The sequence below is a fragment of the Arthrobacter sp. lap29 genome, assembly GCF_032458965.1.
In the GTDB taxonomy this organism is placed as follows: Bacteria; Actinomycetota; Actinomycetes; order Actinomycetales; family Micrococcaceae; genus Specibacter; species Specibacter psychrochitiniphilus.
Genome location: NZ_JAUCEK010000006.1, coordinates 56101 through 171443 on the forward strand (window position 1 = coordinate 56101; position 115343 = coordinate 171443).

At 60.3% G+C, this 115343-nt stretch carries 109 protein-coding genes and 3 tRNA genes (2 of these 112 only partly in view); 33 read left to right on the forward strand and 79 right to left on the reverse strand.

Going from position 1 to position 115343, the window contains the following annotated elements; all coding sequences use genetic code 11:
* The 5 genes from miaB to RY113_RS11615 form a co-directional block, all read right to left on the reverse strand.
* On the reverse strand, nucleotides 1–718 hold the 5' end (the start) of the coding sequence (miaB, locus tag RY113_RS11595) for a tRNA (N6-isopentenyl adenosine(37)-C2)-methylthiotransferase MiaB (protein ID WP_315914697.1). It extends 866 nt beyond the left edge of the window; the window shows 718 of its 1584 coding nt (coding positions 1–718); the start codon lies at nucleotides 716–718; the stop codon falls past the left edge of the window.
* 63 nt (nucleotides 719–781) lie between these two features.
* The gene (locus tag RY113_RS11600) at nucleotides 782–2149 is read right to left on the reverse strand and encodes a lytic transglycosylase domain-containing protein (protein ID WP_315914698.1); all 1368 of its coding nucleotides are present in this window, start codon (nucleotides 2147–2149) and stop codon (nucleotides 782–784) included.
* 55 nt (nucleotides 2150–2204) lie between these two features.
* Nucleotides 2205–2732 carry a regulatory protein RecX gene (locus RY113_RS11605; RefSeq protein ID WP_110104345.1) on the reverse strand — a complete coding sequence of 176 codons (528 nt, stop codon included), beginning with the start codon at nucleotides 2730–2732 and terminating at the stop codon, nucleotides 2205–2207.
* An 8-nt stretch (nucleotides 2733–2740) separates the two neighbouring features.
* Nucleotides 2741–3793 (reverse strand): recombinase RecA, encoded by a 1053-nt coding sequence (gene recA / locus RY113_RS11610; protein WP_110104346.1) that lies wholly within the window; start codon nucleotides 3791–3793, stop codon nucleotides 2741–2743.
* Nucleotides 3794–4165: 372 nt separating this feature from the next.
* On the reverse strand, nucleotides 4166–4387 hold the full coding sequence (locus tag RY113_RS11615) for a DUF3046 domain-containing protein (RefSeq protein ID WP_110104347.1): 222 nt from the start codon (nucleotides 4385–4387) through the stop codon (nucleotides 4166–4168).
* A 71-nt stretch (nucleotides 4388–4458) separates the two neighbouring features.
* Between RY113_RS11615 and RY113_RS11620 the strand changes: the two genes are divergently transcribed.
* Nucleotides 4459–4932 (forward strand): MarR family winged helix-turn-helix transcriptional regulator, encoded by a 474-nt coding sequence (locus tag RY113_RS11620; protein WP_110104348.1) that lies wholly within the window; start codon nucleotides 4459–4461, stop codon nucleotides 4930–4932.
* Between the two features lie 185 nt (nucleotides 4933–5117).
* Here the strand turns inward: RY113_RS11620 and RY113_RS11625 are convergent, their stop codons facing one another.
* The 13 genes from RY113_RS11625 to RY113_RS11685 form a co-directional block, all read right to left on the reverse strand.
* Nucleotides 5118–5558, reverse strand: a complete 441-nt coding sequence (locus RY113_RS11625; RefSeq protein ID WP_315914700.1) for a helix-turn-helix domain-containing protein — start codon at nucleotides 5556–5558, stop codon at nucleotides 5118–5120.
* 147 nt (nucleotides 5559–5705) lie between these two features.
* Complete coding sequence (locus RY113_RS11630) at nucleotides 5706–6218, reverse strand: CinA family protein (RefSeq protein ID WP_245931985.1); 513 nt, start codon at nucleotides 6216–6218, stop codon at nucleotides 5706–5708.
* A gap of 8 nt (nucleotides 6219–6226) precedes the next feature.
* Entirely contained in the window at nucleotides 6227–6844 is a 618-nt protein-coding gene (pgsA, locus tag RY113_RS11635) for a CDP-diacylglycerol--glycerol-3-phosphate 3-phosphatidyltransferase (protein WP_315914701.1), read from the reverse strand.
* A gap of 76 nt (nucleotides 6845–6920) precedes the next feature.
* Nucleotides 6921–9860: a DNA translocase FtsK gene (locus tag RY113_RS11640; protein ID WP_315914703.1), complete on the reverse strand. Its 2940-nt coding sequence runs from the start codon at nucleotides 9858–9860 to the stop codon at nucleotides 6921–6923.
* A 204-nt stretch (nucleotides 9861–10064) separates the two neighbouring features.
* The gene (locus RY113_RS11645) at nucleotides 10065–11756 is read right to left on the reverse strand and encodes a ribonuclease J (RefSeq protein WP_315914704.1); all 1692 of its coding nucleotides are present in this window, start codon (nucleotides 11754–11756) and stop codon (nucleotides 10065–10067) included.
* The gene (dapA, locus tag RY113_RS11650) at nucleotides 11757–12662 is read right to left on the reverse strand and encodes a 4-hydroxy-tetrahydrodipicolinate synthase (protein WP_315914705.1); all 906 of its coding nucleotides are present in this window, start codon (nucleotides 12660–12662) and stop codon (nucleotides 11757–11759) included.
* An 88-nt stretch (nucleotides 12663–12750) separates the two neighbouring features.
* Nucleotides 12751–13539 (reverse strand): alpha/beta hydrolase, encoded by a 789-nt coding sequence (locus RY113_RS11655; RefSeq protein ID WP_315914706.1) that lies wholly within the window; start codon nucleotides 13537–13539, stop codon nucleotides 12751–12753.
* Between the two features lie 3 nt (nucleotides 13540–13542).
* On the reverse strand, nucleotides 13543–13932 hold the full coding sequence (locus tag RY113_RS11660) for a hypothetical protein (RefSeq protein WP_218868133.1): 390 nt from the start codon (nucleotides 13930–13932) through the stop codon (nucleotides 13543–13545).
* Nucleotides 13933–14035: 103 nt separating this feature from the next.
* Complete coding sequence (gene dapB / locus RY113_RS11665) at nucleotides 14036–14794, reverse strand: 4-hydroxy-tetrahydrodipicolinate reductase (protein ID WP_315914707.1); 759 nt, start codon at nucleotides 14792–14794, stop codon at nucleotides 14036–14038.
* Nucleotides 14795–14804: 10 nt separating this feature from the next.
* Complete coding sequence (locus RY113_RS11670) at nucleotides 14805–15290, reverse strand: molybdenum cofactor biosynthesis protein MoaE (protein WP_315914708.1); 486 nt, start codon at nucleotides 15288–15290, stop codon at nucleotides 14805–14807.
* A complete protein-coding gene (locus RY113_RS11675; RefSeq protein ID WP_315914709.1) occupies nucleotides 15280–15780 on the reverse strand; it encodes a MogA/MoaB family molybdenum cofactor biosynthesis protein in 501 nt (166 codons plus the stop codon). Before RY113_RS11675 ends, RY113_RS11670 begins: the two co-directional genes overlap by 11 nt.
* Nucleotides 15777–16313 (reverse strand): cyclic pyranopterin monophosphate synthase MoaC, encoded by a 537-nt coding sequence (gene moaC, locus RY113_RS11680; protein WP_110104359.1) that lies wholly within the window; start codon nucleotides 16311–16313, stop codon nucleotides 15777–15779. The genes RY113_RS11675 and moaC overlap by 4 nt, the downstream gene beginning before the upstream one ends.
* Nucleotides 16301–17656 carry a molybdopterin molybdotransferase MoeA gene (locus RY113_RS11685; protein WP_315914712.1) on the reverse strand — a complete coding sequence of 452 codons (1356 nt, stop codon included), beginning with the start codon at nucleotides 17654–17656 and terminating at the stop codon, nucleotides 16301–16303. Before RY113_RS11685 ends, moaC begins: the two co-directional genes overlap by 13 nt.
* A gap of 190 nt (nucleotides 17657–17846) precedes the next feature.
* On the opposite strand from RY113_RS11685, the gene moaA reads away from it, so the two are divergent.
* From moaA to RY113_RS11700, 3 genes are read left to right on the forward strand one after another with little or no spacing between them, the layout of a single operon-like run.
* Nucleotides 17847–18935 (forward strand): GTP 3',8-cyclase MoaA, encoded by a 1089-nt coding sequence (moaA, locus tag RY113_RS11690; RefSeq protein WP_110104889.1) that lies wholly within the window; start codon nucleotides 17847–17849, stop codon nucleotides 18933–18935.
* 3 nt (nucleotides 18936–18938) lie between these two features.
* A complete protein-coding gene (locus RY113_RS11695) occupies nucleotides 18939–19220 on the forward strand; it encodes a MoaD/ThiS family protein (RefSeq protein WP_110104361.1) in 282 nt (93 codons plus the stop codon).
* Between the two features lie 25 nt (nucleotides 19221–19245).
* On the forward strand, nucleotides 19246–19662 hold the full coding sequence (locus RY113_RS11700; protein ID WP_315914713.1) for a hypothetical protein: 417 nt from the start codon (nucleotides 19246–19248) through the stop codon (nucleotides 19660–19662).
* A 60-nt stretch (nucleotides 19663–19722) separates the two neighbouring features.
* Here the strand turns inward: RY113_RS11700 and RY113_RS11705 are convergent, their stop codons facing one another.
* From RY113_RS11705 to truB, 8 genes are all read right to left on the reverse strand, one after another.
* Nucleotides 19723–21087, reverse strand: a complete 1365-nt coding sequence (locus RY113_RS11705; protein WP_315914714.1) for a pitrilysin family protein — start codon at nucleotides 21085–21087, stop codon at nucleotides 19723–19725.
* Between the two features lie 3 nt (nucleotides 21088–21090).
* Entirely contained in the window at nucleotides 21091–23331 is a 2241-nt protein-coding gene (locus RY113_RS11710) for a polyribonucleotide nucleotidyltransferase (RefSeq protein ID WP_315914715.1), read from the reverse strand.
* A 384-nt stretch (nucleotides 23332–23715) separates the two neighbouring features.
* Nucleotides 23716–23985 carry a 30S ribosomal protein S15 gene (gene rpsO / locus RY113_RS11715; RefSeq protein WP_110104365.1) on the reverse strand — a complete coding sequence of 90 codons (270 nt, stop codon included), beginning with the start codon at nucleotides 23983–23985 and terminating at the stop codon, nucleotides 23716–23718.
* A gap of 157 nt (nucleotides 23986–24142) precedes the next feature.
* Nucleotides 24143–25084: a bifunctional riboflavin kinase/FAD synthetase gene (locus tag RY113_RS11720; RefSeq protein ID WP_110104366.1), complete on the reverse strand. Its 942-nt coding sequence runs from the start codon at nucleotides 25082–25084 to the stop codon at nucleotides 24143–24145.
* Between the two features lie 85 nt (nucleotides 25085–25169).
* Nucleotides 25170–26414 carry a GNAT family protein gene (locus tag RY113_RS11725; protein WP_315914716.1) on the reverse strand — a complete coding sequence of 415 codons (1245 nt, stop codon included), beginning with the start codon at nucleotides 26412–26414 and terminating at the stop codon, nucleotides 25170–25172.
* Nucleotides 26411–26854, reverse strand: a complete 444-nt coding sequence (locus RY113_RS11730; protein ID WP_315914717.1) for a hypothetical protein — start codon at nucleotides 26852–26854, stop codon at nucleotides 26411–26413. Before RY113_RS11730 ends, RY113_RS11725 begins: the two co-directional genes overlap by 4 nt.
* Nucleotides 26851–27255 carry a hypothetical protein gene (locus RY113_RS11735; RefSeq protein WP_110104369.1) on the reverse strand — a complete coding sequence of 135 codons (405 nt, stop codon included), beginning with the start codon at nucleotides 27253–27255 and terminating at the stop codon, nucleotides 26851–26853. The genes RY113_RS11730 and RY113_RS11735 overlap by 4 nt, the downstream gene beginning before the upstream one ends.
* Complete coding sequence (gene truB / locus RY113_RS11740; RefSeq protein ID WP_110104370.1) at nucleotides 27252–28229, reverse strand: tRNA pseudouridine(55) synthase TruB; 978 nt, start codon at nucleotides 28227–28229, stop codon at nucleotides 27252–27254. Before truB ends, RY113_RS11735 begins: the two co-directional genes overlap by 4 nt.
* A gap of 133 nt (nucleotides 28230–28362) precedes the next feature.
* On the opposite strand from truB, the gene RY113_RS11745 reads away from it, so the two are divergent.
* On the forward strand, nucleotides 28363–29136 hold the full coding sequence (locus RY113_RS11745) for a hypothetical protein (protein WP_110104371.1): 774 nt from the start codon (nucleotides 28363–28365) through the stop codon (nucleotides 29134–29136).
* A 556-nt stretch (nucleotides 29137–29692) separates the two neighbouring features.
* Here RY113_RS11745 and RY113_RS11750 read toward each other — a convergent pair.
* From RY113_RS11750 to rimP, 6 genes are all read right to left on the reverse strand, one after another.
* Nucleotides 29693–29839 (reverse strand): hypothetical protein, encoded by a 147-nt coding sequence (locus tag RY113_RS11750; protein WP_315914721.1) that lies wholly within the window; start codon nucleotides 29837–29839, stop codon nucleotides 29693–29695.
* A gap of 154 nt (nucleotides 29840–29993) precedes the next feature.
* Complete coding sequence (gene rbfA / locus RY113_RS11755) at nucleotides 29994–30428, reverse strand: 30S ribosome-binding factor RbfA (protein ID WP_110104373.1); 435 nt, start codon at nucleotides 30426–30428, stop codon at nucleotides 29994–29996.
* A gap of 104 nt (nucleotides 30429–30532) precedes the next feature.
* Nucleotides 30533–33469 carry a translation initiation factor IF-2 gene (infB, locus tag RY113_RS11760; RefSeq protein ID WP_110104374.1) on the reverse strand — a complete coding sequence of 979 codons (2937 nt, stop codon included), beginning with the start codon at nucleotides 33467–33469 and terminating at the stop codon, nucleotides 30533–30535.
* A gap of 191 nt (nucleotides 33470–33660) precedes the next feature.
* Nucleotides 33661–33927, reverse strand: coding sequence for a YlxR family protein (locus RY113_RS11765; RefSeq protein ID WP_281268033.1), 267 nt, complete (start codon nucleotides 33925–33927; stop codon nucleotides 33661–33663).
* A 139-nt stretch (nucleotides 33928–34066) separates the two neighbouring features.
* Nucleotides 34067–35038: a transcription termination factor NusA gene (gene nusA / locus RY113_RS11770; protein ID WP_110104376.1), complete on the reverse strand. Its 972-nt coding sequence runs from the start codon at nucleotides 35036–35038 to the stop codon at nucleotides 34067–34069.
* Nucleotides 35039–35040: 2 nt separating this feature from the next.
* A complete protein-coding gene (rimP, locus tag RY113_RS11775) occupies nucleotides 35041–35670 on the reverse strand; it encodes a ribosome maturation factor RimP (RefSeq protein WP_245931986.1) in 630 nt (209 codons plus the stop codon).
* A 170-nt stretch (nucleotides 35671–35840) separates the two neighbouring features.
* Here rimP and RY113_RS11780 point away from each other — a divergent pair, with 170 nt between their 5' ends.
* Entirely contained in the window at nucleotides 35841–37598 is a 1758-nt protein-coding gene (locus RY113_RS11780; RefSeq protein WP_315914722.1) for a DUF4439 domain-containing protein, read from the forward strand.
* A 289-nt stretch (nucleotides 37599–37887) separates the two neighbouring features.
* On the forward strand, nucleotides 37888–38874 hold the full coding sequence (locus tag RY113_RS11785; protein ID WP_315914828.1) for an aminoglycoside phosphotransferase family protein: 987 nt from the start codon (nucleotides 37888–37890) through the stop codon (nucleotides 38872–38874).
* A gap of 14 nt (nucleotides 38875–38888) precedes the next feature.
* On the opposite strand, the gene RY113_RS11790 is transcribed toward RY113_RS11785, so the two are convergent.
* Both RY113_RS11790 and RY113_RS11795 read right to left on the reverse strand, forming a co-directional pair.
* The gene (locus tag RY113_RS11790) at nucleotides 38889–39689 is read right to left on the reverse strand and encodes a TSUP family transporter (protein ID WP_315914723.1); all 801 of its coding nucleotides are present in this window, start codon (nucleotides 39687–39689) and stop codon (nucleotides 38889–38891) included.
* A 173-nt stretch (nucleotides 39690–39862) separates the two neighbouring features.
* On the reverse strand, nucleotides 39863–41656 hold the full coding sequence (locus RY113_RS11795) for a proline--tRNA ligase (RefSeq protein WP_110104381.1): 1794 nt from the start codon (nucleotides 41654–41656) through the stop codon (nucleotides 39863–39865).
* 209 nt (nucleotides 41657–41865) lie between these two features.
* On the opposite strand from RY113_RS11795, the gene RY113_RS11800 reads away from it, so the two are divergent.
* From RY113_RS11800 to RY113_RS11810, 3 genes are all read left to right on the forward strand, one after another.
* Complete coding sequence (locus RY113_RS11800; RefSeq protein WP_315914724.1) at nucleotides 41866–42699, forward strand: ABC transporter ATP-binding protein; 834 nt, start codon at nucleotides 41866–41868, stop codon at nucleotides 42697–42699.
* Entirely contained in the window at nucleotides 42696–43475 is a 780-nt protein-coding gene (locus RY113_RS11805) for an ABC transporter permease (RefSeq protein ID WP_315914725.1), read from the forward strand. The genes RY113_RS11800 and RY113_RS11805 overlap by 4 nt, the downstream gene beginning before the upstream one ends.
* A 177-nt stretch (nucleotides 43476–43652) precedes the next feature.
* The gene (locus RY113_RS11810; protein WP_110104383.1) at nucleotides 43653–43925 is read left to right on the forward strand and encodes a hypothetical protein; all 273 of its coding nucleotides are present in this window, start codon (nucleotides 43653–43655) and stop codon (nucleotides 43923–43925) included.
* A 69-nt stretch (nucleotides 43926–43994) separates the two neighbouring features.
* Here the strand turns inward: RY113_RS11810 and RY113_RS11815 are convergent, their stop codons facing one another.
* The 12 genes from RY113_RS11815 to RY113_RS11870 form a co-directional block, all read right to left on the reverse strand.
* The gene (locus RY113_RS11815) at nucleotides 43995–44543 is read right to left on the reverse strand and encodes a PadR family transcriptional regulator (protein ID WP_315914726.1); all 549 of its coding nucleotides are present in this window, start codon (nucleotides 44541–44543) and stop codon (nucleotides 43995–43997) included.
* Entirely contained in the window at nucleotides 44543–46570 is a 2028-nt protein-coding gene (locus tag RY113_RS11820; protein ID WP_315914727.1) for an NADPH-dependent 2,4-dienoyl-CoA reductase, read from the reverse strand. The genes RY113_RS11815 and RY113_RS11820 overlap by 1 nt, the downstream gene beginning before the upstream one ends.
* 58 nt (nucleotides 46571–46628) lie before the next feature.
* Nucleotides 46629–48131, reverse strand: coding sequence for an MFS transporter (locus RY113_RS11825; RefSeq protein ID WP_315914728.1), 1503 nt, complete (start codon nucleotides 48129–48131; stop codon nucleotides 46629–46631).
* A gap of 77 nt (nucleotides 48132–48208) precedes the next feature.
* Nucleotides 48209–48715, reverse strand: a complete 507-nt coding sequence (locus RY113_RS11830) for a MarR family transcriptional regulator (RefSeq protein ID WP_315914729.1) — start codon at nucleotides 48713–48715, stop codon at nucleotides 48209–48211.
* 181 nt (nucleotides 48716–48896) lie between these two features.
* Nucleotides 48897–49790, reverse strand: a complete 894-nt coding sequence (locus RY113_RS11835; RefSeq protein ID WP_315914731.1) for a GNAT family N-acetyltransferase — start codon at nucleotides 49788–49790, stop codon at nucleotides 48897–48899.
* Nucleotides 49747–50913 carry a flavodoxin-dependent (E)-4-hydroxy-3-methylbut-2-enyl-diphosphate synthase gene (gene ispG, locus RY113_RS11840; RefSeq protein WP_110104389.1) on the reverse strand — a complete coding sequence of 389 codons (1167 nt, stop codon included), beginning with the start codon at nucleotides 50911–50913 and terminating at the stop codon, nucleotides 49747–49749. Before ispG ends, RY113_RS11835 begins: the two co-directional genes overlap by 44 nt.
* Before the next feature lie 150 nt (nucleotides 50914–51063).
* The gene (locus RY113_RS11845; protein WP_110104390.1) at nucleotides 51064–51357 is read right to left on the reverse strand and encodes a YciI family protein; all 294 of its coding nucleotides are present in this window, start codon (nucleotides 51355–51357) and stop codon (nucleotides 51064–51066) included.
* 9 nt (nucleotides 51358–51366) lie between these two features.
* Entirely contained in the window at nucleotides 51367–51840 is a 474-nt protein-coding gene (locus RY113_RS11850; RefSeq protein ID WP_315914734.1) for a hypothetical protein, read from the reverse strand.
* 60 nt (nucleotides 51841–51900) lie between these two features.
* Nucleotides 51901–52557: a helix-turn-helix domain-containing protein gene (locus RY113_RS11855; protein ID WP_315914735.1), complete on the reverse strand. Its 657-nt coding sequence runs from the start codon at nucleotides 52555–52557 to the stop codon at nucleotides 51901–51903.
* A gap of 58 nt (nucleotides 52558–52615) precedes the next feature.
* Nucleotides 52616–53947: a site-2 protease family protein gene (locus RY113_RS11860; protein ID WP_315914829.1), complete on the reverse strand. Its 1332-nt coding sequence runs from the start codon at nucleotides 53945–53947 to the stop codon at nucleotides 52616–52618.
* A 22-nt stretch (nucleotides 53948–53969) separates the two neighbouring features.
* Nucleotides 53970–55184, reverse strand: coding sequence for a 1-deoxy-D-xylulose-5-phosphate reductoisomerase (gene dxr, locus RY113_RS11865; RefSeq protein WP_315914737.1), 1215 nt, complete (start codon nucleotides 55182–55184; stop codon nucleotides 53970–53972).
* 33 nt (nucleotides 55185–55217) lie between these two features.
* Entirely contained in the window at nucleotides 55218–55721 is a 504-nt protein-coding gene (locus RY113_RS11870; protein WP_315914738.1) for a MarR family winged helix-turn-helix transcriptional regulator, read from the reverse strand.
* A 119-nt stretch (nucleotides 55722–55840) separates the two neighbouring features.
* Here RY113_RS11870 and RY113_RS11875 point away from each other — a divergent pair, with 119 nt between their 5' ends.
* Nucleotides 55841–56416 (forward strand): NADPH-dependent FMN reductase, encoded by a 576-nt coding sequence (locus RY113_RS11875; RefSeq protein ID WP_110104396.1) that lies wholly within the window; start codon nucleotides 55841–55843, stop codon nucleotides 56414–56416.
* A 168-nt stretch (nucleotides 56417–56584) separates the two neighbouring features.
* Here RY113_RS11875 and RY113_RS11880 read toward each other — a convergent pair whose 3' ends face one another.
* From RY113_RS11880 to RY113_RS11910, 7 genes are read right to left on the reverse strand one after another with little or no spacing between them, the layout of a single operon-like run.
* Complete coding sequence (locus tag RY113_RS11880; protein ID WP_396334238.1) at nucleotides 56585–57412, reverse strand: HpcH/HpaI aldolase/citrate lyase family protein; 828 nt, start codon at nucleotides 57410–57412, stop codon at nucleotides 56585–56587.
* 40 nt (nucleotides 57413–57452) lie between these two features.
* Complete coding sequence (locus RY113_RS11885; protein ID WP_110104398.1) at nucleotides 57453–57962, reverse strand: MaoC family dehydratase; 510 nt, start codon at nucleotides 57960–57962, stop codon at nucleotides 57453–57455.
* Complete coding sequence (locus tag RY113_RS11890; protein ID WP_110104399.1) at nucleotides 57959–58612, reverse strand: CoA transferase subunit B; 654 nt, start codon at nucleotides 58610–58612, stop codon at nucleotides 57959–57961. Before RY113_RS11890 ends, RY113_RS11885 begins: the two co-directional genes overlap by 4 nt.
* A 2-nt stretch (nucleotides 58613–58614) precedes the next feature.
* Entirely contained in the window at nucleotides 58615–59469 is an 855-nt protein-coding gene (locus tag RY113_RS11895; RefSeq protein WP_315914740.1) for a CoA transferase subunit A, read from the reverse strand.
* A gap of 20 nt (nucleotides 59470–59489) precedes the next feature.
* Nucleotides 59490–60653, reverse strand: coding sequence for an acyl-CoA dehydrogenase family protein (locus RY113_RS11900; RefSeq protein ID WP_110104891.1), 1164 nt, complete (start codon nucleotides 60651–60653; stop codon nucleotides 59490–59492).
* Between the two features lie 2 nt (nucleotides 60654–60655).
* Nucleotides 60656–62773 (reverse strand): biotin carboxylase N-terminal domain-containing protein, encoded by a 2118-nt coding sequence (locus RY113_RS11905; protein ID WP_315914741.1) that lies wholly within the window; start codon nucleotides 62771–62773, stop codon nucleotides 60656–60658.
* Between the two features lie 8 nt (nucleotides 62774–62781).
* Entirely contained in the window at nucleotides 62782–64389 is a 1608-nt protein-coding gene (locus RY113_RS11910; protein WP_110104401.1) for a carboxyl transferase domain-containing protein, read from the reverse strand.
* Nucleotides 64390–64490: 101 nt separating this feature from the next.
* Here RY113_RS11910 and RY113_RS11915 point away from each other — a divergent pair, with 101 nt between their 5' ends.
* Nucleotides 64491–65087, forward strand: a complete 597-nt coding sequence (locus tag RY113_RS11915; RefSeq protein WP_110104402.1) for a TetR/AcrR family transcriptional regulator — start codon at nucleotides 64491–64493, stop codon at nucleotides 65085–65087.
* 91 nt (nucleotides 65088–65178) lie between these two features.
* On the forward strand, nucleotides 65179–65826 hold the full coding sequence (locus RY113_RS11920; RefSeq protein WP_110104403.1) for a hypothetical protein: 648 nt from the start codon (nucleotides 65179–65181) through the stop codon (nucleotides 65824–65826).
* A 206-nt stretch (nucleotides 65827–66032) separates the two neighbouring features.
* On the opposite strand, the gene RY113_RS11925 is transcribed toward RY113_RS11920, so the two are convergent.
* The 4 genes from RY113_RS11925 to pdhA all read right to left on the reverse strand — a co-directional run bounded on the left by RY113_RS11925 (nucleotide 66033) and on the right by pdhA (nucleotide 70081).
* The gene (locus tag RY113_RS11925) at nucleotides 66033–66401 is read right to left on the reverse strand and encodes an SPW repeat protein (protein ID WP_110104404.1); all 369 of its coding nucleotides are present in this window, start codon (nucleotides 66399–66401) and stop codon (nucleotides 66033–66035) included.
* A 106-nt stretch (nucleotides 66402–66507) separates the two neighbouring features.
* Nucleotides 66508–67968, reverse strand: a complete 1461-nt coding sequence (locus tag RY113_RS11930) for a dihydrolipoamide acetyltransferase family protein (protein ID WP_315914742.1) — start codon at nucleotides 67966–67968, stop codon at nucleotides 66508–66510.
* Complete coding sequence (locus RY113_RS11935; protein ID WP_110104406.1) at nucleotides 67965–68981, reverse strand: alpha-ketoacid dehydrogenase subunit beta; 1017 nt, start codon at nucleotides 68979–68981, stop codon at nucleotides 67965–67967. The genes RY113_RS11930 and RY113_RS11935 overlap by 4 nt, the downstream gene beginning before the upstream one ends.
* On the reverse strand, nucleotides 68978–70081 hold the full coding sequence (gene pdhA / locus RY113_RS11940; protein WP_110104893.1) for a pyruvate dehydrogenase (acetyl-transferring) E1 component subunit alpha: 1104 nt from the start codon (nucleotides 70079–70081) through the stop codon (nucleotides 68978–68980). The genes RY113_RS11935 and pdhA overlap by 4 nt, the downstream gene beginning before the upstream one ends.
* 181 nt (nucleotides 70082–70262) lie before the next feature.
* Here pdhA and RY113_RS11945 point away from each other — a divergent pair, with 181 nt between their 5' ends.
* The 3 genes from RY113_RS11945 to RY113_RS11955 all read left to right on the forward strand — a co-directional run bounded on the left by RY113_RS11945 (nucleotide 70263) and on the right by RY113_RS11955 (nucleotide 72013).
* Nucleotides 70263–70733, forward strand: a complete 471-nt coding sequence (locus tag RY113_RS11945; protein ID WP_110104894.1) for an Lrp/AsnC family transcriptional regulator — start codon at nucleotides 70263–70265, stop codon at nucleotides 70731–70733.
* Nucleotides 70734–70856: 123 nt separating this feature from the next.
* On the forward strand, nucleotides 70857–71261 hold the full coding sequence (locus RY113_RS11950; protein ID WP_110104407.1) for a DUF4383 domain-containing protein: 405 nt from the start codon (nucleotides 70857–70859) through the stop codon (nucleotides 71259–71261).
* A gap of 2 nt (nucleotides 71262–71263) precedes the next feature.
* A complete protein-coding gene (locus RY113_RS11955) occupies nucleotides 71264–72013 on the forward strand; it encodes a hypothetical protein (protein WP_110104408.1) in 750 nt (249 codons plus the stop codon).
* Nucleotides 72014–72513: 500 nt separating this feature from the next.
* On the opposite strand, the gene RY113_RS11960 is transcribed toward RY113_RS11955, so the two are convergent.
* Nucleotides 72514–74130 carry a cation acetate symporter gene (locus RY113_RS11960; protein ID WP_373366716.1) on the reverse strand — a complete coding sequence of 539 codons (1617 nt, stop codon included), beginning with the start codon at nucleotides 74128–74130 and terminating at the stop codon, nucleotides 72514–72516.
* 39 nt (nucleotides 74131–74169) lie between these two features.
* Entirely contained in the window at nucleotides 74170–74538 is a 369-nt protein-coding gene (locus RY113_RS11965) for a DUF485 domain-containing protein (RefSeq protein WP_110104409.1), read from the reverse strand.
* A gap of 184 nt (nucleotides 74539–74722) precedes the next feature.
* On the opposite strand from RY113_RS11965, the gene RY113_RS11970 reads away from it, so the two are divergent.
* Entirely contained in the window at nucleotides 74723–75940 is a 1218-nt protein-coding gene (locus RY113_RS11970) for a sensor histidine kinase (protein ID WP_373366715.1), read from the forward strand.
* 47 nt (nucleotides 75941–75987) lie between these two features.
* Here the strand turns inward: RY113_RS11970 and RY113_RS11975 are convergent, their stop codons facing one another.
* Nucleotides 75988–76626 (reverse strand): maleylpyruvate isomerase family mycothiol-dependent enzyme, encoded by a 639-nt coding sequence (locus RY113_RS11975; protein ID WP_315914744.1) that lies wholly within the window; start codon nucleotides 76624–76626, stop codon nucleotides 75988–75990.
* 365 nt (nucleotides 76627–76991) lie between these two features.
* Between RY113_RS11975 and RY113_RS11980 the strand changes: the two genes are divergently transcribed.
* Genes RY113_RS11980 through RY113_RS11990 form a run of 3 tightly spaced genes read left to right on the forward strand, consistent with a single transcriptional unit; the run spans nucleotide 76992 to nucleotide 79602 of the window.
* On the forward strand, nucleotides 76992–77717 hold the full coding sequence (locus RY113_RS11980; protein ID WP_110104411.1) for a LytTR family DNA-binding domain-containing protein: 726 nt from the start codon (nucleotides 76992–76994) through the stop codon (nucleotides 77715–77717).
* Entirely contained in the window at nucleotides 77714–78106 is a 393-nt protein-coding gene (locus RY113_RS11985; protein ID WP_110104412.1) for a hypothetical protein, read from the forward strand. Before RY113_RS11980 ends, RY113_RS11985 begins: the two co-directional genes overlap by 4 nt.
* On the forward strand, nucleotides 78103–79602 hold the full coding sequence (locus RY113_RS11990) for a cation acetate symporter (protein WP_315914745.1): 1500 nt from the start codon (nucleotides 78103–78105) through the stop codon (nucleotides 79600–79602). Before RY113_RS11985 ends, RY113_RS11990 begins: the two co-directional genes overlap by 4 nt.
* 62 nt (nucleotides 79603–79664) lie before the next feature.
* Here the strand turns inward: RY113_RS11990 and RY113_RS11995 are convergent, their stop codons facing one another.
* From RY113_RS11995 to rpsB, 6 genes are all read right to left on the reverse strand, one after another.
* Nucleotides 79665–80264, reverse strand: a complete 600-nt coding sequence (locus RY113_RS11995) for a DivIVA domain-containing protein (RefSeq protein WP_373366676.1) — start codon at nucleotides 80262–80264, stop codon at nucleotides 79665–79667.
* A gap of 64 nt (nucleotides 80265–80328) precedes the next feature.
* Complete coding sequence (locus tag RY113_RS12000; RefSeq protein ID WP_315914831.1) at nucleotides 80329–81219, reverse strand: phosphatidate cytidylyltransferase; 891 nt, start codon at nucleotides 81217–81219, stop codon at nucleotides 80329–80331.
* 470 nt (nucleotides 81220–81689) lie between these two features.
* The gene (gene frr, locus RY113_RS12005; protein WP_110104415.1) at nucleotides 81690–82247 is read right to left on the reverse strand and encodes a ribosome recycling factor; all 558 of its coding nucleotides are present in this window, start codon (nucleotides 82245–82247) and stop codon (nucleotides 81690–81692) included.
* Between the two features lie 121 nt (nucleotides 82248–82368).
* Nucleotides 82369–83130: a UMP kinase gene (gene pyrH, locus RY113_RS12010; protein WP_110104898.1), complete on the reverse strand. Its 762-nt coding sequence runs from the start codon at nucleotides 83128–83130 to the stop codon at nucleotides 82369–82371.
* A gap of 248 nt (nucleotides 83131–83378) precedes the next feature.
* Nucleotides 83379–84206, reverse strand: coding sequence for a translation elongation factor Ts (tsf, locus tag RY113_RS12015; protein WP_315914746.1), 828 nt, complete (start codon nucleotides 84204–84206; stop codon nucleotides 83379–83381).
* A 156-nt stretch (nucleotides 84207–84362) separates the two neighbouring features.
* Nucleotides 84363–85250: a 30S ribosomal protein S2 gene (rpsB, locus tag RY113_RS12020; RefSeq protein WP_110104417.1), complete on the reverse strand. Its 888-nt coding sequence runs from the start codon at nucleotides 85248–85250 to the stop codon at nucleotides 84363–84365.
* A 349-nt stretch (nucleotides 85251–85599) separates the two neighbouring features.
* On the opposite strand from rpsB, the gene RY113_RS12025 reads away from it, so the two are divergent.
* Complete coding sequence (locus RY113_RS12025) at nucleotides 85600–86211, forward strand: M23 family metallopeptidase (RefSeq protein WP_315914747.1); 612 nt, start codon at nucleotides 85600–85602, stop codon at nucleotides 86209–86211.
* 31 nt (nucleotides 86212–86242) lie between these two features.
* Here the strand turns inward: RY113_RS12025 and RY113_RS12030 are convergent, their stop codons facing one another.
* The 6 genes from RY113_RS12030 to RY113_RS12055 all read right to left on the reverse strand — a co-directional run bounded on the left by RY113_RS12030 (nucleotide 86243) and on the right by RY113_RS12055 (nucleotide 91477).
* On the reverse strand, nucleotides 86243–87457 hold the full coding sequence (locus RY113_RS12030; protein WP_110104899.1) for an acyl-CoA dehydrogenase family protein: 1215 nt from the start codon (nucleotides 87455–87457) through the stop codon (nucleotides 86243–86245).
* Between the two features lie 162 nt (nucleotides 87458–87619).
* A tRNA-Ile gene (locus tag RY113_RS12035) sits at nucleotides 87620–87693 on the reverse strand.
* A gap of 70 nt (nucleotides 87694–87763) precedes the next feature.
* Complete coding sequence (locus RY113_RS12040) at nucleotides 87764–88969, reverse strand: glycosyltransferase (RefSeq protein WP_110104419.1); 1206 nt, start codon at nucleotides 88967–88969, stop codon at nucleotides 87764–87766.
* Between the two features lie 58 nt (nucleotides 88970–89027).
* Nucleotides 89028–89915 (reverse strand): DMT family transporter, encoded by an 888-nt coding sequence (locus RY113_RS12045; protein WP_315914748.1) that lies wholly within the window; start codon nucleotides 89913–89915, stop codon nucleotides 89028–89030.
* Nucleotides 89912–90556 (reverse strand): CDP-alcohol phosphatidyltransferase family protein, encoded by a 645-nt coding sequence (locus RY113_RS12050; RefSeq protein WP_315914749.1) that lies wholly within the window; start codon nucleotides 90554–90556, stop codon nucleotides 89912–89914. Before RY113_RS12050 ends, RY113_RS12045 begins: the two co-directional genes overlap by 4 nt.
* Nucleotides 90557–90637: 81 nt before the next feature.
* Entirely contained in the window at nucleotides 90638–91477 is an 840-nt protein-coding gene (locus RY113_RS12055) for a phage holin family protein (RefSeq protein WP_245931991.1), read from the reverse strand.
* Nucleotides 91478–91794: 317 nt separating this feature from the next.
* Between RY113_RS12055 and RY113_RS12060 the strand changes: the two genes are divergently transcribed.
* The 5 genes from RY113_RS12060 to RY113_RS12080 all read left to right on the forward strand — a co-directional run bounded on the left by RY113_RS12060 (nucleotide 91795) and on the right by RY113_RS12080 (nucleotide 98534).
* Complete coding sequence (locus tag RY113_RS12060; protein WP_315914750.1) at nucleotides 91795–93015, forward strand: multidrug effflux MFS transporter; 1221 nt, start codon at nucleotides 91795–91797, stop codon at nucleotides 93013–93015.
* A 165-nt stretch (nucleotides 93016–93180) separates the two neighbouring features.
* On the forward strand, nucleotides 93181–94794 hold the full coding sequence (locus RY113_RS12065) for an FMN-binding glutamate synthase family protein (protein WP_315914751.1): 1614 nt from the start codon (nucleotides 93181–93183) through the stop codon (nucleotides 94792–94794).
* Entirely contained in the window at nucleotides 94791–96524 is a 1734-nt protein-coding gene (locus tag RY113_RS12070) for a thiamine pyrophosphate-dependent enzyme (protein ID WP_315914752.1), read from the forward strand. Before RY113_RS12065 ends, RY113_RS12070 begins: the two co-directional genes overlap by 4 nt.
* A gap of 65 nt (nucleotides 96525–96589) precedes the next feature.
* A complete protein-coding gene (locus tag RY113_RS12075; RefSeq protein ID WP_315914753.1) occupies nucleotides 96590–97186 on the forward strand; it encodes a heme-binding protein in 597 nt (198 codons plus the stop codon).
* Nucleotides 97187–97277: 91 nt separating this feature from the next.
* The gene (locus tag RY113_RS12080) at nucleotides 97278–98534 is read left to right on the forward strand and encodes a phosphatidylserine/phosphatidylglycerophosphate/cardiolipin synthase family protein (protein WP_315914754.1); all 1257 of its coding nucleotides are present in this window, start codon (nucleotides 97278–97280) and stop codon (nucleotides 98532–98534) included.
* Nucleotides 98535–98603: 69 nt separating this feature from the next.
* Here RY113_RS12080 and RY113_RS12085 read toward each other — a convergent pair.
* The 6 genes from RY113_RS12085 to RY113_RS12110 form a co-directional block, all read right to left on the reverse strand.
* A tRNA-Asn gene (locus RY113_RS12085) sits at nucleotides 98604–98676 on the reverse strand.
* 126 nt (nucleotides 98677–98802) lie between these two features.
* Nucleotides 98803–98878 (reverse strand) — tRNA-Asn (locus RY113_RS12090).
* A 63-nt stretch (nucleotides 98879–98941) separates the two neighbouring features.
* Entirely contained in the window at nucleotides 98942–100930 is a 1989-nt protein-coding gene (gene dnaG, locus RY113_RS12095) for a DNA primase (RefSeq protein WP_315914755.1), read from the reverse strand.
* Between the two features lie 123 nt (nucleotides 100931–101053).
* Nucleotides 101054–102328: a deoxyguanosinetriphosphate triphosphohydrolase gene (locus RY113_RS12100; RefSeq protein ID WP_315914756.1), complete on the reverse strand. Its 1275-nt coding sequence runs from the start codon at nucleotides 102326–102328 to the stop codon at nucleotides 101054–101056.
* 106 nt (nucleotides 102329–102434) lie between these two features.
* Nucleotides 102435–103616 carry a tRNA dihydrouridine synthase DusB gene (dusB, locus tag RY113_RS12105; RefSeq protein ID WP_110104430.1) on the reverse strand — a complete coding sequence of 394 codons (1182 nt, stop codon included), beginning with the start codon at nucleotides 103614–103616 and terminating at the stop codon, nucleotides 102435–102437.
* 106 nt (nucleotides 103617–103722) lie between these two features.
* Nucleotides 103723–104769, reverse strand: a complete 1047-nt coding sequence (locus RY113_RS12110) for an alpha/beta hydrolase (RefSeq protein ID WP_315914757.1) — start codon at nucleotides 104767–104769, stop codon at nucleotides 103723–103725.
* Nucleotides 104770–105160: 391 nt separating this feature from the next.
* Between RY113_RS12110 and RY113_RS12115 the strand changes: the two genes are divergently transcribed.
* From RY113_RS12115 to RY113_RS12130, 4 genes are all read left to right on the forward strand, one after another.
* On the forward strand, nucleotides 105161–105979 hold the full coding sequence (locus RY113_RS12115) for an ATP-binding cassette domain-containing protein (protein WP_315914758.1): 819 nt from the start codon (nucleotides 105161–105163) through the stop codon (nucleotides 105977–105979).
* Nucleotides 105980–108328: a YhgE/Pip domain-containing protein gene (locus RY113_RS12120; protein WP_315914759.1), complete on the forward strand. Its 2349-nt coding sequence runs from the start codon at nucleotides 105980–105982 to the stop codon at nucleotides 108326–108328. It abuts the gene before it with no gap.
* Between the two features lie 86 nt (nucleotides 108329–108414).
* A complete protein-coding gene (locus RY113_RS12125; RefSeq protein ID WP_110104434.1) occupies nucleotides 108415–109002 on the forward strand; it encodes a TetR/AcrR family transcriptional regulator in 588 nt (195 codons plus the stop codon).
* A gap of 269 nt (nucleotides 109003–109271) precedes the next feature.
* Nucleotides 109272–110726 carry an MFS transporter gene (locus tag RY113_RS12130; protein ID WP_315914760.1) on the forward strand — a complete coding sequence of 485 codons (1455 nt, stop codon included), beginning with the start codon at nucleotides 109272–109274 and terminating at the stop codon, nucleotides 110724–110726.
* An 87-nt stretch (nucleotides 110727–110813) separates the two neighbouring features.
* Here RY113_RS12130 and mgtE read toward each other — a convergent pair whose 3' ends face one another.
* Entirely contained in the window at nucleotides 110814–112172 is a 1359-nt protein-coding gene (gene mgtE, locus RY113_RS12135) for a magnesium transporter (protein ID WP_315914761.1), read from the reverse strand.
* A 480-nt stretch (nucleotides 112173–112652) separates the two neighbouring features.
* Here mgtE and RY113_RS12140 point away from each other — a divergent pair, with 480 nt between their 5' ends.
* The 3 genes from RY113_RS12140 to RY113_RS12150 all read left to right on the forward strand — a co-directional run.
* Complete coding sequence (locus RY113_RS12140; protein ID WP_110104436.1) at nucleotides 112653–113831, forward strand: type III polyketide synthase; 1179 nt, start codon at nucleotides 112653–112655, stop codon at nucleotides 113829–113831.
* 88 nt (nucleotides 113832–113919) lie between these two features.
* On the forward strand, nucleotides 113920–114615 hold the full coding sequence (locus RY113_RS12145) for a class I SAM-dependent methyltransferase (protein ID WP_315914832.1): 696 nt from the start codon (nucleotides 113920–113922) through the stop codon (nucleotides 114613–114615).
* On the forward strand, nucleotides 114608–115343 hold the 5' portion of the coding sequence (locus RY113_RS12150; protein WP_315914762.1) for an NAD(P)/FAD-dependent oxidoreductase. Its footprint extends 590 nt past the window's final position; the window shows 736 of its 1326 coding nt (coding positions 1–736); its start codon is at nucleotides 114608–114610; the stop codon falls past the right edge of the window. The genes RY113_RS12145 and RY113_RS12150 overlap by 8 nt, the downstream gene beginning before the upstream one ends.

Here is a 115343-nt window from a genome sequence, read left to right on the forward strand (position 1 = left end):
GGCGGTCACCGAATTCCACGCCGTAGGAGTTTACGTTTTGGCCCAGCAGCGTAATTTCGATGACACCGTCGTCCACCAGCGCCTGAATTTCAGCCAAAATTTCACCGGGGCGACGGTCACGTTCCTTACCGCGCAGGGAGGGCACAATACAGAAAGTGCAGGTGTTATTGCAGCCTACCGAGATGGAGACCCAGCCGGAGTAGACCGAATCGCGCTTGGTGGGCAGGCTGGAAGGGAAGACTTCCAAGGATTCCAGGATTTCCATCTCGGCGTCCGCATTGTGCCTGGCCCGCTCAAGCAAGACCGGCAAGGCACCAACATTGTGAGTGCCGAAAACCACGTCAACCCAAGGTGCCCGCTTTTGAATGGTTTCGCGGTCCTTTTGCGCCAAGCAGCCGCCCACAGCAATCTGCATGCCAGGGTTGGATTCTTTGATGTGGGCTAACATGCCCAAGTTGCCGTAGAGCTTGTTGTCGGCGTTCTCACGCACGGCGCAGGTGTTAAAAACCACCACATCGGGCACAGGCTCCCCGTTGCTGTCCACCACACGTGCGGGGCCGGCCTCCTCAAGCGCCACCATCCCGGCAGTCTCTAAAAGTCCGGCCATGCGCTCGGAGTCATGGACGTTCATTTGGCAGCCATAGGTTCGCACCTGGTAGGTGCGGGGGTGCTTAGCTGGGCTGGCGGACGAATCAACGCTCTCTAGGATCAGGCTCACCCACCAAGCTTAAGTCCAACGGCCATAGAAGAGCTAAACCGGCGGAACCCGGCACGTGCTCGGTTAGTACCAGCCGACGCTTTGGGAATGGTTCCAGGCCCCGCACGGTGAGCCGTAGCGATTTTTAATGTAGCCCAAGCCCCATTCAATCTGGGTACGGTAATTGCTGAGCCAGTCCGATCCTGCCGCAGCATATTTTCCTGGCGGCAACGCTTGAGCAATTCCATACGCCCCGCTGTAGGGGTTGGTGGCGTTGGTGCGCCAATTGGATTCGCGTTCCCATAACAGGTTCAGGCAGTTGAATTCGCTCTGCGCCCACCCAAAACCGCCCATACGGGAGGAAGCATAGGCTTTGGCACCGGCAGGGTCATTGACAGCACCGCCCGGAATATTGGGCAGCAGCACCTCAACGGGAATATAGCCACCTCCTGGCACAGGCTTGGCAGGGACGGGGTTAGGTACAGGGTTGGCGGGCACGGGCTTGGGGGCAGGCTTGGCGGGTCCAGGTGCGGGATTGGCGGGTGGCACCACGGGATTGGGCACAACTTGAGGACGTGAGGGCTTGTGCGGGTGCCGTGCAGCCTCACGTTCAGCTTCTGCCCGCCGCAGGGCTTCAGCGGTCTCGGCAGCTTGGCGCTTGGCTTCTTGGGCCTGATAGTACGCAGCTTGGGCTTCCTGCCCCTGCCGGTATTGGGCTTCTTTGGCGACCGTGGTGTTATTCAAGGAAGCCAACTGGGCCGTGAGGGTGGCGCTTTGCTCTTCTTTGGCATTGAGTTGTGTAACCACGGCGGAGTGTGCGGCCACGGCGGCGTCACTGGCAGCCCGGGCCTCAGTGGTTAAAAGAGCTTGTACTTCCTGCGCGGCCTTACGAGTCTTCTCCAGCGCCGTTGCTGCGGCTTGTGACTCTAAGGCCTTGGTTTGCTTCCGAGCTGCCTTCTCCCCCACCTGCTGCATTAATTCAACGCCGTTTAGGCTCTCCGGCGATTCCAGCGCTGCCACGCTGGCAAAGAGTCCCAAGCCGGTGCCACCGTTTTTGTAGCTTTGCACGGCAACAGCCACCGCGTCCTTCTTGTATTTAGCGGCGTCCACGGAAGCACGGTTAGCCTGAGCGTTGAGAACATCAACCTCGTCAACAGCGGCATTTAGTTTGCGTTGGGTCAGGGCCAACGTGGCACCAGCACCAACGGCGGATTCACTGAGGCTTGTTGCCTCATTTTCCAACGAGTCCAGCAACCCTCCGATCTTTGACACCTCGGCCGCGGTGGCGGCCTCGTTGCCCTTGGCAGCTTGCACATCCTCCCAGCTGGGGAAGCCCGACGGCGGCCCCTCTTGTCCCAGCGCAGGTCCTGCTGTGACGCCGGTGACGAGCAATAGCCCTCCCGTCAAAGCAACGGCAAGGATTTGGCGCAGGGTTGGATTGTGATTACGCATATGCCGCCAGCATAGCGGGTACCGGCTCAACTATGAGTCCACGCGCAGCTTTGAGTCAGCCCTCCGTGAGGCTTTCGTCAATGACTTCAGCCACAATTTGATAGGCCAGGGAAGGGTTAAATCCTTTTCTGGCAAGCATGGCCACCCATCGCCTTGTGTATTTATCACGCTCAGCCCGATCCTCCAGATTGTTGGACGGGCGGAGCTTCTTGCGCACCAGTTCGCGCGCCTGGTCACGTTCTGTGGCATCGTCAATTTGTTCAAGAGCGGTCTCGGCAAGATGCTCATCGATGCCCTTCTCGGCCAGTTCTCGACGCAACGCACCCCGTGCCAGCGATTTATACAGGGACCGGGTGCGCACCCATTCCTGGGCAAACTCTCCATCATCAATGAGCTTGACGGCTTCGAAGCGGTCAAGCACAGCATCCGCTACATCTTGGGGAATGTCGCGTTCGGCCAGCTTTTGACTGAGCTGGAAACGGCTTTTGGGCGAGTGCGTGAGTTGGCGCAGCACAATGGATCTGGCAGCCGACGCCGGGTTGGCGTCAGCTACCAGTTCTGGCCCGCGACGTGCGGTGTTCATGGGTGAGCCTAGAAGCCGTCCACTGCCTTGAGCTTGGGCGCAGCCTCAACCTCGGTTTCCGCAGTAACACCCACTCCCAGCTTGGCCTTGATCAACCGCTCCAGCTCATCGGCAAGCTCGGGGTTGTCTTTGAGGAACCGACGGGAGTTCTCCATGCCCTGTCCCAGCTGATCGCCGTCATAGGTGTACCAGGAACCCGACTTGCGGATGATGCCGTGCTCAACACCCATGTCAATGATGCCGCCTTCACGTGAAATACCGACACCATAGATGATGTCAAATTCGGCGATCTTGAAGGGCGGTGCCATCTTGTTCTTCACCACTTTTGCCTTGGTGCGGTTACCGACGGCGTCCGCGCCTTCCTTCAAAGTTTGGATGCGGCGAACATCGATGCGGATGGAGGCGTAGAATTTCAGCGCCTTACCACCGGTAGTGGTCTCAGGGCTGCCGAAGAAGACACCGATCTTTTCACGCAACTGGTTGATGAAAATGGCTGTGGTCTTGGTCTGGCTCAGGCGACCTGTGATCTTACGCAGGGCCTGGCTCATCAAACGGGCCTGCAGGCCCACGTGACTATCTCCCATATCGCCTTCAATTTCGGCGCGGGGTACCAACGCGGCAACGGAGTCAATGACAATGACGTCCAAGGAACCAGAACCAATCAACATGTCCATGATCTCCAGCGCCTGCTCACCGGTATCCGGCTGAGAGACAAGCAAAGCATCAGTGTCCACACCTAGCTTGGCGGCATAATCAGGATCAAGGGCGTGCTCGGCGTCAATGAACGCTGCAAGGCCGCCAAGTTTCTGTGCGCTGGCAACAGCATGCAGTGCCAGGGTGGTCTTACCGGAAGATTCCGGACCATAAATCTCGACGACTCGTCCGCGGGGCAGCCCGCCTATACCCAGGGCCACATCCAAGGCAATGGACCCGGTGGGGATCACTTCAATGGGTGCACGGACGTCATCACCCAAGCGCATGACAGAACCCTTGCCAAATTGCTTATCAATTTGGGCCAATGCTGCTGCCAGCGCTTTGTCACGGTCTGCGGGAGCGGCCATGATTCACCTCGGTCTTTCCTTTGCGCCGTTTCCGGCCCCCTGGACCGCGCTGTGAGCGAGGTCCACGGTCAGTGGTTGATGCGGTCAGTGCCTGGCGAACTGCTGGACACTTGTACTTCTCTGCCGGTTTCCCGGCCTCCTGTAAAGGTTGCGGAGCTAGCGAATCTGCTCCACACCTAAAACGCTAGTTCAAGGCACTGACATTGTCTGCCGTCATGGTGCACCAGAGTCAAAATTGTGGAGAACTTAATTTGCTTCCTCCACGGGCCATTACTCATTTAGTATACGGCTGTTCGAATAGATATTCGATGTTTTTTGGCGTGTCGTTGAACTTGGGTAACTCAATGCGGCATCTTTTCCGGGCCGCAACAGCTAATCTTTGGGTGCAATGTCCCGACCGAGCCACCGTGAGCGCGGAACATCCTGGACCTTGCAGACCTCCTGCCAGATGTCCTTGGGATCATACCCGGCACGCAACGCGGCGCTTGCGGTGTTTCCACCCACACCAGCCAAGACCAGATCCTGGGCAAGCACCCTGGAATAGGAGGGGCTGAATTCATCATCCATCAATCGCCAAAATTCACTAACTCTCACGCCCCCTATTCTCGCATGTCCTTATCAGCTGAAGGACCGCTATTTGCCACAGGCTCACTTAGACTTGAGCTATGACAAGTCCTGCCGAGCACGGCATTGAGGTAAGCGACGAAAAGCTCGCTGCCGTTGAGCTCCTTGACGCCCAGCTGAGCCTGCTCTGGCGCAGGGCCAGGGCCATCAACCACCAGCTCACCCGTAGCGTGCATCCAGATCTGGAGCCCGCGGCCTACGGCCTGCTCTCCGTACTGCATCATCAAGGCGGCATGCGCCTAACAGAGCTCGCCAAACGCATTGGAGTGGGCAAACCCTCCGTCAGCCGCCAGATTGCTTTTCTTGTCTCGATTGGGCTTGTGGCCAAGGAATCCGATCCCCTGGATGGCCGCGCGCAACTCATCGAGTTGACTCCGGCCGGGCTGGAGAAGATGCGTTCGGTGCATGCCGGCCGGCAACGCGCATTTCATGAGCAGCTTGCCGGGTGGGACGAACGCGAACTTGCCGATCTAGCCCGGCTAGTGGCTAAACTCAATGCCGAATACGGCCGTTAAGCTGCTACTAAACACCCGCTGAGCACAGCCAGCTACGGAGGGCCGAGCCCAGCCACAGCGCCCAGACTTCTACAAACTGTTCTCAAAGAGCCACTTAGGGGAACTGCAGCTGAGGAACAAGAAACCGGCCTTACCTTTTGGTAAGACCGGTTTCTTGCACGCCTGCCCACTGTGGACAACAAGCGCTAAAAGGCGCTGGACATCAAGCCCTTATTGAGCTCGTCTGAGAGTTCCTCGTTCAAGTCGCGTCCATAGCGTGCAGCAAATTCCTGGGGAACAGTGTCAGGGACGGCCACGCCTTCGGCAATGGCCAAACGGTCACTCACTTCACGCAGCATGAGCGACAAAGGGACCTCAAGGGCTGAGCAAATGGAGGAAAGCAGTTCAGAAGATGCTTCCTTCTGTCCGCGCTCCACTTCGCTGAGGTAGCCCAGAGAAACACGTGCGTTGTGTGAGACTTCGCGGAGCGTGCGGCCTTGACGTTGACGTACATCACGAAGAACATCGCCAATTTCGTGGCGTAATACTACCATTTTGCGCTCCTTCTGCTGATGTGGTTTTGCGTCCGCCAAACCCACATCCCGCCAGCGCACGACGCCGTTTACGGATACGGGTTGTTTCACCATCGGTATCGCCTAACTCCTAGATCAATCACTTCAATTTAAGGGTGCGGTCCCCAGTGAAAACTTTCACCGCGAGCCGCTTTGTCGCCTTGGTGTTCCCATCCTAGAGGGAAGGAGAGCATTTGGGCTTCATCATGACTAACTATCTGGTCACAAGTTTTGTTCCCGAGACTCTTCAATGCTCTCAAGGAGCATCATGAGGGCGGCCTCGGTGGCCTGGTTCCTGATGGACTCACGGTCTCCAACAAAGTGAAATTCACGTGCCCGGGCCACTCCATCAAGCGCCACCCCAACGAAGACCTGCCCCACTGGCTTGCCCTGGTGAGGTTCCGGTCCGGCCACACCCGTAGTGGAAATGCCCACCCGCGCCCCCACAGCGGCGCAAGCACCTAAGGCCATCTCTGACGCTACGTGGGGGTCAACGGCCCCATTGCGGGTAAGAAGCACAGGGGAAACCCCCAGCAGCTTCTCCTTGACCTTGTTTTGATAGGCGATGACCCCGCCCTGCAGCACGGCGGATGCGCCCGGAACTTGAGCCAGAACCGCCGCCACCATGCCTGCGGTCAAGGACTCGGCCGTGCCCACCGTCAATTTCTTTGCCACAGCCCTGGTCACCAGCAGGGCAAGATCTACGCGGCCAAAGTGAAGAGCCTGCTCCGTCACAGAGCGCCCTAGCCTTGTGCCGTGTTGCTTGTTTTTCCGTTGCCGCCGCGGCCAGAGCGGACCAGCTGCCCGGCCTTAATCAGGTAGTCCGCGCCAGTGACCAAGGTGACAGCCAATGCTGCCAGCATCACCACCAGTGCCAGAATTCCCAACCAGTCATTGGCCGGGGTGAGCGGCAATAGGAAGACGAAGATGGCCACTGTCTGCATGACTGTCTTGAGTTTGCCACCCTTGGAGGCCGCCATGACGCCGTAACGAATCACCACGAAACGTAACAAGGTGATGCCTACTTCACGCACCAGCATCAAAATGGTCACCCACCACCACAGCTCGCCCGTGGCGGAAAGCATGATCAGCGCTGAGCCAATCAGCAATTTATCCGCAATGGGATCGGCGATCTTACCGAAGCTGGTGATGAGCCCGCGCGCCCGGGCAATGTCGCCGTCGAGTTTGTCAGTGTAAATGGCCACCACAAACAGCACCACCGCCAACCAGCGCAGGGGCCCGTATGCACCACCATCGGCCACGAAGGCCCAGATAAAGAAGGGCACCATCACAATGCGCAAAAGCGTCAAGGCATTGGGAAGATTCCAGTTCGAAGGGCGCGGCGCCACCGTTTCACTCACGCTATAAGGCTATCGGCAAACTGGGAACTGGCTGCATCCGTCCCCGCGAAACTTGCATCCGTCGTTGCAGCGCCTGCTAACGACCTGTCAAAGACCATGCGTCCTCGCCACCGTCTTCATCGTCGCCATCGTTGTATTCCACGGTTTGGGGGCGGTTTGCCAAATCATCAGCCACCAGGTCCCCTCCCCAGGAAGGATTCGCGTGAGCATGGTTGGCATTGGCATTTTCGGCCAGCGCAGCCATCATTGGATCCACCTCGGAGCTCACCGCTGCGGGAACTCCTGGCGCGCTCTCATCCCCACGGATGGCTGCGAGAGTCTCGGCGAGGTCATCCGGTTTGACCAGTACGTCACGGGCCTTGGAGCCTTCGGAGGGTCCCACAACACCGCGGGATTCAAGAAGGTCCATGAGCCGGCCGGCCTTGGCGAAGCCCACCCGCAGCTTGCGCTGAAGCATGGAGGTGGAGCCGAACTGGGTGGTGACCACAAGTTCGGTGGCCTGCATCAGCAGGTCCATGTCATCCCCAATATCATCCTCGATGACCTTCTTGGGGGCCTCAACGGCAACATCGTCACGGTAGGTGGCCTTCAGCTGGCCCTTGACGTGGTCAACAACAGCCTTGATTTCAGCTTCGGTGACCCAAGCTCCCTGGACACGGACTGGCTTTGACTTACCCATGGGCAAGAACAGCGCGTCACCTTGTCCCAGCAGCTTCTCGGCGCCTGGCTGGTCCAGGACCACCCGGGAATCCGTCACGGAAGAGGTGGCAAAGGCCATGCGGGAGGGCACATTGGCCTTGATCAGACCCGTGACCACGTCCACGGAGGGCCGCTGCGTGGCCAGGACCAGGTGGATGCCAGCCGCACGGGCCAGCTGGGTGATCCGCACAATGGAATCTTCCACGTCACGCGGGGCAACCATCATCAGGTCCGCCAGCTCATCCACAATCACCAACAGGTACGGGTAGGGCTTGACCACACGCTTGGAACCTTCTGGCGGGTGCACGTTTCCGGCTTTGACAGCCTTGTTGAATTCATCAATGTGTTTAAAGCCGTAATTGGCCAGATCGTCATAGCGCTGGTCCATTTCACGCACCACCCACTGCAGCGCCTCTGCGGCCTTTTTCGGGTTGGTGATGATGGGGGTGATGAGGTGTGGGACGCCTTCGTAGGCTGTTAGTTCCACACGCTTGGGATCCACCATGACCATGCGTACCTCATCCGGGGTGGCCCGCATCAGGATGGAGACAATCATGGAGTTCACAAAGGAGGACTTTCCGGCGCCCGTGGCACCAGCCACGAGAAGGTGGGGCATCTTAGCCAGGTTGGCAACCACAAAGCCACCCTCAACGTCCTTGCCCACACCCATGACCATGGGGTGTTCGGTGCGGCGCGCGTTGGCTGAGCGCAGCACGTCACCGAGGACCACAATTTCCTTATCCGCGTTGGGTATCTCAATACCAATGGCGCTCTTGCCCGGGATGGGGCTCAGGATGCGGACATCCGAGGACGCCACGGCATAGGAGATGTTCTTGCTCAGCGCCGTCACCTTTTCAACCTTGGTGCCGGGCGCCAGCTCAATCTCATAGCGTGTCACGGTGGGACCGCGGCTGAACCCTGTCACGGCCGCGTCAACATTGAACTGTTGCAAGGTGTTGGTCAGTGCCGCCACCACCAGGTCATTGGCTTCCGTAGCGTCCTTGCCCGGAGGGCCCGCAGGCAGGAAGTCGGATTCCGGCAACGTATACGTGACATCTCCGGAAAGTTGGAGTTGCTCGGAACGCGCAGGAATGGGGGTTGGCGGGGCTAGGGGCGGGGCAGGAATACTGCGTGCCACGGCCGCGTCAACGTCATACAAGCCACCAACGGCGGCGGCTCCGGATGTTGCCAGGCGAGGTGCTCGCGGTGAGTTCTCTGCCACGATGCCAATGGCTTCTGTGACAGGCTCACTGCCATCACGCTGGAGGTCAAACACTTCGGTTGATGTGGGCAGACCTTGGCGTGCCTTGATCTTATCCGCGGCGAGTTGATCCCTAGTGGGCCGGCGGACCCCGGGGCGCACGGTCGGCTCGTTCGACGCCGGAGCCTGGCTTTCGTCCTCGTCGGTGCCTATGAGGGGCGTGGCAAACGCACCCTCGCTGGGGTCCTCACCCAGGAGCTCCAGATCTGATTCGCGAGCAGCCTTTTGCCGGGCCCGCAGGTTGCGTGGTTTCTTAGCCTGAGCCTGATCATCATGCTGGTACAAGTAGCTTTGATCGTGCCCGTCTCCCAGCGGCTGCCCGTCAGGAACAGCACCCATGAGCTTTTCATACACACCGCGCAGGCGGGCCGGGATATGGCGTACGGGGGTATTGGTCAGGACCAGGACGCTGGCGAACGCTACGAGCGAGAAGAAAATGATGGCGGTGATGGAACCCAACTTCGCCACGAGGCTGCCGCTGAGCGCTCCCACCATGCCACCAGCCGCGCTGAGAGGGGCAAAACCTCCGGAAATGTCCGGGTTACCGGCCAGCACATGTGCCAGGGCACAGCCGGCAAGGGTCATGATGGCAAAGCCCAGCGCTACCCGATTGTTGGTGGCCATGTTGGCGGGCTGGCGGAACACCAGGACGGCAAAAATGAGGAACATAGGGGGCAGCAGGGCCGCAAACCAGCCAAAGGTGCCCTGCGTCACGCCACGAACAGCGTCCGCAACTGGGCCACTCAGACCCCACCATTCAAAGGTGGCGATCACAATGGCCAAAAGAATAAACAGCAGCCCGGCGCCGTCGCGGCGCTCCTCTGCTGGCATCTGGCTTTTATCCGAGCCCATACGCCGGATGGCGCCGCCCACCAAGTGGCCCAATCCTTGCCAGAGAGAGACAATGATGCGCACAGGCCACACCAAGGTCACCTCCGGCTCAGCAGGGGAGGTTTTCTTGCGGGGCACCGGCATCTTGGTGGTCTTGGGGGCGCGCGGGGATGCGCCGCCCTGTTGACCGGAAGACTGACGGGCGGGTGTGGAACGAGTCGCCATGTCTCCAACGGTACCTGCCAAAGCCTGCAAGTATCCGGATTTAGCCCTCGAAACCGGACGTGGTGGCAGGCACAGCGGTTGCCAGGTAGCCACCGTCGCGCTTCTATACCTGTGCGAAAAAAAAGCGCGCCCGCCCCCCGCAGATGCGCCCGGTAGACGGGGCGCATCTGCGGGGGGCGGGCGCGAAAAACGGTTCCGGGCAGGCTAGGCTTCCAGGACCACCGGGATGATCATGGGGCGCCGGCGCAGTTTGCGGTTGACCCAGGTGCCGATCACGCGGCGCACCACCTGCTGGAGTTGGTGTGTGGTGTGCTCGGAGCTGGCCATGACGGCTTCCTCCAGTGCTGCAGCGATCTTGGGCTTGATCTCGTCAAAGACGGAATCGTCCTCGGCAACACCGCGGGCGTGAATGTCCGGCCCGCTCACAATCTTGCCGGTGGCACGGTTCACCACGGTGATGATGGAGATGAACCCCTCATCTCCTAGAACGCGGCGGTCCTTGAGGTCGGCATCGGTGATCTCGCCAACGCTGTGACCGTCAACGTAGACGAATCCGCACTCCACCTGGCCAACAATGGTGGCTGTGCCGTTCTTGAGGTCAATGACAGAGCCGTCCTCGGTGAGCAAGACGTTCTGCGCCGGGACCCCGGAAGAGATGGCAATGTTGGCGTTGGCGATCAGGTGCCGCGTTTCACCGTGCACTGGCATCACGTTTTTGGGCGTCAGGATGTTGTAGCAGTACAGCAGCTCGCCGGCGGCGGCATGGCCGGACACGTGCACCTTGGCGGTGCCCTTGTGGATGACGTCGGCGCCGAGTTTGAGCAGGCCGTTGATGATCCGGAACACGGCGTTCTCATTGCCGGGGATCAGGGAGGAAGCCAGGATGACGGTATCGCCCTTGCCAACAACAATTTTGTGATCCCCGTTCGCCATGCGGGACAGGGCCGCCATGGGCTCGCCCTGCGAACCTGTGGACATCAGAACCACCTCATTATCGGGGAGGCTGTCCACGTTTTTCAGGTCCACAATGACCTCCGCCGGGACGTGCAGGTAGCCCAGCTTTTCCGCAATGGCCATGTTGCGGACCATGGAACGGCCCACAAACGCCACCTTGCGCCCATGCAACATGGCGGCGTTGAGAACCTGCTGCACGCGGTGCACATGCGAGGAGAAGCTGGCCACAATGATCCGCTTGTCAGCCTTGCCGAACAGGGCTTCCAAGGTGGGCCCAATCTCGGCCTCGCTCGTGGTGAAGCCGGGCACGTCAGCGTTGGTGGAGTCCACGAGGAACAAGTCCACGCCCTCTTCACCCAAACGGGCAAAGTGGCGCAGGTCCGTGATGCGCCCATCCAGGGGAAGCTGGTCCATCTTGAAATCGCCGGTGTGCAGCACGGAGCCGCCCTGGGTGCGGATGAACACGGCCAGCGCGTCAGGGATGGAGTGGTTCACGGCAATGAATTCACACTGGAACGGCCCGAGAGTCTCCACCTGCTCTTCCTTGACGGTGAGGGTGTAAGGCTTGATGCGGTGTTCCATGAGCTTTGCCTCAACGAACGCCAGCGTCAGCTGCGAACCGATCAGCGGGATGTCATTGCGCAGGCGTAAAAGGTACGGAACGGCACCAATATGGTCCTCGTGACCGTGCGTGAGCACCACCCCCACGACGTCCTCAAGCCGGTCCTTAATATAGGAAAAGTCAGGCAGGATCACGTCCACGCCCGGCTGGTCTTCCTCCGGGAACAGCACGCCGCAGTCCACAATGAGCAGTTTGGAGTTCATCTCAAACACCGTCATGTTACGGCCAATTTCGCCGATCCCACCGAGCGGAACAATCCGTAACGTGCCATCCGCCAGTGGGGGCGGGGTCCGCAGTCCGGGCTCGGTCATTTGGGTCATTTAGACTTCCATTCCAGCTTCCGCAAGGTCAGCTTTGATCATGGCGATCTCGGCCTCGCCCGGCTCCACCAAGGGCAGCCGGACAACCGAGTTGGACAGGACACCCTGCCACTTGAGAATTTGTTTGACGGCCACGGCGCCCTGCACATGTCCCATGGCGGCCCGGATAACGGGGTCCAGTTCAAAGTGGATGCGGCGGGCCGTGGCGAAATCGCCGGCCGCGGCGGCATCAATGAGCGCCCGGAACTTGGGGGCGGCCACGTGGGCGCTCACACTGACAAGTCCGACGGCGCCCGCGGCCATCAGCGGCAGCGTCAGCCCGTCGTCGCCCGAGTACACATCGAGGTCCGTGTTGGCCATGACCCGGGTGGTTTCACTGAAATCGGCCTTGGCGTCCTTCAGCGCGGTGATGCGCGGGTGATCTGCCAGCTTGATGATGGTTTCCGTGCTGATGGGGACACCTGCGCGGCCGGGAATGTCATAGAGCATGACGGGCAGCTCAGTGGAGTTGGCAATGGCCTCAAAGTGGGCCTGGATGCCGGCCTGGCTGGGCTTGTTGTAATACGGGGTCACGATCAGCAAACCGTCAATGTCCAATTTGGCTGCGCGCTGGGAGAGGCCGATGGAGTGGCGGGTGTCGTTAGTTCCGGTGCCGGCGATGACGCGTGCACGCCCGCCCACGGCGTCAATGACAGCCTGAAACATGCCCAGGTTTTCCTCGTCGGTCAGAGTGGAGGTTTCACCCGTGGTGCCGGTGACGAGGATGCCGTCGCAGCCGTCGTCTACCAGCTTGTTGGCCAGTTCGCCAGCGGCCTTGTAGTCCACTTCCCCATCGGCGGTGAAGGGGGTGACCATGGCGGGCATCAAGGTACCGAAGGTGCGGAGGGATTTTTCAATGACAGACATGGCTAAAACGTTACCTGCTACTGGGTGTTTTCTTGCAACCCAGGCCCGTCCCGTGGACCGATTGTGGCCCAGCACAGCAATATGGTGCCTACACGGACTCCAGAAAAGGCAGCCAGTGGGCCAACACCGGGCCCGGCGGCACCAGCGTGGAACCGTGGCTGCGTCCGGGGAGTTCCACAAAACGGGCATGGGGCATGAGCTCCGCGGCACGTTGGGAATCCGCCACCCTGCCGCTGTCCCTGGAGCCCGCCATGAGCAGGGCTGGGACGGTGATGGCTGCCATATCGGAGTCGGGAATTGCGGGATCGGCCTCCGTCTGCGCAAAATAAGCCCGCAGCGAGGCGCCGTGGTTCGCCAGGAACGCGGCACGGGTCTGGGGATCCAGGGTCCCGCCCATGCGGGCCTCCCACCCCTCAACAAAGGAGGGCATGCCGCCTTCCCTGAGAGCGGCGTCATACTCGGGAAAGAAAAGTTCCCCGATGGTTCCAGGTTGGATCCGGTAGGTGCCACCCAGGGACGTCAGTGAGAGCAACCTGCCGGGCTCGGCCACCGCCAGGGAAAAGCCAAGCCGGGCCCCCACCGAGTAGCCACCAAAGTGTGCCTGCTGCACACCAGCAGCATCCAGGACAGCCAGCGCATCGGCTACGAGCGTGGCCATGGCGTAGTCGGAGGGCCGCGTGGGCTTGCCACTGCGGCCGTGCCCGCGCAGGTCCATGGTGATGACGCGGTACTGCTCGCGGAATGCCTTGGTGTAGCCGAAACCGCGCCAGATCGCCCTGCTCAGGGCGCTGCCGTGGACCAGCAGCAGCGCCGGCCCCTCCCCCACGGAGTCCCAGGAAATCTCGGTTCCATCCTGCGGGTTGCATGCCAATGGCACGGTTCAGGCCTTTTTGAACAAGGCGATGGCGTCCCGCATTGACTGGCGGGCACGCTTACGGTCACCGGCGGCATCGTACGCGCAGGAGAGCCGGAACCAGGAACGCCAGTCCGCCGGTGCGCCTTCGGCTTCGAGCTTGTACTTTTCAAACTCGGCGTCGGCAGCTTCGCGAACGATCCGGCCAGCTGGGGTGCGTGGCAGATTGTCTTCGGGCAGGCCGCCTTCGGCTTCGAGGATGCTGGCCATCTTCTCGGTCCGCGCACCGAAGAGAATCTCGTTGACCAGAGCCCAGGCAGCCACAAAGGGGATGACCAGGTAGGCCACGCCCAGCAGCTTCGCAATCCAATCAGGATCACCCATCAGCAGCACGGCCCGCTGCAACATGATGACCATGTAAAACACCAGCAGCAGCGCAATGAGCGCCACCCAAATTTTAGTCTTCGTGATTTTCACTTTTGCAGCCTTTGCGGTGGAATTTGCGCCCTGTGCCACGGTCCTAGCCTTCTAGGTCAAGGTAGCCGTCAAGGCCCACCGTGAGTCCGGGGCGGGCGCCCACAGTGCGCACACCCAGTAGCACCCCGGGCATGAAGGATTCGTGGTTGTAGGAGTCGTGGCGGATGGTCAGGCCCTCGCCGTGGCTGCCGAACAGCACTTCCTGGTGGGCCACGAGCCCGGCCAGGCGGACGCTGTGCACGGGGACGCCGTCCACGCAGGCTCCGCGTGCGCCGTCGAGCTCGGTTTCAGTGGCGTCCGGGGCGGGCGCCACACCGGCCTCACGGCGGGCCGCGGCAACGAGTTGTGCTGTGCGCAGGGCCGTACCGGAGGGGGCATCAACTTTGCGCGGGTGGTGCAACTCAATGATTTCCACTGAGTCGAAGTACTTGGCGGCCTTCGCGGCGAAGTGGGTGGCCAGGACGGAGCCCAGCGCAAAATTGGGGGCAATCAGAACACCGGTTTCGGGGTGCTGTGCCAGCAGTGACTCCAGTGCAGCCACGCGCTCGGTGTCCCAGCCGGTGGTGCCCACCACGGCGTGGATGCCATGTTCGACGGCGAACCGCACGTTGGCCACGGTGGAATCAGGGACCGTCAAATCCACCACCACCTGGGCGCCGTGTTCCAGGAGCCCCTCCAGCGAATCGTTGCGGCCCAGCGCGGCAACCAACTCCATGTCCGCGGCGGCGTCAATGGCGCCAACAGCAGCCGTTCCCATTCGTCCTTTGGAGCCGAGTACGGCCACCTTCAGCATTTCACTCATGGGTTTAAGCCTACTGGTTTTCCGCGAAGCCCTGTTCCAGGTCCGGCACCGCCCCTGCACCCACCCATTCGGCAGTGCCGTCGGTGAAGAATTGTTCCTTCCAGATAGGTACCTCGGCCTTGATTCGCTCCACGAGCACCGAGCAGAGTTCAAAGGATTCGCGCCGGTGTGAGGAGGCCACGGCGCACACCAGCGCTGGCTCTCCGATTTCCAGCGGGCCTACGCGGTGCGCCACCCACATCCGCACGGGGTGTCCACTGGGGTCCTGTGTCCCCTCGGAAAAGGATTCCACAATTTTCTCCAGTACGCCCTGGGCGAGTGGATGCGCGGTGTAGCTTAGCCGCGCAACCTGACGGCCGCCGTCGTGGTTGCGGACCACGCCGCTAAAGGTCACTACGGCCCCGGCGGTGTCAGATTCAACGGCGGCGATGGCGGCATCTACGGAGATCGGTTCGGCGCTGAGGCCTGCGTAAATGGTATGGATATTAATGCCCATGGCGTCCGCCTACTTGCTCACAAAGATGGATGATGATGGGATCCAGCACGGCCAGCCCGTCCATGACACCGGACGGGGAACCTGGCAGGTTCACAATCACGGTGTTCCCGGCGGTTCCGGCGTGGCCGCGGCTCAGCGCTGCCATGGGGGTTTTAGCCAGCCCGGCGGCACGGATGGCCTCCATGATCCCGGGAATCTGGCGCTCCAGCAGGGGCAACGTCATCTCCGGAGTTTCGTCGGTGGGGCTCAGACCCGTTCCCCCGCTGGTGATAATGAGAGCAGGATGCTGGTTCAGCACGGCCCGCAACGCCGCTCCCACGGGCGCACCGTCCGGGACGATGACGGGCGGCTGGGTGTCAAAGCCATGCTCGCGCAGCCAATCAGTGATGATGGGGCCGGTTTTATCCTCATAGACGCCCAGTGCCGCCCGGGTAGAGGCGATCACGACGGCGGCGCTCCCCAAGGAGGTGCCGGGCTCGCAGGCGCTCATGCCGTGGCTCCTTCTGAGGGCACAGTGGGAGCGGCCGGGAGCTCAACGCTCCAGTCTCCGCTTTTGCCGCCACTCTTGGCCAGGACCTGGATACCGGAGATAACAGCATGCTTGTCCACGGCCTTGATCATGTCATAAACACTCAAGGCAGCCACTGAAACGGCGGTCAGGGCTTCCATCTCAACCCCTGTCACGCCGCGTGTTTTCACGGTGGCAAAGATGGTGACGGTGGTGGCCCCGAGGTCAAAGTCCACAGTGACCTTGGAGATGGGCAGCGGGTGGCACAGCGGCACCAGCTCCGGGGTCTTTTTGGCGCCCATGATCCCAGCCACCCGTGCCACGGCCAAGGCGTCGCCCTTGGGCAGTCCACCGGAGCCGAGCAGTTTCATGACCTCTGCGGTGGTGGTGACGGTTCCGGTGGCGGTGGCCTCGCGGGTGGTCACGGCCTTGGCGGAGACATCCACCATGGCTGCCGTGCCATCCTGGCGCAAGTGGGTGAGAGAAGGAGAATCTGAATTAGTCACAAGAGCCATACTTCCACTTTTGCGCCGGCCTGTAATTCAGTGGCTCCGGCTGGGAGCTGGATCAGGGCATTGGCTTGCGCCAGGGCCCCCAGCAGGTGGGAGGACTCTGCCCCTACTTCACGCACTGACGGGGCAGATTCAAACTCAGGACCAGAGTAAATTCCGCGCCGGACCTGGTGCTTGCCTAAGGGTGAGGTCATAGCGTGTTCCAGGACGGCCACCACCCGTTGACGTGGCACGGGCGCTCCCAACAGAGCAGTCAAGGCCGGGCGCAGGAACATCTCAAATGAGACGAAGGCGCTGACAGGGTTCCCGGGAAAGCCGAGGAAAGGGATGCCCCGGAAGGTGCCCGCCGCCTGAGGTCCCCCTGGCTGCATGGACACCGAGACGAATTCCACGGCAGCGTCCGCTGCCGTACCCAGGGCCTGTTTGACCACTTCAAAGGCACCGGCGCTGATGCCGCCCACGGAAATGATGAGATCGCATGCTGGCGGGGACCCGGCGTCGGCGTCCCCAGTTGAGTCGGTGGCCTCAGTTGCGCCGGTGGTGTTGGTGGCGTTGGCAGGTGGCCGGGTATGAGCGGCCAGAAGCGCCAGCAATTCGGCGGGGTCATCACGTACCGTGGTGGCTGTTAGCACCTCGATCCGGGCTTCCTCTAGGCAGGCACGCAACAGCGCCTGATTGGCGTCGTAGATCATTCCCGCCGGCAATCCTTGGGCCGCGGCAGGATCCCCCGGTGTCAGTACCTCATCCCCCGTGGTCAGTAACAAAGCGCGGAGCGGGCGCCGGACCGTCAGCTCAGTGAGGCCTAACGCCGAAGCGAGGCCCATGTGCGCCGCGTTCAGCACGGTTCCCGCCGTAATGACAACACTTCCGCGCTGTACGTCAGAGCCCTGCGCCCGGACAAATCGCCCTGCCGCGGCAGCCGGCAAGCGGACCGTGTCCCCCGCACCAAAGCGGTTGGGATCCGCCATCTCAATGGGCACCACGGCATTGGCACCCGCCGGGATGGGCGCCCCCGTCATGATCGGAGCGGCCATACCGGGGGCCAGCGGGGCCGGAACCGCGCCTGCAGCAATGACCGGAGCAATACCGTAAATGGTTGATTCGCCATTATCAACACTTATAGGTTGTTCAATCCCGGTATGGATCGCGTAGCCATCCATTTGGGAGTTGGCGAACGGCGGAAGGTCAAGGGGGGCCACAAGATCGGCCACGAGCACCCGCCCCACCGCACGGTCCAACCGGACGGGCGTTCCGGCGTCGTTCTGCACCGACGCGGGCAGCTCCGAGAAGCACTGCCGTAAAAGCTGCTCAACGCTCTGCTGATGTTCGGCCACAGTTCTGCGCATGGTTTCCTTCCGCTGTGCGCCCGGCGGCGCTCTCTTCACTTATCCTAGGTGGGCGCGGCCTTCGCGAGGTTCAACACGGCGATCCAGGCGCCTTAGGGCCCCGCGCTCGCTGTTATAAGCCGATGGGTGCGCTGGAAAGCCAATAATGGCGTAGCGTTGAACCATGGATACTCAAGCTGTGTCACTGGGCATGCCGGAAGTGCGCCCCGGCTCCGAAGAATCTGGTGCCCCCCGCCTTGGCGGTACGGAGACCGGCTTGCTGGATCAATTTGGCCGGGTGGCAACAGATATGCGGCTGTCACTGACCGACAAATGTAATTTGCGCTGCCAGTACTGCATGCCCGAGGCCGGATTGGATTGGCTAAAAAAGGACAAGCTGCTCACCGCTGAAGAGATCGTTCGGCTCGTGGGTTTGGGCGTGAACCGTCTTGGCGTGCGCGAGCTGCGACTCACCGGCGGCGAGCCGCTGGTACGCGCAGACCTCGTCGAAATCATTGCAGCGCTTCGCCGCAACCACCCAGAACTGCCCATTTCGCTGACCACCAATGGTGTGGGACTAGCCAAAAAGGCTCAGGCCCTGGCGGACGCAGGGCTGACACGCCTGAATGTTTCCATGGACACGATTCAACACGATGCCTTCCTTGAACTGACCCGGCGCCCATTCCTGGACCAGGTCAAGGCCGGCATTGAGGCAGCTGCGGCGGCCGGTTTGAAGCCCATCAAAATCAACGCTGTCCTGCTGCGCGGCATTAATGACACCACTGCGGGGGAACTGCTTCAATGGAGCCTGGACCGCGGTTATGAACTGCGTTTTATTGAGCAAATGCCCTTGGATGCCGATCACGGCTGGACCCGCGAAGGCATGATCACCGCCGAGGAAATCCGCGCTCTGCTCGCCACCGACTTCGAGCTCTCCCCCGATCCGCGCGCCCGCGACGGTGCGCCCGCTGAGCGCTTCGAGGTCCGCCACGCCGGCACTTCCCAGTTACTAGGTACGGTGGGCATCATTGCCTCCGTCACCGAACCGTTCTGCGCTGACTGCCGCCGCACCCGCATCACCGCTGAGGGCAAGGTCATGAGCTGCCTGTTCTCCCGCACCGAGGTGGACCTACTTGAGCTCTTGCGCGCCGGGGATTCCGAGGACGACGACGACGCCGTCGCCGCCCGCTGGCAGGACGCCATGTGGGCCAAACCGAAAGCTCACGGCATGGGACATCCCGGACTCGGCGATGCCGACTTTGTCCAACCGGACCGCAGCATGAGTGCCATTGGAGGATGAGCCATGCACATTCGATTCTTTGCTGCAGCCGCAGCAGCCACGGGTGTTGAAGAGCAGCGGTTAGACCTCGCCTTCGGTGCCGGCGCCGCACCTTTCACACTCGCTGACCTCTCCGTTTTCCTCGTGGACAGCTTCCCTGTCTCTGCTTCAGGCCACACTCCCCCACTGGCGGAGGTCCTGACCCGGTGCAGCTTCCTGGTCAACGAGGTTTCCACCCGGGACCTATCCCGCCAGCTCTCCCCGGGCGATGTGGTGGACGTACTCCCGCCGTTTGCTGGAGGATAAACTCGCCATCTGATAGCTTGGCGCCATGCATTCATTACGCGCTTCAGTGCGGACGGTGGCGGTTATTGGTGTGTTGATGGTGACAGGGACGCTCGCAGCGTGCGCCCCAGGTGGCGAGAGCTCCACCCTTGCCATGCGTCCCGCCACCACTAGCACAGAAGGTGATTCAGCGTTGCTGACAGGCGTACTGCGCCATGAGGACGGTTGCACATTCGTGGACTCGGCGGCCGGTGAAGCGGTGGTTCCTGTCTTCGCCGAGGATACAGCAGCCTGGTCAGGCGGCACCCTCACCTTCAGCGGGGCGTTGAGCGCTACGGACAAGGCTGTCGCCGGCGACACGGTGAACCTCGCAGGAGGCCAGGCCCAAGGCATTGCCCAGGACTGGAAAATACCCGATGGGTGCCGTGCCTACGGCTCCTTCTGGATCGTTTCCGGCGGCTGAACACCTCGGCCCGCGCCGTTTCAACCTCACATCAGAAATCGAGCGGGCTGGGCCGAAGTACTAAAGCGCTAGGCCGAAGGTTTCGTTTTCCTCGAAGGGTCCTACCACGGTGATGGTGCGCGGGGCGGCAGCCAGTTCACGTGCCAGATCCTGCACCTCGGCGGCAGTCACCTGGCGGACGCGAGAGAGGGACTCGTCAATGTCGAAGTACTCTCCCGTGACCAGCTCGGCACGCCCCAGCCTTGACATGCGTGAGCCGCTGTCTTCTAACGCCAGCACAATGCCTCCGGAGAGCTGACCCAGGGCCTTGCGCAGCTCCTCGTCGGAAACGCCGTGTTCGGCCAGCTTCTCCAACTCGGCTTCCAACAAGCCAATAACCTGGCCAACCTTGGCTGGCGCGCAGCCTGCGTACATGCCGAAGTATCCGGCGTCGGCATAGGAGGAGGCAAAGGAATAGGTGGAGTAGACCAGTCCGCGCTTTTCCCGAATCTCCTGGAACAGGCGTGATGACATGCCGCCGCCCAGAATTGAATTCAGCACGCTCATAACGAAGCGGCGCGGGTCCGTTGCCCGCAGTGACGGGCAGCCCAAGATGATGTTGGCTTGTTCTACCTGGCGGTTGACCACCAGCAAACCTGCGGTGCCGGTGATGGAGGTGGGATCGCTGGCTCGCCGCGGCACGGGGACAACTCCCTCGTCCAAGGACCAGCCGGCCGTGCGCAAAGCGTCCAGCACGAGTGTGCAAACCACATCATGATCGAGGCCGCCTGCGGCGGTGATGACAAGTGTTTCGGGCCGGTAGTGCTTCTGGTAATGCTCCCAGACGGACTCGCGGGGAACTGCCTTGATGACTTCCGGGGTTCCGCCGATGGGGCGGCCCAGGGCATGCTCGCCCATGACCGCCGCAACAAATTTTTCATGGGCAACGTCAGTGGGATCATCGCCATCCATAGCGATTTCTTCCAAAATGACGTCGCGTTCCTGCTCCAGCTCATTCGGATCAATCACGGCTGAGGTGACCATGTCAGCAATGACATCAATAGCCATGGGCAGGTCGGTGTCCAGCACACGTGCGTAGTAGCAGGTGCTTTCCTTGGCCGTCGCGGCGTTGGATTCACCACCCACCTCGTCAAAGGCGGAGGCAATCTCAAGGGCCGTACGGCGTTTGGTGCCCTTGAACAGTAGGTGTTCAAGGAAATGGGTGGAGCCGTGTTGGCCCTCGGATTCATCCCGAGAGCCAACACCAACCCAGAACCCGATTGTCGCACTGCGCTGTCCTGGCATGGACTCCGTCAGGACCCGCACCCCTCCAGGCAGGACCGAGCGGCGCACCACGGCGCCTCCGGCCTGTCCGGAAATTATGGTGGAGTCATTGCCGGCGTGGCCGTCAGCAGCGCTAAGAAGCGGCAAAAGGGTAATAGCCATGAATTATTCAGCAGCACCTTCGGTAGCTGCTTCTTCAACGGCGTCGTCTTCGCCGGCAACAACCGGTGAGAGTGAGAGCTTGCCGCGGTCATCGATCTTGGTGATTTCCACCTGAATCTTCTGGCCTACGGACACTACGTCATCTACGTTGTCCACGCGCTTGCCATCGGCCAGCTTGCGCAGTTCGGAGATGTGCAACAGACCATCCTTGCCCGGTGTGAGCGATATGAACGCACCGAACGTGGTGGTCTTGACAACTGTGCCCAGGTAACGCTCGCCAATCTCAGGAATCTGAGGGTTGGCAATGGCGTTGATCGCTGAACGAGCGGCGTCCGCTGAGGGACCGTTCGTTGCACCGATGTATACCGTGCCGTCATCTTCAATGGAGATGTCAGCGCCGGTATCTTCCTGGATCTGGTTGATCATCTTGCCCTTGGGCCCAATGACCTCGCCGATCTTATCAACGGGGATCTTGACCGCGATGACGCGGGGCGCGAACTCGGAGAGCTCGTCCGGGACGTCAATGGCGCTGGTCAGAACGGACAGGATGTGCAGGCGTGCTTCGCGGGCCTGCTTCAGTGCGGCAGCCAAAACGGAGGCCGGGATGCCGTCGAGCTTGGTGTCCAGCTGGATAGCCGTGACGAACTCTGCGGTACCGGCAACCTTGAAGTCCATGTCGCCGAAAGCATCTTCGGCGCCCAGGATATCGGTCAGGGCTGCGTAGCGGGTCTGGCCGTCAACCTGGTCAGAGACCAAGCCCATGGCGATACCTGCAACAGGTGCCTTCAACGGCACACCGGCGTTGAGCAGCGAGAGAGTCGATGCACAAACCGAGCCCATGGAGGTTGAGCCGTTGGAGCTCAGCGCCTCGGAGACCTGGCGGATGGCGTAAGGGAACTCTTCGCGGGAAGGAAGAACCGGCATGAGAGCGCGCTCAGCCAGGGCACCGTGACCGATTTCGCGGCGCTTGGGCGAGCCCACGCGGCCGGTTTCACCGGTGGAGTACGGCGGGAAGTTGTAGTTGTGCATGTAGCGCTTGCGCGTTACCGGGGACAACGAATCAATCTGCTGTTCCATCTTGAGCATGTTAAGCGTGGTGACACCCAGGATCTGGGTCTCGCCGCGTTCGAAGATAGCGGAACCGTGCACGCGGGGCAGAACTTCAACTTCAGCAGTGAGCTGGCGGATGTCCGTCAGGCCACGGCCGTCAATGCGGATCTGCTCGGTGAGGATGCGCTGGCGGATGACGTGCTTGGTGACCGCACGGAAAGCAGCTGAGAGTTCCTTCTCGCGGCCTTCGAAATCGCCAGCCAGGGCGGCCAGGGTGGCGTCCTTCAAAGCGTCGGAGGCGTTGTCGCGTTCCTGCTTGTCGGCAATGGAGAACACGGTGGCAAGCTTGGTGCCGGCAGCAGCCTCAACGGCGTTGTAGACGTCATCCTGGAAGTCCAGGAATACGGGGAATTCAACGGTGGGCTTGGCTGCGCGTGCGGCCAAATCTGCCTGTGCATCACACAGTGCCTTGATGAACGGCTTGGCAGCTTCCAGACCCTGGGAAACAACCTCTTCGGTAGGAGCCTGGTGGCCCTGTTCCTTGATGAGCTTCCAGGAGTTGTCGGTAGCTTCTGCTTCCACCATCATGATGGCAACGTCATCACCGCTGACCTTGCCGGCCACAACCATGTTGAACACGGCGTTTTCCAGCTCGGAGTGCTTCGGGAAGGCAACCCACTGGGGGCCTTCACCGTCGTCGATCAAGGCAACGCGAACGCCGCCGATGGGGCCGGAGAACGGCAGGCCGGAAAGCTGCGTTGACATGGAGGAGGCGTTGATAGCCACCACGTCGTAGAGCACGTCCGGGTTGATTGCCAGAACAGTCACAACAATCTGAACTTCGTTGCGCAGGCCCTTGACGAAGGCCGGGCGCAGCGGGCGGTCCATCAGACGGCAGGCCAGGATGGCTTCCGTTGAGGGGCGGCCTTCACGGCGGAAGAAGCTGCCCGGGATGCGCCCGGCAGCGTACATGCGCTCTTCCACATCAACTGTCAGCGGGAAGAAGTCAAAGCCTTCACGCGGGTGCTTGCCGGCCGTGGTGGCTGACAGCAGTACGGTGTCTTCGTCAATGTAGACCATGGCAGCACCTGCTGCCTGCTGGGCAAGGCGTCCGGTTTCAAAGCGGATAACGCGCTTGCCGTAGCGGCCGTTGTCAATAACGGCTTCTGAATACTGAATCTCGGGACCCTCCATGTGAGAGTCACCTCCATTTCCTGGGTAGATGAACCTAATGAACCCCTGCCAAGGAACTGTGCCGCGTTCTTCCCAGGACACCACCGGATACTGCTGTGGCTCTCTGTACAACACCCGGTCTTCGATCGAGGCCCACGGGCATGAAACGCTGAAGGTTTCTTCCCGGAGGCCACTACCGAGGACCGCGAATGCGTGAATGCGTCTCTTAAGTGCCTTGAAAATATAGGGGCTTCTAATGCTGCGGGCCGGTGCGCTAACGGCTGGCCCGTTTTTCACTGTGTGAGCGTTGCCCACGTTGTGAGCTGATCAAACACTGTGAAAGGCGGCCTTCCCGCGCCGTTGACGCAAGCGTCTTGGCATGGGAGGGCCGCCTTGTATCGCAGACTAGCGGCGCAGGCCGAGGCGCTCGATGAGCGTACGGTAGCGGGTGATGTCGGTGTCCTTGAGGTAACCGAGCAAGCGACGACGGCGACCAACCAGGAGCATCAGACCGCGGCGGGTGTGGTGATCGTGCTTGTGCATCTTCAGGTGCTCGGTCAGGTCGGTGATACGACGTGAGAGCATTGCAACCTGAACCTCAGGTGAACCAGTGTCGCCTTCGCTAGTTGCGAAAGCCTGCATGATTTCTTGCTTTACAGCGGCGTCTAATGCCACAAGTAACTCCTATAAATGTGCCGTGAACAAATACCTGCGTCCAACACAAATGCTGGGCCAAACACAGGAAATTCCAGCCACCACGGACTGCAGCCGGATTCCATCTTTCAGTTTAGTGCAGAAGAGGCACCAATGTCGAAGCAAGGTGATCAAACACTCAGGCGAGGATGTCCCGTGCCTGGCTCACGTCTTGATGCATCTGCTCAATGAGAGCCTCCGGACCGGTGTACGCCACCATCCCGCGCAGCCGCTGCACAAACTCAACCACCACATGCTGACCGTAGAGATTGAAAGCCTCCACGGGCTCTTCGGGCCTGTCTATAACGTAGGCCTCAACCTGGCGGCTAACACCTATAAAGGTGGGGTTGGAGCCCACGGAGATGGCTGCCGGCCAGCGGTGCCCGGCGCCGTCGGTCATCCAGCCGGCATAAACACCGTCGGAGGGGATGATCCCGCACGCATCGGGTGAAAGGTTTGCGGTGGGGAATCCCAGTTCACGCCCGCGCGCGGCGCCATGAACCACTTCCCCGCTCATGGTGTGGGCGCGGCCAAGGACGCTCAAGGCTGTGCTGACATCGCCTTGCTGAAGTGCCTCCCGGACCCAAGTGGAGGACCAGCGCCGGTCATGGCCTTCCTCATTGACCACCACGACGTCGAACCCCAGGTCTGCGCCTAAACTCACCATGGTACTGAGGTCACCGGCGTTGCCCCGCCCAAAACGGACATCCTGGCCCACCACCACGGCGACAGCCCCGAGGGTTTCCACGAACACGCTGCGCACAAACTCTTCGGGGCTTTGGGCGGCAAATTCGAGGTTGTAGGGCATCACCAGTACCCCGTCCAGGCCCAGAGCTTCCATGGCTCTGAGCTTGTCAGCCAGGCCCATGATCTGCTCTGGAGCCGATTCAGGGCGGTGGACCAGTGCCGGATGCGGGTCAAAGGTCAATGCCACCGCTGCGCCGTGACGGGAGGCAGCCTCGGCACGCACCTGGGCAAGGACTTCCTGGTGACCCTTGTGGAGCCCGTCAAAGTTGCCCAACGTGACCACGGTAGGGCCAAACGCCGGGGGAACTTCTGCCAGAGAATTCCAAATCTGCACTACATTTCCTCATCCACTTAGTTGCTCGCCCTGGTGGCTCATTCTCGGGCAATGTTCTTGGGCGTTTGCACAGCCCTGTCCAAGATTACCTGTTGATTGCGTCCGGGCCGGTCCATGGCTCTTGCGGTGAACGCTCATCAGCTGCGGCCAGTGAGAGCACCCACCTATCCTTGGGGGTTCCGCGATCGCAGTAGTCCCCACGGATTTGCCCGTCAAAGTGGAAGCCGAGCTTCCAGGCAAGCTTCCGGCTGGCCCAGTTAGGGGCCAGCACATGCCAATGCAGATAAGCGAGGTTGAGTTGATCAAAGGCGTAGTCCAACAAGAGCGCAACGGCAGCCTGTGCGGCGCCAGTGCCGCGGGCATGCGGACCAAAGTTAATGCCGACGGAGGCAACCCCCGGGACCTTGCATTGTAAATCCACCACGCCTAACAGCGCATCGCTCACAGGGTCCACGGCGGCAAAGGTGAGAGTTTCCCCGCCCTGCCACCCCTCCGGGACCAGCGTATTGATGAAATGCTCGGCGTCCGCCATGGAATACTCCAGAGGCACGGTAGTCCAGCGGACAGCCTCGGCATCCCGGCAGTTTTCCACCAGTTGCGGCGCATCAGCCATGGTCAAGGGCCGCAACAATATGGTTCCGGCGCCAAGAATCGGCGCTGCAGCAACCCTGCCCAGCAGTTCAGGCAGCTCGGGCAACTCGGGCTCAAGCGTGGCGGGTTCCTCAGGAGCAGGCGCAGCATCGTTTTGGAATTGTTCGCGGCGTTGGTAGAACAGCTCGCCATCGGCCACCCTCCCGGCGAGACGCCCGTACCCGGGAATGCGGGCGGCGTGAACAAAGCCGGTGCGCCGGGCTAGTTCACTACTGGCCTCGTTCCCAGAGGTGGTGCGCCAGTGCAGAATTTCCAGACCCAAATTTCCAAAGGCAAAGCCACACAGTAGCGTGATGGCCCGGGGTGCACAGCCGGTACCACGTCCACTGGGGAGCATTTTGATGCCCACACTGGCTGATCCGCCTCCGGCGGTTGAGAAAACTTCTTGCAGGCTGAGGGTACCCACGAGAGTGTCAACGCCGTCGAGTTTCTCCGTGATAGCAAAGCGCAGATAGTGCCCTGTTTCCCACCCGGAATCAATGGATCCGGTGATCATCACGGCAGCTTGGCGCACACTCATATCAGCCTGCGAACCCGTCCATGTGACGTTCAGGGGGTCCCGGTTGAGCGCTGCGAAGGCCACGGCATCATCCACTCTCAGACGACGCAGCGTGGTCCTCCCGTCACCCAGGACAGGATTGACTGGCAGGACAGGATGGGTGGGCGCCGGTTCGCTCACTTCTCGTCGCGGTGGCGGTACAGCCAGATCAGTCCAATGATCGGCAGCAGGAGCGGAATGTACCCATAACCCTTACCGAACATGCTCCACACGGTAGCGTGCGGGAACGCGGCCGGATCAAACACGCTCAGCGCACCCACCACCAGTACGCCCACAAGTTCCACGCAGATGGCCGCACTGGCCACCTTGGCCCAACCAGCACCGGGCTTGGCCAAGGCCACCGTGGCCACAATGTACACCACGGCGGCAAAGGCGGAGAGTAGGTAGGCCACGGGCGCATCAGCAAACGCGGTGGCAATCTGGAACCCGGCACGGGCCGTGGCGGAGATGGCGAACACTGCGTAAACAGTGATGAGTAGCCGCCCAGCCCCCGCGGTGCGTCCGTGCGGGGTGCTGTCGGTGGAGGAGTCGCCGGTATTCGCTGTGTTGCTGGTTTTCATAATCCAATTCCTGGTTGCAATGCTGAGACGGGCGTTGCCATGCCGTACCAAATTTGTGCCATGCGGGCCAGCATGACAACCACTGTGATGCCCACGGCGCTCATAACGTAGTTGGACCAATGGGTGCGTTCCATCATGGCCCAATAGAAACCGGCCACCGGAAGCATGGCCGCGGTAAACATATAGCCCCAGAATTCCCACGCCTCACCGGCCAGTGATTCGGCGCCGAGGAGGCGCACACCTGAGGCAATGGCATAGACCACAATGAAAAGTTCCACGGCGGCTAAAGACAGCAGAGTGACATCGTTGGGCTTTTTCTTCATAATCGCCGCAACAAGGCAGACAACAGTTGAAGCTATTCCCACCACCATGCCGGCAATGATCCAGCCATCAAGGGTCATTTGCCCGGCTCCGGGTCCGTCGCTGCCGCTGGGGCAGGTGCTGGCGGGTCTGGTGGGAAGACCAGAACAGGCTTGGCGTATTTACCGGCGTCGGATAACAAGGCCACCAAGGTTCCGTCAGGGGCGAAGGCGGCTGCCGGTGCGGCCACGGTGTGGTTTCCGTGGGAGCTGGCGAGGATGCGCCGGCCAAAGGATAATTCAATGGCTTCTTCAGCAGTGAGTTCACGGACGGCCATGAGGGCCCGGGCGGCGTCGGCAATGTCCAGGATCTGCAGATCCTCTGCCAACTCTTCTAGCGTACGTGCCTGCTCCAAGCTGTACGGCCCCACGGCGCTGCGTCGAAGCGCTGTTAAGTGGCCGCCCACTCCCAGCCCATTGCCCAGATCCCGGGCCAGCGCCCTGATGTAGGTTCCTGAGGAACAGCTAACGGTAACATCCACGTCAACCCAGCTGACGCTGCGCGGCTCGTGCGTAATGTCCAGGCCGGGCGCATCTGTGGTGCCGCGGCGGATGTCCAGGATTCTAAATTCGTGGATGGTGACAGGGCGGGCAGCCAGCTTGACGTCTTCGCCAGCGCGTACCCGGGCGTAGGCACGCTCTCCATTGACCTTGATGGCACTGACGCTACTGGGAACCTGTTCAATGGGCCCTCGCAACGCCGCAATGCCCGCCTCGATTGCTTGCTCTGTGACGTCTTGGGCGGAGGTGGTGTGAGTAACCTCACCTTCGGCATCGTCGGTCACGGTGGCAACGCCCAGGCGGATGGTGGCCTCATAGGTTTTGGAGGTCCCAACAATGTACGTCAGCAAGCGGGTGGCCTTATTGACGCCAACCACCAAAACTCCCGTAGCCATAGGGTCTAAGGTGCCCGCATGCCCGACTTTCCGGGTCCCTGCGAGCCTTCGCATCCGGCCAACCACATCGTGGCTGGTCCATCCCTGCGGTTTGTCTACAATTACCAGTCCAGAAAGCACGCTTTGAAGTATATCGGTTCTACTCCCCCATGGTGAGTTGTCCCCATCGCGCGTGCCATGTCACAGTGGCTAGGCTCGTTCTATTACTAAAGATGCGTTACTAAAGATGCGTTAACCCTTCAGACGGAGAATCATGGCCAAGCAAATGTCCAGCATGTACAAACGTTCAATAACAACCTTGGGTTTGGGCGCTGCTTTGATGATGGGCATGACCGGTTGCATGGGAGGGACCAAGGACGTTCCCACGCCGATCCCCATGCAGAAAAGTGCCACCGCACAGTCCACGGAGAGCGCAGCGGATGGTTCAGACTCAGATCGGGGCAGTTCGGAAGTGGAGCCATCAGCCACCAAGGAAGCCTCCGCTCCGGCGGCTGCTAACGGCAAGCTGACTCCTGCCGGGACCAATTTGAAGATTGGTGACGTGGCAAAGACGCACAGCAACAGCGGTGAACAGGGTACTGATAAGTACAAGGAAGCGACCTTCGACACCACTGTCACCAAGATTGTTGCTGGCGACCCGGCGGATCTGGCCAAGCTAGAAGATTCAGCCAAGTTTGCCGGTCAAACTCCCTACTACGTGTTCTACGAGTCAACGTTGACATCACTTTCCAAGCCGACAGCGGGCATGTCCGACGCTTACTTGGACGGTCACCTCAAGGATGGTTCCAAAGCCCAGAAACTAATCGTTTTCGGCACGTTGGGCAATTGCAAGTCCGGTTCCTTCAAGACAGAGGGCGACGGCGATGCTTTCAGCTATGTTGTGGGGTCCACCAAAACCAGCTGCAGTGTCTTTTTGGCTCCCGGTGGCGACGCTGTAACGGCAGCCAGCTACTCTGATTCTTCCTTCAACTATGAGAACTACTCGGACAACCCGTACCGCGACAAGCCCGTCATCTGGGGCAAATAGCAACTAGTTTCAAACAGCGGGTACCTCCCTGGCGGGGGTGCCCGTTGTTGTTTAACGCTTGTGAGGATTTGTACTGGCCTCTTTTAGTTCCTGCCCATGTCAGAGCACAGGGCTTAGGATTGCCTAACTCAGGCGCGGTCCCCAGTGATCCCCTGAGCTACGCCAAACGATGGTTCTGGGGGCAAGATCCTATTCGCCCGAGAAGGCAGGCATGTTGGAACCCGCTGACTTTCACGCTCACTGCTTTCCTAGGGAAACCAACTTTTGCGATTATTCCCCGTCCTTCAGCACAGGAGATTTGTCAGGGAAAAAATATGAGGTGAAGAATTGTGGCCATCACAGCCGCATGCGCCTGTGCCCTGACCGTGACCGGTGGGCCTGCTCTGGCTCCTCACGGCCACCATCAACCCTCACCCGTTCGGAAGGTTGCCTCCCAAGGGCGCGGGAACAGTGTCCAGCTTGCCGACTTGAGCTTCTTTGAAGTCAGCCACAACCCTGACGGGAAAACCGTTTACGGTGTGCGGGATGCCAGGGCCGCTTGCCTGGCGCAGACACCCTATCTGGAGCAGTTGGGTGAGGCGTACTCCCGGCCGAAGCCATCACCATTGACGCCAGCGTGATTGCCGTGGACAGCAACAACACTGCGTACGTATCCCAAGTGATGGGAAACGGTGTCAGCGTCATCAGAAACGAAAAAGCTCACTACCATCATCCCCGCCATGATGGCCTGCGCTAATTTCTTCTACACAAATTCCTCACGTCCGCCACTTAACGCAGTACGACGGCGGCCGGTCCCCTCAAAAGGTGACCGGCCGCCGTCGTGCTTGAATCAAAGGATCCAACTAAGGAGAACGGGACTAGGCGTCTTCGTCTTCCTCAGGCTTCTTGTACGGATCCGCTTCACCAGCGAACTGCGCATTAGCGGAGATTTGCGCCAACGCAGCATCACGCTCTTTGGCTACCCGAAGAAGGGCTTCCAAGTTGGAGGCATTCTCCGGGATTTTATCGGCAATGAATTCGAGGGTGGGTGTCAGGCGCACCGTGATGTTCTTACCAACTTCGGCACGCAGCACGCCCTTGGCACGCTCCAAACCAATTTTGGCCTCGGAACTGGCAGTCTCGTCACCAAAAACCGTGTAGTAAATGGTTGCGTGCTGCAGGTCGTTGGTGACGCGTGCATCGGTGACAGTGATGCCCTCGACGCGCGGATCCTTGACCTTGGAGCGAAGGCCCTCGGCCACCACAACCTTGATACGCTGCGCCAGCTTGGACGCGCGGGCTGAATCAGCCATGATGCTCTCCTTCATGATGGAAAAACTGTCGACGGTCACTGACCATCGTAGGGAATACAAAACCGGCTGGGCGCCCTCAGGGACGCCCAGCCGGTTATGCAACGTTATACGCGGGGCTTCTCGCGCATTTCGAACGTCTGGATGATGTCCTCGGCCTGCAGATCGTTGAACGATCCCAAACCAATACCACACTCGAAGTCGGTACGGACTTCGGTTGCGTCATCCTTGAAGCGCTTGAGCGAGTCAACGGTGAGGTTATCACCAATGATCTTGCCGTCACGGAGTACGCGTGCCTTCGTGTTACGGCGGATGATGCCGCTGCGTACGATCGAGCCTGCGATGTTTCCGTGCTTGGAGGAGCGGAATACTTCACGGATTTCCGCGGTACCCAGTTCAACTTCCTCGTACTCGGGCTTGAGCATGCCCTTGAGAGCGAGCTCAATGTCATCGATGGCGCCGTAGATGACCGAGTAGAAGCGCATGTCCACGCCTTCACGGTCAGCCAGTTCGGCAACACGCTCTGCCGGCTTGACGTTGAAGCCGATGATGATCGCGTTATCCACTGTTGCCAGGTTGACGTCATTTTGCGTAATGGCACCCACACCGCGGTGGATGACGCGCAGCGCAACGCTGTCACCGACATCGATCTTGAGCAACGAATCTTCCAGTGCTTCAACAGCACCGGAAACGTCACCCTTGAGGATGAGGTTAAGGTTGGCAACCTTGCCATCAGCAACGGCCTGATCGAAGTCTTCCAAGCTGACGCGCTTGCGGCGCTTGGCCAGTGCCGCGTTACGGTCTGCTGCTTCACGCTTTTCAGCGATCTGACGGGCCGTACGCTCGTCCCCTGTAACGAAGAAGGTATCGCCGGCGCGGGGAACGTTGGACAGACCCAGTACCTGAACCGGACGTGACGGGCCGGCCTCGGAGATGGTATCGCCATTCTCGTCAAACATGGCACGAACACGGCCGTGTGCGGTGCCGGCAACAATGATGTCACCGACGTGCAAGGTACCGGACTGGACCAGGACAGTAGCCACGGAACCGCGGCCCTTGTCCAGGTTCGCTTCGATGGCGATGCCTCGGGCATCCTTGTTCGGGTTGGCGCGCATGTCCAGGGCAGCATCTGCGGTCAACAGGACGGCTTCAAGAAGCTCGTCAATGTTGATCCCGTTGCGTGCTGAGACATCAACGAACATGGTGTCGCCACCGTATTCTTCCGGAACCAGGCCGTACTCGGTCAGCTGGCCACGGATCTTCTCCGGGTTGGCTGAGTCCTTGTCGATCTTGTTCACGGCTACCACGATCGGCACGTTAGCGGCCTGTGCGTGGTTGAGCGCTTCAATTGTCTGAGGCATGACGCCGTCGTCAGCTGCAACCACCAAGATGGCGATGTCAGTGACCTTGGCACCACGGGCACGCATGGCGGTGAACGCCTCATGTCCGGGGGTGTCAATGAAGGTGATCTTGCGTTCATTACCTTCGTGCTCGTGGACAACCTGGTAAGCACCGATGTGCTGGGTGATGCCACCGTGCTCGTCGGCAACAACGTCAGATTTGCGAATGGCATCCAGCAGACGGGTCTTACCGTGATCAACGTGACCCATGACGGTGACAACGGGAGGACGAACCTCAAGATCGTCGTCGCCTTCAGCTTCAAGCTCAGCTTCGAAGTCAATGTCGAAGCTGCTCAGCAGTTCGCGCTCTTCATCCTCGGGGGACACAACCTGAACCTTGTAGCCCAGCTCGGTACCCAACAGTGCGAAGGTGTCTTCATCCAGTGACTGCGTAGCGGTAGCCATTTCACCAAGGTGGAACAGAACCGTTACAAGTGCGGCCGGGTTGGCCTCAATCTTGTCAGCGAAGTCGGTGATGGAGGAACCGCGGCGCAAACGCACCACTGTTTCCCCATTACCGCGGGGTACGCTGACGCCGCCGAGTGAAGGAGCGCTCATCTGCTCCAGCTCTTGGCGCTTGGCACGCTTGGACTTGCGCTGCTTGCCACGGCCTGCGCCGCCCTTACCGAAGGCGCCCTGGGTGCCGCCGCGACCGCGACCGCCCTTACCAAAGCCACCACCGGCGGGAGCTCCGCCCGGAGCTGCACCCGGCGTTGCGCCGGGAGCACCTGGACGGCCACGTCCCGGAGCACCGGGACGGTCGTTGCCGCGGCCGGGCGCAGCAGGGCGCTCGGTGCGGTTAGGCATCATGCCAGGTGTGGGACGGGGACCACCCGGACGCGGAGCGCCCGGACGGGGACCACCGGCGCCCGGAGCACCTGCCGGACGCGGAGCGCCCGGACGGGGTGCGCCAGCCGGCGGACGGGGCCCACCTGGGCGGGGACCTGCGGCACCAGCTTCGGCGCTGCGGGGTGCACCCGGACGGGGCATGCCCTGTGAGGGTGCGAACGGGTTGTTGCCGGGACGGGAAGCACCCGCACCAGCAGGGCGCGGTGCACCCGAACCAGCGGGGCGGGGTGCGCGGCTATCGCCACCACGGTTATCCGGGCGTTCGTTGCGTGCACCGGAGCGGGGCATGCCCTGGGAGGTGGCAAACGGGTTGTTGCCGGGGCGCGGGGCTCCCGGGGTTGCTGCCTTGGCGGCCGGCGCCGCAGGGGCAGCCGGAGCTGCGGGGGCAGCAGGAGCCGGGGCGGATGCAGCGGGAGCGGCCGGAGCTGCTTCAGCAGGCGCAGCCGGAGCGGTTTCCTTGGCGCCGGGCTTGGGACCCGGAGCCGCCTTGGGACCCGGAACAGCCTTCGGGCCAGGAACAGCGGGCGCAGCCGAGGGAGCCGCAGCGGCTGCCTTCGGTGCTACTGCTTCCTTGGCAGCTGCGGGCGCAACGCCAGCAGGGGCTGCTGCAGCGGGCGCAGCGTCGGCAGGCTTGGCTGCAGACGGGAATGCGTCGCGAAGTTTCCTCACGACGGGGGCCTCAATGGTGGAGGAAGCTGAGCGAACAAATTCGCCCATTTCCTGAAGCTTACTTACTGCTTCTTTCGAGGTGATGCCGAGCTCTTTTGCAAGCTCGTGTACGCGGGCCTTGGCCACATTTCTCCTGTCTCGGCCCGCACCGGACAGGTACGAACCGCTTAATTCTTACTGCGCCGTTCCATGTCGGAACGGGCGGCGTGAGAGCATATGAAATTGCTCATTTTTGGGCACTCATCGCTGGGTACTCATCGGGTTTCCATCGGTTTTCTGACCCGCTTTCACAAAAGGGACAATTGGTTCGTATGTACTTACTCTGCCGAAAGTGGCAAATTCTTTTGTGCGAACACTTCGACGTCGGACAGTTTTGTAACCCCCGGAAGGGCCCTGCCAACGGCGCGGCGTTTGATCGCTAGTTTCCAACAGTCAGGGTTGGGGTGCAGCCATGCTCCCCGCCCCGGCATGCGACGTGCAACATCAACCAACGCTTCCGTTTCACCAGAAGCACTGGTAGATCTGACCAAACGCACCAGCTGGATCCGGTCTGACGTTCCCCGGCACCCAATACACGTCCGCACAGCATTCTTGGCCTCAGTTGCCTCGCTTTGCGCTGCTACTGCTTTCTTAACCAATTCTGCTGTGCCTTCATGCTCTTTGAGTACCAGGGCCAAATCAGGCCCGGCTCTAGATATTCTACCGCGCAGCGTGACTGCTTACCTAAACCGCTGCGGCATCAGAGACAATGTCAATGCGCCATCCGGTCAGCTTGGCAGCAAGGCGCGCGTTCTGCCCTTCCTTACCAATAGCCAAAGACAGCTGATAATCAGGGACAACGACCCGCGCCGAGCGCGCAGCCTCATCAACGATCGTGACAGAAATCACCTTCGAAGGGGAGAGTGAATTGGCGATGAAAGTGGCCGGATCCTCGTTGAAATCAACAATGTCGATCTTTTCGTCGTGGAGCTCGGTCATGACTGCACGCACGCGCGAACCCATTTCACCAATGCACGAACCCTTGGCGTTGACGCCAGCCTTGTTGGCCTGCACGGCAATCTTGGTGCGGTGGCCAGCTTCACGAGCCAAGGCGACGATTTCTACCGTACCGTCGGCAATCTCAGGAACTTCCATTTCGAAGAGCTTGCGCACCAGGCCCGGGTGTGAACGGGACAAGGTGATGGCCGGACCCTTGGTTCCGCGGTGCACCTCAACGACAAAGGTGCGGATGCGGTTTCCGTGGCGGTAGTCTTCGCCGGGAACCTGCTCGTTCGGAGGAAGCACACCTTCAACAGCACCCAGATCGATCTGGATCATGTTGGGGTTGTTACCCTGCTGGATCTGGCCGGCAACAAGCTCACCCTCCTTGCCACGGTATTCACCCACAACGTTGTCATCTTCTGCATCGCGCAAGCGCTGCAGAATGACCTGGCGTGCGGTGCTGGCAGCGATACGGCCAAAGCCCTTGGGGGTATCTTCGAATTCACCAACAGCCGCACCATCGTCGTCGAGCTCTGCAGCCCAAATGGTGACATGCCCGCTCTTGCGGTCAATCTCGGCGCGGGCCATCTCGTGGCAGCCCGGTGACTTGTGGTAGGCCATCAAGAGCGCCTGTTCAATGGTGGGGATCAGTAGATCCAGGGGAATTTCCCTTTGGCGCTCCAGTTCCCGCAGCGCACTCATATCTATGTCCATAGTCAGCTTCCCTCTCCATCGACAGCGTTGCCGCCAGTCGGTTCAAATTCCAAGTCCAGCTCAGCCTCATCCAGGCGAGCAAATTCTAGTTCCACAACACCACGGCGAATAACGGAAAACAACAGCTTTTCCGGCTCGCCCTGTTTGGGTTTCATACCCTTTTTCACCGGAAGTTCGGGCTTGAAGAGCACACCTTCCTCATCCACATCCAGAACCCTACCCATGAAGTTCTCCCGGTCGGAGGCGTTGACCTTGACCATGCGGCCCAAGGCACGGCGCCAGTGTCGGGGCTCGGTCAATGGCCGGGTGGCTCCAGGGGAGGAAATTTCCAGATCGAACGGCTTACCGTCGTCATTGGGGTCTGTGTCCATTGCTTCGGAGAGCATCCGTGATACCGCGGAGATGGCGTCCAGGCCCACACCGCCACTTTCGTCTTCGGGCAAATCAACAATTACCGAAACGGTGCGGTGGGTGCCAGCAAAGTGCACCTTGACTTCTTCTAGGAAAAGTCCAGCAGCGGTCACCGTAGGGGTAAGAAACGTGTGGAGCCTTTGCGCTTCAGCTACTGGATCAGTGGCTAAGAGCGAGTTCCCTGAGCGTGCGGCCATTTTTGGCCTATCTGGCTTGGTCATAAAAACGCACGCCTCCCTATTGATGATGTTGTAGGTATATAGACTACCGAGTTTCCACCGCTGCCGCTGAACAGTGGAGGTGTGAGTATGAACGCATTGTGGCAGCGTTGGGCCGCTCCTACCTGCAAAAGTGTGCACTCTACAGGCCAGTCATGAGATGATCAACGGTTGTGACCAACCCCAATCCTTCAGCTGAGCCGAACGCATCTGACCCCGATGCTAAGACCCCCGCCGTCATAAGTCCCGTACGCAAGGCTCCCCGGCGTGCCACGGCTGCTGCCGGCTCCCCTGTTGCGAAGACTTCAGCTGCTCCCGCGATTCTGGTCATTGATGCAAATGGCATGATAGTTCCGCCGTCCGCGGAAGCTGGTACCACCGCCGACCTCGAGGCATCTGCGGTTGCGCCTTCCACCTCCTGCGAGGGCCCCCTGGCCGCCGAAGCGGATACCCCGGATGTAGCCGATCCTGAGCTGGAAGTAGCCACCTCTGAGACGGAAGCTGAGGAGTCTGAGGAGTCTGAGGAAGCCAAAGCCCGCGGTGTTGAGGATGCAGAATCCACCGAGCTGTCTGAATCCGTTGCGGACACCGCCGGGGCTGAAGGGGCCGATGTGGCGGCCCTTGTGGAGGCACCGCTTGAGGTAGCCCAGACTTCTCCGATGTTGTCGCGGCGTGAACGCCGGCTTGCTGAGCAGCAAGCGGAAAATGGCGCCTCCTCGGCTTCACCCGCCGTATCCACGGATGAAGTCTCGGGCACTGAACCGGCTGCAACCGGCGCAACAGCTACGAATGGCACCGCCGGGCCCCATAATCCAGCGGAGCGTGGCGGGAATGCCAGCACACACAAGTCAAAGCCCCGCCCAAAGCGGAACCGTTTCGTCGCGTTGGTGCGTGGACTATGCTTCCTGATAGTTATTTCGGCCCTTGTGGTGAGCCTCGGGACGGTTCTTTCCGGGCCGGACGTTGGTGCAGATGAGTACTCGCACACTCAGGAACAGCGTCAGGCTGCATGGGAAACAACCACCACCTTGCAGATCGGCGCGCTCGGATTGGTTGAGGTGACTAGCACCCCTCAATTGCGCACAATCCTCTCAGATACGGCACAACAGCTGGGCATTCAGGCTGCCGCCTTGAGTGACGGACTGCCCACTGAGACCGCTACCCCAACACCCACGGCTGCTTCTCTGCCAACAGTTACGCAGTTGCGTGAGGAGCTCACGGCCAACGCGGAATCTTTGCTCGCTAGCGCTCTGACTGCAGAAGGATCCATGGGCCGTGTGTTTGCTTCAGTAGGTACCGGTCAGCTCCTGCAGGCTCGTGAACTGGGCTCTGCGACGGCGGCCACCATGCCGGCGTCGGGTTTGCTGCCGGCCAAGGTTGATTTCCCCGTTCCGTCCGGGCCCCAGTGCGCCACCATCCTTGAACCGCGCCCCGGCGCCACCATCGATGCAGCGTTGAGTGCCGCCGCCTTGGGCGAGCAGAAGGCGATCTACGCTTACCAGGTTGCCTCCACCCGATTCGCCGAACCGCAATTTAGCAAATCCACAGCCCTGTTGGACCGGCACCAACAAAAGCTCAACGTCCTCAACGAGGAACTGCGCCTGCGCTGCCTACCACCGGCAGCCCCCGTGGCCGGTTACGCCCTAAATGCCAGCTTTACCGCGATGCCCAAACCGGCCCTCAGCACTCTGGAGGCAGAGCTCAGTGCTCTCTATGCGGATTTGTCGGCGTTCAGCGCAGCAAACCCCGCCTACGCAACAGCCTCACCCGGAGCGGCCGGATCACCCGATGCAACCCAGCAGCCTCCCAAGGGCAGCAACCTCAGAGAGCTTTCGGTGCTGTGGCTGCTCGACTCCACCGAAGCCCAGATATCTTGGGGTGGCACATTGGATGCCTTGCCGGGTATTGAGAGCGCCGCAACCGCCCCCTAGGCAGGGCGGGTACGGCGGGGTAGAGCAGGTAGGGCGGGTCAGGGCAGGTACGGCAGGGGAACCCCTTCGCGAGGATATCCTTTCCTTCGCGATCGGCACCCGGCTCGGTGCCAGCGGACTCGTACTCTGACTCAACGCCCTGTTCTACAGCGCCCTGCCCTGTCCTCCTCTGCTGTGCCCCACCCTGCCCACATCGGCTCGGCCCTGCTGTGAAAGGTGCCCCCCGCACTAAAAGTACGACGACGGTGTTCCCACCCATGTGCCAGCCGATAGGCTCATGACCGTGAGCATGAAGCTAGAGATCCCCGAGCCCCTGCTACGCAGGCACCGCCAGACGCCTGAAGGCAGGGCCTGGCTGGGGCACCTGCCGGGTTTCCTGAATCTGGCCCTGGAACAGTGGCAGCTACTAGTTGATCTGCCTGATGGCGGACTTCCCTGGTATGGCCACACGGCAGTGGTGGTGCCGGTCCGCACCACAGACGGCACCCCGGCCGCGCTGAAAGTCGCCTTCCCCTATGAGGAAGCCTTCTTGGAACCCCTCGCTCTTTCCTTGTGGGGCGGCAAGGGAGCAGCAGCCCTGTGGGCCAGTGACAGCGATATTGGGGCGCTGTTGATTGAGCGTCTTGATCAGAGCCGACCGCTGCTTAAACTGCCCTTGGATGAAGCGATTGCCGTGTGGGGAGAGCTCGTCAAGAAACTATCCCTTCGTCCCGATGCGCGGCCAGAGTGGCACCTGCTCCCCCAGCTTGCCGCCACAGCAGAGCGGTACTGTGATGAACTCCCCGAGCGTTGGAGCATGCTCTCCGAACCTTTTCCGCGCTGGTTGCTTGAGGCAGCCTTGGAAGTCTGCCAAACACGGGGAGCAGTTTCCCGCCGAAGCAGCAATGACGTGCTGATTCACACCGACCTGCATTATTTGAACATCCTGGCCAAACCCGGAAGCGGGCACTATTCGGCGATTGACCCGCAGATCCAGGTCGGTGATGGCGAGTTTTCCGTGGCGCCGTGCCTGTGGAACCGGCTGCAGGATTTGCCCGTTCGGAACGCCGAAGCCGGGCTCCGCCGCCGCGCCCGTGATCTGGCGCAAGCTGCCGGTCTGGATGAAGACTTAGTGGCTGGTTGGAGTGTTGTCCGTGAGGTGGAAAATGCGCTGAGCTATCTGGAAAAGGCCGGTCACAGCGGTGATGCCCAGCGCTCACTTTGGGTGTCCAGCACCATGGCAGGAAAAACCTTGCAAGGCCTGCCAGCCGCGCACGAGCTCATGGAGCTGCACTAGCCCGCGGAGCTGCACTAGCGGTTGAGGAAATTCTCGTTCAACACGTCGTAGCCGAGTTTGATGATGAGCACCGTGACAACTGCCAGGAACACCACGCGGATAAAGGTGCTGCCTTGTTTCACCGCGGTGCGGGCACCCAAGTAGCCTCCAGCCATGTTGGCCATACCCAAAATCAGGCCTACTCCCCACAGCAAGGAGCCATGCGGGAGGAAGAACATGAGGGCCCCGGCGTTGGTTGCAAGGTTCACAATTTTGGCCTTGGCGCTGGCTTCAAGGAAGGCGTAGCCCATCAATCCCACCATGGCGATGACCAGGAATGAGCCGGTTCCAGGCCCGATCAGGCCGTCATAAAAACCAATTAGCCCACCAATGCAACACGCAATAACGTAGTGTTTGCGCCCGGAATGCCGAAGTTCCGTCAGCTCTCCCATGGTGGGTTTGAACACTGTGAACAACAAGACCGCCACCAGGGCCAGAACAATAATGGGTTTAAAGACTGAACCCGGCAGGCTGGCGGCCAGCACCGCACCACCAACGCTTCCCACTAAAGCCACCCCTGCCATGGGCAGTGCCGTGCGCATATCTGGTTTAACACGTTTATAGTACGTCACGGAACTCGTGGCCGTGCCAAAGATGGAGCCCATCTTGTTCGTGGCCAGCGCCTGGATCGGCGTGATTCCGGGGATCATCAGCATGACCGGGAGCTGGATCAGCCCACCGCCACCCACCACGGCATCGATCCAGCCAGCAGCGAAGCCGGCCACGATGACCAAAAGGATCGTGGCCAGCGTAATATTTTCAAAACCGGAAACCATGGTTTTCCTTGCTTATGTTGCCAAAAAACCCGGCCCACACGGGAGCCAGCAGCCACGGAGCGGGGATGGATTTCCGCGCGTGGCCCTACGCCGAGGAACGAGGTGGGGCCACGGAGCGGAAATCTTACTGCCCGCGAGGGGCTGCTGGCGGAGGTGTGTACCGGGCTTGGAGTCTAGCGCTGGTCGAGGATGTACTGGACCGCGTCGGCTACAGCGATGTTTTCAGCAACACCGGTGGCGCGGTTCTTGATCTCCACCACGCCGTCCACGAGCCCGCGGCCAACAGCCAAGATGGTGGGGACGCCTATGAGTTCAGCGTCTCCGAACTTCACGCCGGGGGAAACCTTGGGACGGTCATCGTAAATGACCTCGAGTCCTTTGGCTTCCAGATCGGCGGTGAGCTGGGCAGCTGTCTCGAAGATTTCCTCGCCGCGGCCAACGGCAACCACATGGACGTCTGCGGGTGCCACATTCGCGGGCCAGGTCAGGCCCTTGTCGTCATGGTTTGACTCCGCCAGGGCGGCGACGGCGCGGGTGACACCGATGCCGTAGGAACCCATGGTCACCACGGAGAGCTTGCCGTTCTTGTCCAGGACCTTCAGTCCGAGTGCTTGCGCGTACTTGGTGCCGAGGGCAAAGATGTGGCCCATCTCGATGCCGCGGGCCGTTTCCAGCGGGCCGGAACCGTCCGGGGCGGGATCGCCTTCGCGGACCTGGGCGGCCTCGATGGTGCCGTCCCAGCTGAAGTCGCGCCCTGCCACCAGATTGAAGACGTGTTTGCCGTCCTCGTTGGCTCCCGTGATCCAGCTGGTGCCGGAGACAACGCGCGGATCAACCAGGTAAAGGATCTTGCTGGCTGATTCGGCGCCGAGAACAGCGCCGTCAAGGCTCAGGCCTGGGCCAATGTAGCCCTTAACCAGCAACGCGTGCTTCTTCAAATCTGCTTCACCGGCAGCCTCAACGCCTACTTCGCCACCAATTTCTAGGTGTTCGGCAATGTTGGCTTCGATGCGCTTGAGATCAACGTCGCGGTCTCCGGGCAGGGCCACAACCACAATCTGGCGTTCGCCCGTGGGCAGATCGATGGCCAGGACCACATTCTTGAGGGTGTCAGCGGCGCTCCACTGCCCCTCGGCCCGGGGTGCGAGCTCATTGGCTGCTGCCACCAGTGTTGCGATCGTGCTTGAGTTGGGAGTGTCGCGGACCACGGCGGCCGGGGCATTGCTGAAGTCAATGGCTGCTGGCACAACGGTGGTGACTGCTTCAACGTTGGCGGCGTATCCCCCGGCCGAGCGCACAAAAGTGTCCTCGCCAATGGCCATGGGGTGCAGGAACTCTTCGCTCCTGGAGCCGCCCATGGCCCCGGCTGTTGCGGCGACGGGAATGATCTCCAATCCGAGGCGTTCAAAGATCCGCAAGTAGGCGCCGCGGTGAGCCATGTAGCTGGCGTCGAGTCCGGCGTCGTCAATGTCAAAGGAGTAGGAATCCTTCATGATGAACTCGCGTCCACGGAGCAGGCCTGCGCGGGGACGTGCCTCATCGCGGTACTTGTTCTGGATCTGGTACAGGCTCAGCGGCAGGTCCTTGTACGAGGAGTACAGGTCCTTGACAAGGAGTGTGAACATTTCCTCGTGGGTGGGGGCCAGGAGGTAATCGGCGCCCTTGCGGTCCTGGAGGCGGAAAATGCCGTCACCGTATTCGAGCCAGCGGTTTGTCTGCTCGAAGGGTTCCTTGGGCAGCAGCGCCGGGAAGTGGACTTCCTGGGCGCCGATCGCGTCCATCTCTTCACGCACAATGGCTTCAACCTTGCGCAGTACGCGCAGTCCCAAAGGAAGCCAGGTGTAGATACCAGGGGCCGCGCGGCGAATATAACCGGCACGCAGCAGCAGCTTGTGGCTGTCCACTTCGGCATCGACGGGATCTTCACGCAGGGTGCGGAGAAAGAGTGTGGAAAGGCGAAGTGCCACGCGAGTTTTCCATTTCTTGAAGTGGGTGGGCGCCGGCCTTGAGCTGGACGGACAGATACTAATCTACCGGTTCCACACAGGCTCTCGCACAACGGCCGGGCCAGGAGGTGCACGCAGCTTTCCAGGAGTCCGCGGCAAAGCTGGACACGCCCACCCTGCGGGTCTAGTTTGAACTCACACGCACTCGACGCGCCAAGCCAGGAGCAACCATGTCCCACCGAGCGCAGATGCCAGCCCCGGAGCCACCGTTTGCCCCGGTTCCGGCCGATCCATCCGGCACCCACGGCCCTATTAGTGTCAGTGTGGAGGGCTTGCGGGTGTGCCGCCGAGGGGTTGCCGTGTTGGCGAATATTTCCTGCAATATCCCGCAGGGCAGGATCACCGGGCTATTGGGCCCTTCCGGCAGCGGCAAGACCACGTTCATGCGGGCCCTGGTGGGGGTCCAGAAGATCACGGCTGGCACGCTCACCGTGTTGGGCCGGCCTGCAGGAGATCCCCAGAACAGGCACGACGTCGGCTATGTCACCCAGGCGGCCAGCGTCTACCGGGATCTGAGCGTGTTGGAAAACGTGAACTATTTTGGGTCTGTCCATGGCAGCAGCCGGCAGGATGCGAAGGCGGTGCTGGCCTCCGTGGGGCTTTCCGAGCTTGCCAACCGCAAGGCCCGGAATTTATCTGGCGGAGAATTCAGCCGGGTTTCCCTTGCCTGCGCACTGGTGGGTAAGCCTGCTCTGTTGGTTCTGGATGAGCCCACGGTGGGTTTGGACCCGGTTCTGCGGGCAGATTTGTGGGCACAATTTGCGGCCATGGCAGAGGAAGGCACCACGTTGTTAATCTCCAGCCACGTCATGGAGGAAGCCAGCCACTGCCAGACACTGCTGCTACTGCGTGAGGGTCTACTGCTGGCCCAGTTGACCCCGGATCAGCTGCGCCAACGCGGTGAAACGGACGATCTTGAGCTGGCGTTCCTGCGGCTGATCCAGGGCACTCCTACCGAGACAGCCGAGGTTGCCACTGCTGCCGAGGGAGAGGATGCCCGATGAATCCATCCATGTTGTGGTCCACCTGCACCCGGGTGCTGCTGCAACTACGCTCCGATCCGCGCAGCATTGCCTTAATTCTGGTGGTGCCGGCCGTGTTGCTGGCGCTGGTGTATTGGCTGTATCAAAATGAGACCCTGGCGCCAGGAATGCCACGAACTTTTTACCGTGTGGGGCTCATGATGCTGGGCATTTTCCCGTTCGTGGTGATGTTTCTCATCACTTCTATCACCATGCTGCGTGAACGCACCTCTGGCACCTTGGAACGGTTACTGAGCACTCCCCTTCACAAGGCTGACCTGCTCTTCGGCTACGCTCTGGCATTTTCCATCATGGCCGCAGCGGCATTTTCCATCATGGCCGCAGCCCAGGCATTGGTAGCCACCGGTACCGCATACTGGGTCTTTGGTATGGCGATTGCAGGAAATGCCGGCTGGGTGGTGCTGATTTCGGTACTCACCGCTGTTCTCGGTGTTGCGCTGGGCTTGCTGTGTTCGGCGTTTGCCCACACCGAGTTTCAAGCCGTCCAATTCATGCCCGTGGTGGTGATCCCCCAGATTCTCTTGTGTGGCTTGTTCGTTGCCCGAGATCAAATGAATAGCGTCCTGGAAGTGATTTCCAATGTGCTGCCGCTGAGTTACGCAGTTGACGGATTGCAGCAGGTGGCACAGAGCAGCAGCCCCACATCACAGCTGGTCTGGGATTTGGTAGTAGTTGCTGCATTTGTGCTGGCAGGGTTGCTCTTGGCGTCGCTGACGTTGCGCCGCCGCACCGCCTAACCATTGGTCATGGGTACCTCTGCCCATCGCTTGACGGTGACCTTGGCCCTAGGGTTGAAGTTCAGTAAACCTCGGGGAATAACTCAGCGGCCAACTCGGCGAACCCTCGAGACCCAGAGACGGCATACAGGCCACATCCCGAACCGGTCCGCGGACTCGGCACACGCAGGAGAGTCAATGAGCAATGGCTTGCAGGGCGCCAACCCAGAGGAGCTGCGTAACTTTGCCCGGGAACTGGAACAGGCTCAGAGCATTTTGCTGCACACCAAATCTGAACTGAGCCAGCGCATCCTGGGAAATCTTCGATGGGAAGGTCCAGACGCGTTTGTTTTCAAGCACGCCTGGACCTCCTCCTACGCTCCCGTCATCAGCCAAACCGCCGCCCTGTTGGCCGACACTGCCCGGCTTCTCCAGGCTCAAGCCGCTGAGCAGGAATCCGCCAGCGCCTGATCCCCACTCAGCGCCAGCGCCAAGTATTCACCCAGCGCCAAGTATTCAGCCAGCGCCGCCTTCTAGTAATCAGCCAGCCTCGAGAGCCGCCAAGGCCTGGTGGCACCACGCCAGCCACGAATTTTCGTAGGCAATGCCGGCACGCACCACAGCCAATTGCAGCTCATCCGCCGCGGATCGTGGGGAGCCGGCCGGAAAATCGTGTGCCTCAATGGCCTCGTAGCGGGCCAGTACCTCTCCGTGCAACAGCATGTGGCGCCGCATTTCAGTGACGATATCCACCGTGTCTCCACCTGTGGCACCCAACACTGCGGCGGCTCGCATCCGCACAAGGAGGGCATCCTTGATGGGCCGTAACGCTCCTTCCTGCGCACACCAAGAAGCAAGCTCGGAGCGTCCCGCGGCCAGCACAGCAAACTGGCGCTGCTGTCCGCGCGCCGTGGGCATCCCATGAGCGGCAATCAACCCGGAAAGTTCCATCTTTCCCAGCTCGCGGTAGATCTGTTGATGCGTGGCTTGCCAGAAGTAGCCCAGAGACTTATCAAAACGCCTGGCCAGTTCGGCACCTGTACAGGGCTTTTCCAGCAGAGAGGTCATGATGGCGTGCGTGAGTGACATTAGATCTTTGCGGCCAATCGAGTCCCCTGATCGATGGCTCGCTTGGCATCAAGTTCCGCTGCCACATCTGCTCCACCAATCACATGCACGCAAGCTCCGCCTGTTACCAGCCCCGGCAACAGATCACGCCGGGGCTCTTGGCCCGTGCACAGGATCACCGTATCTACCGCAAGGACCGTCTCGGCGCCGTTAACGCGGATGTGGAGTCCGGCGTCGTCAATCTTTTGGTAGTCCACGCCGGGAACCATTTGCACGCCCTTGGCCTTGAGCTCCGTGCGGTGGATCCAGCCGGTGGTCTTGCCCAGCCCGGCACCGACTTTGCTTTCCTTGCGCTGGAATAGGCCCACCCGGCGGTCTGGTTGGGCCGGGATGGCCGTGGTGATGCCGCCAGGGTTGTTGTAGTCCGGGTCAATGCCCCATTCGCGGTAGAACTTCTCCGGGACGAGGGTGGCGCTGGTGCCGTGGGCCGTGATGTATTCGGCCACGTCAAAGCCGATGCCGCCGGCGCCGAGGATGGCTACGTTAGTTCCCACAACTTTTTTGTCCCGCAACACCTCAAGGTAGTTCAGGACGCTGGGATGGTCCACGCCCTCTATCTCGGGTGTGCGCGGTGTGACGCCGGTGGCCAGCACCACCTGGGCAAAGTTCGCTGCAAGCAGTTCCTCACTCGTGGCTGTGGTGTTCAGGACCAAGGTGATGTCAAGGAGCTGGATCTGGCGTTTGAAGTACCTGATGGTTTCATGGAATTCCTCCTTGCCAGGAATCTGCTTGGCAAGATTAAACTGCCCGCCAATCTCCCCGGCCGCCTCGAAGAGCGTCACCTGGTGTCCCCGCTGAGCGGCTGTAACGGCGAACGCCAAGCCTGCCGGACCGGCGCCGACCACCGCAATCTTCTGCGGGTCTGAGGTTGGTTCAATAACTATTTCACTCTCGTGGCAGGCGCGGGGGTTGACCAGGCAGGAGGACGTTTTCCCCACGAAGGTGTGGTCCAGACAGGCCTGGTTACACGCTATGCAACTGTTGATTTCATCGCTGCGCCCCTCACGCGCCTTCCTCATGAAGAAGGCATCGGCCAAGAAAGGCCTGGCCATGGACACCATGGTGGCGGTGCCATTCGCCAGCAACTGTTCGGCTACCTCTGGGGTGTTGATGCGGTTGGTGGCAACCAAGGGAATGCTCACCGATCCCATGACCATCTTGGTGACCCACGCATAACCTGCCCGTGGAACGGAGGTGGCGATGGTGGGGATGCGTGCCTCATGCCAGCCAATTCCTGTGTTGATGATGGTGGCGCCGGCCTTCTCCACGGCCTGCGCCAAGGTGATGACTTCGGCCAGGGTGGAACCACCCTCGACGAGGTCAAGCATGGAGAGGCGGTAAATAATAATGAAGTTCCTACCGACTCTCTCACGGGTGCGCCGAATGATCTCGACCGGGAAACGCATCCGATTCGCGTAGGAGCCACCCCACTCATCGCTGCGGTGGTTGGTTCGTGCTGCTATGAATTCGTTGATTAAGTACCCCTCGGAACCCATGATTTCGACACCGTCGTAGCCAGCAGATTGGGCCAGTGCTGCGGCTGCGGCGAAGTCTTCTATGGTCTGCTCAACCTCGTCCCCGGTCAGTGGGCGCGGCGTCAAAGGGCTGATGGGCGCTTGGGCGGCGCTAGGCGCAACGAGTGCCGAATGCGAGGCGTAGCGCCCAAAGTGCAGCAATTGTAAAGCTATCTTTCCACCCTCCGCGTGAACGGCCTCCGTCACAACCCAGTGCGCCAAAGCTTCCTCGGGCGTGCTGAGTTTGGCGCCACCTTTCATGGGCCGGCCCGCGTCATTAGGTGAAATACCGCCGGTTACCATCAGTGCCACCCCGCCGCGCGCACGCTCGGCATAGAATGCCGCCATCCGTTCAAAGCCGCCGGGTAACTCTTCGAGGCCCACATGCATTGAGCCCATCAGCACCCGGTTGGGCAACGTGGTGAACCCCAAATCCAAGGGGGAAAACAGGTGGGGAAACTGACCAGCGTTCATCAATGCACTCCTTTGCGCAACAAGTTGCATAATAGTAGCGCACATCCAGTTGGCCCTACTAGCCAGCGGGCAGCTCTTGTTCACTGGTGTTCGCGGGGCGCATGGCTACCGTAGCTCGCAAGGGGGTGCCGCGAACCACGGTAATCGCCACCACAGACACGGCCGCAATCATGGCAGCAATGAGAAAGATGGGGCCAAAGGCGTCAGCATAGGCGTTGTGGAACACTTCCTGCACTGGGGCCGGAAGGTTGCTAATATCCAGCTGGGTGTCCCCTGAACCTGCGCCTGCGGCGATACCCAGCCGGTCCAATCCAGCAGCAAAATTCTCACTGACCTTGTGAGTGAGGACGCCTCCCAGCACGGCAACTCCAATGGCACCACCAAGGGAGCGGAAGAAGGCAACGGCCGCCGAGGCAGCACCAACCTCGGAGACGTCCACGGTGTTCTGGACAGCTAGGACAACGTTTTGGACCAAAGTACCAATCCCCAACCCCATCAGTGCCATAAAGATGGCGACAAAGACGTAGCTGCTCTCATGGTTGATGGTTCCCAAGCCCAACAGGCCAATCAGCATGATGATGCTGCCAACCATCATCACCGGCTTCCAACGGCCCATCCGGCTCACGAGCTGTCCGCCAACCATGGCTGAGAGCAGTTGGCCAATAATCATGGGGATACTCATGATTCCTGCCTGCGTGGGGCTCACTCCGAGACCGAGCTGGAAGTACTGGGTCAAGAAGACGCCCGAACCAAACATGCCCACGCCGGCCCCCACGCTGGCAATGATCATCCACACTGCAGTCTTATTGCGCAGTAGGCGCAGCGGAATCATTGGTTCGGCGGCCCGGAGCTCCACCACCACCAGCAGTGTGGCAGAAATCAAGACAGCCACCAGGAAGGCGCCGGACTCCCACGAAATCCAGTCATAATCGTTACCAGCGAAGGTCACCCACAGCATGGGCAGGGCCGCCGTGATCGCAACTAGAACACCGCCGGCGTAATCGATCTTGATCGATGCACGCTTAATGGTGGGCAGGTGCAGTTTCAGTTGGAGCAAGATCAGCGCAATTATGGCCAGCGGAACACTGACAAAGAAGGTCCAGCGCCAGTTAAGGGCATCGGTGATCACGCCGCCCAGTAGCGGTCCAGATACGGTAGCAACCGCCATGACAGCACCCATATATCCTGCGTACCGGCCCCTCTCACGGGGCGAAATTATGGAACCCATAATTGACTGCACTAGGGCCATGAGGCCACCCATGGCTATACCCTGTACGGCTCGTGCGCTCATCATCACTGGGATAGTGGTGGCGAATCCGGCCGCAATTGCTCCGGCCACGAACATGAGGATGGCGATCTGGGTCAGGAGTTTTTTACTAAATAAATCAGAAAGCTTGCCCCAGATGGGCGTCACAATGGTCATCGCCAAGAGGCTGGCCGTAATGACCCATGTGTATTGCCGCTGCGTGCCATGGAGGTCTGCCATGATGGTTGGCAGCGCTGTTGAGACGATGGTTGTGGAGATCATCGCGGTAAAGAGAGCGGCGAGAAGACCTGTCATCACCTGAAGAATTTCCCTGTGGGAATATTCTCTTGGCTCTTCCTGGAGGCTTTTCACAGCGGTGGACGTGGCGTCTTTCATGCCTCATGCTCGTTTCCGTTGTTATTTGTGGCTCCGAGACCAGCTTGCGCCGCCTCATTGCGCTCTGGTCCTTGCAGTACCTCAATGAGGTGGCCGTTTAATCTTTCAAGGATGTCGATTGCTTGCACAGCATCGCTTGTTGACCAGTCCGCCAGGGCGTGGGCAAATTGATTTACGGCCCGAGTTTCATTTTCTTCCAGCTGTCTGCGTCCGCGTTCAGTCATGGAGATTAGACACGCACGGGCGTCTTGGGGGTCTGGGCGCCGTTCAACCAAGGCTGCAGATTCAAGCGCTTCGACCGTTCTGGTTGCTACGGGTGCCGAAACTGAAAGCCGATGGGCCAGTTCACCCAAACGGACATCGCGGCCTCGAAGCTGCTGCAGAAATCCTAGTTTGGTTCCCGTCAACTCATGGGCCTGGCCCCGCTGACCGGCAACTCTGAAGGTGCGCCCTATCGCCACCATTTGGGAGAGGATGGCGCTGGCCTCATTGTGATCAATCACAGGTGTCCCCCTGGGTAGCTGAAGCTCTCAACACAATACTTGTTTGCGTTAAGCAACTATATTGCGGCCGAACCATGACGTCAAACCATGCGCTCCTCGAGGCAGGGAAAACCCTCCCCCAAGTTGTTGAGGGAATGAGGGGCGGGGCGTGAGTGATGGGGCCTTGAGTGATTGGGCGGGGCTAGAACAAAATAGTGGCGAAAGTTCCCACTTGTTCAAAACCGACCCGTTCGTAGCAAGCCCGAGCCTTCGTGTTGTAGTCATTGACGTACAGGCTTGTGACGGGGGCGTGTTTGCGCGCCAACTCAACCACGGCTGCCATGTAGCCAGCACTTAGGCCCTGCCCCCGGCGTTCCGGATTCACCCACACACCCTGCACTTGGGTGGCGTAGGAGGTGACAGCACCCAGATCTGCCTTGAAAATCACCTCGCCCACCTCATCTCCATGGCTGAAGGAGAAGCCGTTACTGATGAGCCAGGCAACACGACGGCGATAGTTGGCTTCTCCGCCCAGAAAGGGTGAGTAGCCAACTTCTTCTTCAAACATGGCAGCCGCGGCTACAAGGATTTCGGAAAATTGTCCAGATTCACTCACGGTCAACGCCGGGTTGGGGGCCACCAATGGCGGTCCCGAGATGGCTAAGAGTGGCTGATTCGCCCTGATATCTTGAGCGGTAATCCCTGCACCTTGGAGCACTTCCATGATGGCCAAGGTGGGTTCAGCCGGTCCAAAAATTGAGGCATGAGGTTCCCAATTCTCCACCATCCACCGGCCAAAGGCACGGGCATGCTCGGCGGTGGACTCTATGGGAACCACGTTGGAACCCACCCAGCAGGCGGCGGCCAAGCTGACGCCGTCGTCCTCGAAGGAGCCCAACATGAGCGCCCCAGGGAAGGCGGGTACGGCACTGCTGTTTTGCGTGAGCAGCGAGTCAACGAAGACGTTGGCCACGCGGTCACGCGCAATCAAGGCCCGGAGCGCGCCCGTATCCCTGTGGACAAGGACGCGCACCGGCTCATGGGTGGTCTCCTTAGGAAACGGTAACCACGGGGCCACCCGGGAGAGTCTGCTCATCGGCGTCGGACTCCATCTCTTCGGCAAGTCTCATGGCTTCTTCAATGAGTGTCTCAACAATTTGGTCCTCGGGCACAGTCTTAATGACTTCTCCCTTCACAAAAATCTGGCCCTTGCCGTTGCCCGAAGCCACACCCAGATCGGCCTCACGGGCTTCGCCGGGGCCGTTGACAACGCAACCCATGACGGCCACGCGCAGCGGAACTTCCATGCCTTCGAGGCCAGCAGTGACTTCCTCAGCCAACTTGTACACATCCACCTGGGCGCGGCCACAGGACGGGCAGGAGACAATCTCCAGCTTGCGAGGGCGCAGGTTCAACGACTGCAGGATCTGGTTGCCCACCTTGATTTCCTCCACAGGCGGTGCAGAAAGTGAGACTCGAATGGTGTCGCCAATGCCTTTGGAGAGCAGCGCACCGAAGGCCACTGCGGACTTGATGGTGCCTTGGAATGCCGGCCCGGCCTCGGTGACACCCAGGTGGAGCGGCCAATCGCCTTGTTCGGCGAGCATCTCGTAGGCGGCCACCATGATAACGGGGTCATTGTGCTTGACGGAAATCTTGAAATCGTGGAAGCCGTGCTCTTCAAAGAGTGAAGCTTCCCAGACTGCTGACTCCACCAAGGCTTCAGGAGTGGCCTTGCCGTATTTCTTCATGATGCCCGGTTCCAGCGATCCGGCGTTGATACCAATACGAATGGAGGTGCCATGATCTTTGGCAGCCCTGGCGATTTCCTTGATCTGATCATCAAATTTACGGATATTGCCGGGGTTCACGCGTACCGCGGCGCAACCGGCCTCAATGGCGGCAAAGACATACTTGGGCTGAAAGTGAATGTCTGCGATGACAGGAATTTGGGACTTGCGCGCAATGATGGGCAGCGCCTCGGCATCATCTTGCGACGGGCAGGCAACACGGACAATATCGCAACCGGACGCTGTGAGTTCCGCAATCTGCTGCAGAGTCCCATTGATGTCAGTGGTGGGTGTGGTGGTCATGGACTGCACGCTAATGGGTGAATCCGAGCCAACACCCACGGGACCGACCTTGATTTGCCGGGTCTTGCGACGCGGTGCAAGCACTGGCGGCGGCAACTGCGGCATGCCGAGACTGACGGAGGTCAAAATATGCTCCTAGGAGTTCTTTATATTCAAATACTGCGGCAGCAGCACCAGTTTTTGGCGCCGCAAAAGAAAATCCACAGCATCTACCTTAGATTGTAGGCTCGATGACTGCTTTTTACGGGACTGCTGCGGTTTACCCGCCAGTGACTTTTATCCTACGTAGCTGCTGAGCTTACCAATGACAGGGTTCCAAGCGGAGATCTTTAGCCCTGTGACACCGCCGCCAATGGTCATGGGATCCTGCGCCACCAGGTCCTGAACGGCGCCCTGGTTTTCAGCACGGAAGATCAGAAGTGCCCCGGCACCGTCACCATAAGGGCCCGAGGCCAGCACAACATCTGCTTCGGCCTGCGCGGCAAGCCATTCCCGGTGCTGGGGGCGGTGCTCTACACGGGCAGCTTCTGCCTCTGGACCATAGATATATTCAACAGCGAAAATAGACATGGTTTCACCTTATAACAGGAGAGCTTTGGCCAGCACCGCAACGCTGGCCGAGAACAACATTGACGCCAATGTACCAATAATGAAGCGCTCACTGGCCGCGGGAGTGTCCTTCAATTCCGGGTACCTCCCCAAACCCTTGATGGCCACAACATAGGCTATGGCCACCGGTTGCCCGGCCAGGATGGCTACCGCCACAGCCGCACGCTCCAGAACCCCGATCAATAATCCACCGCGCAGAACCTCAGCGCCGTGCTCCGGCTCAGTGCTTACTTCCGACTCAGTGCTTACTCCCGGCTGCGCAGCCGCTGGGAAGGGTTCGGCAACCTCCAGTGCCCCGTCCTCTGGCCGTGGGCCGTCAGCAGCCTCGGCAGCATCCACAGCCCGTACTGTCTTAGACTTTGCGAATTTGAGAAGTCCTGCCGTTACGGGCCAGCCGCCCACAATAGCCACCAGCAAAGTAGCCGTTATCCACAATGCTTCCATGCACTCTCCTTACGTTCGCGCCGGCTCGGCGCGGGCCTATGATGGCGATGCCCCCTCAATTTAGCCCGAAGCACTGACATTGAGCGCACGTTCGCTGGGCCATGGGACAGTGAGTGCCCGTTGGGCCTGGCGCAAAAGCAGTGCGGCGGCGCGGCGCCCATTACGTTCTTCCCGGTGAGCTGAGCGAAGGATGGCCTTACTGACGGCTTGAGGGCTAATCCCTAGCACTAGGGCAACATCTTTCTGAGGCGCATTCGGGTCCGCCTCCAGAGCATCAATCACACGCCACTCGGCACTGGAACGCTTGCGAATTACATCACCTAAGAGCACTAGCACTGCCTCGGCTGCGCCGGACCACTCAGCGGCCGCCGGCGAGGGGCTCCACACACACAAGGGAACCCGCTCCCCTGTCTTCTTGGCTGTTTCCACAGCCTCCCGGGCGGCCACAAAAGCATCGCCGGAGGCTTCTCTGGATTGCTCAGGTAAAGGCAAATCAACACCGCCGATCCCAATGCCTATGTACCAATCAAGCTCCCGCAGTACTCGGACAACAGTTTCTAGAACTGCTTCCGGGTCTGCCAGTAAACCTTGAACCTCATCTCCCACAGTGCGCTCAAACCCCAGGACCGTGGGCACATCAGCGAGCAGCGCCAACAGCTCCGGCACGCGATCCCCGTGGCTGCGACTACCCCGTTGGTCAATCGTTACAACAAACATGAATAAACCATAAATGATTGTTTTCTATTTATCAACCATTTAAGTGCGATTCATGGGCTTACCCGAAGAGATTCACTGGCTTAACAATGTCAGCGTAGATCAGCAGCGCACCCATGGCGATCAGCACTACTGCGGCCACATAGGTCACCGGCAGCATCTTGGCGATATCGAAGGGGCCAGGATCCTTGCGCTTGAGCACCTTGGCAACTGTGCGCCGCGCCCCTTCATACAAGGCCCCCAGGACGTGACCGCCGTCCAGCGGCAACAGCGGGATCAAGTTGAAGACAAACAGTGCCAGGTTGACCCCGGCCAGCAAGCTGACAAGCGTGGCGACGCGTGAGCTCAAGGGGATGTCCTCCATGGCGGCCACCTCGCCGGCAACCCGCCCAACGCCCACCACGGAGATGGGTCCGTTGGGGTCGCGCGGTTCGGAGCTGAACGCCGCTTGGGCCACGCCCACCAGTTTCTGCGGCAATTGGAAAACTATCCCGCCAATTTGGGCGATGTTCTCCCCCACAACAGGAAGGACGGCCGACGCCGGCTGCCGCACCATGGCCGAGGTGGGACCAACGCCGAGGAACCCCGCCTGAACTGTGACGGTGGTTCCGGAGGCGTCCACTTCCGCTTGACCATTGGCACCAATGACGGGGCGGGCGGTCAGAACCGGGGTGATGGTTGTGGAAATATTCTGGCCACCGCGCTCATACACCAGCGGCACGCTCTGGCCGGCCGCGGCACGCACCCAGCTAGTAAAGGTAGTCCAATCGGTGACTTCCTTGCCATCAAAGGACTTGATAGTGTCCCCTGGCTTGAGTCCGGCGGCGGCCGCGGGGGTCTGTGTGCAGTTATTGAGATTAACAGGTACGGGGTCTCCGAATGCCACTTGGCAGGCGTTGACTTCGGCAACCGTGGTGGTGGGCGCAGCCATGCCAAAGCCCATCAGCAGCACACCCATGAGCACCACCCCAATGAGCAGGTTCATGAAAGGCCCGCCCAGCATGATGATGATCTTCTTCCACACCGGCAGTTTGTAGAAGACCCTGTTGGAGTCGTCGGGGCCCACTTCCTCATGGGCCACACTGCGGGCTTCCGTAGCCAGCGTCTGGAACATGCCGGTACTGGAGGGCCGGACACTGCCGTCCGTGGGGTTCGGCGGATACATCCCGATCATGGCCACATATCCGCCAGCGGGGATGGCCTTGATGCCGTATTCGGTCTCACCCTTTTTCCTTGACCACATGGTGGGCCCGAAGCCAATCATGTAGCGGGTGACGCGGACCTTGAACAACTTGGCGGGCAGCAGATGGCCCACCTCGTGGAGCGCGATTGACAAGGCAATCCCGATGGCAACGAAGAGCACTCCGCCAATGAAAAGTAAGACAGTCACAATGTACTTCCTGCGTTGAAGATTCTCAGCCCTTGGTGGCCAGCAGCTCGTTGGTGCGTGCGCGGGCCCATTCTTCAGCTTCTAATACGCTCTGGAGCGTTAGCTGCGAACTGGGTGTGTGTTCACCGAGAACTTGCGCAATGGTGTCCACAATATCCAAGAAGCCTATCCTTCCGGCATGGAAGGCATGGACCGCTTCCTCGTTGGCGGCGTTGTAGACGGCTGGGCAGGTACTCCCCCGGCGCGCAGCCTCCTTGGCCAGTTCGACGGCGGGGAAGGCCACGTTATCCAGTGGCTCGAACGTCCAGGTCGCCGCCTTGGTCCAGTCGCAGGCCTGTGCTGCGCCGGGGACTCGCTCCGGCCAGCCGAGCCCCAGTGCAATGGGCAGGCGCATGTCTGGAGGAGACGCCTGGGCCATGGTGGAACCATCGGTGAACTGCACCATGGAGTGCACCACTGATTGGGGATGCACCACGGCCTCGATCCTCTCCAGCGGAACATCAAAGAGCAGGTGGGCCTCGATGACTTCCAGGCCCTTATTGACCAGGGTGGCCGAGTTGGTGGTAACCATGGGGCCCATATCCCACGTAGGGTGCTTGAGCGCCTGCGCTGGCGTCACATCCGCCAATTCCGCCCGGCTTCGGCCGCGGAAGGGACCACCGGATGCTGTCACAATCAACTTCTGAACCTCATCTGCCGTGCCAGCGCGCAGCGCCTGGGCCAAGGCTGAGTGCTCCGAATCGACAGGCACCAGCTGGCCTGGGGATGCGGCTTCCTTCACGAGGGCTCCGCCCACAATCAGGGACTCCTTATTCGCCAGCGCCAGGATGGCGGAGGTACCCAGCGCGGCAAGTGTTGGCGCCAAGCCGATGGAGCCAGTGATGGCGTTGAGCACCACCTCGGCACCCTCGGGGGTTCCTGCACCCCAAGCAGCGATGACGGTGGAGGCATCCGGGCCGGAGAAAATCTCCGGGGCGAAGCCTGCCAAACCGACCGCGGCGGCACGGGAGTCAATCAGGGAACGCAAGGTCCCGGCGTCGTGCGTGGAAATACCCACGGCCAGAACCCGCAGGGAAACAGCCTGTTGTGCCAAAAGTTCAAGGTTCCCACCGCCGGCGCTGATGGCACTGACGCTGAAGCGGGGACTGCCGTCGGGGAGGGTGGCTTGGCCGACGACGTCGATCGCTTGCGTTCCGATGGAGCCTGTGGAGCCGAGGATGATGATTTTACGATGCGCCATGATGATAAGTATTCCGCACTTGCTGCGACGAATTCACCACAGCCCGCGCTCCTCGGCGGCGTGGCGGATGAGGATGAGTGTTTCCAGGAGCTGATTCTGCGCAGCTGGCGTGAGGGGGTCGAAGATAACTTCGCGCACCATGGTGACGTGGCCAGGCGCCGCGCCCCGGATCTTCTCCCAGCCCGCCTGGGTTAACGCGATTTCCTGGCCACGGCCATCGGACCTGGCGGCACAGCGGTGGAGGAACCCTCTGGATTCCATGCGTTTGAGCAGGTGGGAGACTCGGGACCGTTCCCAGCCAAGCGTTGCGGCGAGATCTCCCGAGCGCAGGGCCCCCTGGCTCGATTCCGAGACGGCCGCCAAGATGGAATACTCCACGCCTGAGACATCGGCGTCCTCGAGAAGTTGGCGGTCAAGGGCACGTGGCAGACCCCTCGCGAACTCGCGTAACTCCAACCACATGAGCTGCTCATTCTCGTTGAGCCAGCGCGTCTGCTCCTGGGCCGACTTTTTGGGAGCCTCCATAGTTTTGCTCACATCCCTTCGAGGTAGTTGACATATCAAGTATGTCCGGTTCATGATGGAAACATCAAGTTTTAATTGACACGTCACCTACATTGGCTGGCGCGCCGCCCCATCATCAAGGAGAAAACAGCATGAGCAAAATCGCCATCGTCACCGGTTCCACCCGTCCCGGCCGTGTCAACACGGGCGTTGCAGAGTGGGTTCTGGCACAAGCTCAGCTGCGCGGTGACGCGGAGTACCAACTCGTGGACATCGCTGATTTCAATCTCCCTGTCTTGGATGAGGCCTACCCCGCTGGCTTCCAGAACTACCAGAACGATCACACAAAAGTCTGGGCCGCCACGATGAACGAGTTCGACGGCTATATCTTCATCACCGGCGAATATAACCACTCGGTGCAGCCTGCCCTGGCGAACGCCATCTCTTACCTGAACGTCGAGTTCAACAACAAGGCTGCTGGCATGGTCGGCTACGGCTCGGCCTTCGGAGTTCGCGCCATGGAGCACCTGCGGGGCATCCTTTCCGAGCTGCAGGTTGCGCATGTTCAAAAGACAGGCATGTTCTCTCTGTTCACTGACTTTGAGAACTTCTCCACGTTCACACCGACCGAGCTCCAAGCCGCATCGCTGGCCCCCATGCTGGACCAGCTCATTCCGTGGACAAACGCCATGAAGAGCGTGCGCGAGTCAGCCCTAGCCACCGCCTAACCCCTTCCCAACGCTCGGTTACATTCGGGTGATTAATGAGGAACGCTTTCTCACATGCATGAGCGTTCCTTACTAATCACCCGAAGCTGCAGGAGCGTCTATGCAAAGTGCGCCGAAAGTAACCGAGCGTTGGGTTTACGCGTTGGGTTTAGGCGCTGGCGCTGTGACCTAGGCGCTGGCTCGGCGCAGCGTCGCCTCGGCGTGCAGCAGAATCGGAGAGTCCACCATCTGGCCCTTGAAGGCAAAAACACCCGTGCCTGCATCCGCCGCCGCAGCCAATAGCTCCTGCGCGGCAGCTACCTGCTCATCTGAGGGCCGGTACGCCTCCCGAATAACTGCCACCTGCGAGGGGTGAATGCTCGCCTTCGCAGCGAAGCCGCTGGCTACCGCGTCCTCCGCCTCGACGCCGAGCCCCGCAAGGTCGGCAAAGTCGGCATAAATGGAGTCAATGGCAACCTTCCCCGCACCCCCGGCCGCCAGCAGGAGCATCGAACGCGCCTGCGTTGCCACAGCGCGGTACTCTCCAACCCGGGGTCCGGAGGTGAACCGGCTAGAAGTTCCGCCCAGGGATGCCACCAAATCCTCCGCCCCCCACATCAGGGCCACAACATTGGGCAGCTGCGCCAACGCCGGCGCCGCCAGAATCCCGGGCGCGCTTTCGCACAACACCACCACTGAGTAGTCCGTGAGTGCTGCGATAGCCTGAACATCCGCTGCCTTGGCGACCATGACGGTTCGGTACGGGCTGCGAGCAACGGCGGCCAGATCCAAGGCGGCGTCTGGGGTGTCAAGTGCGTTGATGCGCACCATGGTGTGTGCCGGATCCAGCCCACTGGCCACCATATTCTCGCGCGCCGCCGCCTTCGCCCCGGGCGCCACAGCATCTTCGAGATCAATAATCACGGCATCGGAGCGTTGGGCCGCCTTGGCAAAACGCTCAGGCCTGTCCGCCGGGGCAAATAACAGCGCCGGGCCCATTCTGAATTCCTGACTCACTGAAATTGTGCGCTCCTTCTTATCTACTCAATGGGCTTATCTAGTCATGGGGCTTGAGCCAAAATAGTGCGGTCCTGCTGGCTTTGCCCACCACGACGCCGTTTTGGTTGCGCCCAGTATGTTCCATCACCACAATGCCTTGTCCGGGACGGGATGCTGAGAGCCTCTTCGCCGTCACTACCGTCTCGGTGTAGAGGGTATCGCCGTGGAACAGCGGGTGCGGGAAAGAGATATCGCTCATCCCCAGCTGGGCCACGATGGTGCCCTGTGTCAGCTGAGCCACGGACTGTCCCACCATGGTAGCCAAGGTGAACATGGAGTTCATGATCCGCTGCCCAAACGGCTGCTCCGCACTCCATGCCGCATCAAGATGCAAGGCCTGCGTGTTCATGGTCATGGTGGTGAAAAGGACGTTGTCCGTTTCCGTCATGGTCCGGCCGGGCCGGTGCTGGTAGAGCACCTTCACTTGCAGTTCCTCGTAGTAGAGTCCGCGTTGAGTCACTACTTCAGGCCCACGGGCCTTGGGGTAGCCTGCGTGTCCGTCACTCATACGTTGTCCACATCATGCATCTCCAGGTTTAGTGGGGCCCCGGTTGCGGCTACTATCTGTTCAACACTGACATCCGGTGCCAGTTCCTTGAGAACCAGTCCGTCTGGGCTCACTTCAATGACAGCTAGGTCAGTGATGATCAGGTCTACGCAGCGCTTCCCTGTCAACGGCAGAGTACACCGCTGCAGGATCTTTGGGTTGCCTTCCCGATCAGTGTGTTCCATCATGACAATAAGTTTTTTGGCGCCGAACACCAGATCCATGGCCCCACCCATGCCCTTGACCATTTTGCCCGGGATCATCCAGTTGGCCAGGTCGCCATTGGCGGCCACCTGCATAGCGCCCAGAACGGCCACGTCAACGTGGCCACCGCGCACCATGCCAAAGGACAGCGCCGAGTCAAAGAACGCCGCACCTTTGTTGACGGTGACGGTCTCCTTGCCGGCGTTGATCAGATCCGGGTCCACGTCGGCATCCAGCGGATACGGGCCGGTGCCCAAAATCCCGTTCTCCGAGTGCAACACCACCTCCACCCCTGCGGGGATGTAGTTGGGGATCAGGGTGGGCATGCCAATGCCTAAGTTCACGTACTGTCCATTGCGCAGTTCTTGTGCCACACGGGCTGCCAGTTCATTGCGTGAAAGTGCCATGATTATGCTCCCTGTTCACTGGTGGGATGGGGCCCCGGGCGCGAGGGGTCCCCGGCCGAGCTTGCGAGGTTGGGAAGCGTTTGAGTACTCGACGCCGGACTGGTCACGGTACGTTTCTCAATCCGCTTCTCACTTCCGGGCGATCCGGCGGGAATATGGACCACGCGTTGGACGAAGATTCCGGGGACGTGGATATGTTCGGGATCCAGCTCACCGGGCTCTACCAGTTCCTCCACCTCGGCGATGGTGATCTTCCCGGCCATGGCACACAGCGGGTTGAAGTTCATGGCCGTCGCGTGGAATACGAGGTTGCCGTGGCGGTCTCCCCTCCACGCATGCACCAGGGCAAAATCGGGGGTGAGCGACTCCTCCAGGACAAACTCGTCCGTCCCAAAAGTGCGCACCTCCTTGGCGGGTGAGGCAATCTCAACCCCGCCGGCGCCGTTGTACTTGCGGGGCAGCCCACCCTCAGAGACCTGGGTGCCCACCCCGGCGGCGGTGTAGAAAGCGGGAATCCCTGCTCCCCCGGCCCGCAGCTTTTCGGCGAGTGTGCCCTGCGGAGTCAATTCCACCTCGAGTTCACCGGCCAAAAATTGCCGGGCGAACTCTTTGTTCTCTCCCACATAGGAGGAGATGGTGCGCCGGATCCGCCCGTCAGCAAGCAGTATCCCCAACCCCCAATCATCTACGCCGCAGTTGTTGGAGATGGTCTCCAGTTGGGAAATTTCGCCGTCGTAGAGGGCTTGGATGAGGGCCACGGGGATACCGCACAGACCAAACCCGCCCACGGCGAGGGAGGCGCCGTCGTGAATGTCATGGACGGCGGCGGCCGCGGAAGCAACTACTTTGTTGATCATGGCTGGTCCTTTCGGAAGTGTTACAAGCCCAGATCGCGGGCTATGAGCATGAGCTGAACTTCGGTGGTTCCTTCACCAATCTCTAGAATCTTCGAGTCACGGTAGTGGCGGGCCACGGGGAACTCGTTGATGAACCCATAACCTCCGAAAACCTGTGTGGCATCCCTGGCATTGTCCATGGCCGCCTCACTTGCGACCATCTTAGCGATGGCAGCTTCGGTCTTGAAGGGCTTGCCGGCGAGCATGCGTGAGGCGGCGTCATAGTAGGCCAACCGGGCCACGTGGGCGCGGGTTTGCATGCGGGCAATCTTGAAGGAGATGCCTTGGTAGTGGCCAATGTTATGGCCGAAGGCGCTGCGTTCCTTCGCGTAGCGGACGGCCTCGTCAACACAGCCCTGGGCGGTGCCGGTTGCCAGCGCCGCGATGGCGATGCGCCCCTCATCGAGGATGGACAAAAAGTTGGCGTAGCCGCGGCCGCGCTCCCCCAGCAGGTTCTCCTCCGGTACGCGGGCGCCGGCTAAGGTGAGCGGGTGCGTGTCCGAGGCGTTCCAGCCCACCTTGTTGTACGCCTTTTCCACCGTGAACCCGGGGGTGCCGTTGGGCACAATGATGGTGGAGATTTCTTTCTTGATGGATCCGTTGGCCCGTTCGTGGGTGTCCGTGACAGCGGTGACGGTCACAAATTTCGTGATGGACGTCCCGGAGTTGGTGATGAATTGCTTGGACCCGTCAATAACCCATTGCCCGTTCTCGAGGCGCGCCTTGGTGGCGGTGCCCCCGGCGTCGGATCCGGCGTCGGGCTCGGTCAGGCCGAAGCCTGCGAGCGCGCTACCGGAGGTTAGTTGCGGCAGCCACGCTTCCTTTTGCGCCTGGGTGCCAAAGCGGTGGATGGGCATGGCGCCGAGCGAGACGCCTGCCTCCAGGGTGATGGCGACGGATTGGTCTACCCGGCCCAGCTGCTCGAGGGCGAGTGAGAGCGCGAAGTAGTCTCCGCCCATCCCGCCGAATTCCTCCGGGAAGGGCAGCCCAAACAGGCCCAGCTCACCCATTTGCGCCACCACTTCGTAGGGGAAGCTGTGTTCCTCGTCGTGTTTGGCGGAGACGGGGGCCACCACGTGATCGGCAAAGTCCGCCACCATGTTGCTAAGGGCCTGGTACTCGTCATTGAGTTCAAAGTTTGGCACTGTCATTCCCCTTCAGGAGTATCTTCTTGAATGCTTGCAACAATTTGATCCGCCTTGACTAGCACACCCACGGCTACGCCAATGTGTACGGTTCCGGCCATGGGTGCCACTATTTGGTGTTCCATTTTCATGGCCTCCACCGCAAGCAGCACGTCCCCTGCCTCAACCCGCTGCCCCGTAGCCGCGTTGACCACGGTCACGGTTCCGGGCATGGGGCTGCGCAGCTGTGGATCCGCCGCTGCGTCCGCCCGTTGAAGTCCGGCGATCATGCGTGCGGTGGCCGCGTCCCTGTCCAGGTGCACCAGTTCAACGCTCCAGCCGCCGCTGCCCAAAAATACCGTGTCCCCCTGGTGGGCAAAATGGTAGTCGTTGAGCAGACCATCGGCGCTCACCTCCTGGGGTCCCTCACCCAGTCCACTGACATTTACGACGCCGGGACCTTCCATCACCCCGCGGCCACGGTTACCGCTGACCGTCACCACTTCGGTGCGGCCAGGTGCCGCCCAAACGGATCGCCACGGCTCAGGTTCACCCAGACGCCAGCCATCGCTGCGCTCCCACGGGCGGGGCGGCTCCGCAGCTGGCGCTCCCGCTTGCCCCGCTTGCCGCGCAGCCACCTGCGCCAGTGACGTGGGCTTGGCATCGAGCGCCCAGGGCGCCACGGCGTATTCCTTGGCACTGATGGCACGGAATTTCATGCCCGGCAGTTTGCGTTCAATCAGGTTGGTATCCAGATGCCCGGCTTGGACGTGCGGATCGGCAAGGAGCAGGCGCAGGTACTCGATGTTGGTGGGCAATCCCAGCACCAGGTAATGGGCGAGCGCCTGATCCAGCCGTGACAGGGATTGCGCCCGGTCCGCACCCCAGGCGATGACCTTAGCCAACATGGGATCGTAGTTGGCGGAGATCTCTAGCCCGTCCATCAGCGAGGAGTCCACGCGCACACCCTCACGCCTGGCCACTGACTCATCAAGTGCCATCACTGTTCCGGTAGCCGGTAGGAATCCCTCGGCAGGATTCTCTGCGTACACCCGGGCCTCTGTAGCGTGCCCCTCAAGACTCACAGCGTCCTGGTCAAAGTCCAAGGCTTCCCCTGCGGCAATGCGGACCTGCCATTCCACCAGGTCCAGGGACTCCCCGGACACCCGGACCACCATTTCGGTGACGGGGTGTTCTACCTGCAACCGGGTGTTCATCTCCATGAAGAAGAACTCATCGGGGGCATCGTTAGAGACAATGAATTCCACGGTTCCTGCACCGGTGTAGTTAACGCTGGCTGCTGCGGCACAGGCTGCGGCCCCGAGCCGGGCACGGATGGCGGCGCCGTCCGGGGCGTCGGTGAGTAGCGGCGAGGGCGCCTCCTCAATAACTTTTTGATGGCGGCGCTGCAGCGAGCATTCGCGTTCTCCCAGATGCACCACAGTGCCGAAGGTGTCCCCCAAAATCTGTACCTCGATGTGGCGCGGGTTTGCCACCAGGCGTTCCAGGAACAAGGTGTCATCACCAAAGGAGGAAGCGGCCACACGCCGGGCCGTTGCCAGCGCAGCCGGCAGCTCCCCGGGCGAAAACACGTTCACCATGCCCTTGCCGCCACCACCGGCGGAGGGCTTGATGAGCAGCGGGTAACCGATGCCTGGCGCTGCGGCTATCAGGGCCGCATTACTGAGCCCCGGCTCGGAGATGCCGGGGACCACGGGCACCCCGGCGGCTGCCACATGGTTCTTGGAGCGGATCTTATCTCCCATGACGTTCAGGGCTTCAATATTGGGACCAATGAATGTGATCCCGGCATCAGAAAGAGCCTGGGCGAATGCCAGGTTTTCGGACAGGAAACCGTAGCCGGGGTGGACAGCCTGGGCACCCGATGCCTGGCAGGCAACAATGACGGCGTCAATGTTCAGGTAGCTTTCGGTGGCCGGGGCGGGGCCAATGCAGATGGCCGTGTCGGCTTCGCGCACGTGGCGTGCTCCGGCGTCGGCCGTTGAATACACCGCAACACTGCGGATACCCAGGCTGCGCAAGGTGGCGATGACGCGGCAGGCAATTTCGCCACGGTTGGCCACCAAGACGGTATCAAACAGGACCGTATCAAAAGTGGCGGTATCAAAGAGAGGGCTCACAACGGGGCTCACATTCTAAAGAGACCGAAGGAGGTCTCGGGCAACGGGGTGCGGGCGCATACATCCAGGGCCAGGCCCAAGACGGTGCGGGTGTCAGCGGGGTCAATCACGCCGTCATCCCACAGGCGGGCGGTGGCGTAGTAGGGGCTTCCTTGGTCCTCGAACTGGGCCAAGATGGGCGCCTTGAACGCTGCTTCTTCCTCGGCGGACCATTGATCCCCGCGGCCTTCAATCTGGTCCCGCTTGACGGTAGCCAGCACGGAGGAAGCCTGATTGCCACCCATGACGGAGATGCGCGAGGCCGGCCAGGTCCACAGGAAGCGGGGGCTGTAGGCACGCCCGCACATGGAGTAGTTGCCGGCGCCGAAGGATCCGCCCACAATGACGCTCAGTTTGGGCACCCGCGCCGTGGCAACGGCCGTGACCATCTTGGCCCCGTGCTTGGCAATACCACCGTGCTCGTAGTCCTTGCCCACCATGAAGCCGTTGAGATTCTGCAAAAAGATCAACGCAATACCGCGCTGATCGCACAGTTCAATGAAGTGCGCACCCTTCAAAGCCGATTCGCTAAACAACACACCGTTGTTGGCCACAATACCCACCGGATGGCCATGCAGGGTGGCAAATCCGGTGACTAGGGTGGTGCCGTAGTTCTTCTTGAACTCGTGAAATTTGCTGCCATCCACCAGCCGGGCGATGATCTCGCGGATGTCATAGGCCGTGTTCAGATCGGTTGGCACGGCGCCATAAAGCTCTGAGGGTTCGACGGCGGGTGGCTGGCTTGCGCCCACGGACCAGGCCGGTGCGGGGTTGGGCGGCAGCGTTGCCACGATGTCGCGGATGATGGACAGTGCGTGCTCGTCGTTTTCGGCCAGATGATCCACCACGCCGGAGATGCCCGCGTGGACCTCCCCTCCGCCGAGTTCCTCCGCTGTGACAATCTCACCGATGGCGGCTTTCACCAGCGGTGGACCACCCAAAAAGATGGTGCCCTGATTGCGCACAATGACCGTTTCATCGCTCATGGCAGGCATGTATGCGCCTCCTGCGGTACATGAACCCATGACGGCGGCAATCTGGGGGATTTTCCGGGCAGACATCTTTGCCTGGTTGAAGAAGATACGGCCAAAGTGTTCCTTGTCCGGGAACACCTGATCCTGCTTGGGGAGGAACGCCCCACCGGAATCCACTAGATAAAGGCAGGGCAGCCGGTTTTCCAGCGCAATTTCCTGGGCACGAAGGTGCTTCTTTACCGTGAGTGGATAGTACGTACCGCCCTTGACCGTGGCGTCATTACACACCACCATGACGTGGCGCCCGGCAACCAGCCCAATGCCAGCGATCACACCGGCACTCGGGGACGCGCCCTCGTACATGCCATGGGCAGCCAGCGGGGAAATCTCCAGGAACGGGCTGCCTTCATCGAGCAGGTGCCCGATCCGGTCCCGGGGTAAGAGTTTCCCGCGCGCCACGTGCCGCTGACGGGATTTTTCCGGACCACCGCGCGCCGCCACTGCCAATTCCTCGCGCAGTCGCGCCACAAGGGCTCGTTGTTGGGCATCGTTGCGCGCAAACGCCTCCCCCGCCGGGTCAACCCGGCTCACCAAAGTCTCCATCGACTCCTCATTCGGTCCATAACAGCTACACTTGGTTAATATCCACTAACTGAATTTCAGGTTAGTCTGTCTATTCTGTGATGTCCAGCACAGGGAGAATAATGAGTCAACCACCGCTAACAGCCCGCACGCAGGCCAAAGCCGAGCGCCGCGGGGTGCTGCTGCAATCGGCCGCGACCCTCTTCGCCCAGCGCGGCTTCAACGGCGTGTCCATCGAGGACCTCGGTGCGGCCGCCGGGGTGAGCGGACCCGCCGTTTATAGACATTTCAATGGCAAGCAGGCCCTGCTTGGCGCCCTGCTTGTGGAGGTCAGCGAAGACCTGCTGGCCGGTGGGCGGGCCGTGCTCACTGCCACGCTCGAGAACGGCCCCTCCCTCCGCGCGCTCATCGCCTTCCACGTTGACTTTGCACTCTGCAAACCTGATGTGATCCGGGTCCAGGACAGGGACTTTGACAGCCTGCCCGACGCCGAACGCGGCGCCGTCCGCTCCCTGCAGCGAGCCTATGTTGAACTGTGGGTTGAGGTGCTGGGCAGGCTTTTCCCTGACCGGCCCATCGCCGTGCGCCGGGTCCAGGCCCACGCAGTTTTTGGTCTAATCAACTCCACGCCGCACAGCGTGCAATTACATGGGCACCCCGAAGCTACGGCCCGGTCCGTCTTGGAAAACATGGCGTGGGCTGCGCTGACGGGCGTCTGAGCTGCTGGCTCCGAGGGAAGCGGCTTGTTGGCAAACGCTGTGGCCGCTAACAATGGGCTTAACAACATATTGCGGCAACCAAGGACAAGTAATGAGCTTCAACTATTCGCAGCCGCCAACCCCTCAACGGCCACTTCACTACTGGCTTGAGTCGGAGGTGGCCAAACTCTCCCCCCAACACACTCCTTCAGCCCTCCGTGAGATGGCCTGGCGTTTTGGCCAGTGGCGCGGTTTCGCAGCGGCGTGCGCCGGAATTGGTGTTGTTGGACTTGGCATCGCCTGGCTGCTCGCAGTGTGGCGGCCACAGATCATCTGGCTATGGGCACTTCTGATCGTTGCTGCCCTTTTGCTCATGGTGCTGTGCCCACTGATATCCAAGCTCAAAATTTCCAAGATTGCCAGCGGAAAATCGCCCATGCTCTCGCGTGCGGCAGCGAGCATTTCTGCCGGCGTAGGCGCAGCAATATTTCTTTCAGCAATCTTCGTAGCTCTTGCCAGCTTTGCCCTGGATCCGTGGTTTCACATGGGCGCCAAAGGCATCACCTGCGCCGCAGCCGTCTATGCACTGATTCTTATTCTCATGACCAGCGTCTTTGTCCTTCCCGGATATTTCGCCCACTATGCACGCCGAGATTTCCGTCGCCACATAGACCAGAGCCCATCCCTGCGGACACAGCTTGAACACATGTCACAGACCTGGGTTGATCCGGTGGGCAATCAAAGCTTTGGCCCGTTGTAGCGTACTGAACTAGTGAGAACACCGTCCACACTGGGGATTGTGGAAGCGGTGGCCGGGAACGGGCTTTTTGCCATGCGCAGGTGTGAGGTGACATACCGGGCAGGCGCCGAGGCGGTGCGCGGGGGGGGCTTGTGCCGGGCGCTCAAAGAAACCAAAAGGGAAGCACCGGAGATTCCGGTGCTTCCCTGCCACATGAATTTGTTCGATCAGTGTGCGGCCACCCCTCCGTGATGGGAAGAGGTGTGTTCGTGCATGCTCGGCTGCAGGGCCATAACACCCGCGATCAATGCTACGCCTCCGGCAATCCATGACGTCCAGGCTGCTCCCGTGTGAGAGGAGTATCCGGCAATCCACGGGGAAATAAACAGCAAAGCACCAAGAACCATCTGAACCCACTCGCCTACCGGACGCCCCGGGCTCATCAGGTTCGCGACTCCTGCCACAACCAGCAGCACTCCCGCGCCAATCATCATGACCATCGAACTGCTCTGCTGCGTTGTCCACAGGGTCGAAAGTGCAGCAAATAGGCCTGCGATCACGGCAACATAATCTTGCCAGCGATTCCACTTCTTCATTGATACCAACCTCCTTATGAGTTGGCTCCCACAGTGGGGGTCACTTCAAATATACGTCCATGCACATTGCGTATCCAGAGCCGCAGGGTTGCATTCTGGTCCCTGTTTATCCCAGCGCTAAAGCCATAGCCGGATCAGCCATGATGGCACCCACATCCGCGAGAAAACGTGAGCCTTGTTCGCCGTCAACCAGCCTGTGGTCAAAAGATAAGCTCAGGGTCATGACCTGCCGCAAGGCAATACCACCCTCGTGTTCCCAAGGCATTCGGCGCACTGCACCCAATGCCAAAATACCGGCCTCGCCGGGGTTCAGGATGGGGGTTCCGCCGTCAATGCCGAAGATGCCAATGTTGGTGATGGAGAAGGTGCCACCAGCCAAATCGGCAGGCTGGGTCTTGCCAGCACGGGCCGTCTCGGCAAGTTCTCCCAGTGCCTGCGCCAGCCCGCGCAGGCCCAGCCTCTGGGCGTCCTTGATGTTGGGCACCACAAGGCCGCGAGGGGTGGCCGCCGCGATGCCCAGGTTCATATAGTTGAACTGGACCACTTCCGCCGCAGCCTCGTCCCAGTGCGAATTCAGGGCCGGGCGCCGCGCGGCAGCAAGACACACCGCCTTTGCGGCCAGGGTCAGCGGGGTGATCTTGACCCCGGCAAAGTCCTTCTGCGAGCGCAGTTTCTCTAAAAAGTCCATCCCGGAGGTGACGTCCACGGTCAGAAATTCGCTCACGTGCGGGGCCGTGAAGGCGCTTTGCACCATGGCTTGGGCCATGAACTTGCGTACACCCTTAATGGGCGTGCGCACCTCACGCTGCGCCAGCGGATTCACGGCCGACGGCACAGCCTCCACCGCGTCTTCGTCACCATAGGAATTCTCACCGCCTGAGTTCTTCCCGTCTGAGTTCTTCCCGTGGGAGGGCTCCCCGTTGGACTGATCCCCGGCGAAAGCAACAACATCGTGGCGGGTGATCAGCCCCCGTTCTCCTGTGCCGTTGAGCTGGTCTAAGTCAAGGCCCAGATCCCGTGCCATTTTCCGCACTGGCGGGGTGGAGCGTGGCCGATCCGCCCGGGCTCGGACGGTTTCCGGCGGTGCTGGGGCCGGCACAGGTGCAGGCGCTTGAGCCGATGGCGACGGTGCAGCGGGCGCAGCTGGCCTGATCTGCTGGGCGGGTGCAGCGGGCGCAGCGGGTGCGCTCAGGCGTTGGCGCCGCACGGGGCGGGCCGAGGTTTCCGGATCGGCCCCGTAACCCACTAGTGTGGGGACCCGTTTGCCGTCCGGTCCTGGGTCAGGGACCGCTGTCCTCGGTCCAGTTGTGCCATGGTTCGTTTGTGCCTCGGTGAGCTCAAAGGTGATGATGACCTCGCCCACCTCGACCATGGTGCCGGGTTCGTGGGTGATGTCCGTAACGGTGCCGGCGAAGGGTGAAGGTAGCTCCACCACGGCCTTGGCCGTCTCCACCTCGCCGATGACCTGGTTCAGCTCAACTAGGTCACCCACGGCAACATGCCAGCTAACAATCTCGGATTCGGTCAGTCCCTCGCCAAGGTCGGGGAGCCTGAATTCTGCAATCATGCCCAGTCATCCATTCCTGTGTGTGAGTTGGGGCGGCCAAGGGCGCGGTCTACGCCGTCGAGGATTCTGTCAAGGTCCGGCAGATGGTGCTTTTCCAGCTTTGACGGTGGGTAGGGGATGTCAAAGCCGGTGACACGCACGGGGGCGCTTTCAAGGTAGTTAAAGCAGCGCTCAGTGATGACAGCAGCAATTTCAGCGCCAAGGCCCAGCGTCCGTCCGGCCTCATGGGTGATGACGAGCCGGCCAGTGCGGCGCACTGAAGCCACCAGAGGTGCATAGTCAATGGGAGAGAGTGAACGCAGGTCAATGACCTCGATCGAGACCCCGTCCGCCGTGGCCGCAATGGCTGCATCAAGCGCGGTTTTCACCAGCGGGCCATAGCTAACAAGACTCACGTCGGTGCCGGCGGCGACGATCCGTGAGGCCCCCATGGGCAGCGCCTGCACCAGCGGTGCGTCTACTTCCACCTCTCCCTTGGCATGGTAGCGGCGCTTGGGTTCAAAGTAGAGGACCGGGTCATCGCAGGCGATGGCCTGGCGCAACATGGTGTAGGCGTCCTGTGGGTTGGATGGGCTGATGACCCGCAAACCCGAGGTGTGCACAAAGTAGGCTTCCGGAGATTCGGAGTGGTGCTCCGGTGAGCCAATGCCGCCACCAAATGGGACACGGATGGTCAGTGGCATGCGCACCGCGCCCTGGGTGCGAACATGCATCTTGGCCACTTGGGACACTATTTGATCGAATCCGGGGTAGATAAAGCCATCGAACTGGATTTCACACACGGGCCTGTAGCCGCGGTAGGCCAACCCCACCGCGGTGCCGATAATGGCTGATTCGGCCAGTGGCGTGTCGATCACACGGTGGGAGCCGAAGTCCTTCATGAGTCCGTCGGTGACCCTAAAAACTCCGCCGAGGGTGCCGATGTCCTCTCCGAGCAACACTACCTTGGGGTCTTCCTCCAGCGCACGGCGCAATCCTGCGTTGATGGCTTGTGTCAGGCTCAGCGTGGTCATGACGGGCTCCCTTGTACCGTGACGGAAGTTTTCTCTTGCTCCCCAAAGGAGTTTAGATACGCCAAGTAGTTCACTCGCTGCTCTTCCAGGAGGGGATGGGCGTCAACGTAAACGTGCTCAAAGGCAGCCTGCGGCGCGGGGTCGGGCAGGGAGATGCAGGCCAGCCGCAAGTCCGCTGCCACGGCGTCAGCCTCGGCCGCAATGGCGGCTTGAGCGCCGTCGTCGAGCATTCCCAACTCCAACAGGTAGCTATGCATCCGGGTGATGGGGTCCTTGGCGCCCCATTCCTCCAGTTCGGTCACGCCACGGTACCGGGTGGGGTCATCGGCGGTGGTGTGTGGCCCCATCCTGTAGGTGATGGCTTCGATGAAGCTGGGCCCGCCCCCGCTGCGGGCCCGGCGTGCGGCCCAACGGGTGGCGGCCAGCACGGCCAGAACATCGTTCCCATCAACTTGCAGCCCAGGTATCCCGTACCCTGGTGCCCGCCCGGCCAAGGGAACATGAGATTGCAACCCCACGGGCTCGGAGATGGCCCAGTGATTGTTTTGGCAGAAAAAGACCACGGGTGCCTGGAAGCTGGCTGCGAAGACCATGGATTCGTGCACGTCGCCTTGGCTCGTGGCACCGTCACCCAAATAGGCAAGGGCCATTGAATCCTTGCCATCAAGGGTCAGACCCATGGCATACCCGGTGGCGTGAAGTGTTTGGGCGCCAATGATGATTTGTGGGGTGGCCATATTCAGCTCGTAGGGGTCCCAGCCAATGTTGGTGTTCCCGCGCCAGACTCCGAGAGCGTCGGCCATCTTGGCACCACGGCAATAAGCCACACCATTTTCACGGTAGGTGGGGAAGATGAAGTCCTCGTCCTCCAAAGCACGGACCGAGCCCACTTGGGAGGCTTCTTGACCCAGTAAGGGCGGCCAGAGCGCCAGCTGCCCCTGCCGTTGAAGCGCTGTTGATTCAAAGTCGATCCGGCGGATCACCACCATGTCACGGTACAAATTTCGAAGTTGCTCCCCGTCAACATCGTCCACAAATTCATCCAGCAGCGCGTCGGCAACACGGATTCCCTCTGCGGTGATCAGCTGGTGCATGGTCATTTCGTCACGGCCTGTGGGCTCTTGGCGCAAATGGCTCAAAGTGCTCGCCTCCCTGCATTGTAATGAGGATGGTTCCTATGAATGTGACGATACTCACGCAAAGCATGGCGGGCAATATGAGGCGCAGAAATTGAGCACTATGCACTGTTGAGAAGTGATCCGCCGTGCTAATCTGCGCACTATGCCTACTTTGGATGAAACCGACGCACGTATTCTTTTGGCCCTTGTGAAGGATCCGCGCCAAACGGTGGTGGCCATGGCACAGCGGCTGGGCCTCTCCCGGAACACGGTTCAGGCCAGGATGGCTGCGCTGGAGAAGAACAACGTCTTTTTGCCCTTTGACCACCGCATTAGCCCTACCCTTCTGGGGTATCCGTTGACAGCCTTTATTACTGTGCATGTGCAACAAAAGAAGTTGCCCCAATTGGGTACGGCCCTGGCCAGCATCCCGGAAGTGATTGAGGCCCACGGCCTCAGCGGCAGGGCAGATTTACTGGTGCGGGTGGTATGCACCGGGGCTGAGGATCTTTTCCGGATCAACGGCAAAATTTTAGGGTGCGACGGCGTTGAACGCACCGAAACGTCCTTGGCCATGAATGAGGTGGTGCCCTTCCGCATGTCACCGCTGCTGGAACGGCACCGAAAAAAGTAGTTGCAGCTCCCGCCAATCTAATGCCCTGATGGCTCCGAAGGACTGTCACGGGTTCATTCAGAATCCTCTCAGGAAACGGCGTGCGCAACCTCTGCCCCGCCGTCAGGAAAAGGACAAATCATCATGCGCACTTCACCCAATAGATTGCTCGCCACAGTTTTCGGCGCCGTCTACCTTCTCGTTGGCATTGTAGGATTCTTCGTTACTAGCGGCATTGGCTTCTTCGCCACCGAAGGCCGTAACTTGATCATCTTCGAGGTCAATCCCCTGCATAACGTCATTCACTTGGCCATCGGCGCAGCGCTATTAATTGCCGGTTTGTCCTCGGTCACGGCCGCTAAGACAGTTAACTCCACGGTGGGCTCCGTGTACTTGCTGGTAGGCATTGCCGGGTTGTTCCTTCCGGGCACGGCCCTGAACATCATTGCTCTCAACGGTGCCGATAACGTCCTGCATTTGGGCAGCGCCTTGGTCCTGTTGGCCGTCGGTTTCTCTCAGGACCGCTCTGCCGCAGTCCGCACGGCCTAATCATGGCAACGCTCCAGCACCGCCCCGCACCACCCCTCGGGATGGGCGGGCGCAGGTTCGCCATCAGCCAGGAGGCAATTGCCCCGGCACGGACTGATGTAAGCGCCCTGTCCGCTAGTTGCATCGCCGTAGCCATGCTGGGCATAGCAGCCTTGGCGGCGGCCGCCACCTCGAGCCTGCTGACACCCGCCACCGTTGCGGCTGGCGGTGCTGGCGCGGGCGGTGCTGGTGGCGGCTTTGCTGACATGGCGAGCTTCTTAGCGTGGCCTGCAGGGATAGTATCTGCCGCCTACTGCTTGGCTGCGCTGGTCTACGGCTTTGTTTCATTCCGACGCGGAACTCTTCAACGCCCTGAGGTAGCGGTCCGAGTCCTGGGGAGTACTGCGGGGCTACATCTGGTTCTGCTGCTAGCTGGCTTGTGGCGCTTGCCGGAATCTGAACGAACCTTTGACGTGACCCTGGCTGCGCTGCTGACCTTGGAACTTGGCGTCATTGCTGCCCTCGGTTGGCGCCACAATGCCGCATTGCGCAAGGGAAGCTCAGCAAAGCCTGCAACCGCCCCTTCTGCAGCAGCAGTTCTTGGCACACTTTTTCTAGCATCGGTCATGGTTGCTGCAATCACCACGGTTGGTATGTCCGCATCCACCGCTGGTGAGCTTGCGGTACCGCATTCCGGGCACAGCGGCACCCACCAGGAATCAGTGGTACCGGACCAACTACAACGGCTCAAGGACCAGGGCCACCACCACTAAGCCCCACGGTAGGCGGTACTCGGTACTCGGAACAGTAGGCGGTTCTCGGAACATCTAGAACCGACCCCACGCTCCTGACTTGTGCCTTGTGCCTTGTGCCTTGTGCCCTGTGCCCTGTGCGCTGTGCGCCAGCTAACTTTATGTGTCAGCTGCCTTTACATGGCTCCATCTTGAGATGCCATCTAAGCCAAAGCTCAAGAAATCGCTCGGCTACGCCCGAACAATGGAGTGGCCATGCTGACTTAGCCGTTATGTGTAGCCATGCACGGAAGGTGCGATCCGCCGAAATCCACGGCAGATCGTCGTCGAACTTTAACCGCGGCCAAGCGGGCAAGCCTTCACTGCGTATACCCTCACCCCGAAACCTTCACTGCGCAAGCTTTCACTGCGCAACCTTCACTGCGCAACCTTCACTGCGCAACCTTCACTGCGCAACACAGCGCAGGCCCCGGGATACCTCCCGGGGCCTGCGCTGTGTTTGTCTTGTTCAGAGAAGGTGGCTAGTGATCAGCTGCCTTTTCGGCGCCAATGCCTGTCAGTGAGCGCACTTCCATCTCGGCCTGAATGCGCGGGTCCTCAGTGTTCTTATCCAAGACCGTGCCCAACCAGCCCAGGAAGAATGCCAGCGGGATGGAAACAATGCCGGGGTTAGCCAGCGGGAACCAAGAGAAATCAGCGCCCGGGATCATGGCCTTCGGGTTGCCGGAGACCACCGGTGAGAACGCGATCAAGAGGATGGCCGCCGCAAGGCCGCCGTACATGCTCCACAGCGCACCCTGGGTGGTGAACTTCTTCCAGAACAGCGAATACACAATCGTGGGCAGGTTTGCGGACGCTGCAATGGCGAAGGCCAGAGCCACCAGGAAGGCGATGTTCTGCCCGTTAGCCAGGATGCCGCCACCAATGGCGACCAGGCCAATCACAATGACAGTGCGCCGGGCAACCTTGACTTCCATTTCCGGCTTGGGCTCGCCTTTGACAATGACGTTGGAGTAAATGTCGTGGGCAAAGGATGCGGCTGCCGTGATGGTCAGGCCTGCAACAACAGCCAGGATCGTGGCGAAGGCAACGGCGGAAATGAAGCCGAGCAGCAGGGGCCCGCCCACCACAAAGGCCAGCAGCGGAGCCGCCGCGTTGACGCCGCCCGGGGCCGCCAGGATGGCTTCCTTGCCGATCAGTGCACCTGCACCGTAGCCAAGAACCAGGGTGAAGACGTAGAAGGCGCCAATGAGCCAGATGGCCCAAACCACGGACTTGCGGGCTTCCTTGGCGGTGGGAACTGTGTAGAAGCGCATGAGCACGTGGGGCAGGGCCGCGGTACCCAAGACCAAGGCCAGGGCCAGGGAGACAAAGTCAAGCGGGGCCTTGCCGTACTGGGCGCCCGGATTCAGCAACGCCTCGCCCACACCGCCTTCGTTGATAGAGGTCTGGACTGCGGCGTCCATGAGGGTAGAGAGATTGAAACCGTGCATGGCCAAAACGATGATGGTCATGATGGCCGCGCCAATGATCAGCAGGAACGCCTTGATGATCTGCACCCATGTGGTGCCTTTCATGCCGCCGATTAATACGTAGACGATCATGAGCACGCCCACCACGGCGATCACAATGTTCTGGCCGGCCTTGTTGGTGTTGTCCAAGCCAAGCAGCAGCGAGACTAGTCCGCCGGCGCCAGCCATCTGGGCCAGCAGGTAGAAGAAGCAAACCACCAAGGTGGTGGTGGCGGCGGCAATGCGAATGGGGCGCTGCTTGAGCCGGAAGGAGAGGACATCGGCCATGGTGAACTTGCCGGTATTGCGCAGCAGTTCCGCTACAAGCAGCAGGGCTACAAGCCAGGCCACCAAGAAACCGATGGAGTACAGGAAGCCGTCGTAGCCGTTGACGGCAATGGCACCGGTGATGCCCAGGAAGGATGCGGCGGAGAGATAGTCACCGGCAATCGCGGTACCGTTCTGGCCGCCGGAGAAGGAGCGGCCCGCTGCGTAGTAGTCGGCAGCGGTTTTGTTGTTGCGGCTGGCGCGGAACACCACAATCATGGTGACGGCCACGAAGCCAATGAAGATCAAAATGTTGATCCAAGAATTTTCCTTGGTTTGTTCACTGAGCGACTTCGCCAGCGGTGCAACGTTTAACAGAGCGGAGGATAGGCTCACGGGCTAGACCTCTTCCTTGGACTTGGCGTCTGAATCAATCTGCTTTTCCAGGCGCTGGCGAATGGCCGCTGCCTGGGGGTCAAGTTTGCGGTTGGCGTACATGACGTACCACGTGGTGATGCCGAAGGTGCTGACGAACTGCAGCATCCCGAAGATCAAACCAACATTGATGTTGCCCCACACCTTGATGGACATGAAGTCATGGGCGTAAGCGGCCAACAGGACGTAGGCGAAGTACCAGACCAGAAAGCCAATGGCTACCGGGAAAACAAAGTTCCTGTGTGATTTGCGCAAACTCTTGAACTCTTCCGAGTTCTGTTCCGCAATAAAGTCCACTGGACCTTCAGCACGTGCGTGGGCAGAATTACCCATGATTCCTCCTCAAGTGATGTGATCTCTTTCACTATGAAGTGTTTTTGCTCACGCCCTGGGGTGTATTGGGTGTTGTCGCGGTGAACGGTCTCAGACGTGCGCCGAACGGTAGTTTTCCTTTCAGCTGTCCCGCCTCACGCCACCGCCCGGGCCGGTTACTCTTGGGAGCATGTCTTCTCCTGTTCTGAGCGACTCCACGCTCCTGCTGGTCATCGCCATTGCAGCCGTGGTGGCCGCCGTCGCCGTTGTTGCTTTAGTAGGGTTCCGGCTCTCGCGTTCTTACCGCGAATTGGGCACCGACGCCGAACATGCAACGTTCGCCGCCCTGCACTCAGCGGCAGCCGCCGGTGAACAACTGCGTGACGGGCTGGAACCGGCCGGCGCCCTCAAAGCGAGCAAACAGTTGCGCGCATTGCTCAACTGTGCAGCCTTTGCCATGACCGACGGCGCCCGCCTCTTGGCGTGGGATGGGACAGGCACCACAGCGCGCGAACCTACCTCCGAGGTGGTCATGGCCTTGGCAGCAAAGGCACTGAGCAACGGCCGCACCCAGGTGGCCACGCTGGATAAGACCTTGCGCGAATCGCTGGGGCTACCCCCGGACGGTGAACTCAAAGCTGCCGTGATCTGCCCACTCAAAGTAGATTCACGGGCTGTAGGAACCGTGATCATCTTGTCCAAGTCACCCAGTGCGGGGCTTGTCCGGGCCACCAACGAGGTTGCTGCGTGGGTGTCCGCCCAGTTGGAGCTGGCTGAGCTTACTTCCTCCCGCACGCTCCTGGCAGAGGCGGAAGTGCGTGCCCTGCGCGCCCAAATCAGCCCGCATTTCATTTACAACTCGCTCAATGCCATTGCTTCCTTCATCAATACTGATCCGCAGCGGGCCCGGGATCTGGTGGTGGAATTCGCCGATTTCACTCGCTACTCGTTCCGCCGGCACGGTGATTTCACCACGCTTGCCGAGGAACTGCGCTGCATTGACCGCTACCTGCTGCTGGAGAACGCCCGCTTCGGGGACAGGCTTCAGGTCAGCTTGCAGATTGCCCCGGAGGTCCTGAGTACCGTCATTCCCTTCCTGAGCCTGCAACCACTCGTGGAGAATGCTGTCCGGCACGGTATCGAGGCCAAGGTGGGCAAAGGGCTGGTGCAGATCGGAGCCCGTGATTTAGGCGCCTACACGGAAGTCACCATTGAGGACGACGGCGTGGGGATGGATCCGGAGCAACTGCGCCTTGTGTTGGCAGGCCAGCAGGACGGCACCCATGTAGGGTTGCGCAACGTCGATACCCGGCTGCGGCAGGTCTACGGGGACGACCACGGCCTCACCATTGACACAGGGGTGGGCCACGGGATGCTGATCACCATGACGGTGCCCAAGAACCAGCCCGGACACGACGCCTAAAAAATCGACTCCGCACCGTTTATTTGACGCTACCAAACTCGCTGGGTTTAGAGCGTTGCTGCGAATGTTTCCGCCCCTGCACCGCTGAATTCGGTGACGGCCACCGGACGGCCGGAAACTGCCAGCAAAAGTGCCATGGCACTAGCTCGAACCTCGGCGCCGGCACCATGGCTGAACACGGTATCCGTAGCCATCATGTGCCACCCCTTGGCCAGTTCCTTCCCACCGCCCATCTTCACTGAGGTCTTCAGCTGATATGCCAAGGCCGTGGCAACGTTCTCAGCCGGGTAGTCCCGGTCAATCCCCAACGGGCCGCGGATGTCCTCCCCATGCACGAACGCCTCCACTAGGCGGGTGGCTAAAGGTGCCGGTGGAGAAGAGGTGCGCAAACGCACAGCACGGAACTCGGCGAGCGTCTCCTGCGGGTCTTGGGCCTTCTCCCTCGCTACGCCAACAGCATTGGCGCGGTCAAAATCAAAGCGAGCAGCCAGCATGTCCCGCATGAAGCTCAGACGGGTGGTTTTTGCCGTGTCCACGAGATGGGCCAGCACATCATGGACATTCCACCCCGGGCAGGTGGAGGCACTAAGCCATGAGGTGGAGGCCAATGGCTCCAGATCCGCAATCAGTGCTTGGCGCTCATCATGGACTAAACGCCACAACGCCACATCAGCTTCCTTCATCATCCCGCCATCAAAGCAAGCACCCGCAGCACATGTCAACACTTCAACACGGCTCAGCGCCCTACCGCGGTTAGCGCCTCTCCGCCTCCCCACCCCTCGCTTCGCTCCGGCGGGGCCCCTTCCGCGGTTAGCGCCTCTCCGCCTCCCCACCCCTCGCTTCGCTCCGGCGGGGCCCCTTCCGCGGTTAGCGCCTCTCCGCCTCCCCACCCCTCGCTTCGCTCGGGCGGGGCCCCTTCCGCGGTTAGCGCCTCTCCGCCTCCCCACCCCTCGCTTCGCTCGGGCGGGGCCCCTTCCGCGGTTAGCGCCTCTCCGCCTCCCCACCCCTCGCTTCGCTCGGGCGGGGCCCCTCGGCGGTTAGGCTTAGCCCCATGATCAATGTGCTTGTTGCTGACGACGAGTTGCCTGCTATCGAGGAATTGGCGTTTCTGTTGGGCCGGGACCCCCGTGTCGGCACCATCCACCAAGCCATGGGCGGGGCCGAAGCCCTCGATCTCTTGGCGGCACATGAGGTGGATGCCGTGTTCTTGGACATCCACATGCCAGGGCTGTCCGGGCTGGAACTAGCCGAGCTCATTGGCCAGCGCCCCAACCCGCCGGTCGTCGTGTTTGTGACGGCCGATGACGACCGTGCCCTCGAAGCCTTTGAGCTCGCCGCCATTGACTACCTGCTTAAGCCACTACGCACGGAACGCTTGACCCGGACGGTGGACAGGGTAGTGGAACTTGTGGCACACCCGGCCGCCGTCGACGAAGTAGAAATGATCACAGTAGACCAAGGCGGGATCAGCCGGATCATCCGCTTGGACGAGGTCAAGTTCGTGCAGGCGCAGGGCGACTACGCCCGGCTGCACACAGCCGAGGCCAGCTATTTGATCCGTGTCCCACTGGCAGATCTTGAACAACGCTGGGCCGAGGCCGGATTCTTACGTATTCACCGCTCCTATCTGGTATGCATGCAATTTGTCACTGCTTTGCGGCTCAGCACCGCAAAACCCACCGTGTCAGTGGGCAGTGCAGTTCTTCCTGTCAGTCGCAGGCACGTGCCCGTCCTCCGCGACCATTTGCAGGCCACCCGCGTGCGGCCCGCTCCGTGAGCCTTGGCCCCGGCCGCCCCCCAGCGCCCGGCAGGGTCCGGGTGTCAGCCCCGCGCACCCAAGCCCCCCATCTTCCCGCCACAACCTCAGTTTCACAAGAGGTTGCCGAACAATCGGCCGTGGGCGAGATCATGGTGCAGTCACTGATCCGTTCGCAATTGCGCCTTGCCTTAGTGGTGACCGCAGGATTCATGGCGTCCCTGCTTTTCTGCTGGGTGCTGGTGAGTTGGGTGCCATTCTTTTCACAGTGGCGCATTATGGGTATCCCCGCACCGTGGCTTCTCCTTGGAGTGGGCGCCTACCCCATCATCGGTGTCTGCGCCTGGCTCTATGTTCGTGCGGCCACCAAAAATGAGGCCCAGTACCGGGACCTTGTGGAGGAGAAATGAATCCGAGCATTGGCTACACGGCCCTGATTCTTGTCTCCGTCACAACAGCCCTTATTGGCTTTTACGGGCTGCGAGTCTCCCGGACCACCAGTGATTTCTACGTAGCTTCCCGCACAGTGCGCCCCTGGTGGAACGCCTCCGCCATTGGCGGAGAATATCTCTCCGCCGCCAGTTTTCTAGGCATCGCCGGACTCATCGTCATTTCCGGAATCGATGCCCTGTGGTTCCCCATCGGTTACACCGCCGGATACCTCATGCTGTTGTTCTTTGTGGCCGCTCCCCTGCGCCGCTCAGGGGCTTACACCATTCCGGATTTCGCCGAGGCCAGACTCGAGTCCACAACAGCCCGCTATGTCACAAGTGTTCTGGTGGTCATAGTCGGCTGGTTTTACATTGTGCCGCAATTACATGGGGCAGCGCTGACCATACGCACTACCACGGGGCTGCCTTCATGGGTTGGGGCCGGCGTCGTAGTAGTGGTTGTGGTTCTGACAGTGGTCACGGGCGGCATGCGCTCAATAACCTTTGTGCAGGCCTTTCAATACTGGCTTAAGCTCACTGCCCTAGCCGTTCCCGCCATCTTCATCCTCCTGATGCTGGCAGGCGAGGGCCCCGGAACCGTCCTGCAGACCGGCACGGAACTGTTCCCCCCAGCCGCTCCCATCACGGGCGATTCAAGCTACCGCACCTTTTCCTTGCTCATCGCCTTGCTCTTTGGCACCCTCGGACTGCCTCACGTCCTAGTCCGTTTCTATACCAACCCCAACGGCGCTGCTGCCCGGCGCACCACCTTGATCGTTTTGGGACTCCTCACTATTTTTTATCTCTTCCCCACTATCTACGGGGTGCTGGGACGAGCGTTTCTGCCAATGCCAGGAGCCGGGGAGTCCCCTGACGCCACGGTGCTACTGATCCCGGGCACACTCGTAGGAGGCGTGGCCGGTGACATGCTGTCCGCGTTGGTGGTAGCTGGCGCCTTTGCCGCATTCCTATCAACTACCTCAGGTTTAGTGGTCTCCCTGGCCGGCGTCATTAGCCAGGATCTCCTGGGGGGAAGCGTCAGGGGATTCCGACTCGCAGCCGTGCTTGCCGCCGTCGTCCCGTTTGGTTTTGCCATGATGACAGACTCACTGGCGTTGGCGGGAAGTGTGGGACTTGTGTTTGCATTCACTGCCTCCACCATTTGCCCACTGCTGCTGTTGGGTATCTGGTGGCGCGGGCTTACCGACGCCGGTGCCGTGGCCGGAATGCTCACCGGCGGGCTGCTGTGCGGTGCCGCAATACTTCTTGGCTCCGGGGTGGCGCACAATTCACCGTGGCGTGATGTGCTGACCCAGCCCGCCGCATGGACTGTCCCGGCAGCATTCCTGGTCACCATCCTGGTCTCCAAAGCCACAAAACACCGGCGCAGCGCCTCACTCTCCCGGTTCATGACTAAGCTCCATGTGCCGGAACGGCCGCTGGCACAAGAAAACCCCCGCTCACAGGCCGGTTGACTCAGGCTGGTTGAGCGGGGGCTTCGGGAAGTGCTTGCTTGCTGGGTGTTACTGGCCGGACTTCATTTGCCGGGCACCGGGTCAATCGAGGCCATGAGCTCAACAACCCGGTCAAGGAAGGCGTCAACTTGGCTTTCTTCATAACCGTCGGTTCCCTTTGCCGGGGCGAACACCGCACGCCTGACTACATCTACGCTCAGCTCGCCGTTGTCTTCGATGTAGACCAGAAGTTCACGGCACAGCACGTCCACATCTTCAATGGTGTAGCTTTGCGCGTTGCGTCTTGCCGGGCGGCGGAAGCGTTCCCCGTCGGGGCGGTGCAGCCGTCCACGCAGTACCGACGCCGTCTTGCCGATCTTCATCATCCACGCTTTTTCACCCTCAGAGGCGATGAGCAGTTCCTTCTCACGCAACACAAACTCGTCTTCAATCCGATCCATGGCCGCATCCACCGCCAGGGCGCTGTACCCTCCGCGGGCCGGATCAAAAGAGGCCGTACGCACGTCATAGCTGGTGATTGCCTTGCCCTGCGTATCAGTGTTGAGGAAGTAGGCGCGGGCACGTTCCAAGAACACGTCTACTTGCTTGACGTTGTATCCAACTTCCTTGGGACCCACCAATTTGAACTTGGAGTTGGTCCGGTGTGTTTCTTCCACAGTCACAGTCATTCCTTGAACATTTCTCGTTAGAGGTGCAACATACGCTGCAAAGCACGGGTTTCTAGAGTTAGAAACTGCCCAAAACAGTAAAGATCACATAAGCAACGGGAGCGGCAAACAGGATGGAGTCCAGCCTGTCCATGACCCCGCCGTGGCCGGGAAGGAGGTTACTCATGTCCTTCACACCGAGTTCTCGTTTCACCATTGACTCGGCGAAGTCTCCGCCAGTGCCTGCAAAGACCATACCCACGGCCAGGGCCAAACCAACCCACCAGTCTTGATCGAGCAAGAACACTGTTGCAGGAATAGCCACAAGGGTTGCTCCACCCAGAGATCCGGCAAAACCTTCCCAAGACTTTTTCGGACTGATCTTTGGTGCCATGGGATGTTTGCCAAACAACACCCCCACCAAGTAGCCGAACGTATCGTTTGCAACAACCAAAAGGAGCATGATGATCACTTGCACCACGCCGGCGTTCACGTGTCCAAGATCCAGTGTCAATGCGAGTGTGGGGCCGCTTTCCGCACGCAACATCAAGAAGACGAAACTGAGCAGGAACGGTATCCACATGAGGGTGAAAAGACCGGCCAGAATGCTCTTGACAGCTCCCGGCTCGGAATCCAGTGAGCGCCATAAAACGGTGGCACCGGCACTGGCAACAAGGGCGAAAAGGAGGCCCTCGGAACCAGCAAAGTAAGCAGCCGATGGCATGGCCAGGGCACCCACCATTACCGGGGTCAAGGGAGCTTTAATCCCTTTACCGGTGACGGCGCGCGTCACCTCCCAGACTCCGACGCAGGCGAACACGGTGGCCAGAGCTACGAAACCCACGGGGTAGAACAGTAAGGACCCCAGAACCAACCCCAGCAAAATGACACCCACAGTGATTGCTGCTGGCAAGTCACGGCCGGCTTTAGGGGTGCGCTGTGCTTTGGGTGTTGTAGCAACGTCAGGCATTGCTCCAATGGGGCCCTGTGGCACGGGGATCAGTGGGATACCTGTCACCGCCAGTGCCGAAACGGGCCCCGGAGCTATCAGGGAGGGTTCCATCTCCTCCGGAGCCACGGCCTCGGCATTGTTGGCCAGGGTGTCGTCGTTGCCACGCGCCGTCACGGCTGGCTCGCCTACCTGTCCCTGCGTCTGGGCGCTGGCCTGGGAGTCCCCGGCAGTTGCCGGCTCTTCCTGCTCTTGCGTCCCGGATTCAGTGGCAGTGTCCGTACTATCGGTTGCTCTCTCGGTGAGATTAGTTTTTGCTGCCGGACTGTTTTTGGGCACTATAACGGGAATCATGCCTGTCAGCTCAGCTTGGCGACGGGCTTTCCGTGAGGGGAATTGATACTCGGCTGGTGGTTGAGCCAACTTGAGCTCTGGATTTGACGCGGCCGGCTCCGAATCGGAGCCGGCCGGCGTGCTCTGGGGGTCCTTCATTAGACCTCGAGAAGCTCGACTTCCTTGCGTTTGAGCAACTCATCGATATTGTCTGTGTGAGCCTTGGTGAGCGCGTCCAGTTCCTTTTCCGCGCGGTTTCCTTCGTCCTCACCGGCATCGCCATCCTTGACCAGCTTATCCAGCTGTTCCTTAGCCTTGCGGCGAATGTTGCGCACGGAGATCTTGGCGTCTTCACTCTTGGTGCGCACAATCTTGACGTATTCCTTGCGGCGTTCCTGCGTCAATTCCGGCATCATAATGCGGATAACATTGCCGTCGTTTGACGGGTTGGCGCCAACCTCGGAAGAACTCAGAGCGCGCTCAATGTCATGCATAGAGGTCTTGTCAAACGGTGTGATGAGCAGCGTACGGGCTTCCGGAACAGCGAAGGCGGCCAACTGCTGCAACGGTGTGGGTGAACCATAGTAATCCACCATGACTTTGTGGAACATGGCGGGGTTGGCACGGCCGGTGCGAACCGCGGAGAAATCCTCCTTGGCTACCTCTACGGCCTTGTCCATCTTTTCCTCGGCCTCGAGCAAGGTATCTTCAATCACGCGTCTCTCCCTCAATAAGTGTGCACAACTTTTCCGCGGCACATGCCCACGGCAATCCTTCAACCATCCTACCGTGACCGGGGTCCAGCAGCGCCCAGCGGCCCAGCGGGTCCGGCAATATTTACGGGGTAACCATGGTGCCCAGTTCTTCGCCAAGGATGGCCCGGGCAACATTGCCTTCGCCCTCCATACCGAAAACCAGCATGCTCACGTTGTTGTCCCTGCACAGGCTGAACGCGGTCTGGTCCATGACGCGAATATCGCGGGCCATGGCTTCGTCGTAGCTGAGCGTGTCCAGCTTGATTGCCGTGGGGTCCTTCTTGGGGTCCGCGGTGTAGACGCCGTCAACACCGTTCTTGGCCATGAGTACCACGTCGGCGTGGACTTCTAGGGCACGCTGGGCGGCAACCGTGTCGGTGGAGAAGTACGGCAGGCCTGCGCCAGCACCAAAAATGACCACGCGGCTCTTCTCAAGGTGTCGGATGGCACGGCGGGGGATGTACGCTTCGGCAACTTGTCCCATGGTGATGGCGCTCTGGACGCGGGTGTCAACGCCTGCCTGCTCCAGGAAGTCCTGCAATGCCAGGCAGTTCATGACGGTTCCGAGCATGCCCATGTAGTCGGCACGCGAACGGTCCATGCCCGATGCGGAGAGCTCAGCGCCGCGGAAGAAGTTGCCGCCGCCAACAACAATAGCCACTTCCACCCTGTCTACCGTGCTGGCAATCTGCTGGGCTATGCCGCGGATGGTGTCCGGGTCAACACCTAATTTTCCTGCGCCAAAGACCTCGCCGGAGAGTTTCAACAACACACGACGGCGTTTGGCTGGCACTTCTGCGGGTGCTGCGCTGCTCTGCTCGGTCTGCGAAATATTCGTGGTCATGATGCCTTCCGTGGGTACAGGTACGTGGCTGCCCGTGAGCAGGGCTAGCCTGGTACCAATTGCCGGGGTGCCGTTGTTTGTGATGCTGTTTGCTGGCACCCAAAGCCGGTGCTTTACCGGCCCACAGGGGTGCGTCTAAAATCTTATCCGACGTTGCACGCAAAGAAGGGGCAACCGCAGTTTGCGGCTACCCCTTCTTCGTCACATCCGTCTGACTGCTCGGAGATGAGCAGCACAAAAATGTGGAGTTATGCTCCGACGCGGAAGCGTGCGAAGGCAACAGCCTTGACGCCTGCTTCTTCCAGAACAGCGCCAACACTCTTCTTAGAATCCTTGGCGAAGGCCTGGTCAACGAGGACCATTTCCTTGAAGAAGCCGGTCAACCGGCCTTCAACGATCTTCGTCATGGCAGCTTCGGGCTTACCCTCGGCCTGTGCGGTTTCGGCAGCAATGCGGCGTTCGCTTTCAACAGTCTCGGCAGCGATTTCGTCGCGGCTCAGGACCGTCGGGGACATGGCAGCAATGTGCACGGCTACGTCGTGTGCAACTTCCTGGTTGTCACCGTCAACGGCAAACAGTACGCCCACCTGTGCAGGCAGATCCTTGGAGGTCTTGTGCAGGTAAGCGTCAACGGTTGCACCTTCAACGCGGGCAAGGCGGCGGATAGCAACCTTTTCACCCAAGAGTGCGCCGGCTTCGATGACAACCTCAGACATGGGCTTGCCGTCAACATCAACAGCGAGCAGGGCCTCAACGTCGGTTACTCCGGAGGAGATGGCCGTGGCCAGCACCTTGTTGGAGAAATCGATGAAGGGAGCAGCCTTGGCAACAAAGTCAGTCTCGCAGTTAATTTCAACCATGACGCCAACACCGTTTTCAACGGCTGCGGCAACCAGGCCTTCAGCAGTGGAGCGGCCTTCACGCTTGGTGGCGCCCTTGAGGCCCTTGATGCGGATGAGCTCCATGGCCTTATCGGCGTCGCCGTTTGCCTCGTCGAGAGCCTTCTTGACGTCCATCATTCCAGCGCCTGTGCGCTCGCGCAGAGCCTTAATATCAGCGGCGGTGTAGTTCGCCATATGAACCCCTCAGTGTAGATGTTTGAGTATATAAATCTGTGATAGGCCAGTTCTGGCAGGACCGCTGCGCTTTGTCAGCGGTGCGATCCTGCCAGTATCCGGTGCCTTAGGTGGTAGCCCTGAGGGTAAATCCTTCAGGGCTACCGGGAAAAGTTTTTACTTTTCGGTTGCGTCTTCGGCAGGTGCCTCAACTACGGCTTCGGCAGCGGCTTCAGCCGGTGCTTCTACAACAGCTTCAACCGGTGCTTCAACAACGGCTTCGGCCGGAGCGGCAGCCTTGTCGCCTTCGAGGAGTTCGCGCTCCCACTCAGCCAAGGGCTCAGCGGGTGCTTCTGCGTTGCCGGTTGCCTTGTTGTTGCGGGCGATCAGGCCTTCTGCAACAGCATCGGCGATAACGCGGGTCAACAGCGCAACGGAGCGGATGGCGTCGTCGTTACCCGGGATCGGGAAATCAACTTCGTCAGGGTTGCAGTTGGAGTCCAAGATGGCAACAACTGGGATGTTCAGCTTGTGTGCCTCGTCGATGGCGAGGTGTTCCTTCGGTGTGTCAACAACCCAGAGCACGGACGGTGCCTTGGTCAGGTTGCGGATACCACCGAGGTTGGTCTGCAGCTTGGTGAGTTCACGCTTGAGGAGCAAGAGCTCCTTCTTGGTGTGGCCCGAGGAAGCAACGTCTTCGAAGTTGATCTCTTCGAGTTCCTTCATGCGAGCAATACGCTTGGAAACCGTCTGGAAGTTGGTGAGCATACCGCCCAACCAGCGCTGGTTTACGTAAGGCATGCCAACACGGGTGGCCTGCTCTGCGATGGCTTCCTGAGCCTGCTTCTTGGTACCGACGAAGAGTACGGTTCCGCCGTGTGCAACGGTGGTCTTCGTGAACTCGTACGCCCGGTCAATGAAGGACAGTGACTGCTGCAGGTCAATGATGTAGATGCCGTTGCGCTCCGTGAGGATGAATCGCTTCATCTTCGGGTTCCAACGGCGGGTCTGGTGTCCAAAGTGGACGCCGCTGTCAAGCAGCTGGCGCATTGTTACGACGGGCATGCCGACGCTCCTTATTAGTTATTTACGGTTATTTAGCCTTGGGTTTCGCACCGGTTCCCCGAACTTTTCCCTCTGCTCCTGGCACCCATCGTGCTGTCCATGAACCACCGCAAGGTGGACCGTATGGGCACAATCCTTTTGCAGGATTCAAGAAAAATCTTGAATACCTCATCAGGGTGGGGTGCGCGTAGTCAGTGCACAAACAGTGCACTGCTCTGTCAATGCTACTACAGCGCCGCGTTGGTGACTTACCACTTTCACTCCCCCACAGCCCCACTTCTCGGCGGGTCAGCCACATTGAACGCCTGTCTCCTTTTAGTAGGGAGTACTGTTGGCGCACGCTGGGAGGATGAACTTGTTTTCGCGCCGAATCTCACTGCTTCTAGCGGTGCTGCTATCCATCGCACTATTGCCTGGACCGGCACCCGGCGCGCTGGCCGCATCCACCCTGGCTTCATCCGAGGCGAGGGCTTCAGCCGGCGCACAGCTTGGGAACGGACCGCCTCGCACCACCTCGGCCACTCCCCTACCTGTTTCCCTCGCCTGGGGTTGGCCGCTGGCGGGGAAACCGGAGGTGATTCACATTTTTGATCCACCGCCACACCCGTGGCTCAGCGGCCACCGGGGTGTGGACTTGGCCGCTGAGCAGGGCGCAGAAGTGCTGGCACCCACCGAAGGGGTGGTGAGTTTCTCCGGCGTCGTGGTTACGAGAGCGGTCCTCACCCTTGCCACAGAAGATGGTTTGCGGCTGAGTTTCGAACCCGTCACGTCCCCACTAAAGGTAGGTGACGCCGTCGCACGAGGGCAGCAGTTGGGAACCATGGAAGGGCCTACGCATTGCGAGAGCTCACCGGCTCATTCTTGCCTGCATTGGGGTGTGCGGCGCGGGGATGACTATCTAAATCCCTTGCAATTCATCCTGGACCTGCGCCCGTCGGTACTGCTGCCGCTGGCGCCATGACCCGGTGCGTCCATGGAGTCAAACAAGAAGGTTAGACGATGGCGGATATTCCCGTAATGGCGCGCCCGGTAACAAGGGTATTGATCTCGTAGGTGCCCTCGTAGGAGTAGATGGCTTCAGAGTCGGCGAAGATTTTGGCGATCTCGTAGTCAGAAACGATCCCGTTGCCGCCAAAGAGGCTACGTCCCATGGCCACGGTTTCGCGCATGCGCGCAGTGGTGAACGCCTTGGCGAGCGCTGACTGTTCATCCTTGGCCTGGCCCAAGTCCTCAAGCTGTGAGAGGCGGACCATCATGCCGGTGGAAGCCACCGTGTTGCCAAGCATCTTCACGAGCTGGTCCTGCACCATTTGGAAGGAGGCAATGGGCCGGCCAAATTGTTCACGCTCAACCGCATAACGCCGGGTCACGTCAAAAGCGGCCATCTGCTGCCCCACGGCCTGCCAGGCGACGGCGAGGCGGGTGACCTTCAAGACCTTGTTGGTGTCGCGGAAACTGTTACCGCCAGCCAGCTTATAGTCATGCGGCACCACTACGTTTTCCAACACGATGTCCGCGTTCTGCACGGTGCGCAGGGCCGTCTTGTTTTCAATCTTGCTGGCGCTGTAGCCGGGGAGTGTGGTGTCAACCAGGAATGCCTTGACCTGGTTATCCGCAACGTCGCGGGCATAGATGACCACCCAGTCGGAGAATGTTGCGTTGCCAATCCAGCGTTTGGCGCCGTTGAGTATCCAGTTATCACCATCACGCACAGCCGTGGTCCGGGTGCCGCCAGCAACATCGGAGCCACCCAGGGGTTCTGTGAGCCCAAACGCGCCTATCTTCTTCAGGGAGTAAATATCCGGCAGCCAGGCATCCTTTTGCTCCTGTGATGCCAGCGCCTCAATGGAACCGGTGAACAAGCCGTCATGGACTCCCATGAAAGTGGCAATGGAAGCATCGGCTCGAGTGAACTCCGCATGGGCAAGGCCTGCAAACACGTTTGAATACCCTTGGCGATGAACGGGGCTCATCATATCCAGCTCGGCCAGCTTCGGGATGATCTCCATGGGAAATTCGGCGCGGTTCCAGCAGTCTGTGGCAATGGGCTTGACTTCCCGTGCCAGGAAGTCCCGGATTTCATGGAGGCGTGCGAGTTCCTTCGCGGTGAGCATTTGCTCAAACCCATAGAAGTCACCATCGGCGTAGGGGAGGTTGTTGATATCTACTGCAGCCTTGGACACGGGATTTCCTTTGCTTGTACTCATCGTTGGATAACTGGCTGTCTGGCCAAAACCAAACATGTTACTCGTCAGTAACTTACCTTAGTTCGGGTGGCCTCGGCAACACGAATATCCCCGGTTTTCACGCCGGTTAAACAAAAAACAGGCCAGAACCCCCGAAAGGGTCCTGGCCTGTGATGTTACATGTAGGGCCACTCGGACTTGAACCGAGGACCTTAGGATTATGAGTCCCGCGCTCTAACCAGCTGAGCTATGGCCCCATGTAAGGTGCTTTGCCAAGAAAAATTCATTCCGCGGAAAAGCACTCCTACGATCTTAGAGGATCACGGGCTAAACTGCGTGATCCTCGTAGCTTCCGCCACGATAAATATCTTCAAAGGTGTCCAGTGTTTTGCTCAGCCCGTGACGAGCCACCATCGCATGGCTTGCTTCTCCCATGGCAGCACGCTCTTGTGGCGGCAAACTCATGACCTTGGTGATTTTCGCCGCCAAATCGTCGCTGTCGTTGGGTATGAACAAGTAGCCGTTGACTCCTTCATCTACCAGATGAGGCAAAGCCATGGCGTTAGCCAGGATCACAGGGGTGGAGGCGCTCATGGCTTCCAGTGTCACAAGCGACTGCAATTCTGCTGTCCCTGGCATGACAAAGAGATCGGCTTTGAGGTAGATCTCACGCAATTCCTCGTCACTGATCAGGCCCGTAAACGTCACCCGCGAGGACAGCCCCAACTTCTCCACCTGTGCCTTGAGCGCATTCTTGACTTCACCTCCGCCCACCACAACCAGGTGCAGGTCCAGCTCGGCAGGCGTCTTGGCAACCGCGTCGATGAGGACATCAATGTGCTTTTCTTCGGCCAACCGCCCTACAAAGGCAAGGGTAGGGTACGGATTGCGGGGCGCTGTTTCACCCTCGGCCAGCTCATAGTTGCCCGACTCAATACCGTTGGACAACGGCAGCACCTTGCGCAGGAACGCGTGCTCATGCATGGCCTTTGCAGCCAGCGGTGTGGGTGTTGTGACAACATCGGCCTGGCTCATGACCTTGCCCATGTCCCGCCAGGAAACCCGGCCCACAATGTTCTTGAACCACTGCGGGAACGGCAGGAAGGGGTTGAGGTTTTCCGGCATGAAGTGGTTGGTAGCCACAATGCGGATGCCCCGGCGTGCAGCCTCGTAGACTACGTGCTCGCCAATCATGTAGTGGCTTTGTACGTGCACCACATCGGGCTTGATCACGTCAAAAAGTGCCTTAATGTCCCTCTTGATCTCCCAAGGCAGGCACACGCGAAAGTATTCGTGGGTGGGAACTGGCCGTGAGCGCAGCCGGTGAACCGTGGCTTCTGGGCGCTTCTGCGTAAACATGGGCCCACCATCTTCACGGCATGCCATGACGTGTACGTCGTGGCCCCTCGCCGTCATCCCTGTCGCCAGGCGGAGACAGAACTGTGCCGCCCCGTTAATGTGGGGCGGGTAAGTGTCTGCCGCGATCAAGATGGTCAGCGGCTTTTGGGCGCTTTCGCTCGAAGTTGATGACACTGATAAAGCTCCTGGTGGATTCTTGACTGGCCCGCGGGCTGGCTCATTGTTGAGGTTGCTATTTCTTTGCAGCTCGACGCCGTTTCACAACATCCGGGTGGTGTCTTGACAACGCGATAACCCCTACGATAGCAAGTATCGCCGCTCCAGCCATGGCAATCGCCAGCACGGCGGGTACATCGTCACGAAGCTCACCCAAAATGGTAATTCCAATGGCAATTCCCACAATGGGGTCGATGACCGTCAACCCGGCAATCACTAATTCTGGAGGACCGTTGGCGTAGGCGCTCTGGACGAACCAGCTGCCCAGTCCTCCTGCCACCGCAATGGCGATCAGTGAATACCATTGGACGTTGAGTAGGAAAAGCCCGTTCGGATCGAAGATCTGTTTAGAAATAATGCGGGTTAGAACTGCCACAAAACCAAAGAGCATGCCCGAGCCGACAATGTAAAAGAATGACTTCAGACGCCGCTTGAACAAAATGAAGGTTCCGCCGAAGATGGAGACAACCACGGCTAGGAGCGTCACAACAGTCAGTTCCTCTGTTGCGGTGACGTGCGTATTCTCGCGCACGGCGTTGACCGCCAGAAGGACAAACAGGGCACTACCGGCAACGCAGGCGGTGATGGAAACCACCGTTGCCCGGTTGAGCCGGATGCCTTCCTCACGGGAGTTCACAATAGTGGTGATGACCAGGGCTATTGCCCCGATGGGTTGCACCACTGTCAACGTTCCAAGTGTCAGTGCCACCACATTCAAAGCGGTGCCAATACCTAGTAGAATCAGGCCCAATACCCACCGCGGATTGGTCAGCAGACGCAGGAAACCTGAGCCTCCAAGTGTCAGTCCACCCGTGTTGCTTTTCACGGCACTGCCTTGACGCTGAGCTCCAAAAGCGAGGAAAAAAGCACCCGCCACGGCGCACAACACGGCAATCCACATCATGGTCTGCCCAGTCCTGAGGCATGGCTGCCATCACCCTGTGCGTCTGCGGGGTGATGCAGTTCTCGGTGTTTACTCACAACAGCCACCATGTAGCGGCTGAACGCGATCACGTGCATCACCATGCCGGCGAAAAGGATCAGCCACGCCAAGACAAAGGTAAATTCGGAATCCAGGGCCTTGGCCAGCAGCAGCATGGGCGTACCCACCATGAGCGCGGCGGTCCGCGTCTTGCCCAGCATGGTGACCTTGAGATCAGCGTCTCCACGGAAGAAGTACAGCGTTACTGCCAGCAGTACCACGTCTGGAATCACCAACAGCAGCAGCAGCCACAGGGGCAAGATGTCCGCCAACACCAGCGTAATGGTGACCGCTACCAGGGCAACCCTGTCCGCGAGAGGGTCCATGATCCGGCCCAGCTGAGAGGTTTGGTGCAGTTTGCGGGCAACATAGCCGTCAATCCAGTCAGTGCAGCCCATCATGGCCAGGACAAAGACGCCCCATCCGTACTCTTCGCGGGCTAGGACCAGCCACACAAACAGGGGCGTGCCAAGGAAACGGACCACCGTGATCAGATTGGGAATGGTGAGGATGGCGTTGGAAGCGTCCATGTTTGTTGGCGCACGTTCAGCCAAGACACTCACCTCCTACGAATAGGTCACCACGGCCAGCCGGCGCAGCACCGGAGACACTGGCCCTCTTGTGCGCAAAATATTGGGCGCGAATTATTTCTTCAACAACTTTCGCAGCAAAAATACACAGGTGGTGGCAGAGGCGGCGAATATTGCCAGCGGCTTCCAACGCTCCTTGACCGTTTCCACGCTCTGGCCAATAGCGTTCGAGGCTGCTTTATTAACAGTTTTCTTGGCCCGAGTCTTGGCAGTATCTAGCAAGTAGGTGGCCTGTTTCTTCACGTCAGCCTCGGAGAGTAGATCTTCACGCAGCCCCAGCAAGTGTTCACGCCGTGCGGCGGTCCGAGCAAGGAGTTCGCTCTCATTGGCTTTGGGGCCTTGTTCAGCTTCCTTGGCAGCGCGTTCAGCCTTTGCCTTGGCTGCGGCGGCGTCGGCCTCTGCGGCTGCGGCCTTTTTCTGTTCCTTGGTCAGAACCACCGGGTCAAGGGTGCTCGGATCAAAGTCGCGGCCCTCCTTGAGGATGCCAAGGTCATGGCGGAGTCCACGCCACGCGTGCCGGGGAAGCAAAGGCAGCAGTGACTTGAACTTCTTATAACCAATGAGTGCGCTGATGCCAATGACCAGCAGCAGGGCCGCACAGACAATCAAGGCAGCGAGCCACAAAGGCATGAGCGTGGCTAAACCTGCGATGGCCGCAACCACCAGGGCAATGACCAACAGCACCGTGAACACAAGTGCCAATGCGGCAACTACGGCCAGTGCGCCCACCTTGGACTTCTTGTGCTCAAGTTCAAGCTTGGCCAAGGCAATTTCATCGTTAATCTGCCGTGGCAACAACCGGGACGCTGTCTTGGCCGCCTCAATCAGGGCAGAACCGTGGCCCCTTAAGTTGTCGTCCGCCGAGATATGCAGATCCTTGTGCAGATCCGTCACTGAGACCGCCTCCATTGTGAGGGCCCGCGCCTCTGCTGAGAGACCGGCACGAACCCGAAATCTTTGTAGTGCCCCCACCACGGTGGCACTACCGTAAAGTCAAAATTACCATCCCTGACCGCTGTGTAGGGCCCTCACCTGCCGCGCCAGTGTTGCGGAATAGTAAAGCTCCTGCGGCGGTTGCTCATTCTGTGCCACCCGTGCCCGCCATCAGACAGTGGTGGGAACGCTACAACAGCACATAAAATAGGACATGGCGGCATGTCTTTCCGACGTCCTAGCCTCCGCGCAGATCATATTTCTTGAGGATTTTTTACTTGACCACCACCGTGCACCCCGGCGATGCCCTATCTCGCCGGCAAAAGCTGATCTATGTTCTCGTGTTGGGGCTGCTAACAGCTCTTGGCCCATTCACGATTGATCTGTACCTGCCAGCTTTTCCTGTCATCGGTCAGGAACTCGGCGTCAGTGCCACGGCGGTTCAGCTAACACTGACTGCCACCACCATCGGCTTCGCTGCCGGCCAGCTGGTGGTTGGCCCGTTCAGTGACAAGTTCGGCCGGCGCGTTCCCCTGATTTTGGCCACGGCACTGCATGTGGGGGCCTCGGTGGGGGCCGCCATGTCTACAGACGTCACCATGCTGGCGGTGTTCCGGGTGCTGCAAGGCATTGGTGCCGCCGGTGGTGGTGTTGTTGCGATGGCCATGGTCCGTGACCTCTTCGGCGGCTACCAGCTGGTCCGGATGCTCTCCCGGATGGCGCTGGTCAACGGCATGGCCCCCATCCTGGCTCCCGTGATTGGTTCCCAGTTGCTGGGCATTATGGACTGGCCAGGCATCTTCTGGTTCCTCGCAGCGTACGGCAGCTTGGTGGTTGTGGCCGCCACTGTTTTCATCGTTGAGACTCTGCCGCCTGAAAAACGGAAGTCCGACGGCGCAAGCGTCGCCGAGCGCTACAAAGCACTCTTCAGCGACAGATTCTTTGTCGGCACGCTATTTGTGGGCGGCTTGAACTTTGCTGCCCTCTTTACTTATTTGTCTGCATCAACGTTTCTTTTCCAAAACACCTACGGCTTCACACCACAGCAATACGGGTACTTGTTCGCCGTGAATTCCGTGGGAATTGTGGCAGGGGTACAGACCGCTTCGAGGATCATGCGCCATACCGGTCCGCAATGGGTTATAGCGTGGGCCACGGTAGGCCAAGTGAGCGCCGCGGCTGCCATGATTATCTGCGATCAGCTGGGCTTGGGTTTGTGGGGTGTCATGATTCCACTGTGGTTCTTTATCTGTGCCACCGGATTCATGTTCCCCTCGGTTCAGGTCCTTGGCTTGGCCCGTCATGGAAAGCAGGCGGGTACTGCTGCCTCGCTACTGGGGGCTGCAACTTTTGGCTTCGCCGGCATCATCACCCCCATCGTGGGTTTTGTTGGCGTGGCCACAGCCACTCCCATGGCCATCATCATGGGCTGCTGCATTCTGCTGGCAATGGCAGCCCTCTGGTTCATTGTGCGGCCACGGTTGGTGCCAGCCATCTAAACCTGCTCTTGCCGCCGGTTGTGTCAGGTGTGCCTTTGCTATGCATGACACCGAGTTGCTCCCCTTGGGTTGCTCCCCTGCGCGCTTCAGCACGAGCTGCAGTGATCAGCTAGTTTGATCTGAAAAACATGACACACGGCACGCACCCGGGTTTATGCTGGGGTCATGCTCAGGATACTTATGGTTTCCATATTGCTCCTCGTGACAGCAGTCTCCGCGCTTCTGGTGGTATTTTTCGGTCCGGGTTGGTGGGTGGCTGTAGTGATCTTCGCCGCGCTCTTCATTCTGGCCGTCTTCGATGCCACACAGAAGAAGCACTCGATTCTGCGTAATTACCCGGTTATCGGGCATCTTCGTTTCGCGCTAGAGTACATCCGCCCGGAGCTTCAGCAGTACTTCATCGAGCGGAACTATGACGGGCGGCCCTTTGACAGGGATACCCGGTCCTTGATCTACGAACGCGCCAAAGGAACTAATCAAGAACAGGCCTTCGGTACTGAACGGGACGTCAACGAGGTTGGCTACGAGTACCTTGTCCACTCAACGGCTCCTCTGGAGCCCCCGGAGCACGCGCCCACAGTTCGCATCGGCGGACCGGAGTGCACACAACCGTATGAGATGGCGCTGTTGAATGTTTCCGCCATGAGTTTCGGAGCCCTCTCCGCCAACGCAATATTGGCGTTGAACAAGGGCGCCGCGATGGGCGGATTCGCCCATGACACAGGGGAAGGCGGCCTGACCGAATATCATTTACGCCATGGCGGGGACTTGGTGTGGGAACTAGGCAGTGGATATTTTGGGGCACGCACCAAAGAGGGCGATTTTGATCCGGACATGTTTGCGGACAAGGCTGCTCACGCTTCAGTCAAGTGCCTTTCCCTCAAACTCAGCCAAGGCGCCAAACCCGGCATAGGTGGAGTTCTCCCCGCGGGGAAGGTGAGCGCGGAAATCGCCAAGGCCCGCAATGTGCCCCAGGGTGTGAAGTGTGTCAGCCCCGCAGCGCACAAAGTTTTCTCCACTCCACGTGAACTCATCCACTTCATGGCCACCATGCGTGAACTGGCCAACGGCAAACCTGTGGGGTTCAAACTGTGTATTGGTTCACGCACTGACGTCCTCGCCATCTGCAAGGCCATAGTGTCCGAGGGCGTGGCTCCGGATTTCATTATTGTGGACGGTTCCGAAGGCGGCACGGGTGCTGCCCCCATGGAATATGAGGACCATATGGGCACACCCTTGACGGAGGGCTTGATGCTCCTGCACAACGCACTTGTTGGCGTTGGTCTTCGAGACCAGATACGGATTGGCGCTGCAGGCAAGGTGGCCACCGGCACTGACATTGTCAAGCGTCTAATACAGGGCGCCGATTACACCAACGCAGCCCGGGCCATGATGATGGCCACCGGCTGTATCCAATCCCAGCGCTGCCACACCAACCATTGTCCGGTGGGCGTGACCACCCAGGACCCGCGCCGGGCACGTGCCCTTGACGTTGAAAGCAAGAGCGTACGGGTGCAGCGTTTCCAGGAAGCAACCGTCAGCGAAGCGCTCCGAATGATGGCCTCAATGGGCAGTGAAGGCACTGCGGGGCTGAACCCGTTGATGATCCGGCGCCGGATCGGACACATGAACACCAAATCCTATGCCGAACTTTACAACTGGCTGGCCCCCGGCGAGCTGTTGGCACAAGCGCCCGCGGACTGGGCTGAAGATTGGTCCGCAGCGGACCCGGATTCGTTTGCCGCTCAAGGCGGTCTCAGCGGGAGGACATCGCAGTGAGCACCGTGGCAGAAACCATCATTGAAGCACTCGTGGGCCTAGGGGTGAAAACAGTATGGGGTGTGGTCGGTGATGCCCTCAATCCCCTGACTGACGCAATTCGCCGCGAAGACGGGCTGGAATGGATTGGTGTCCGGCATGAAGAGGTGGCAGCTTTCGCCGCCGGAGCCCAATCCCAGCTGACAGGCACCTTGGGCGTCTGCATGGGAACGGTAGGCCCGGGATCCATCCATCTCCTCAACGGACTCTATGATGCCAAGAAGTCCTCCACTGCCCTACTGGCTATCTGTGGGCAGGTTCCCAGTGAAGAAATTGGCAGCGACTTTTTCCAGGAAATAAACAATGACAGGCTTTTCGCTGATGTGGCGCTCTACACCCAAACAGTGACGCACCCGTCCCAGATGCCATACCTGTTAGAACAAGCCATCAACGCCGCCATGACCCTTCGCGGGGTGGCCGTGCTAACCATCCCTGGAGACATTGGCAGCGCCGCCAGTCCTAATGACGCCCAGCCTCACTTTGTCGACGTCGCTCAGCCCGCCGCGCCGGATCCCGGAGTTATTCACGATGCCGCACAGCTCCTCAACGAGGCGGCAAAAGTCACGCTCCTCGTTGGCATGGGTGCGCGCGGCGCCAGGGAAGCGGTGCTGGAGGTGGCGCGCAAACTGGCTGCGCCCATGGTCCTGACACTCAAGGCCAAGGAAGGGCTGGAAGCCAATAATCCATACCAGGTGGGCCAGTCCGGACTGATAGGAAACCCCGCTGCACAGCACGCCTTTGGAAGCTGCGAGGCGCTCTTGATGATTGGCACTGACTTTCCCTACCGTGATTCCTATCCCGAGGGAAAAACTGTCATCCAAATTGATAGCAACGGCGCTGTCATTGGCCGCCGGACCAATGTGGACTTGGGAGTTGTCGGTGATAGCCAACTCACACTGGCTGCCTTGCTTCCGGCACTGGTGGAAAAGAAAAGCCAAACGCATTTGGCGGACGCAAGAGAAAAGTATCAGGCGTGGACGCAGCGCCAGGCCAAGCTGGCAGAACCGGACTATGATTCCACGCTTGTGGGCAGGGCCAGGACGGTGCTCGATAATCCCGGCGCCCTGATTCGCCCCGAAGCAGTGGCCGCGGCGGTGGATAGGCACGCAGCCTCGGATGCCATCTTTACCTCTGACACGGGAATGTCCACCGTGTGGCTGGCCCGCTTCGTCACCATGAGCGGAACCAGGCGGCTTCTGGGCTCCTTCAATCTAGGATCAATGGCTAATGCCATGCCCCAGGCACTGGGTGCGTCCGCTGTGGATAGGTCCCGGGAGGTGATTGCCTTTTGCGGTGACGGCGGATTGACCATGTTGCTGGGCGATCTCCTCACGGCAGTGGCCTATAACCTTCCCGTGAAGTTGGTGGTGTTCAACAATGGCCGTCTGGGCATGGTCAAGCTTGAACAGGAACAGGGCGGTTTACCGGAATTTGGCACCATTTTGGCGAACCCGGATTTGGCTCTGGTGGCGCGTTCGTGTGGGTTGCATGGGATTCGGGTCGAGGATGCCAACGATCTCGATGCTGCTGTGCAGGAAGCCATGCGCCATGACGGCCCGGTTTTGCTCGATGTTCTCACCAACCCACAAGAGATCTCCGTACCCCCGCAAACCACGGCAGGGCAGGCCTGGGGATTTGCCATTGCAAAACTCAAGGAAGGCATGAGGAGCGTTGGCGATTCAGAAAGTTAGCGCACTATTATTAGGGGAAATCGCCATGGGGCAAAGGCAGCGTGGCTCAATGACAGCGTGGTGCAATGACTGAGCAACTGAACTATGACCTGGTGCGGGACTACAGCGATTTTCAGCTGCGCCGCTACCCAGAGCATCTCCTGGTAGAAGTCATCATCGAAGGACCGTTTGAAGAAGCGGGGAACAGAGCGTTCCGCTACCTCTTTTCCTACATCAGCGGCGCGAATCGGGTGAACCGCACAGTTGCCATGACGGCACCGGTTATCCAAGACTCCTCCTCGGAAAAGATCAAGATGACAGCCCCGGTCCTACAACAGGGCATCACAGGAAACAGTGCTGGAAAAGAAAGAGCACAAGGGGAACAGAGTTTTCGTGTGGCGTTTGTTCTGCCGCAAGGCACCACGCTAGAAAACGCTCCTGCTCCCACCAACCCTTTAGTCCATCTGCGGGCGGTGCCACAAAGTCTCACTGCTGTCATTAGATTCAGCGGCCGGTGGAGCCAACAGAGCTATGAACACCATCGTGTGAGCCTGACTCATGCTATGAACGTTGCAGGATTACAGGCTCAGGGTGCTCCCCGATTTGCCAGATTCGATCCTCCTTTCAAACCTTCATTCCTGCGCCACAACGAAATCATGATTGATGTAGAAGACACCGAATAAGCACGCACTCTAACCTTTGTCAGTAGGCCGGGTCTGCCCAACTGCTGATTCCGCAGATCCTGCAGCGGCCGCTAACAGTTAGACTTCAAAAATGGATGAACTACTCCCCCCTCCCCTTGCCAAAACCGCCCGGAAAGCCGTGCTCCGCTCATTGTTGGCCTTCTTTGCCGTGCAGGGCGCAGTCATTGCGGGCCTGGTGGCCTTGGACACCGTCAAAAAACGGGACAGAAGCAAGCGCAAGGGCTTCCCCCACCCCGGTACTTTTGAACAGACCATAGCTGATACGACGCTCACCACGTACACCTTCGGTGCCGATCTTTACAAGGACATGCTCCAGGCGATCAATGACGCCCAGGAGAGCATCATGATCGAAACCTTCATCTGGAAAGATGATGAAACCGGGCAGGCCTTCAAGGACGCTATCAACGCCGCCGCAGAACGTGGGGTTGAGGTGTTTATCATTTATGACGGATTCGCAAACCTGGTGGTGCCCTTTTCCTTTTACCGCTTCCACCCCAACGTCCATGTCTACCGTTTCCCCGTAGTCCGCACCGCCATGCTCACCAAGACTGTGCGCAGCACGGGGCTAGACCACCGCAAGCTCCTCATTGTTGATGACAAGACCGGCTTTGTGGGCGGCTACAACATCGGATCCTTGTATGCCACCGAATGGCGGGACACCCACCTGCGCCTGGTAGGGGCTTCCGTATGGGATCTGCGGCAGGCCTTCGTGACAGTGTGGAATGAGAACTGCTCGGGCTCCAGAACCGAAATACCCCAAACCAGCCCGGAGGTTTGGGAGCCGCGGGTCCGTGCCGTGAACAACATCCCCTCAAATCTGGTCTATCCCATCCGCGGGGTCTATCTGGATGCTATTGCACGGGCTCAGAACCATATTTACGTGACCATGGCGTATTTCATCCCGGACCAGCAGATTCTGCGGGCCCTTCTCGCGGCCAGCCGCCGAGGAGTTGATGTTCGCATCATCCTGCCCATGGATTCCAACCACGTCCTTTCTGACTGGCTTTCACGCGGCTTCTACACATCGCTACTCAGGGATGGGGTGACCGTTCTGCTGTACCGCAACGCCATGATCCACAGCAAAACCGCAACCATTGACGGCAGTTGGTCAACGGTGGGCAGCGCCAATATTGACAGGCTCAGCCTGACGGGCAATTACGAGATCAATCTTGAAATCCACGACTCCGACTTTGCCGCAGACATGGAGACGATCTTCGAGGTGGACAGCGTCAACTCCAAGGTCTTGACGATGGAGGAATGGGAGCACCGATCCCCGCTGGCTCGTTTCAGCGAAACGGTTCTTGTGCCCCTGCGCCCCCTACTCTGATTTCTGGGTTAGCGGCCAACGCAAAAGATCCCCGCCCTCACAAGGAGGACGGGGATCTTTTATGGAAAGCTCCCCCACCTGGACTTGAACCAGGAACCTTTCGATTAACAGTCGAACGCTCTGCCAATTGAGCTATAGGGGAATGCGGCAAGTAAATCCTAGCAGTCATTCACAGTTCAAATCAAATTAGATCAAAACCAATCATTCCTGCACACTCAACGCAATAATTGTCTCCGACCGAGAAAGGGGCCGGAGACAATTTTTGCTTTGGCTCCCCCACCTGGACTTGAACCAGGAACCTTTCGATTAACAGTCGAACGCTCTGCCAATTGAGCTATAGGGGATCGTGCAGGAACAACAATAACAAAGGGTTGGCCAGTTGTGAAATCGGGGCCTCCCGAACCCCCCTAGCCGTCCCCCCGAAGCTGTCTTCTGGCCGTTTCCAACTCCATCAACTCTCGCTGCAACAAGTTATAACTCTCCGGATCGACCGCCGGATCCATGCGCTGCAACGCCCCGAGCCGCTCTTCCTTCAAACGCGTGATCTGCAGCTCAAAAAGCCGTCGCAGAATATCCCGGCAGTACCGCTGAAGCGTTTCCTCCCGTGTGGCCGGCAGCGGGCTCAGGGCCAGCTCCGCCACCAGAGAACCCAACTCGGGCGGAACATGAGCCCGTACCCCCTCCAGCCACTGAGAGGTTGCCTCCTGCGACTCCCCCGCCTGATAGATGCCCTGCTGAATTGCCCTGTAAGCAGGCACCACAAACTCCGTGGCGGCAAAGTGCTGCCAATTCCCTGCCGATAAATACCCGGGGTGCTGCAAAACCACTTCCAGCGCCTCCCGCTCCATGCGTCCCTGCGGATCTCGCGGATCCGGGCGCACAAAAGCTGGTGGCGCCTCAATCACCTCCGCTGCGGCCCCCGGCAGCTGCCGGCCATGAACGACGCCGTCTCTCTGGTTCCCCTGCCCCGTTAGCGCAGCGCCTGGCTGGCTGTGGGCGCCGGGCTGGGCCTGCGAACCCGACTGCGTGTGGGCACCTGATGTATGGGAGCCGGGCTGGGTATGAGAACGACGCCCGGCGCCCTTGACCGCGCGCAGGACCTCGTTGGGATCGGCCAGGCCCAGCCAGCCCGCCAACTCCTGGCTATAACCCATCCTGGTGGAGCCGTCGCGAATGGAGGCAACCACGGGGGCCGAGGCGCGCAATCCACTGACCCGGCCTTCCACGGTGCTCAAATCAAACTTGGCCAAGGTGGTGCGAATGGCAAATTCAAAGAGCGGGCGGCGCGAACGAATCAAGGCATGGACCGCCTCATCTCCCTTGCGCTGGCGCAACTCACAGGGATCGGCTCCGGAGGGCTCCACCGCCACGAAGGTTTGGGCCACGAAGCGCTGGTCCTCATCGAACGCCTTCAACGCTGCCTTCTGCCCTGCCGCGTCACCGTCGAAGGTGAACACTACCTCGCCGCCCGTGCCGTCATCCGAGAGCAGACGCCTGGCTACCTTGATGTGCTCGGCACCAAAAGCCGTTCCGCAGGTGGCCACGGCTGTGTCGATGCCGGCTAGATGGCAAGCCATGACATCGGTGTATCCTTCCACCACTACGAGCTGGCGCTTGGAGGCGATGGCCTTCTTCGCCAGATCGATCCCATACAGTACCTGCGATTTTTTGTAGAGGCTGGTTTCCGGGGTGTTGAGGTATTTGGGGCCTTGATCGTCTTCGAAGAGCTTTCGGGCACCAAAGCCCACAGTGTCCCCGGCAATGTCACGAATGGGCCAGATCAGGCGTCCACGGAATCTGTCATAAATGCCGCGCTGTCCTTCGGAAAACATGCCCGTCAGCTTCAGTTCCTCGTGGGTGAAGCCCTTGCCCGTGAGGTGCTTGAGCAGCGCGTCCCAACCCTGCGGGGCAAAGCCCACGCCGAAGTGTTCGGCGGCCTCACGGTCAAAGCCGCGTTCACTCAGGAAGGCCCGGCCCGCCGCTGCCTGTGGGGTCAGGAGCTGGGCGCGGAAAAATTCGCCGGCAATCTTGTGCGCATCCAGCAGACGCTGGCGCTTGCCCACATCTTCACGGCGCGGCCCCGTTCCACCGTCCTCATACCGCAGCTCATAGCCAATCCGGCCAGCCAGTTTCTCCACAGCCTCGGAAAAGGAAATATGATCCATTTTCTGGATGAAGGAAATGACGTCGCCACTTTCCTGGCAACCAAAACAGTGGAAATAGCCCATTTGCGGACGCACATGGAAGGAGGGGCTGCGTTCGTCATGGAAAGGGCACAACCCTTTATAGGATCCAATTCCAGCGGACTTCAAGGTGACGTAGGCGTCAACAATTTCCTTGAGGTCGGTGCGCGTGCGCACCTCATCAATATCTTCACGTTTAATCAGGCCAGCCACCGGGCCAGTTTACGTGAGTTTCCTGCGCCCAGGTTCCGTTCCGGGCCCACCTGTTGAGAACTTCCCCGGCCCGCGCAAGCCGCCCTGCAAGCCAGAATTACGAGCCAGAATTACAAGCCAAAATTATAAGAGTGTCCGCTCCGTGCCCACGAGCCGCTCGTGCAGCGCCAGTGCCGATACATCAGTGAGTGAGGCGATCTGGTCGATAACCACCCGAAGCCGGGACGCGTCGTCGTCCGCGTCACGCCAATCAGCGGCAAACATGGTTTCCAGGTGCGCATCCCCTGTGACACTGAGCACGGCCACCAGCTCGCTGAGTACATCCTGCTGGCGCTGATAAATCGGCTGGCGGTGATCGGTAGTCATGACGAAGGTGGTGGCCAGGCCCTTCATGACAGCAATTTCCAGCAACGTTTCGGTAGGCACCACAACGTGAGCCGCGTAGCGCGCCAACGGCCCGGTTCCGTGAATGGCCCGGGTCGCTGCAACTGCGCTTTGGCAGAAGCGGCCAATGAGTTGGCTCGTCATGTCCTTCAGTGCGGCCATGGAGCGGCGGCTGCCATCTGCGTGGCGCACCCACACATCAGTGGCTTCCAGGCGTTGCAACGCTGCATCGATCTCCGCCACATCCACGTTGGGCAGGTACCACTGCTGGGTGTAGCCCAGGACCCGGCTACGCTGGTCCGCATTGGCCAGCCACTTGAGCTGGACGTGACCGGCCACAATGGCATCTTCAACGTCATGGACGGAGTAGGAAATATCGTCGGCAAGGTCCATGACCTGCGCTTCAATGCAGGTCTTCCCGGCCGGGGCGCCTTCGCGCAGCCACGTAAAGACGGGAAGGTCGTCGGTGTAGGCGCCAAATTTTCCGGTGCGCAGTCCAGCAATCAGGGGGGCATCAACCGCCAGCCACGGGTATTTTGAGGAGGCATCCAGGGAGGCACGGGTCAGGTTCAACCCAGCCGATCCGCCGTTGGCCGTAAGAACTTTGGACTCGAGCCTAGTCAGCAGCCGCAGAGTCTGGGCGTTGCCTTCAAAGCCGCCAATGGCGTGGGCCAGATCATTGAGCACCGATTCACCGTTGTGACCGAAAGGCGGGTGGCCAAGATCGTGAGCCAGACAGGCCGTGTCAACCACGTCCGGGTCACAGCCCAGCGTCCTTCCCAATTCCCGGCCAATCTGGGCCACTTCCAGACTGTGGGTCAGCCGAGTGCGGACAAAATCGTCCGTGTCCGGGGCCACCACCTGGGTTTTGGCACCGAGCCGGCGCAGCGCCGAGGAATGCAACACCCGGGCCCTGTCCCGCTCAAACACTGTGCGCACAGTGCTCTTGGGGGCTTCTTGAACCCAACGCTGCTGGGCATGGGGCAAATACACGGACTGCAATTCAGCGGACATGTCCCTAAGTTTAGGGCCATCGCCGGACAGGGCGGGGACGCAGGTCCACAGGCACCACTAAAACGCCATGTCGGATCATGACACCGGTGGTGGCGCGGCGGGTGGGTTATCCGCCGGAGGAGTCCAGCTCCGCGCCGGTGAGCTCTTCCTTTTCCGAGCCGCTGACGGTGCGGCTGTCCAACCAGCCGGCAGGAAGGGCTGTGCGCTTGGGCGTTCCGGCGCGGCCGCGGGGGCCTTCAGCGTCAGAGCCTGGGTATTCCCCGGACATGTCCAGCTGGTCGAGCAGCCCGCGCAGCACCTCGAGTGTAGGCACCGAGGCCAGCGCCGCACGCAATTCCCCGCCAACCACATAACCCTTGAAGTACCAGGCCATGTGCTTGCGGATATCACGCAGGGCCTTGTTTTCGTCGTCGAAGGTGTCAACAAGAAGTTCCGCATGCCGATACACGGCCGCGGCAACCTCAGCCATGCCGGGCTTGTGGCGCTCATCGCTGCCCTCAAAGGCGGACATCAGGTCAGCGAAAAGCCAAGGGCGGCCCTGGCAGCCACGGCCCACCACCACGCCGTCAACCCCGGTCTGGCGCACCATGGCGATGGCATCCTCGGCGCTCCAAATGTCTCCATTGCCCAGGACAGGAACATCCGGGAGGGCCTCGCGCAGCCGGGCAATAGCGTCCCAGTCTGCCTTGCCGGAGTAGAACTGATTGGCTGTGCGCCCATGCAACGCAACCGCGGCAACTCCGGCGTCGCGGGCTATGCGGCCAGCCTCCAGGTAGGTGAGGTGATCCTCGTCAATGCCTTTGCGCATCTTGATGGTCAGCGGCAGCCCGCCCTTGGTTGCTTCGCGGACCGCTGTCTGGACAATGTCGGTGAACAGGTCCAGTTTCCACGGCAGGGCAGCACCGCCGCCACGCCGGGTCACCTTGGCCACGGGGCAGCCAAAGTTCAAATCAATGTGGTCCGCATGATCTTCCTCAACCAGCATGCGCACGGCCTTGCCCACAGTTTCAGGATCCACACTGTACAACTGCACGGAGCGGATCTTTTCATCCGGGTCGTGGCTGATGAGCCGCATGGACTCGGGGGTGCGTTCCACCAAGGCGCGCGAGGTCACCATTTCGGAGACAAACACACCGCCTCCGTGCTCACGGCACAACCTACGGAAGGCTGTGTTGGTAATGCCGGCCATGGGGGCTAGTACCACGGGTGTTTCTACCGTGATGTTGCCTAGTTTCAGGGGCGGGAGGTCCAATTTGGTCTCGCTGGTGGGGATATCAAGAACAGTCACTATGCAATTCTCTCAAATGCCACCAAATTAATCTCCCCGGGTAGCGGCCCACGCCCCGGGACCGACCCACGGGCCGTTACGGGTTCCTCTCACAAAGCGTTCTTCACTATGCACCGCGCACGTGCGCCACCAACAACTCCACGAATTTTTCCGGCTGTTCCAGTGCCGGTGAGTGCCCGGACCCAGCAAACACCTCCTCTGAATAACGGCCACCCTTCGCAGCGTAGCTCTCCAGCACGGCCCGGGTCTGTGCCAACATCTGCTGTGCCGGAGCCTTCTCCTGCCCCGGCCAGCCCGGGATCACACCGGCTTGGCCCAAGAAGTTCAAGTCAAAGGCGGAACCATCAGAGACAATGGCATCGGCATCACCGCGCACCCACAGAACGGGTGGTTTGATGGCCAACTCTGCAATGGCCGAGACGTTGAAGTTACCCGGTGACATGGTGTTCAAGACTCCCCTGGCGCCGGCTGCGAAGCCTGGCCAATTCTCCGAAGGCACGGAATCGCCAGGATAATTCTCCGGGCCCGTCGCAGTGGAGAGCATGGACTCCACCCACGTGTCCTCGTGCTCGGAGACAAAACCTGCAGCGACATAGGAACCCTTGTAGACCGACCAAGGTCCCAGCGGGTTTTCCCGACTCGTGTCACCAGCCTCAAGCGCCGCAACGAAGCCGGGGTTAGCCCCGCCTCCCCCGGTGCCAGCATCATCGGTGGTGAGGCGGGTCCCGTCCAGTCGGGTACCGCCAAAACCATAAGGCGAGACGGGCGCCTGCAAGGTGATGCTTGCAACGGGGTAGTCCAGCGCATATTGCATGACAACCCCGCCACCCATGCTCCAGCCCACAAGGTGGACGGGCCCAAGTCCCAGCTCACGGACCACCGAGTAGACATCGTCGCTGAAGTCGCGCACTCCCCGGCTTGCATCTACGGGAGCACCCTCGCTGCCGCCGAAGCCGCGCAGATCTATGGCATAAGCGTCAACATCATCTGGCAAGGCCAGCATGATCGGCTGCCAGAACAGTGAGGAGGAGACATTCCCGTGGACAAACACGACGGCGGGCCCGCCAGCTCCTGCCCCGGTCCGGGTGAGCACGTTGGCGAGTAGCCGATCCGTTTGAACAGTGCTGGCTCTGATGCCGTCAAAGAGTGGCACGACGGGACCCCTTCTTAACGCTGCAGTACCTACTTGTGATATTCCCCACCCTAGATCAGGGTTGTGACATTCCACGCCACCGCGACCCGGAGCGGCCCAATCGTGCTCGGCGCGATTCTGCTCGGCCCAGCAAGGATGCGCCAACACTTAGCTCGGCGCGAGGAGCGCCCGCATCCTTTCCTTAGCTTCGCCTCCCTTTTCATTCACCCGGCCTATTCATTCACCCGGCCTAGTGCCCAAGGTCACGGAGTAGCGAAGCCTTCAAAAGTTGCCGCGAACCCACAAATTATTGTTAGACTGACTGGTCAGTACAAAGACTTGGAATGGTTACCCGTCCCGGAAACAAAAACCTCCGGGCAAGGCAGCCATCACCCCACGAGAAGGAACCACTGTGCAGATTCATGCCAACAACCTCGCGTTGAACGCAGGCCGCGGCCCTGTTTACGGCCCACTCACCTTTGACACGAACGGGGGTCTGACAGTGCTCCGAGGGGATCCCGGAAGCGGGCGCACCGCGTTGCTGCTCACACTGGCCGGGCGCATGAGGCCCGACTCCGGCAGCCTGACTGTCGGCGGGCATCACCTCCCCCGCCAACTGCGCGCCGTTCAGAAAATTAGCTCCGTGGCCGGATTCGTGGGCATCGACAGCCTCGAGGAATCTGTCACTGTGGGGGCTGCTTTGCGCGAACGCCTCGCCTGGCTCGCACCCTGGTGGTCCATTGTGCGGAGCCCCAATGACGTGGCGGTGGCGCGCCTCTGCTCACCCATCTTTGGCAACGAACCGATCCCCCACGCTGACACTGTGATTTGGGATCTGGCGGAGAGTCAGCAGTTCTTGCTCCGACTGGTGCTAGCCACCCTGTCCGCCCCGGAACTGCTCCTGGTGGATGACATTGAGCAACTGCGCAACACCGCATCCCGCTCCATCATCTGGGCCCGGCTGGCAGATCTGGCAGCTTCCGGCACCCATGTGGTGGTCTGCGCCTCGTCTTTCGATGATCAGCTCTGGGCAGACTTGGGCATTGCCCCAGCGCTCATCGATATGAATCTTCAACCGGCAGATGTGAACCCGCGCGTGGAGAACCCTGCCGAGGTGAACCCCGCCGAGGTGAACCCGCCTGCCGTCGGCCCTGCGCTTCTCACCATGGCGGCGGCAGCCAGTTCCGAACACCTGACAGCCCAGTCCGAACCGATCAAGGAGTCCCACTAAATGTTTGCCTTTTTATCCTCTGGCACTGAACTTGGCCGGTTCAAACGCGGCAAGTTGCCCAAAATTGCCGTGGCCGTGATGCTCTTCATCCCGCTCATCTACGGCGCCCTCTACCTGTGGGCGTTCCAAGCCCCCGACAAGCACATGGACAACCTCCCTGTGGCTCTGGTCAACGAAGACACCGGTGCGATCAAAGATGGCGCGCCGGTGAACGCCGGTGATGACCTCGCCGCCGAGCTCATGGACGGCATGGAGCTCAAGTGGGAGCAGACAGATGCGGCCACGGCCGCGCAGGGTGTGGCGGACGGTAGCTACTACTTCGCCATGAGCATCCCGGCGGACTTCTCCAAGAACGCCGTCTCGGTAGGCACGGACACACCTGCTCAAACCATGATCGACGTCGAATTCAACGACACCAATAACTTCCTCTCGAGCGTTTTGGGCAAGCAGGCCATGTCCCAGGTGCGGGACGCGGTGTCCGAGCAATTGGGCGAGCAAACCTCCTCCGCCCTGCTCGTGGGATTGCACGACGCCGGAGAAGGACTCCGGGCCGCAACGTCTGGTTCCGCTGAAGTCACCCAGGGCATCGACAGCGCCAAGGACGGTGCCGGTAAATTAGTGGCGGGAATGAAGGATCTGGCCGCAGGCACCGTGACGCTCCAAGACGGTGCCCTCCAACTCGCCGACGGCGCCACCTCCTTGTCCCAAGGCGTCTCCACACTGGCCGGAGGAGCCACCACGTTAAACACCGGCGCAGCCACACTGTCCACGGGTGCTAGTTCACTGGCCAGCGGTGTAGCAGAGCTGAACACCGGCGCGGCCTCATTGGCAGCGGGAAGCAACACCCTGGCCATCGGCGCCTCGGACTTGGCAACGTCACTGGCCCAGGCAGTCCCAGACGCCAAGGCACTGGATACCGGCGCCGCCTCTGTCTTCTCCAGCGCCGGCACCCTGTCTGCGAGCGCTAGCAAGGTTTCCGCGTCTGCATCAACTCTGGCCGGCACGGCCGATGACGTGGCCGCCGGTGCCACGGCCACATCCACACAGCTGGCAGCACTCATTGCCGCCGTGGAGGCCATGCCGGCAGACACTCCCGCCAGCGCAATATTGGGGAGCCTGGAGACGTTGCACAACGATGCAGCCGTTCCCCTGGCAGCCGGGGCCGGAAAGTTGGCGGCCGGAGCGCACCAGCTTTCCACGAACGCCATCACGCCCCTCTCTGACGGGGCCGCAAAGCTGTCCGCCGGGGCTGGCACAGTCTCCGCGGGTGTCACCAAACTCAGCGCAGGGGTAGGCGAGGCGGCCACGGGTGCCGGGAAACTCTCGCAGGGTGCCACCGCCTTGAACACCGGCGCCACCGCGCTGTCCACTGGCGCCGAGAGCGCCGCCACAGGGTCTTCACGTGTTGCAACTGGCGCATCCGAGCTCGCTGGCGGGGCATCTGCGCTGGCCGAAGGTGCTGGCACGGCAAAGGACGGGGCCGCGGCTCTGGCCACGGGCGCCGGTTCTTTGAGCACGGGCAGCACAGACCTGGCAAGTGGTAGTGGCAAGCTGGTGGAAGGCGGCACCACACTAGCTGACGGGGCCCAGAAATTGTCCACCGGCAGCCACACACTCACCCAGAAGCTCGACGACGGCGGCAAGGCAATCCCCGACAATTCCGCAGCTCTCCTCTCCGAAAAATCTCGGGTCTTAGCAAACCCTGTTGCCATGAACCAGCAGTGGGCCAATCAATCCAATGGTTTCGGCGACGGTTTTGCCCCGTTCTTCATCGCCTTGGCCACCTTTGTTGGTGCCCTGATCTCTTGGCTGCTGCTGCGCGCACTTCCCACCCGGGCGCTTGCCGCCGGGGCGAGCGGGCTGCGCAGTGTTCTGACAGGTCTGCTCCCGGCACTTGCCATAGGGCTGGGCCAGGTGCTGATCATGGTGGCCGTGCTGCTGTGGGGATTGGATATGAAGCCCGTGTATCCCGTGGCGATGGCCGCCTTCATCTATCTGACCACGGTGTGTTTCCTGGCGCTGCAGCAAATGTTCATCATTGTCTTTGGCACAGCCGCCGGGCGGGTGGTGAGCCTGGTGCTGCTGATGCTGCAGCTGAGCTCCTCCGGAGGCACCTACCCGGTGGAGACCACTCCCGGCTTCTTCCAGGCGCTGCACCCGTTCATGCCTGCCACTTACGTGGTGAATGGACTTCGGCAGTTGATGACTGGTGGAATAGACTCCCGGTTGTGGATCTCCGTGGCGTTCCTGGCCGTGCTTGCGGCGGGTTCCGTGGCAGTTAGCGCGTTCTGCGCCGGCCGGCAGCGGGTGTTCTCCATCAAACGGCTACATCCGGAACTGGAGATGTAGCCAACAGGGCGCGGTGAGCTGAGTGCGCGCCGGATGTCTTTAGACTTATTAGAAGCTAATCTCCGTTCAAGAATCAAGGAATCTAAGTGCCTCGCATCTCCCCCACCAAGAAGGCCATTCTGGCTGCCGCGCTGGAGCTCGGTGCGCTGCACGGGATTTCCGGGACCACCATGGATGAGGTGGCCGAAAGCGCCGGTGTGGCCAAGGGAAGTGTTTATTACAACTTCTCTTCCAAGGACAAGCTCTTTGAGGAGCTGTTGACCACGGGAGTGGCTTCGCTCTCGCAGACGCTGCGCACAGCCCGTGAACAAGCTGCGGGGTTTGCCGCGATTGAGGCCATGGTCTCGGACATGCTGGCGCTGATTGCACAGAACAGGGCGTTGGCCAAGCTCATGGCGGCGGAAATTTTCCGCACGGACAGGGTGTGGCAAAATGCGGTATCGGTGTTGCGCCGTGAGGCGGTCAGCGAGTTTGGTGCCGCACTGTTGCCGCTGGTTCCAGCCGGCACTTCTGAGAGCAGCCGCTTACTGATGGCCGGTGGAATCTTCGGGGCCACCCTCATGGGCGGGCTGGAATGGCTATTGTTCAGCCCGGACACCCCCGTGGCGGAGGTATCCGCCGCGATCTTGTTCATTTTCTCGGGCAAGCTGGCCGCAGATGCGCCCAACCCCTAACTCTTCTCACCACCCTTGATCTTGAGTCCGGCTTCTTAAGTCAGGCTTCTTGAGTCCGGCTTCTTGTGGCCTGGCCGGCTTTGGTGCAGATTGGAGAGGAACAGTCCCGGGCGCAGTGAAGATGCCCCCAGGGCAGGCACCCAGGCAGGCACCCAGGCAGGAACGACGGCGGTCCCCGCGTCAGTGCCGTGCTGAACCGGGAGTGGGGGTGGCGCATTCCGTGGGGGTGGCGCATTCCGTGGGGGTGGCGCATTGTGCAGGAGGTGGTGATGGCTGGATCCGGGGTGGGTTTACGGTCCGAGCGGGGCCCTGTTCTACTGGCGCTCATGGTCAGCATGGCCCTGGTGGCCCTGGACTCAACAGTCCTTGCCACAGCGGTGCCGTCTATCGTGGAGAACTTGGGTGGCTTTGCCTCGTTCCCGTGGCTGTTTTCCGTCTATCTACTGGCACAGGCTGTAACGGTCCCGGTCTATGCGAAGCTTTCTGACACGCTGGGGCGCAAACCCGTCATTCTGGCCGGTATCAGCATCTTCATGGCGGGTTCAATCCTGGCCGGGTTCGCGTGGAGCATGCCAGTGCTGATCGCGTGCCGCGTTGTGCAGGGGCTCGGTGCCGGGGCCATTCAGCCGGCCACCACAACCATTGCCGGTGATATATATTCCGTCGAGGAGCGCGCCAAAGCTCAAGGGTATCTCTCCGGGGTTTGGGCAGTTGCCGCCGTGTTGGGCCCAGCCATTGGTGGCCTGTTTTCCCAGTTCGTCAGCTGGCGCTGGATCTTCTTCATAAACGTTCCGGTGTGTTTGGTGGCTATGGTGTTGATCCTCCACTCCTACCACGAGAAGGTGGAACGCCGGCGGGTCCGTATTGATTACCCCGGCACGGTGCTGCTCGCCACAGGAATGTCGCTGATCATCTTGGCTGTGCTTGAGGGCGGCCAGGCATGGGCGTGGGGTTCGCCACTAAGCATCGGTGGTTTTGCGCTTGGCGCCGCCTGCCTCGGCGCCTTTGTCCTGGTTGAACGCCGAACCGCCAACCCGGTTCTGCCTTTGTGGGTACTCTCGCGCCGCCTGCTGTTGAGCACTACGCTGGTCTCCCTCGGCGTCGGGGCCGTGTTGATTGGCCTCAGCTCTTACGTTCCGACCTTTTTGGAAGGCTCCATTGGCACGGTTCCTCTGCTGGCAGGGCTGGCCGTAGCCGCCCAATCCATTGGCTGGCCTATTGCCTCAAGCTTCTCCGGCCGCCTGTACATGCGGTACGGCTTTCGTAACACGGCAGTGTTGGGAATGTCCATCATTGTCTTGGGCGCCCTGGCTCTGGTTATCACCTCTGAGCGTCCCAATGTTGCGGTGGTGGCGGCCTGTTGTTTGGTCATCGGCGCCGGCTTGGGATTCGCTTCCACCCCGGCCATCGTGGCGGCCCAGTCCTCCGTGGGCTGGGGCGAACGTGGGGTGGTGACGGGTTCGAACATGCTGGCACGGGCGGTTGGTAGTTCGGTGGGCGTGGCCATCTTCGGGGCCGTGGCGAATACCATCGTGGCTAACTCCGAAGCTGCTAACTCCGGCGCACCTAACTCAGGAGTGGCCGGCTCCGGCGCTGCTGCAACGGGCCCGGCCACCATCATTGCCTCGGCCCATGGGGTGTTTTTGGCGGTGCTGGTTTGCGCCATTCTGGGGCTCATTGCGGCAGCTGCCATGCCACGAAAAGTCCTAGTAGTCACCGACTAGGTTTTTTCGTTGCTGTCCCCGTGCCCGTGTGTGCTGCGGCATGTCTGCCCTCGGCCCAGCGGCCCAGCAGCCCAAAGGATCAGCGGATCAGAGCCCCAGGATGCTGGTGGCGATCAGGAAGTAAATGATCAGGCCCGTTGCATCCACGAAGGTTGATATGAACGGGTTGGAGAATACTGCCGGGTCCGCACGCACGGCCTTGCCCAGCAGCGGCATGAGCCCGCCAATGCTCGCCGCCATGGTGCACACTCCCAAGAGGGTCAGGCCAATGACCCAGCCAATCGGCACAGTGAATACCAGTGAGGCAATCACGAACCCCAAGGAACCCAGCAGCAGACCGAGGAACGCGCCAACCCTGACTTCACGGGCAAAGACCTTCACGAAGTCACGCGGGCGCACATCGCCCAACGCCAAGGCCCGGGTGATAGTGGTGGCCGCCTGATTGCCGGTATTGCCCCCCGTGCCTATCAGCAGCGGGATAAACAGTGAGAGCACCACTTGTTGTTCCAAGGTTGCCTCAAAGGCGCCAATGACTTGGACGGTGAGCGTGGCGCCCAGTGCCAGTACCAGCAGCCACACCACCCGGGCACGGACGATGGTTCCCACCGGCGTGGCCAGGTATGGACGGCGCAATGGTTCGGTTCCACCGGATCGGGCAGCGTCTTCTGTTTCTGCGTCCTCGAGAATCTGCAGCGCATCATCCACTGTGAGGATACCGACCAGCCGCTCCTCGGCGTCGACAATAGGCAACACCAGAACCTTGGCATCGGCACAGTAGCGGGCGGCTTCTTCCACATCCTCGGTGGCGGGAAAGCTCAGCGGCGCCTTCATGATCTCTGCCACCAGTGCGTCGTCGTCGGCCCTCAACACATCACGCAAGGAGATAACACCCACCAGGTGGCGCCCTGAATCGGTGACGGGAAGAGTGTAGACGCTCTCGGCGTCGTCCAAGTGTGTCCGAACCCTGGCGAAGGTCTCGGCCATGCTCAGGTGCGGGTGAGTGGTGACAAACTCGGGGCTCATGTAGCGGCCCACGGCGCCTTGCGGGTACCCGAGCACAGTGCTGGTCAGCGCCCGCTCTTTCTCATCAAGGCCGGAGATCAGGCGGTTGGCCACGGACGCCGGCAGCTCATCCAGCAGTGCCACCCTGTCATCGGGACTCAGCTGGGCGAAGACCTCGGCAACATCGGCTTCCTGCAGCCCTGAGACAAGATCTGCCTGCAGCGCCGCATCCAGGCGTTCAAAGACCTCAATGGCACGGTCCTTTGGCAGCGTCCTGTAGGCCACCGCCCGCTCAATGGTGTTGAGCCGTTCCAGCTGTTCCAAAATTTCGCTGTTGTTTAGCGGCCGTAATGCCTGCGAAATAGCGGACAGATCGTGATCGTTCAATGCCTTCATCAAAAGCTCGGCGCTGTTCTCAAAGGTCTGGATGGGGTACTTGATCATTCTCCGGGTCCCTCCGGTGGGTGCACACGGGAACGCCCTGCAGTGCTGGCCGCAGGTGTGTGCAGAAATTGTTGTGGGCGTGATGCGCTAAACCGCAACCGCGCAACCAACGACGGCGACCGGGAACCACTGGATTCCCGTCTTTCGGCGGGACAACTCATCCAAGAAAGCACCCCTGGCTCAAGAGTTCGGGGCTCGCGGCGCAGTGCGCGTCTTGGGAATGAAAGTTAGCGTGTTCTCCGATGGCGCAGGCGAGGCTCGCGCGGTGAGGTAGATCGACTAGGTCCGTCGTCCATGCGTGCGGCTCACCTCCAACATTTCAAGGCCCATCCCGGGCGTATTAAGTGGCATCAATCCCCTGTACTGCAAAGGAATTGGCCCTCATTTCATCCTAGGCCACGAGCGGACGGAACCACGAATCACACACTCCCGTATGGGTGACCCATTGTGTTCTGCTCCCGGGGCATCTAAGAATGGACTATGACGGTCACAGTGAGGTCTTTAGAAACTGCAGTTCCCCCCACCATTCTCATCCAGCCCGTGGCACGCGATGTCTTTGCAGCGCAGCCCGGACTGACACGCTTGGGACAGCGTTTGGTACGTACCTGCTTTGACGGAGCCGCCATTGACACCCGGCATACGGCCGTTGCGGAGATGAGCCTTGACTTCGCCGGCCCGGATCCAACCTTTTACGACGGCGCCTCCGGACTCCTTCTCAATCCCACCACCAAAGAACGTAACGATCTGTTCGCCAGCGAAGCATCAGCCTTGTTCATCGAGTGCGCTGCCAAGGCTCTCGCCGCAGCAGAGGGCCTCACGGCCGAGGATATCACCCACGTTGTGACTGTTTCCTGCACCGGATTCTTCAACCCCGGCCCCGATTACAAGATTGTCCGGGCGTTGGGGCTGGCACCTTCGGTGCAGCGCTACCACCTAGGTTTCATGGGCTGCTACGCCGCGTTTCCTGCACTGCGGGCAGCCAAAGCATTTTGCGACGCCGATCCGCAGGCTGTGGTGCTGGTGGTCTCCGTGGAACTCTGTTCCCTTCACGTGCGTACCTCCAACAACCCTGACACCATCATGGGCTCCTCTCTCTTTGCCGACGGTGCAGCAGCGGCAGTAGTCACGGCCAGGGAGCTTGAAACCACCGGCACCTTCTTAGAACTTGATCACTTTGAAACTGTGTTGACCCCTGTGGGTGAGGATTCCATGGCATGGAATATTGGTGATCATGGTTTTGAAATGGTGCTTGATAGCTATGTTCCGAAAATCATTGATGAACACATTGTGGGTGCCCTGGAACCACTTCTGGCTTCCTCCCCCTTGCAAGGGCTGCCCTATAGCGACATCAAGCACTGGGCCATCCACCCCGGGGGCCGCAGTATCTTGGACAAGGTCCAAAGCAAGTTGGCACTTAGCGAGGAGCAATTGGTCCCGGCCCGTGAAACGCTGCGCAACTTTGGCAATATGAGCAGCGCAACAGTGATGTTTGTGCTCAAGCACATTCTGGAACTTCCCCAGCAGTCCGCACGGGAGGATATCTGCGCCATGGCTTTTGGCCCCGGCCTGACGGTGGAATCGGCACTCTTCACGAAAGTGGGCTCGCCATCCTCTCCCCCCACCGAGACTGGGGAACTCGTAACGGCCGGCCATGCCTGAACGGGCACCAGAACCCACGCCAGAACCGGCACACCCTGAACAGCCATCTGAACAGCCATCTGGCCAGCCTTTAGCCAGCCCCCGGTTCTTGGCCGTCAGGGATCAGCAGGCACGGGAGGAAATGGACAATCCGGATTGTGAGCCCACCAAACTAGCCCGCACCTACGCTCAATTCCCCCTCATTAACGCCGTTGTTTCACGCTGGCGCAGCGTCTACAAACAGCTCATTAGGCCGTTGCTGTCAACCACGCACACCACCACGCTGCTGGATATAGGCTGCGGAGGCGGGGACATTCCCGCAGCCTTGGCCCGCTGGGCAGCACGGGATGGGCTCTCACTACAGATCACCGCGATCGATCCCGATCCGCGAGCGATTGGTTATTCCCGCGCTCATTCGGCGCATCCCGGCGTGGAGTTTCGCCAGGCCCACAGCAGTGCCCTGGTCACGGAGGGTGCCGTGTATGACGTTGTCATTTCCAACCACATGCTCCACCACTTATCCGCAGCCGAGCTCACAGACCTTCTGACAGACTCCGCAGCCATGGCTCAGCAGCTGGTGGTGCATAGCGACATTGCCCGCAGCCCGCTGGCCTACGCCGTGTTTTCCGTGGCGACCTGGCCGTTCTTTCCGGGCTCGTTTATCCGCCACGATGGCTTAATCTCCATTCGACGCAGCTACACCGCAGCCGAATTGCGGACCCAGCTGCCACCTGGCTGGTGGGTACAATCAGCGCGGCCTTGGCGCAATCTACTGCGCTCCACCCCTGGGCCACAGCATGTCTGACGCCAAACAGCCAGCGCCTGCCCAGACTGCCCATACTGCCCAGCCAAATCAGCCCCACCAGCCTGCCAAGCCTGCCCAGTCTTCCAAGCCTGCCCAGTCCTCCCAATCCCATCAGCCCCACACGAGCATGTTCGACGTCGTCATTGTGGGCGCCGGACCGGTGGGATTGTTCCTTGCCACGCTGCTACTGCAGGAGGGGCTCTCGGTGCGCATCCTGGAACAACGTTCCTCACCACGCAGCGATTCGCGCGCCATCGGCATTCACCCGCCCGCGCTGGCGGCTCTGGCACTGGCCAAGGTGGAGGCGCCCCTGCTGGCAGAAGGCCTGCGCATCCCCAGCGGTGTGGCCCGCAGCGGCGGCCGTGACGTGGGTTCCATAGACTTCGCACGGGGCGCACCGGAACGCCCCTTTGTTCTGACCCTCAAGCAGGTACGCACAGAGGCCCTGCTGGCCCAGCGGCTCGCAGAGCTGGACCCGAACGCCGTGGTGCGTGGTTTCTGTGTGCAGTCCATCCACGACGGCGGCACCTTCCTCACGCTCTCCGGCGTGGTCGCCTCTAGTGTTGTGGACGCTTCTGTTCGAGACTGCGCTGTTGTGGACGCCCCGGTTCAGGAGCATGTTCAGGGCCGGCTGGTGGTGGGTGCTGACGGTGCACGTTCCGCTGTACGCCGGCTACTGGGCATTCCTACCAGCGGGCGCAACTATCCTGACACGTATTTGATGGGCG

Excerpts from the sequence above, each read along its gene's own strand:
- RY113_RS11600 (WP_315914698.1), bottom strand. The coding sequence starts at position 2,149 with ATGCGTAATCACAATCCAACCCTGCGCCAAATCCTTGCCGTTGCTTTG.
- RY113_RS11605 (WP_110104345.1), bottom strand. The coding sequence starts at position 2,732 with ATGAACACCGCACGTCGCGGGCCAGAACTGGTAGCTGACGCCAACCCG.
- recA (WP_110104346.1), bottom strand. The coding sequence starts at position 3,793 with ATGGCCGCTCCCGCAGACCGTGACAAAGCGCTGGCAGCAGCATTGGCC.
- RY113_RS11620 (WP_110104348.1), top strand. The coding sequence starts at position 4,459 with ATGACAAGTCCTGCCGAGCACGGCATTGAGGTAAGCGACGAAAAGCTC.
- RY113_RS11625 (WP_315914700.1), bottom strand. The coding sequence starts at position 5,558 with ATGGTGAAACAACCCGTATCCGTAAACGGCGTCGTGCGCTGGCGGGAT.
- RY113_RS11640 (WP_315914703.1), bottom strand. The coding sequence starts at position 9,860 with ATGGCGACTCGTTCCACACCCGCCCGTCAGTCTTCCGGTCAACAGGGC.
- RY113_RS11645 (WP_315914704.1), bottom strand. The coding sequence starts at position 11,756 with ATGACCCAAATGACCGAGCCCGGACTGCGGACCCCGCCCCCACTGGCG.
- dapA (WP_315914705.1), bottom strand. The coding sequence starts at position 12,662 with ATGTCTGTCATTGAAAAATCCCTCCGCACCTTCGGTACCTTGATGCCC.
- RY113_RS11660 (WP_218868133.1), bottom strand. The coding sequence starts at position 13,932 with ATGGTCATCATGTTGCAGCGGGCCGTGCTGCTGATGGGTGATCCTGAT.
- dapB (WP_315914707.1), bottom strand. The coding sequence starts at position 14,794 with ATGAGTGAAATGCTGAAGGTGGCCGTACTCGGCTCCAAAGGACGAATG.
- RY113_RS11670 (WP_315914708.1), bottom strand. The coding sequence starts at position 15,290 with ATGGGCATTAATATCCATACCATTTACGCAGGCCTCAGCGCCGAACCG.
- RY113_RS11675 (WP_315914709.1), bottom strand. The coding sequence starts at position 15,780 with ATGAGCGCCTGCGAGCCCGGCACCTCCTTGGGGAGCGCCGCCGTCGTG.
- moaC (WP_110104359.1), bottom strand. The coding sequence starts at position 16,313 with ATGGCTCTTGTGACTAATTCAGATTCTCCTTCTCTCACCCACTTGCGC.
- RY113_RS11685 (WP_315914712.1), bottom strand. The coding sequence starts at position 17,656 with ATGCGCAGAACTGTGGCCGAACATCAGCAGAGCGTTGAGCAGCTTTTA.
- moaA (WP_110104889.1), top strand. The coding sequence starts at position 17,847 with ATGCCGGAAGTGCGCCCCGGCTCCGAAGAATCTGGTGCCCCCCGCCTT.
- RY113_RS11695 (WP_110104361.1), top strand. The coding sequence starts at position 18,939 with ATGCACATTCGATTCTTTGCTGCAGCCGCAGCAGCCACGGGTGTTGAA.
- RY113_RS11700 (WP_315914713.1), top strand. The coding sequence starts at position 19,246 with ATGCATTCATTACGCGCTTCAGTGCGGACGGTGGCGGTTATTGGTGTG.
- RY113_RS11705 (WP_315914714.1), bottom strand. The coding sequence starts at position 21,087 with ATGGCTATTACCCTTTTGCCGCTTCTTAGCGCTGCTGACGGCCACGCC.
- RY113_RS11710 (WP_315914715.1), bottom strand. The coding sequence starts at position 23,331 with ATGGAGGGTCCCGAGATTCAGTATTCAGAAGCCGTTATTGACAACGGC.
- RY113_RS11730 (WP_315914717.1), bottom strand. The coding sequence starts at position 26,854 with ATGAAAACCAGCAACACAGCGAATACCGGCGACTCCTCCACCGACAGC.
- RY113_RS11735 (WP_110104369.1), bottom strand. The coding sequence starts at position 27,255 with ATGACCCTTGATGGCTGGATCATTGCCGGCATGGTGGTGGGAATAGCT.
- RY113_RS11745 (WP_110104371.1), top strand. The coding sequence starts at position 28,363 with ATGGCCAAGCAAATGTCCAGCATGTACAAACGTTCAATAACAACCTTG.
- rbfA (WP_110104373.1), bottom strand. The coding sequence starts at position 30,428 with ATGGCTGATTCAGCCCGCGCGTCCAAGCTGGCGCAGCGTATCAAGGTT.
- nusA (WP_110104376.1), bottom strand. The coding sequence starts at position 35,038 with ATGGACATAGATATGAGTGCGCTGCGGGAACTGGAGCGCCAAAGGGAA.
- rimP (WP_245931986.1), bottom strand. The coding sequence starts at position 35,670 with ATGACCAAGCCAGATAGGCCAAAAATGGCCGCACGCTCAGGGAACTCG.
- RY113_RS11785 (WP_315914828.1), top strand. The coding sequence starts at position 37,888 with ATGAAGCTAGAGATCCCCGAGCCCCTGCTACGCAGGCACCGCCAGACG.
- RY113_RS11790 (WP_315914723.1), bottom strand. The coding sequence starts at position 39,689 with ATGGTTTCCGGTTTTGAAAATATTACGCTGGCCACGATCCTTTTGGTC.
- RY113_RS11800 (WP_315914724.1), top strand. The coding sequence starts at position 41,866 with ATGTCCCACCGAGCGCAGATGCCAGCCCCGGAGCCACCGTTTGCCCCG.
- RY113_RS11805 (WP_315914725.1), top strand. The coding sequence starts at position 42,696 with ATGAATCCATCCATGTTGTGGTCCACCTGCACCCGGGTGCTGCTGCAA.
- RY113_RS11810 (WP_110104383.1), top strand. The coding sequence starts at position 43,653 with ATGAGCAATGGCTTGCAGGGCGCCAACCCAGAGGAGCTGCGTAACTTT.
- RY113_RS11815 (WP_315914726.1), bottom strand. The coding sequence starts at position 44,543 with ATGTCACTCACGCACGCCATCATGACCTCTCTGCTGGAAAAGCCCTGT.
- RY113_RS11820 (WP_315914727.1), bottom strand. The coding sequence starts at position 46,570 with ATGAACGCTGGTCAGTTTCCCCACCTGTTTTCCCCCTTGGATTTGGGG.
- RY113_RS11825 (WP_315914728.1), bottom strand. The coding sequence starts at position 48,131 with ATGACAGGTCTTCTCGCCGCTCTCTTTACCGCGATGATCTCCACAACC.
- RY113_RS11835 (WP_315914731.1), bottom strand. The coding sequence starts at position 49,790 with ATGAGCAGACTCTCCCGGGTGGCCCCGTGGTTACCGTTTCCTAAGGAG.
- RY113_RS11845 (WP_110104390.1), bottom strand. The coding sequence starts at position 51,357 with ATGTCTATTTTCGCTGTTGAATATATCTATGGTCCAGAGGCAGAAGCT.
- RY113_RS11850 (WP_315914734.1), bottom strand. The coding sequence starts at position 51,840 with ATGGAAGCATTGTGGATAACGGCTACTTTGCTGGTGGCTATTGTGGGC.
- RY113_RS11855 (WP_315914735.1), bottom strand. The coding sequence starts at position 52,557 with ATGTTTGTTGTAACGATTGACCAACGGGGTAGTCGCAGCCACGGGGAT.
- dxr (WP_315914737.1), bottom strand. The coding sequence starts at position 55,184 with ATGGCGCATCGTAAAATCATCATCCTCGGCTCCACAGGCTCCATCGGA.
- RY113_RS11875 (WP_110104396.1), top strand. The coding sequence starts at position 55,841 with ATGAGCAAAATCGCCATCGTCACCGGTTCCACCCGTCCCGGCCGTGTC.
- RY113_RS11885 (WP_110104398.1), bottom strand. The coding sequence starts at position 57,962 with ATGAGTGACGGACACGCAGGCTACCCCAAGGCCCGTGGGCCTGAAGTA.
- RY113_RS11890 (WP_110104399.1), bottom strand. The coding sequence starts at position 58,612 with ATGGCACTTTCACGCAATGAACTGGCAGCCCGTGTGGCACAAGAACTG.
- RY113_RS11895 (WP_315914740.1), bottom strand. The coding sequence starts at position 59,469 with ATGATCAACAAAGTAGTTGCTTCCGCGGCCGCCGCCGTCCATGACATT.
- RY113_RS11910 (WP_110104401.1), bottom strand. The coding sequence starts at position 64,389 with ATGGAGACTTTGGTGAGCCGGGTTGACCCGGCGGGGGAGGCGTTTGCG.
- RY113_RS11915 (WP_110104402.1), top strand. The coding sequence starts at position 64,491 with ATGAGTCAACCACCGCTAACAGCCCGCACGCAGGCCAAAGCCGAGCGC.
- RY113_RS11920 (WP_110104403.1), top strand. The coding sequence starts at position 65,179 with ATGAGCTTCAACTATTCGCAGCCGCCAACCCCTCAACGGCCACTTCAC.
- RY113_RS11925 (WP_110104404.1), bottom strand. The coding sequence starts at position 66,401 with ATGAAGAAGTGGAATCGCTGGCAAGATTATGTTGCCGTGATCGCAGGC.
- RY113_RS11930 (WP_315914742.1), bottom strand. The coding sequence starts at position 67,968 with ATGATTGCAGAATTCAGGCTCCCCGACCTTGGCGAGGGACTGACCGAA.
- RY113_RS11935 (WP_110104406.1), bottom strand. The coding sequence starts at position 68,981 with ATGACCACGCTGAGCCTGACACAAGCCATCAACGCAGGATTGCGCCGT.
- pdhA (WP_110104893.1), bottom strand. The coding sequence starts at position 70,081 with ATGACCATGCACCAGCTGATCACCGCAGAGGGAATCCGTGTTGCCGAC.
- RY113_RS11945 (WP_110104894.1), top strand. The coding sequence starts at position 70,263 with ATGCCTACTTTGGATGAAACCGACGCACGTATTCTTTTGGCCCTTGTG.
- RY113_RS11950 (WP_110104407.1), top strand. The coding sequence starts at position 70,857 with ATGCGCACTTCACCCAATAGATTGCTCGCCACAGTTTTCGGCGCCGTC.
- RY113_RS11955 (WP_110104408.1), top strand. The coding sequence starts at position 71,264 with ATGGCAACGCTCCAGCACCGCCCCGCACCACCCCTCGGGATGGGCGGG.
- RY113_RS11965 (WP_110104409.1), bottom strand. The coding sequence starts at position 74,538 with ATGGGTAATTCTGCCCACGCACGTGCTGAAGGTCCAGTGGACTTTATT.
- RY113_RS11975 (WP_315914744.1), bottom strand. The coding sequence starts at position 76,626 with ATGATGAAGGAAGCTGATGTGGCGTTGTGGCGTTTAGTCCATGATGAG.
- RY113_RS11980 (WP_110104411.1), top strand. The coding sequence starts at position 76,992 with ATGATCAATGTGCTTGTTGCTGACGACGAGTTGCCTGCTATCGAGGAA.
- RY113_RS11990 (WP_315914745.1), top strand. The coding sequence starts at position 78,103 with ATGAATCCGAGCATTGGCTACACGGCCCTGATTCTTGTCTCCGTCACA.
- RY113_RS12000 (WP_315914831.1), bottom strand. The coding sequence starts at position 81,219 with ATGCCTGACGTTGCTACAACACCCAAAGCACAGCGCACCCCTAAAGCC.
- pyrH (WP_110104898.1), bottom strand. The coding sequence starts at position 83,130 with ATGACCACGAATATTTCGCAGACCGAGCAGAGCAGCGCAGCACCCGCA.
- tsf (WP_315914746.1), bottom strand. The coding sequence starts at position 84,206 with ATGGCGAACTACACCGCCGCTGATATTAAGGCTCTGCGCGAGCGCACA.
- rpsB (WP_110104417.1), bottom strand. The coding sequence starts at position 85,250 with ATGCCCGTCGTAACAATGCGCCAGCTGCTTGACAGCGGCGTCCACTTT.
- RY113_RS12025 (WP_315914747.1), top strand. The coding sequence starts at position 85,600 with ATGAACTTGTTTTCGCGCCGAATCTCACTGCTTCTAGCGGTGCTGCTA.
- RY113_RS12030 (WP_110104899.1), bottom strand. The coding sequence starts at position 87,457 with ATGAGTACAAGCAAAGGAAATCCCGTGTCCAAGGCTGCAGTAGATATC.
- RY113_RS12045 (WP_315914748.1), bottom strand. The coding sequence starts at position 89,915 with ATGATGTGGATTGCCGTGTTGTGCGCCGTGGCGGGTGCTTTTTTCCTC.
- RY113_RS12065 (WP_315914751.1), top strand. The coding sequence starts at position 93,181 with ATGCTCAGGATACTTATGGTTTCCATATTGCTCCTCGTGACAGCAGTC.
- RY113_RS12075 (WP_315914753.1), top strand. The coding sequence starts at position 96,590 with ATGACTGAGCAACTGAACTATGACCTGGTGCGGGACTACAGCGATTTT.
- RY113_RS12080 (WP_315914754.1), top strand. The coding sequence starts at position 97,278 with ATGGATGAACTACTCCCCCCTCCCCTTGCCAAAACCGCCCGGAAAGCC.
- RY113_RS12100 (WP_315914756.1), bottom strand. The coding sequence starts at position 102,328 with ATGTCCGCTGAATTGCAGTCCGTGTATTTGCCCCATGCCCAGCAGCGT.
- RY113_RS12120 (WP_315914759.1), top strand. The coding sequence starts at position 105,980 with ATGTTTGCCTTTTTATCCTCTGGCACTGAACTTGGCCGGTTCAAACGC.
- RY113_RS12130 (WP_315914760.1), top strand. The coding sequence starts at position 109,272 with ATGGCTGGATCCGGGGTGGGTTTACGGTCCGAGCGGGGCCCTGTTCTA.
- mgtE (WP_315914761.1), bottom strand. The coding sequence starts at position 112,172 with ATGATCAAGTACCCCATCCAGACCTTTGAGAACAGCGCCGAGCTTTTG.
- RY113_RS12140 (WP_110104436.1), top strand. The coding sequence starts at position 112,653 with ATGACGGTCACAGTGAGGTCTTTAGAAACTGCAGTTCCCCCCACCATT.